Genomic DNA, 115,343 nt, shown 5'->3' on the forward strand with positions numbered 1-115,343 from the left:
GCCACTTTCAGATATTGCGAATGATCGGTGATGGCCATATATCGATACCCTTTTGCACGGCATGCTTCAATCATTTCTTCAATTGTATGAGCCCCATCACTCCATGTGGTATGCATATGCAGATCACCTTTAATGGCCTCTAAAGATATGAGAGGTTCATTAGCATCATAATGCTCCACTTCCGTTCCGTCTTCACGTATTTCTGGCGGAATGAAAGGAAGGCCAAAATGATTATAAAATTGTTCTTCCGTCTCAAACGTCAATACATCACCGGTTTCAGTCACTTCCACCCCATATTCGCTGATTTTCTCTCCACGATCTTTAGCAAGCTGGCGCATCCGCACATTGTGATCCTTCGAACCTGTAAAATGATGGAGTGTCGTGATGAATTCCTTATCCTTAACGATTCGGAAATCGACAGAAATGTCATATTCATAATCAAGCACTACCGATACTTTTGTATCACCGGCCGCAATCACCTGTTTTATCCCTTTTATTGCAAGCAATTGATTCTTAACCTCTTCGGGATGATCTGTCGAAATGATGAAATCGAGGTCCTTGATCGTTTCCCTCATACGCCTGATGCTTCCGGCCCTGGAAGATCGGATGATGTAATCCATGTTAGCAAGGGCCGTTTCAATATCAGCCGCAATCGGCCTCATGAAGGCAAGGGGAAGTCGATCGGGCCTTGAACCCGCCTCGGCAATTGCAGACAGGATTTTCTCTTCCGTTTTTTTGCCGAAACCGGCAAGCGCCGCGACCCTGCCTTCTTCACAGGCGATTTTAAGATCATTCACATCATTGACATGCAGCTCTTTATGAAGCTTGGCAATTTTCTTCCCGCCCAAACCTTGAAGCTGCAGAAGCGGAATCAATCCTTTTGGCACCTGCTCCTGAAGCTCTTCAAGTACAGTCGATTTCCCCTCATTTATATACTCTTCGATGACGGATGCCGTTCCTTTCCCGATCCCATTCAAAGAGGTAAAATCTTCGATCTCCGACAGGCTCCGGTCATCCGTTTCCAAGGCGCCTGCTGCCTTTCGGAAAGCTGAAACCTTGAACGGGTTCTCTCCTTTTAGTTCCATATATATTGCAATTTTTTCTAATAGTTTAATGATATCTTTTTTATTAATTGTCATTTAATTCACCGCCGAAAAAATTAGTAGGGTGTCCCATATTCACTTTCTTAAAGATACCTTTCTTGGAGGTAAAGTACAAGCAGTCCGATTCTTAACTTTCGAATCAAATAGGGGGAAGTTACATGTTGCTACATAAAAAGGGGCCTCCCCCTTTCAAAGTATAGGAATCCAGAACTTTGAGAAAGGGAGGCAGGCCCACTTATACTGACATTAAGATTGTTTTAGATCATGAAACCAAAGTTCCTTCACTTGCTCGGAAAGGAACGGCGTATGTTTCACGATCGATTCTGCCAGAAATGAGCCCGTTAATGGTTTCTGGATGGAATCCATTGGCAGCATGGCAGCTATATATAATATAATAAACATGATAAGATAGACTTCGAGAAAGCCCAATATCCCTCCACCCCAGCGATTCAGCTGCTTTAATATCGGAAGATGGGTAATGAAGTTGAGCATCGATCCTATCATTTGCCAAAGAATCTTGGCAGCAAAGAAAATGATTGCAAAGGCAATTGCATTGTAATATGCCGTATCAAGCCCGACTGTATCGAAAAACATATTAAGGGTTGAGGAATCACCCATCGTTGGAAACGGAATCCACAATTTCAAATTGGGAGCAAGATCTCCGTAAAATACATAGGCGACGATGAAGGCTACTATGAACCCTGTCATATGAACCGTTTGTAAAATGAAGCCACGCTTTAAACCGATTAATAAACCGATTAAAAGAATGGCCAGAATTGCTAAATCAAGCATGTACTCAGTCCTTCTCTCTCTTTAATTCCAGTTGAAGCTGGTCTAGTTCATCTTTTAATTTAATATATTCGTGGATGGTATTCACGGCCGTTAGCACCGCTAGCTTACTTGTATCCAAGTATGGATTTTTCATCCTGATCTCTCTCATTTTTTCGTCAACCATCGAAGCGACCAGGCGCATATGACTTGCGCTTTCTGTGCCGACGATTGTATATGGTTGTCCGTATATATCAACTGTTGTTTTATTTCGTTTATCGTCTGACAAAATGATGCCCCCAATCTAAACAATCCTAATTCTATCATATCACGAAGTTTTTCGTCATGAAAGAGAGTACATCGTCATTTCTCGCATAAAAATTTCAATAATTTGTCAAACGAAAACGAATTTTAGGAAGAGGATTACCTAATAAACAAAATGAAGTTAGGAGCTTACCCATTATGTCCCATGTTGTTTTACTTATCAGTCCTGAACAAATAAAGGCGATGAAGTCCCACTATTCTTCATCCTTGGCCGCCAAGCTGCCGCCCGGGAGCATCTTTTCCGCCAAACCGCCGCTATGTACGGTGACAGCCTATAAATCTGGAAAGGTGCTTTTTCAGGGGAAAAATGCCGAACTAGAAGCGGTAAAATGGCAAAATAGCACCACTGCTGCTGCTCCAAAGAAAAAAACGGCATCCCCTGCATCAGTCAATGTCCATCGATATTCGCCGCCTGCAAATATCGGGACCATGTCTGTGATTGGATCCGATGAGGTCGGAACAGGAGACTATTTCGGCCCGATCACCGTCGTAGCCGTATATGCAAAAAAGGAGCAACTAGCCCTATTAAAGGAGCTTGGTGTCCAGGATTCTAAAAATCTCAAAGATCCACAGATCATCGAAATTGCCAAACAGATTAAGGATGTAGTGCCATTCAGCCTGCTCACATGCGACAACCCGAAATATAATGCGCTCCAGGCAAAGGGAATGTCACAAGGAAAAATGAAGGCACTCCTCCATAACCAAGCAATCAAGAATCTCATGCAAAAAATCCACCCGGAACAAGCGGAAGCGGTCCTTATTGATCAATTTGCTCAACCAGAGGTATTTTTCAATTACCTTAAAGGGCAAGAACTATTTCAAGCTAATGCCACCTATCTATGCACAAAAGCGGAAGGCATACACCTTGGAGTAGCAGCCGCATCCATCCTGGCCCGATATGCATTCGTCAAACGCTTTGACTTGCTGAGTGAAAAAGCCGGATTCAAAATCCCTAAAGGAGCCGGATTTGCAGTCGATGAAGCGGCTGCAAGATTGATTCACGAAAAAGGAATCGATTCATTACACGAATTCACGAAAACCCATTTTGCCAACACAGAAAAAGCGAAGCGATTATATCAACAGAAATATCATAAATAGAAGAAAGCGGCTGATCTTTTGGAAAAGCCGCCTTTTTCTCGTGAGGTTGCGCGGTTTACTCGTGTATTCGTGACATTTACTCGTGAGTTTACGCCATTTACTCGTGAGTTTGCGCTATTTACTCGTGAATTCACGCTATTTACTCGTGAATTCTCGCGGTTTACTCGTGAATTCGTGACATTAACTCGTGAGTTTCGCCATTTACTCGTGAGTTTGCACCGTTTACTCGTGAGTTTGCGCTATTTACTCGTGAGTTTGCGCTATTTACTCGTGAATTCACGCTATTTACTCGTGAATTCTCGCGGTTTACTCGTGTATTCGTAACATTTACTCGTGAGTTTCGCCATTTACTCGTGAATTCACGCTATTTACTCGTGAATTATCGCGTTTTACTCGTGAATTTGCTATTTAGTCGTGAGTTTGCACCATTTACTCGTGAGTTTGCACCATTTACTCGTGAATTCACGCTATTTACTCGTGAGTTTGCACCGTTTACTCGTGAAATCCAAAAAGACAGCTCCCCAAGATTCAGGGAGCTGTCTTTTTGGTTTTATCCTCTTAGCTCTGCGCCGGCTTTTTCTTTAACGGCTTCAAGCACTTTATCATGTGCTTTTGTAATGTCCTCGTCCGTCAGTGTACGTTCCGGGTCGAAGTATTTCAGTGAGTAGGCAATGGATTTCTTGCCTTCCTCCATTCTTTCACCTTCGTATAAGTCGAAGATGCTTACTTCTTTCAGCAGCTTGCCACCAGCTTCTTCAATAATATCCTGAATGTCCCCGGCTTTCGTAGCTTGATCCACAACAAGCGCTATATCGCGTGTGGTTGATGGATAGCGCGGAATGGTTTGGTACGAAATCGGCGCAACTTCGGCTTCTGCCAATGCTTTTAAGGAAAGTTCGAAAATGTATGTTTCTTTAATATCCAAGTCTTTTTGGACAGTTGGGTGCACTTGGCCGATAAAGCCAATCACTTCACCATTCAATAGTATTTCCGCTGTCCGTCCTGGATGCATGTCGTTGATTTCCGCTTGGCGATAACTGATTTGATCAGCTAATCCAAGTGTGTCGAATAATGCTTCGATCACGCCTTTGGCTACAAAGAAATCCACTGGTTTCTTTTCACCTTGCCATAAATGTGACTCCCATAGGCCTGTGATTGCTCCAGCAATATGTTCTTTTTCTTCAGGCAGTTCTTGTTCGTCACGCTTAAAGAATACCGAACCGATTTCATACAGTGCCAGTGAATCAATTTGGCGAGCATTGTTATATTTCACGACTTCCAGCAATTGAGGCACAATGCTTAAACGCAGCTGGCTCCGTTCTTCACTCATTGGCATTGCTAATCGTATGGATTCTCTTGCTTCCAATGCGAATTGTGACGCTTTTTCCTGGCTTGTCAGTGAATAGGTCACCGCTTGATAAAGGCCTGCGCCTTCAAGTGTACGGCGTGCCTTCCGCCGTTTAATTTGATAGTCAGTCAATTGGCCTGGGGTAGCAGAACCGATTGGCAGTGTAGCGGGAATGTTATCATATCCATATAAACGTGCAGCCTCTTCGACTAAATCAGCTTCAATCGTAATATCGCCACGGCGCGTCGGCACTGTGATCGTGAATGTTTCATTGTCAAGTTCCACGCCGAATTGCAGACGTTTGAAGATTGACTCCACAACTGATACGGTCATGCTTGTGCCAAGAAGGGTGTTGATTTTTTCAAGAGTGATGTTAATGACCGCAGGTTCCATTGTCAATTCGTCAACTTCTGCTGCTCCTTGTAAGACTGTTCCGCCTGCATATTGTGCAATCAATTGTGCTGCACGTTCTCCAGCTTCACGAACACGGGCCGGGTCGACGCCTTTTTCAAAGCGGGCACTGGCTTCACTACGTAATCCATGGTCCTTTGAAGCTTTGCGAACTACTGTACCTGCAAAATATGCACTTTCAATAATGATGTTCGTCGTATCATTTTTCACTTCGGAATCCGCTCCGCCCATCACACCAGCAATCGCAACAGGCTCGCTGCCATTTGTGATCACTAAATGGTCAGGTGTCAAAGTGCGTTCCGCTTCATCCAATGTTACGATTTTTTCAGCATCATTTGCTCTGCGGATGACGATTTCCTTTGAACCAAAGCGGTCATAATCAAAGGCATGGAGAGGTTGGCCGTATTCAAGTAAAATGTAGTTCGTGATATCCACCACATTATTATGAGGTCGGATACCTGCAGACATCAACCTAGTTTGCATCCAAAGCGGTGAGGGTCCAATCTTAACATCTTTGATGATTTTAGCAATGTATATCGGGTTATCTTCTTTCGCTTCCACTTTGACACTGATATAATCAGTTGCTTTTTCAGCAGCCTCTTCTTTCTCGACTACCGGCCATTTCACTTCCCGGCCTAGAATGGCTCCCACTTCGTATGCAACACCAAGCATGCTCAATGCGTCGGAGCGGTTTGGAGTCAGCCCAAGTTCCAGCACTTCATCACTTAAACCAAGTTCCTCCAATGCATCTTTCCCTACTTCCACATCATTAGGGAAGACGAAGATACCTGTCGCATAATCCTTGGAAACAAGCTTGGATTCGAAGCCCAATTCTTGAAGCGAGCAAATCATCCCGTGCGATTCCTCTCCGCGAAGTTTCGCTTTCTTGATTTTGAAATTACCTGGAAGGACTGCGCCAACAGTAGCGACTGCGACTTTTTGGCCTTTATCTACATTCGGTGCTCCACAGATGATCTGAACGGGATTTTCGGCCCCGATATCAACTTGGCATTTATTCAATTTATCCGCATTTGGATGTTGTTCACGTTCTATGACATGCCCGATGACGACCCCTTTTAGCCCTTCACTTTTCTTTTCCACCCCTTCAACTTCAATGCCGCTTTTCGTGATTTTGTCAGCTAGCTCCGTCGCATTGATGCCTGAAAGGTCAACATAATCTTGTAACCATTTATATGAAACAAACATGGTAGGTCCTCCTTTTTAAAATAAAAATTTATGCTTCGTGATGGTTGAATTGTTTTAAGAATCGAACATCATTCGTATAGAAATGACGGATATCGTCCACACCGTACTTCAACATGGCAATCCGTTCCACGCCGATTCCAAATGCGAATCCAGAGTATTTCTTGGAATCGAAGCCAGCCATTTCAAGGACGTTCGGATGAACGATCCCGCCGCCAAGCACTTCGATCCAGCCTGTTTGTTTACATACGCTGCAGCCTTTACCGCCGCAGATTTTACAAGAAATATCCACTTCGACGGAAGGCTCCGTAAATGGGAAGAAACTTGGACGAAGACGGATTTCACGGTCTTGCCCGAATACTTTTTTCGCAAATACGTCTAGCGTTCCTTTCAGGTCGCTCATGCTGATGTTCTCATCGATGACCAACCCTTCAATTTGCTGGAATTGGTGGGAGTGTGTCGCATCATCGTTATCACGGCGATAAACTTTTCCTGGGCAAATGATTTTAACAGGACCTTGACCTTTATGTTTTTCCATCGTTCTGGCTTGAACAGGTGAAGTGTGCGTACGCATAAGGATTTCATCCGTGATGTAGAAGGAATCCTGCATATCACGTGCCGGATGGCTTTTTGGCAAGTTAAGTGCCTCGAAGTTGTAGTAGTCGCTTTCGACTTCAGGACCTTCCGCAACGGTATAACCCATCCCGATGAATAAGTCTTCGATTTCTTCCACGACACGTGTTAATGGGTGTAGATTCCCCTTGTTTACCGGACGTCCTGGAAGTGTGACGTCAATGGTTTCAGTTGCTAGCTTGGCATTGACTGCCGCAGTTTCAAGCGCTTTTTGTTTCTCCTCGATCTTTGTTGCGATCGCTTCCCGTACATCATTGGCTAGTGCCCCGATTTTCGGGCGTTCTTCGGCAGATAATTTACCCATGCCGCGCAATACCTCAGTGATTGGCCCTTTTTTCCCTAAATAAGCAACACGGACTTCATTCAGTTCTTTTAATTCGGAAGCGGCGGCAACTTTTTGCAACGCTTCTTCCTGCAGTTCTAGTAAACGTTCCTGCATCATGTCTTCCTCCTTTATTTTCCTTTTGTAAAAATGAACACAAAAAAACCCCGATCCCTAAAGGGACGAGGTTTATGTATCGCGGTACCACCCTTATTAGTGCACAAACAAAAAAACTTCTGCACTCACTTCATTAAAAATAACGGCTCTTCACCGGAACATTTTTCGGACATTCTGTCTTCCCAATGCCAACTCGAAAGGTGAATTCATTTAAGCAGTGCCATAAAAATGCTTTCAGTCAAGGCATTTTCTCCCTGGATATGGTTAACTTAAGCTACTACTCTTTGTCATCGTTGTTTTCATTATAAAATTCTGTTTTATTATATTATAATTCTTCGGCCGTTTCAAATCGATTTTCGTAAATGGTACATTAAAATCCCGGCAGCGATCCCCACATTCAATGATTCACTTTTTCCGTAGATGGGAATATAGAGGTTTTTAGTCGTTTTCTCCAGTAATTCCTTCGATACTCCTTGGCCTTCATTACCGACCAGCAGGGCAAATTGGGAAGACTTTTCCACTTCTTCAAATGGCGATGCCCCTTCTAATGCCGTGCCATAAACCGGTGTGCCGCTTTGCTTCAGCTCATCGATGATTTCGGAAAGGTTCCCTTTAATGACAGGCATATGAAAGAGGCTTCCTTGCGTCGAACGGACCACTTTAGGATTATACAAATCAGCACACCCTTCGCCAAGTATGACTGCATCGATTCCAGCTGCATCCGCTGTCCTGATCATCGTTCCAATATTACCTGGATCTTGAACGGCATCGATCAACAATAGCTTATCCGGATTGATGGACGCCATGCTCGTTGATTTCTGTTCACAAACCGCGGCAATTCCCTGCGGGGCTTCGGTATCGCATATCGCCTTCATAATATCATTTTTCACATAAATGAGTTCTGTGCCTTCCACCTTAAAATGGGCAGGCATTTCAGTTTCTTCATTTATGATCACTTCCAAGACGATTTCTTCTTTTAAGGCTTCTTCAACTAGGTGAAAACCCTCGATTAAATATTTACCTGTTTTATCGCGTTCTTTTTTGGTCAAAAGTTTTTTCCATTGCTTAACTTGCGGGTTTTTTAAGGATTCGATATATTTCAAGGGTAAACGCTCCTTTAACTTCACACTGATTTTCCTATTATAACGCAATTCACATACATATTGCATGCGAGTTTGTGAAATGCTATTAATGTCAGTCATTATGTGTTAGAGGAGGAATAATTATGAATTTAAACTTACGTAATGCGATCATCCAAAATGTATCTGGAAATTCGCAAGAGCAGCTGGAAGACACGATTGTCGATGCCATACAAAATGGCGAAGAAAAAATGCTTCCTGGATTGGGAGTATTATTCGAGGTCATCTGGCAAAATTCATCCGAGCAGGAAAAACAGGAAATGATCACTGCCCTTGAATCAGGATTAAAAAAATAACAGCCTTCAGAGGCTGTTATTTTTTTAATTTCGCTTCGCCAGCCTTAAGTTCTTCGATGGAGACTTCTTCATCAAGCAGCAAGATGAATTTTTTAGAGCTCACTTCTTCAAGCATCGCTTTTGTCTCATCATAAGAGTAGCCATATTTCGTGAAAAAGCTGCGTAAATCTCCAGATCCTTCATCTGTGAAGTAGTGGAAGATTTTTAAGAAAAGAGTGTCCTCCTTATCCTGATTGGCGATGATCAGTATATCCGTATGTTCATTTCCAAGCTGCACATGATTTTTTATATCAGCTGCCACTGTCATTTGGGTGCCAGATACGCCTTTTGCTTTTAAGTCTGAAATTGCAGCAAGTAGTTCCGGATTAGAGTCAAAAACACCATATACGTTTTTTTCCATGTTTCTCCCCCTCCTTGTTACTTTACTTAAAATAAAATTCCTTTGTCATTATACCTTGCAGCTTTATCAATAAACAAGCAAATAGTCTATGGAGACGAACAAGGGAACCCTCTGCCTAAAGGGTTTTTATAAAAATAACAGCTTGTGGCTAACTCTAAGAAAATCGAGTTTGCCTGCAGTTTTATTAAAAAACGCTGCAGTTGATTTCAGAATCCGCCCCCTTTCCGCCAACCGTCTGCCAAGCCACATCAAAGCAAGCGGCTGCGGTGTCTCGGCTAGCCACTAATTCGGCAGGAGGGTCGCAAATTTCTGCAATCCAATAACGACAACAGTAAAAAAACAAACAAAAACAGCCTTATGCAGGCTGTTCTTTTTGCGTATTACAGATTGTCGGTATTAATTCGATTTTTGATATATTCATCTTGTAAGCCTTCCTCTTGCTGCCCGCTGTCATTCGGGCTCAGGGTCCGATCCAGTGATCCTTGAGCATCAAGGGCTTTGTCAGTATCGGCAGAAAACGGGTCTGCATGAGGGTCGCTTGCCAGTGTTCCTTCACGATTCCCTGGTTTTTGCTTCTTGAATTTTTCTGTGGAGTTCCCCCAGATTTCCCTTTCTTGAGCTCGCTTCGTACCCAGCTCTTCATTTTCAAAGATGTTAGCAGAATTCCCGTGAAGCTCTTCACTTCTTCCTGGCTGTCCTTCCATTTCCCTTATTTGATAGGCATTCGCGGTTGTTTCCGGAAAAAGGTTCGGGTCCGGATTGTTCACCACCCCTGTTTGAAGCGGATTCTCTGCAGGTTCGTCCGTATCCTCGATGCGATTGGAAGTTATGTTCTCTCGTGCTGATACGGTTTCCGATTCATCTAAAAGAATCAGGAATTTTCCGGCCTCCACTTCATTTATATAAGCGGTTGCTTCACTATCGGCAAGCCCTAACTCACCTAGTCGGTTCCTTATATCTTCAGAACCCTCGTTCAGGAAAAAGTGTTTCATCTTATCAATGAAGGATTCCTCGTTAGAGTTAGTAACGACGTCGACATCCGGATCATGCTTGTCATTAACGAAATCCAAATCTTCTTTCCTATCAGCTATTACCGTTATTTCTCCTTCATGGCCCCCCTTTTCCTTGAGGGATTGTATAGCCTGGATCATTTCTCTTTCCGTATTAAAAACACCATATAATGTTTTTCCCATGCTTCTTCCTCCTCCTATTATTCCGATATTTCTTCTTATGTGTATTTATACCCTGATGGGTGCTAATTAAACAAAAAGGTTTGCCTTCCATAGGCTCGAACCTTTATTAAGTCTTTAAAATCAAAAAGAAACCTGCAGTTTTAAAACTGCAGGCTTTTTCCTTCAAGCTTAGAAGCGATCGGTTTTACGTTCAGTTGCCTTTTTCTCATTCACGATCGATTCATCTGTACTATCAAGCTGGATATCTTCCTTTTTAAGAGTATCCTGAACTTGTTCCGTTTCTTGTACAGCATGTTTCTTGATGACAATTTCATCTGTGACAACCGGTTTTTTCGAAACTTCCAGTTTTTCTTCAACAACGGGGATCCGTATTGTTTCCCCTTCTTCAATGCTCCCGGTTTCCGGATTCGCTTCACGTCCTGAAACCGATCTATGCTCAACTGTCACTTCTTCGTGTTCAACAGGGACATTGATCGTTTTATGCTGTTCATTGACTTCTTTATTAATGACGACTTCTCCTGTCTGAACTCTTTCTTTGTCAATGTTCAGCTGTTCTTCCCGAAGTGTAAGTGTCCTTTCATCTTCTGGCAATTCACGGCCTTGTCCGTTGACTCCATAAACATCTTCTTTATTTAATGCATCGGTTTTTTCCGTGCCATTATATAGTGGGTTGGTGGAGTTTGTATCAAGCCTTGTACCGGCAGTGTCCATTGTTCCAGTCGTGAATTTATCTCTTGCCGTTCCAAGATGGCCTTCACCTTCTTCAACCAGAACCAGGACTTTTCCGTTTTCTACATCAAAGACATGTTCCGCCGCTTCACTATTCGAAAGTCCTGCATTCGCCAACCTTGTTGAAAGATCTGCCGTATCTTCCGGCATGAAGAAACGTGCCACCTTGTCCATAAACGATTCGTCGTTAGGAACATTCGTCATTGTATGAACATCCGTTTCGCGTTTGTGGTTCGTGAAATCCAATGTTTCTTCCTTATCCGCGACGACAGTAATATCGTCCCCTTCAAAACCCTTTGCCTTAAGTGCATTAATTGCTTGGATCACTTCTGCGTTTGATTCATATACTCCATAAACTGTTTTATTCATTTTACATTCCTCCTTAGGTTTTGTTGTTTCGTTTAGTGGATGCTATATATAAACACTACCCGCCATGGTCCTAAGTAAACGAGGAATCAATATTTCTTTTTTGTTATAACATTTACAATTCGTTCTCAGCACAGAACGAATTATCATCTAAAATCCAGGCTTTACAAGGGTTTCCTCATTTATTAAAATGTAATGTTTATCCAAATAATCCCATTTATTTTCTACTTACATTCTTTTTCTTCTATTATAAAGCCACAGCCTTTATTAGCAGGTCTGCAATATGCACCGCTTTCGTACATTCCCCCAAGTTTTCCCTCTCGATCCCCAATTGCATTTGTAACAGACAGCCAGGATTTGCCGTGACAACAATATCGGCCTGTGTCGATTTCGTGTGCTCCATTTTAGAGTCAAGAATATTCATGGACATATCTGATTCAACAATATTATAAATCCCAGCGGAGCCGCAGCATCGATCGGCATCTTTCATTTCCCTGAAATTGATTCCTTCTATCGATTGAAGGAGAATTCGCGGAGCCAAGGAGATGTTCATCACATTCCGTAAGTGACAGGAATCCTGGAAAGTAACGGATTGAGCTGGCAGTTTCAGGCGAACTTTTTCCTGAAAACGCAAATCAACGAGAATCTCGCTGATATCTTTCAACTTATTTTTAAATGCGATTGCACGGTCGTGCCATTCCGGTTCAGCTTGGAGCAGATGGTCATAATCTATGAGAAAAGCTCCACAGCCGCCGGCATTCGTAATAATATAATCAACTTCCTCCGCTTCAAAAGCTTCGATATTACGCTTGGCCAGTTGCTTAGCACCTTCTTTTTCGCCACTGTGCCCATGCAGCGCCCCGCAACATGCCTGGGATTTCGGAATCACGATTTCACATCCGGCCAGCTGAAGAAGCTTTAGTGTTGCCTTGTTCGTTTCCAAAAACATCGTATCCATCAAGCAGCCGGAAAAAAAAGCCACCTTTTTGAGCGGCGTTCCGATTGCAGGCAGCTCGGTTGGCCTATTTTTCATTTCTGATTTTTTCGGGACTTTCGGCAGCACTTTTTCCATGGTTGCCAAATTATCCGGAAGCAGGTTGAGGACTCCCATTTTACGGGCCATGTATTGCAGGCCTGATCTCTGATAGAAGCCAAGCAAACTTGTCATGGCCTGCATTCGCTCCTGGTGCGGGAATAACCCACTAAAAACGGCCTTCCGGATCGTTTTTACAGGGTAACTGTGTTTTTTATTCTGATGGATGATATCCCTTGCTTCTTCAAGAAGATGTCCATATTTCACACCTGAAGGACACACGGGCTCACAAGCCCTGCAGCCGAGGCAAAGACTCAACGAACGTTCCACATCCTCATCAGGCTCAATCACACCATCCGCCACCGCTTTCATAAGTGCAATCCGGCCCCTTGGTGAATGGGATTCCTTCAGCCCCGATTCTATGTATGTCGGGCAATGGGGTAAGCAAAAGCCGCAGCGCATACAATTCAACAATTCATCTTCATTCATTTTTTCCGCGAATTGAATGGCAATGGTTTCCCTTTCCTGAACTGTCGTCATGAAGAAAACACCACCCTTTTTCTTGTTTCCTTGGCAAATACTTTGCCAGGATTCATGATGTTATTGGGATCGAAAGCTTGTTTAATCGCTCTCATGGCGTCAATCCCTTCTTTCTTTAGCTTCCATTCAAGATACGGGGCCTTCATCGCTCCTACACCATGTTCACCGGTAATCGTCCCGCCAAGGTCGATAGCCGCGGCAAAAATGTCGGCAAAAGCGCGCTCCACCCTCTCCATTTCCTCATGATCACGAGCGTCAGTAATGCACGTTGGATGCAGGTTCCCATCCCCAGCATGACCAAAAGTGCAAATGTCCACGTTATGCTTGTCAGCGATTTCATTAATTGCTCTAACCATTTTGGCAATTTCCGAGCGGGGAACGGTTGCATCTTCCAAAATAGTCGTCGGCTTGAGGCGTGCCAGTGCAGAAAGTGCTGTCCGTCTTGCTGTTTTCAAGGCGACAGCGTCAGATTCCGTTTCGGCAATTTCCACTGAAACCGCCTTTTCCTCTAGACAAATATCGGCCATCCTTTTCATATCACGTTCCACCACTTCAGGCGGACCATCCTGTTCCATCAGCAGGACGGCTTCCACATTGGTGGGCAAACCGATTTTCGCGAAGTCCTCAACAACGATCAAAGTCGGCCGATCCAGAAATTCCAATGTAACAGGAATGATTTTATTTGAAATGATCTTGGCCACTGACTGGGCTGCAGCATCCAGGTCTTGATATAAGGCAAGCATCGTCTTTGTCGTTTCCGGCATGGGGATCAGCTTTAGGATCGCTTCCGTAACGATTCCCAAGGTCCCTTCCGATCCGACAAATAGTTTCGTTAAATCATATCCGGCTACGTCTTTGGCAAGCTTGCCCCCTGTTCGAATGATGTCCCCATTCGGAAGGACAACTTCAAGCCCGATGACATAATCACGGGTGACTCCGTACTTTAATCCTCGCAGTCCACCAGAGTTCTCATTAATGTTGCCGCCAATCGTGGAGATTTTCATTGAACTTGGATCCGGCGGATAAAACAATCCCTTTTCTTCAACTGCTGAAATCAAGTCCAATGTGATGAGCCCAGGCTGTACGGTCACCGTTAAGTTCTCCTCATCTATTTCAAGTAATGAATTCATTCGATTGAATAAAAGGACAAGCCCCCCCTCTGTCGGGCATGTGCCTCCGCTTAAATTCGTCCCAGACCCGCGTGGAACGATCGGAACATTATATTCGTTGCAAACTTTGACGATAGCTGCGACTTCAGCTGTGCTGCCCGGCTTAATGACGGCATCCGGCATCGCTTGAAAGCCTGGCGTTGCATCATATGAATAGACTAGACATTCCACTTTCGAGTCATCGTAATTCTCCTGACCGACGATGGTAAGAAGTAGCTGCTTAACCTGCTTTGTTAACATGTACATCCTCCTCATAAACATAGGAAATTCGAGATTTTTTATATGATGTAAGTATAAGAAAAAAAACACTCAAGCTTCTATGTATGAACATATAGAATTTAGTGCTTTCCAGAGAATTATTTTGTATGTTTATCCAATACTCTTACTGCTAGATACATAGTGACTAAATCGGCTAGCTTCCTAGGGTTCAGTCGGGTCAAATCCTCTATGCGCTTAAGCCTGTAATGAAGGGTATTGATATGGATATGCAGGGCTGCGGCTGTTTCCTTCAAAGATAGATCACATGCAAAATACATGGAAAGGGTTTTAAGCAGCTCCTCATTAGGAAGCAGCTCCTGAATCGTCCTGGATAAATACTCCTGTCTTGTTTCAGCGGTAACTTCATCAAGCAGTACCTCAAGCTTCAAGTCCTCGTCAAATATGATCCCCGATGAAGGAAACGCGATTTTCAAGGAACGTTCCGCTTTAAAAAACGCTGACCTGAAAGTGGATCCTGATGCACGCGAACTAACTCCTGCACACACTTTATAACCCGAACTCTCCTCCAGCTTTTTTTGCAGTTTACTAAGTTTCTTATATTGCTGGTTTTTTGAACCGATGAAATCTGCTATTGAAAGAATGACGAATTGGTTCCTCCCCCAACGGACTGCGATGTCATTGGGATGCTGCTGTCTTATGTATATCTGAAGCGTTCTCCATACATGAGGTTCAATGATTTCCTCAGTCTTGAATTCACCATATGTGATGATCCGGGCTGCATGAACATCGACCCCAAGCAACTTGGCCTTCTGAAGGAAGTGTTCATTGAACGTCTGCAGCTGATGCCATTCAAATACGAAGAATTCCATCAGACGTGATTGGGATTCTGCTTGTTCGATATGATAGCTTTCCTGAATGAACATCTCCGTCATCTTTTTTAATAGTTCCGCATAAGGGGAAACATGTTTGGGGTCACCTGTAATTCCAATGACACAAACGGCTTCCTGGTTAAAGAAAATAGGCAGGTTTATACCTGCCTTCACTCCCTTCCAACTTCGTTCATCCTGTTTGTTGATGATCAATTTCTCACGATTGTTGAAAGTGTGGATGGCTCCTTCATGATAAGATCCAATACGGCTTCTGTCGGTGCTGGCGATAATTGTGCCAGCATGATCAATAATGATGATTTCCTCTTCAATCAGTTTCCGAACCTCATGAACCAATTTTCCTGCCACAGCTGCCAATTGCATGATATTTCCTCCTTTTTTGTATGGGCTTGATAAATATTTCGAGGCTCCCCTATGAAAGGAGAGCCTCATTCTACTTATGGAATCATCCAGGAAAGGACGCCATTTTGCAAGAAGGTAATTACACAAACAAGCAGCAATAAGAAAAGACTATGTTTGAGCGTGAATCTCAATAATTCCGATTCCCTGCCCGCCAATCCCACGGCAGCACATGCAATCGCTATCGATTGTGGTGAAATCATCTTTCCAGTGACCCCTCCGGAAGAGTTCGCCGCCAGTGCCAGGACCGGTTCCATCCCCACCTTAAGAGCGGTCACTTTCTGCAGACTGCCAAATAAGAGGTTGGCTGATGTATCCGATCCGGTAATGAATACACCCAGCCAGCCGAGAACCGGTGCGAAGAACGGAAATAAATCACCCGATTTTGCAAGGGTCATCCCTAATGTTGTCGACATGCCTGAAGAATTCGTTACATAGGCAAAGGCCACCACGGTAGAAATCATCAAGATCGGTTTTGCCAACTCTTTCATCGCTTCAACAAAGGTGCCAAAGAAGTCTTTTGCTGACATGTGTGCGATGAACTTCGTTACGATGGCAGCCAGTAAAATGGCCGTCCCGGCTGCTCCGAGCAGTTCTATTTTATAGAAAGCCGCAATCGGCAATCCATTGCTTCCGATTATTTCATTATGCAGACCTGGGACTTCGATTTGGAAGGTTAATAGCTTCCCGATTTCATTGATTGCGCCAAGCAGCACATTGTTGCCTTCATAATGTCCGGAGAGTGCCGGCTTTATTGGGTTCATCCCCCATATTGTTATGAAAAGCGTTAACAGAAGGAATGGTGACCAAGCATGAAATATCTGCAATTTCGTGTATTTTGCTTCCGCTTCGGCTGTATATAAAGGTTCGACAGTGGCTGCCGTTTCCTCGGATGCAAAGCGAAAAATCGTTTTAGGTTTCCAGAATTTAAGGAAGATCGCCAATGCAAACAGTGACACTAACGCCGAAAGGATGTCCGGTAATTCGGGCCCAAGAAAATTTGAACTTAAGTACTGTGTGATGGCAAAGGAAATTCCGGAAACCAGAATTGCCGGCAGGACTTCAAGCGACCTTTTCCACCCAGTCATTATCAAAATGAGATAAAGCGGAATGAAAGCCGAAAGGAATGGCAATTGGCGGCCGACCATTTTTGAAATCTCCATGGCGGCTATGCCAGTAGGGCCTTCCATGGCGATGATCGGTATTCCAACCGCCCCGAATGCTACCGGAGCGGTATTCGCGATCAAACAAATCCCGGCTGCATATAGCGGGTTAAATCCGAGACCGACCAAAAGCGCGGCTGAAATGGCGACCGGTGCTCCAAATCCCGCGGCACCTTCTAAAAAAGCACCGAAAGAAAATGCCACCAATAATGCCTGAAGACGGCGGTCTTCCGTAAGCGAAAGCACCGAAGAACGAATGATATTGAATTGTCCGCTTTTAACGGTCATTTTGTACAAAAATACGGAGGTGATGATTATCCATCCGATTGGGAGCAGTCCATATACAGCTCCCTGTGATGCAGACATCACTGCTTTTCCTGCAGGCATTCCATATATCAATATAGCCACTGCAATAGCTACAATCAACGTGGTTATACCTGCAATGTACCCTTTCATACGTTTGATGGTAAGTGCCCAGAAAAAGTAAAGAATTGGAATGAGTGCGGCAAGAGATGATAAAACTAAATTATCGGTGATCGGCGTAAAGTTTTGTGTCCATGTCATTCATTTCGACTCCATTTTCTATAGTTTTTTTAAAAATTCAGAAATCAACCGCTAATTGAAACCCCTTACATATCGAAATATTCAAAGTCATCAGATGACTTGATGAGTACTCATTAAAATTAAATGATTGAAAATATAAAATCAAGATTTTTTTTATTTTTTGTTGATTTTTCAACTCTTCTGGAAGTGTCAAAGATCATTTGTGTTATATAATATTAACCAGAGAAACTCATAGAAAATAGAGGTGTACTACTTGGTATATAAAAAAATAAAGCCGAAAAAAATTTATGAAGAAGTCAGCGATGAACTTTATGAAATGATTCGGTCAGGCAGCCTGAAACCAGGTGAACAATTGGATTCCATTCAGCAGCTTGCGGAAAATTTCCAAGTCGGGCGCCCGGCCATCCGTGAAGCATTAAGTGCATTAAGTTCAATGGGTCTTATTGAAATAAAACAAGGTGAAGGAACATTCGTTAAAACCTTCGACCCCGCCATCATGAACCACCCCTTGTCTGCCGCCCTTTTGATGGATCAAGACAATATCAAGCATTTACTGGAAGTTCGGAAAATACTTGAGTCCGGTACGGCAGAAGTGGCAGCGAAGAAGAGAACGGAAGAAAACCTTATCGAACTCAAGGACAGGCTTTTTGATATGGAAAAGGTATCAGATGATGAAGAAGTAAGTGATAAAGCGGACATCGCCTTCCATGTTGCCGTGGCAAACGCATCACAAAATGAGCTGCTGATTACATTGATGAACCATGTTTCAGAATTAATGACGGAAAAGATGCGTGATATCCGTCGGGTTGCGCTTTATTCCGAAGAGATGACACTCAAGCAGCTTTACCAGCAGCATGTCAGGATTTATGATGCAATCTTGGCACAGGATGAAGACGGAGCCCGCAGTGCCATGCTGTTTCACCTTCAAAGCGTCGAGGAATCACTAGACCGGGTCATCCAAAAAAATCAGCAAAAGAATCATTGACATTCCTTTAAATTTCAAAAATACCCTATACAAAAAAGGATTAAATTGATATATTATTTTGAAAACGATTACTTCATTTAAAAAATCTTGGAATTGGTATCTTTTCTCAGCCATTTCCTTTTTCCATTTTCTAGTCATCAGATGACCTGTTAACCTATTTGAAAAAGGAGGAGTTCAGATTGAAAGTTACTCTCTTTGCAACATGTTTAGTAGATTTGTTTCAATCCAATGTCGGCAAAGCGACAGTGGAGCTACTCGAGAGATTAGGCTGTGAGATCGATTTCCCGGAGTCCCAGATATGCTGCGGACAGCCGGCATATAATAGCGGGTATACGAAGGAATCGAAGGAAGCCATGAAAAAGATGATTAAAACGTTCGCGGATGCTGAATACATCGTAACCCCTTCCGGTTCCTGTGCAGCGATGTTCAAGGAATATCCGGCCCTTTTCAAAGGCGATGCCGAATGGGAAAAGAAAGCTGCATCATTAGCGGCTAAAACATATGAATTGACCCAATTCATCGTGGATGTCTTAAAAGTGATCGACGTCGGGGCGACCCTTAAGGGAAAGGCCACTTATCATACTTCATGCCATATGACACGGCTGCTTAAGGTCAAGGAAGCACCTGCCATTTTATTAAGCCATGTCAGGGGGCTGGAAATGACACCACTTCCGGATGCCCAAAACTGCTGCGGGTTCGGGGGAACCTTTTCGGTCAAGATGGGGGACATTTCCGGGCAAATGGTCGAGGAGAAAGTTTGCAATATTGAAGATACCGGGGCCGATTTTTTAATCGGAGGGGATGCAGGATGTTTGATGAATATCGGCGGGCGGATCCAAAGGAAGGGGCAACCGGTGAAAGTGCTTCATATTGCGGAAGTCCTAAATAGTATTTAAAGAAAGCGAGGAGGGGAAAATTTTATGGCTATGAAAACCAGCTCTGCCAAGTTTAAAGACCGGGTGGATGAAGGAATACATAATGATTTTATGCGATTGGCCGTATCGAGTGCCCAAGAACGATTACACGGACGGCGGCTGACTGCCGTTGATGAATTGGGAAGCTGGGAGGATTGGCGTTCCCTTGGGGAAGAAATCCGGCAGCATGTGCTTAGTAACCTTGATTTCTATTTGCATCAGCTTGCAGAAAATGTTTCGAAAAGAGGCGGTCATGTCTTCTTCGCTCAAACGGCTGAAGAAGCAAGCGGATACATCAAGGATGTTATTGTAAAAAAGAATGCCAAAAAGGTCGTGAAATCCAAATCGATGGTCACGGAAGAGATCAATTTGAATGCCACTCTTGAGGCAGTTGGGCTCGATGTCGTTGAAACGGACCTTGGTGAATATATTTTACAAGTGGATGATCATGATCCCCCTTCCCATATCGTCGCACCTGCTCTCCATAAAAATAAGGAGCAGATTAGGGATGTTTTTAAAGAAAAGCTTGCATATACGCAAACTGAAAAACCGGAAGAGCTTACCGCCCATGTGCGGGGCATTCTGCGGAAAGATTTCTTAAGCGCCGATGTAGGCATTACCGGCTGTAATTTTGCGATTGCGGAAACGGGCTCGATCGGTTTGGTTACGAATGAAGGAAATGCCGATTTGGTCACTGCCCTCCCAAAAACGCAAATCACCGTGATGGGAATGGAAAGGCTTGTACCTACATTCGATGAATTCGAGGTCCTTGTCAGCTTATTGACAAGAAGCGCTGTCGGCCAAAGATTGACCAGTTACATCACCGCACTTACCGGTCCGCGTGATGAAGGCGATGTAGACGGCCCCGAGGAATTTCACCTTGTGATCGTGGATAATGGACGCTCCTCCATTTTAGGAACTGAGTTTCAATCCGTTCTTCAATGCATTCGCTGTGCTGCCTGTATAAACGTCTGCCCGGTTTATCGCCAGGTTGGCGGTCATTCATATGGTTCAATATATCCGGGACCAATCGGTGCTGTGCTTTCACCCTTACTCGGAGGGTATGATGATTTCAAGGAGCTGCCGTATGCCTCCACTCTATGTGCAGCCTGTACAGATGCCTGTCCAGTAAAGATTCCTCTCCATGATTTACTGAGGAAGCATCGGGAAGTCATCGTTGAAAAGGAAAAAATGGCGCCGTTTTCAGAAAAGATGGCCATGAAGGCCTTCGGAATTGGTGCGGCATCGCCTATGCTTTATAAGTTCGGTTCCAAAATCGCCCCATCAGCGATGTCACCTTTTAAAACGGGGGATATCATCTCGAAAGGACCGGGACCACTCAAAACTTGGACAGAAAGCCGCGAGTTCCCTGCTCCAGGAAAGGAGAGCTTTCGGGACTGGTTCAAAAATCGGGAAAAAGGAGGGAAACCATCATGAATGGAACCATCCATAATGAAGGGACATTTTTAAACAATATAGCCAACAACCTGGGAAGGGCTCCTATTACGGAAGGCATCTCCGTTCCGGAATGGAAGCACGCCCCCCAAAAAGAAGTTTTGAAACATGCGACACCAAATGATCTTGTCGCGGAATTGAAGGAGCAATGTAAACGGGTGCATACTCAATTTCACGTTACCGACTCCAAACAAGTGATGCATTGTTTAAAACAGGTGATTGAGGAACTTGGAAACGGACCCTTGATCATCCCTAAGGACGATCGATTTTCCGACTATGGGTTAGAGGGTATCTTAAAGGAAAAAGATGTCCATATATGGAATCACCAAGCCGGGAATGAAAATATCGAAAAAGCAGAAAGTGCTAACATCGGAATCACATTCAGTGAGATGACACTAGCAGAATCAGCGACCGTCGTCTTGTTCAGCGACAAGGACCACGGCCGTTCCATCAGCTTCCTTCCTTCCTGCCATGTTTCCATCATTCCAAAAAGCACCATCGTTCCGCGAATGACCCAGGCTGCTGCGGTCATCCGTTCAAAAGTTACCCGGGGCGAAGTCGTTCCTTCCTGCATCAATTTCATAACAGGGCCGAGCAATTCGGCTGATATCGAAATGGACCTTGTCGTCGGCGTCCATGGACCCATCAAAGCGGTCTATATAATCGTCGAAGACAAGTAGAAATAAAAAAAAGAAAATGGAGAGGACCTAAATTAGGCCTCTCCATTATTAACTTACACTATATTATTCGTAAATGATCCGATCAACCGCTTCGCGATCGAGGCGTTTAATCACTTCGACAATGAGCTTAACTGCATTCTCATAATCATCCCGGTGTAGCATTGCCGCGTGTGAATGAATGTAGCGTGTGGCAATCGTGATCGCCAGTGCGGGCACGCCATTTGCCGTTAAATGGATGGAGCCGGCATCCGTCCCGCCGCCTGGAATCGATTCATATTGATAAGGAATATTCATTTCATCAGCCGTGTCTGTGACGAAATCGCGTAATCCCTTATGTGCCACCATCGATGAATCATAGATGACGATTTGCGGGCCTTCCCCCATCTTACTCATCGCTTCTTTTTCGGAAACCCCCGGTGTATCACCAGCAATGCCGACATCGACTGCAAACCCGATATCCGGCTGAATTTTGAATGTGGATGTTTTGGAGCCACGCAGGCCGACCTCTTCTTGCACTGCGCCAATTCCATATACTACATTAGGATGGTCGCTGTCTTTCAGCTGTTTAAGCACATCAATGGCGATTGCACAGCCAATTCGATTGTCCCAGGCTTTGGCAAGCAGCATCTTTTCATTATTCATGACCGTGAATTCAAAATATGGCACAACCATATCCCCTGGCTTGACGCCCCATTCCTTAACCTCTTCTTTACTGGATGCACCAATATCAATAAACATATCCTTAATATCAATCGGCTTCTTCCGCGCCTCCGCTGACAGGATATGTGGCGGCTTGGAACCGATAATGCCAGTTATATCACCTTTACCTGTAACGATCGTCACGCGCTGGGCCAGCATTACCTGTGACCACCAGCCCCCTACCGGCTGAAAACGCAAAAATCCTTTATCATCAATTTGGGTGATCATGAAACCGACTTCGTCCATATGCCCGGTAACGACGATTTTCGGTCCGTTTTCATCACCCGTTTTCTTGGCAATCAAACTTCCCAGGCCATCTGTCGATATTTCATCCGCAAATGGTGTTATGTATTCGGTCATCACTTTTCTTACTTCACTTTCATTTCCTGCAATGCCTTTAGCATCCGTTAAGTCCCGCAGCATCCTTAACGTTTCATCCAATTGAGCCATTCTTTTACCTCCCTATAACTTACATTACAAGAATAATTATACAGACAATCGATTACATAAACAATCAGTAGCCTTGCTTTTGCCTTTCGTAATTCACTTCATTTTTGCTTACATATGCTTTTTCCACATCCGCTGCCGAAAATCCAAGCAACTCTCCTAAATGTAAATACGCAGCAAAAACTTTTTGGAAAGATGACTCTGTCAACTGTGTGCGAAATTCACTGATGTAGCCGTAAATAGCAGTAAATTGAATAGTCAAATCCTCCTGATGCATGTTGGGGGCAGATGGAACTTCCGGTACAAATCCCCGTTCGATCCCGAGTGACAAAATGAAATGAATCCCATCCACGTATTCAGCCAAAATCGTTTCTTTATCAGAGGGTCCTTTAAGACTCCAGAATTTAAAACATCTCGTTTCATTGGCAAGCTCTCCAAGCTCCACTAAAAGAGCAAGTATCTTCCGTTCCACCAAGTCTTCAGCACCCAATTCATGCTTTGATTGTATATGCTCATCCAAAGCTGCCTGCATTTCCATTAATTTACCTATGTTCATTTTCATCACTTCTTTCCTTGTCTTCCCCTAAATTATATCAAATAAATGAAACTTATTAAAAACCCATACGTAAATGAAAGGAATCACTCTGTTTAAGGAGGTAGCTCCATGGTATTGATCATGCGGTTCATTCTTTTGGCTCTCATCATTTTCTTAATATATACAGTCATCAAATACCTATTTAATCCGAAAAGAAAATTAGAGCTGGCACATGAACAGAAAAAGTTCTTTCTGCTCGACGATACAGCCAATATACGAAAGAATTTTTTATTGACGTACAACGGGGTGATGTTTGAAGGGGAAAAGTATCTAGGGACGACGGAACGCTCCTTTGAGGTCATCTCCATCTTCATATGGCCCAAGAAAGTGGCCGGCCTAAAAGGCTTGAAGCGAAATGACTTCTTAAAAATCGAGGAAGCCATTAAAAAACAATATCCGGATGCTGTTATTGATTGGAAGAGCCCTGTTAAGGAATTTTTACAAAAATGAAAAAAAATCACGCGTAATGAAGAGCCTTGAGAAAAATGTACTCAAGGCTCTATATTAATCATCTGAACGAAAAAATTCCTTCCAGGGAACGACCGTCTGCTTCTCTCTCAATAAATAGAGCAATAAGGTTAAGGATAATAAAATGATGACGATCAGGGTTGGACTGAAATCTGCAATATAGTGGCCAAAAACGGTATATACGAATGCTACAGGGAGATTGGTCATGAAGGATAGATAAAAATAATTTTTCAGCCCTTTATTGGATTCCAATAAGCAAAGCGACAGCAAGTAAAAGTGAATGAATGGTATTAGCCTCAGTACTGCAATTTGCCGGCTGTTTAGCTTTCGGTTTCCAAACAGCTTATTCTTAAGCCGCAGCAGCCTATCCTTTGTCTTCGGAAATTTGCCTATCACGAAATAAAAGGCCATACTGGACAACGTCAAACCGATTACCGAATAGATGGTTCCAAAAGCTGCCCCGAATAATACTCCGCCAGACATGCAAACCACAATGACGGGAATGAATAAAAATTGCCTTAATAAATGAAAAGTGATAAAAATCAACGGTGCAAACACGCTTCCTGATTGAACGTAGCTCATCACAAGTGTCAGTTTATCATTCATGCTCTCCCTCCAGCTACTCTTTGCTGCTTCTACAAGCATATACATTATACGGGCTACATATTACAATTGAATGAATATCTTAATCAATAAGCCTATCTGAAGAATCATCAATATAGGCAGGCCCCACTTAAAAGCGGCATGCTTCGTCTTATGGCGGAATTGCTTCATCCCCAAAAAGGACCCAGTCCCTCCGCCTATGACCGCCCAAAACCAAAGTGTCTTTTCACTGATCCGGTACTCCCCATTACGCGCTTTCCTTTTGTCGATTCCCATTAAGGCAAACCCGATGATGTTTGTGATGATTATATAAGCAGCAATGAACCATACTCCTTGCATCCTCATTCCCTCCTTTAAATATGTAAAAAGCCACCCTCTTGAAAAGAGAGTGGCTGTATCAGTCAGACTTATTTGTCTAATTGTTGTTTAGCAGCAGTTGCTAATTGAGCAAAAGCTTGTTCGTCAGCAACAGCAAGATCAGCAAGCATTTTGCGGTTCACTTCGATACCAGCAAGCTTTAGACCATGCATTAAACGGCTGTAAGAAAGACCGTTGATGCGTGCTGCAGCGTTGATACGAGTGATCCAAAGTTTACGGAAATCACGTTTCTTTTGACGACGGTCACGGAAAGCATAGTTTCCTGACTTCATTACTTGTTGGTTAGCTACTTTGAAAAGAATATGTTTCGCGCCATAGTAACCTTTAGCTAATTTTATTACCTTTTTACGACGTTTGCGAGTAACAGTACCGCCTTTTACACGTGGCATGTTATTTCCCTCCTATTTAACTCGATAAATCGAACTTATTTAATGTTGTCTAGCATATGACGAATACGTTTGAAGTCACCTTTGCTTACAAGGCTAGCTTTGCGAAGCTTACGCTTTTGCTTAGTAGATTTGTTAGCAAATAAATGGCTTGTGTAAGCGTTAGAACGCTTAAGTTTGCCGGATCCAGTCTTTTTGAAACGTTTAGCAGATCCGCGGTGAGTTTTCATTTTAGGCATAAGGTATTCCTCCTCATTACAAATTACTTTACAATTACTTTTCGTTTTTCGGTGCTAAGATAATGAACATGCTGCGCCCGTCCATTTTTGGGTGTTGCTCGATTGTAGCCACTTCTTTACATGCTTCAGAAAAACGAACGAGTACACGTTGACCAATTTCCTTATGCGTAATGGCACGTCCTTTGAATCGGATAGAAGCTTTTACTTTATCGCCTTTTTCAAGGAATTTAATACCGTTGCGAAGCTTCGTATTGAAATCGTGTTCTTCAATCGTCGGGCTCAAACGAACCTCTTTCAGACTGATGACTTTTTGATTTTTACGTGCTTCCTTGTCTTTCTTTTGCTGCTCGAAGCGGTGTTTTCCGTAGTCCATGATCCGGGCTACCGGAGGCTTTGCATTTGCAGCAACTAAAACTAGATCAAGATTTACACGAGCGGCAATTTCCAATGCTTCGAATTTCGTTTTAATTCCAAGTTGTTCTCCGTTTTGGTCAATAAGACGAACTTCACGGGCTCGGATGCCCTCGTTTACCATCGCGTCTTTACTAATAGTTAGCCACCTCCAAAGATATTGGCGAATACGAATATTTGAATAAATTCGGTCACGCTCACAACTCGCTTACAGGATATAATCATAATAAAAAAGTGTGGATGCATGCTGCACCCACACTGATAGACTCATTCAGAAAGATCCAAATAATCAAATCATGACCTGTTAACTGCATTGTTTGCGTCAACCAGGTGAGAAGCGGGTGCTTCTTCTTTTCATCAAACACGTATTCAATTCACTTTAGAAATATATCATAAACACTGATGACTTGTCAAATGCTAATTTATTCGTTTTTCACAACAAAATTAATATTATCAGACATTCAGTTATTTGACAATACGTTTTTTAAAGTAATTTGGACAAAAAATATTCATCATGATACTTCCCATCAAAAAACAGTGATTCCCGCTTTATTCCTTCCTTTTCAAAACCCATCTTTCGATATAAGGAAAGCGCAGGGGCGTTGTTTGCAATCACGGACAATTCCAGGCGCCGGATTTCGTTTGTCCGTGCATGCTCCTCCATTTTCTGAAATAGCTTCGTACCGATGCCTTTTCCCCTGTCCTGTTCATTGATGCCGATGACGATTTTGGCTGAATGCCTCGTTCGGCCCATTTGATTGCCCAATAAGATCAGGTAACCATTCAGTTCATGGCCGCTAGCAGCAACGAGGAAAACGGAAGGGGGATTTTTTTCGATTTGTTCCATTTGCTTCTCCATTTGTTTCGCTGTCGCTTTTCTTTCCCCAGGGTTGAACAGCATATACCCGGAATCTTCAACATGATTGAACAGAGCAGCCAAGTTACCCGCGTCTTTACTTGAAGCTCTTCTAATCTCCATTTATCCCACTCCCCCTTTAGTTACAGTCCATACTGACCGAAGCCATCAAATGTTAAGAGTCTTCTTTCGCCTTTTTCTTTTTCTCAATGGCGTCCCAAGAAAATAGGGCTATCCAAAAAAACAGGACCGGGACGATGGCGTATTGTCGATAACCATCCAATAACAATAAGATGATGATGACAAGGAATGTCGGTCCGAATAGATAAGTAAATTTCTTTTTCATGCTGCCCCTCCTTTTCATTGCTGTACATATTTTCACATGATGGTTTCATTTTATCATGCCATAATTAAAAAGAGGGACACAACTATATGTGCCCCTCTTTTTGCTGTTAACGGCTCACTTCCGCCTTAATCGCTGAAACGAAATCTTCAAAAGCAATCGTTTCGGATTTTTGTTCACCGTATTTACGTACATTCACGCTGCCTTCTTTGGCTTCATTGTCTCCAACGACCAGCATGTACGGGATTTTTTGCATTTGCGCTTCACGGATTTTGTAACCGATTTTCTCGTCACGTGTATCCAGGTCGACACGAATGCCTTGCGCTTTAAGTTTTTCCTGTACTTCTTTCGCATAATCCAAGTGCACTTCAGGTGAGACCGGAATCACTTGTGCTTGGATAGGTGCAAGCCAAGTCGGGAATGCCCCCTTGTATTCTTCGATCAAGTAAGCGACAAAACGTTCCATTGTGGAAACGACGCCGCGGTGGATAACAACCGGACGGTGCTGCTTGCCGTCCTCACCGACGTAATTAAGATCAAAACGTTCAGGAAGCAAGAAATCAAGCTGAACAGTGGAAAGCGTTTCATCTTTTCCTAAAGCAGTACGTACCTGAACATCGAGCTTAGGACCGTAGAATGCCGCTTCACCTTCCGCTTCAAAGTAATCCAGACCAAGTTCATCCATGGCGCCTTTTAACATGCTTTGCGCTTTTTCCCACATGTCATCATCATCGAAGTATTTTTCTGTATCCTGCGGATCGCGATAAGACAGGCGGAATGAATAATCCTTGATATCGAAATCTTTATATACTTCCAGAACAAGGTTCACAACGCGCTTGAACTCTTCTTTGATTTGGTCGGGGCGGACGAAAATGTGCGCATCATTCAATGTCATCCCACGTACACGCTGAAGGCCGGAAAGGGCACCTGACATTTCATAGCGGTGCATCAATCCTAGCTCGGCAATCCGGATTGGCAGTTCCCGGTAGCTGTGGATGCTGTTTTTATAGACCATCATGTGATGCGGGCAGTTCATCGGACGCAGTACAAGCTGTTCGTTTTCCATCTCCATGACTGGGAACATGCCATCCTGGTAATGATCCCAGTGTCCAGAAGTTTTATAAAGGTCCACGCTACCCATCACAGGTGTGTAGACATGGTCATAACCCAAACGTTCTTCCTTGTCCACGATATACCTTTCGATTGTCCGGCGGATGGTCGCTCCTTTTGGCAACCACATCGGCAGCCCTTGTCCCACTTTCTGTGAGCTCATGAACAAGTTCAATTCTTTACCGATTTTACGATGGTCACGTTCCTTGGCTTCTTCAAGGAAACGCAGGTGTTCGGCCAAATCTTCTTTTTTATAGAAAGCCGTACCGTAAATGCGTTGCAGCATTTTGTTTTTGCTATCGCCTCTCCAGTATGCTCCAGCGATGCTCAATAGCTTGAATTCTTTGATTTTCCCAGTTGATGGAACATGAATTCCACGGCAAAGGTCAAAGAATTCCCCTTGCTCATAAAGTGTTACCTGCTGATCGGCAGGAATTGCATCGATCAACTCCAATTTATACTCGTCGCCGATTTCTTTAAAACGGGAAATCGCTTCATCACGACTTACTTCGATGCGGGAAATTTCCAAGTTCTCGTTGACGATTTTCTTCATTTCTTTTTCAATCAATGGAAGGTCTTCGGGAGTCAATGATTCCTCCATATCCATATCATAGTAAAAGCCGCCCTCGATGACTGGCCCTACGCCGAATTTAGCGTTTTTGTACAAACGTTTGATCGCTTGTGCCATCAAGTGCGCTGTACTGTGACGCAATACTTCAAGAGCATCCGCTGTGTCCTGTGTGACGATTTCGATTGAACCATCTTGTTCAATCGGGCGTTTCAAATCATATAATTCACCATTGAATTTTCCGGCAATGGATTTTTTCCTTAAACCAGGGCTGATGGATGCAGCGATGTCTTCAGTTGTTGTGCCTTTAGCAAACTCCTTAACCGCTCCGTCAGGAAAAGATATTTTCAGTAATTCTGACATTGAGTTTCACTCCTTCTTATTGTTCGAACAAATTACAGGTATTTGATTCCATTACAACACAAAAAAGCCCGTCCCTGTATAAAACAGGGACGAGCTTAGTAATAAATATCATTAACCCGCGGTTCCACCCTCGTTCCAGCTTGCTTTTCACGGCAAAATGGCACTTGTAACTTGGTAACGGCAGCTTCCCGTCAGCTCATATTCGCAGAATGCCTGCTTTCCGAGCCGAAGTTTAAAGGTGGTAAGTGTTCCATGCGAATAGGAAGCTTACAGCCTGTTGGCTCCCCTCTCTGATAATCGGCGACTAGAATACCCTTGTCCTCATCATAACTTTTAGTTTTTTAATAGTATGTAGGAAATTATAATTTGTTATACGGTGAAAATCAAGGTTAATTTTCTTTTTTTCACGAAAGATCATTCAAATGCATAGCAAATGACGAAAGTGGCAGGATAGTGGCCCGTTCTTCGAAAATCCTTGAAATGGTCTGGATCAGCCCCTCTTCCTTGTCATCGGTATAGATACACAAGTTTTCTGGAGCAATCGATAAAAGCGGGGCAAGTATCACCGTATCGAGAAATAGTGAACTTTTGGCAAGAAGCCTCCTGTCGATCATACTATTGATTTTTGGACGGTCGAGCTTGCTGAACTTCTGATCATAGAAATGAAAACCATCCCGGTTCACCAGGTGAAGTTTTCTTAATTTCGACTCCTGCCCATGAAGGCAATCACGGAGCGTAGCAATGAAATTTTGATAGTCCTGTTCCAGCTTGTATTCATCAATCGCTTTGACGACATACTTTTCCAACGTGTGCTGAAATGATTTCAAACGGAAGGTCGTAAAAGAATCGAATGAAAAAGATACCTTTCCAGCCAAGATGCTTTGAAGTCCTTCCTCAATCAATCGTTTCTCCGTACTGAATGCTTCATCTTGACTCCTGGCTCTTTCCACCTCGATGATTGATGATGCAATTTCAATGATGGCTTCAATTTCTTCCCGTTCCCTATAAAAAAATTTACCGACTATTATTTGCTCCAGAACAGGAAGCGTCTTTTCTTCCAATAAAAAAGAATGAAATGCATCACGAAGCAGAATTAGCCATTCATCACCTGAAGACTCCGTCATATCCACATACATGCCTTGTTGCGGAAGAAATCGAATATATGCTTGAAATTCTGCCCCCAGTGGATGGGCAGAAACGAAATTCAGTAATTTCAATGCCTCTGAATCGTTTTGAAAAGAAATTTGCACTACGACATCCCCCCTTCCCCCTTGCTTCTTTTTTCATGTATATGGGGATGGGGACGTGTTTAGAAGTAGGATGGGCCTTGTAAGAAGAAAAAAGTGACCTCCATTAAGAGACCACTTTTCTTCATCTTCTCCGATTCACGCCATCAAGCTTGACCGGCTCAGCTAAATATTGAATTCTTTCCAGTACCCTGGCCGCCTTCACTTCTTCCTTCTCACCACGCTGTGAAAAGGTCAGATGGTTCTCCAGGCCATTCAAGTCAAAATTCGAAGTGAAAAACGTCGGCAGGTTTTCCAGCATCCTAAATTGCAAAATCGGACCAAAAACCTCATCGCGTCCCCAGCTCGTCATGGACTCCGCTCCAATATCATCAAGCATGAGGACAGGTGCCGTTTTCACCATTTCAATTTTTTCATTGACCGTATTATCACCTATCGATCCCTTAAGTTCCCTCAAGTAATCAGGTACATAGACAATAAGGGAGGAAATTTGCCTTTTTGCAAGTTCATTGGCGATCGCACCTAATAAGTACGTTTTCCCAACACCGAATTTCCCATATATATATAAGCCTTTTTGCCTTTTACCTGGCTCATATTCCATAATGAACGACATCGCTTTACTTAAGACAGACAAGCGTTTGTTTTCATTATCCGTTTGGGTAAAGTCTTCAATGCTCGCCTTTAAAATATCCTTCGGTACATACAGGCTGCGGATCAACTTTTCCCGTTTCCGCTTTTCATCCTCTGCCAATTTCCGCGGGCAGACTTCATAATGCAGGTTCAGGGCTTTCCCTTGAACCACCAATTTGGGATAATACCCTTGCATCATATTGATGCAGCCATCCAAGCTCGGACATTTATCACACTTATTGCTTTGTGAAGTGAACTCATAAAGCTTCCCCAAGTTTTTATCAATCATTTCCTTCGTGACCGTCGAGCTGTTGGCATTCATAAATAACCGCACTTGTTCGTTTTCAAAAATCTCCTGTTTCAGCTTTTCATAACGCTGTTGAAATTGATTTGTATTGGCCAATTTATTAAGGGACCTATTAATCTTTTCCATCGTTCATTTCACCTCCTGCTTTCCACTGCTTCCATTTCTCCAGAAGCTCGCGTTTCTGGGCATCCAATTCAGGCTGATCTGCATTCTGCTCCTGCTGTGCTTCTTCTTTTTTCTCAAGCCACTCCGGAACCACTTCTTCCCGTATCGCCTTTTTCCGGCTGCCCTTCGCAGCATTCCTGCTTCCTTGAGCCCAGTCCTGATATTTCCTATGTTCATTTTTAGCCAGCTCCATCGCCTCGACCACCGTGGAGACCTTCAGTCGTGCCCAATGGCCTGCCAGCTTTTCGACATAGCCCTTCGTGAACTTCATATCCGTTTTGAGCATGACATATTCAATCAAGACATTGACGACACCCGGATTCAGCTTTTGATTGATCATCACGCCCTCAACGACTTTCAAATCACCGCTTGATGGCTCTGCACCGCCAGACAATTGCATCAGCCGCTCCCTTGGGGAAATCGTCTCCAAATGACGGATTAACTCTTGTTCCTGTGTTTTCGGTTCCTCTTTTTGTGTCCGTTCACGAATCGGCTGCACCCGATTGACAAGGGAAGGCATATCGGCCTGTCGTTCAATCTGATACCAGTCCCTTGCCGCCTTTCTGAGTACTTCCTCATCGATCTCATCATCCAATGAAACGGCATCCATTACTAGTTTTTGCATTTCAAGCGGATCGATGCCATATAAAAAAGCAAGTTTGGCAATCGTATTTTTTATTTTCGGAGTAAAGGCCTTTTTCGGTACGATCGAGGATTTCATCCCGGCAAATAAAAGGTCAAAATCAAATAAGTCATCAAACCCCGATGGCTCGACGCCTTCAGTCCGATCGATGTATTGCTGTTCAGGCATCGGTTGCCATTCATTTTTCGCTTCATCCGTTACATATAAAGAATCCAAATGATCTGATGAGAACACTTCCGCAAAAGATTTAGTCACACCTTCATATTGATCGGTTAAGATATGGTCATCACAAAAGAATCTCTTTAACCGGTTGAATTGCGCTTTACCGATTTTTTTGTATAAGTAAATATTCAGCATTCCATCCGTGAAAAACTGCTGGGGGGAAAGCGGCGGGTTTAACTCATAGATGAATTCCTTCGTTTCATTTTTCGATTTCTTATATACATTCAACAAACCGATTCCCTCAAGTAAAAGCCGGGCTTCGTAAATATCAGCTAACTTAAGGCCGATGGTATTCATTAATTGATAATGTGAGGAGGTTTCCGACCATAACCTGTTCTCCTCCAACTCACTCCATAACGTCATATATAGGCTAATGCATATAGGTCCAATAAGAGGTTGATATAGTCGGGTTAGTATTTTCCGATCATAGTCATGAAGCAGCCCCGCAGATGAGACCAAATATGAATCAGCTGGGAGCAATTCTTGCCAATGCTTTGACATCTCCATTCAAACCTTTCAAAAGATGTAGTGAAAAAAGAGCCAAAGTGAATCTTCAGCTCTACTTTCTTTCTTTATTTATCAAATCTTTCAATTCATCGATAAAGACATTGATGTCTTTAAATTGTCGATAGACGGATGCGAACCTTACATAGGCAACCTCATCGACTTCTGCCAGCTTGTCCATCACCATCTCGCCGACACTGTCGCTTTTCACTTCCGATATGCCCTGGTTGCGTAGTTCTTTTTCTACATAACTGGTAATTTGCTCTAGTTCTTTCAAGGGAACCGGACGTTTTTCGCAAGCCCTGATTAAGCCACGCAGGATTTTATCACGACTGAACTCTTCCCGCGTCCCGCCCTTTTTCACTACAATAAGCGGTGTTTCCTCCACCTTTTCAAATGTCGTGAATCGAAAACCACATGCCTCACATTCACGGCGTCGTCGAATCGATTTACTTTCATCGACTGGCCTGGAATCGAGCACTCTTGTTCCGTTATATTGACATGATGGGCATTTCATCATTATCAGCTCCGTATTTTATGTAGGACTCCCCTATCTAAATGTTCCCCAAGGAATTACTTCTCTATCTTAATCTTATATTAAATGGAACGGCCAGTACAAGTAAAAAGTGTAACTTCCGGCAGCAGGCACTTTTTGGTTTGCCGTTGAAGCACCGTTGTCAAAGTCTTTATGCTGCAAGGGCATCCTCCCCTATAAGGGGAGCAGACTGCCGATTGATTGCATTAAAAAAGAGATGCACCCATGGCATCTCTGTGTATACGTGTTTTTTATAGGGCACTTATATTGGCTTTTTTCATTTGTACAGGACCTAATCCACGTGGTAATTCTATGTTTTCACGTGTTTGCGCATTCAAAGCTTCTGCAATATAATCTGCCGCAATATTCGGATCCAAGTTACCGCATGTATAGACATCAATGCTCGCATAGCCGTGTTCTGGAAAACTGTGAATCGTTAAGTGTGATTCAGAAATGATGACAACCCCGCTGACTCCTTGTGGAGCAAATTTGTGAAAGGCAACTTCTCGTACCTCTGCACCTGATTTCAAAGCAGCATCAACAAAAATCTTTTCAATTAAATCGATATTGTTCAGTTTTTCAAAGTCACAACCCCAAAGTTCAGAAATGACGTGTCTACCCATAGTTTCCATAGTGTAAGCTGTTTCCATATTAAGCTTCCCCCTTACCATGATTTAAAAATAAGTTCTGATAACTACCACGGGGGAAAGTTAGTCCAAAGAGGTCCTAACCCTTTAAGTAGCCATCATGCAAACCGCTATTGAAGAAGTTCACGATTCATAGTATATATGGTTTGAATTTTTTTTGCAACTCCAAATTGAATTTTTGGAAAGATAAACTTTATATGTAATAGGGATATTGCGATTGGAGCAAATTCTGTATTCTGGTTTATTCAGCGCCTTAAAGCAACAAGGAATTGATTGATCACTGTATTAAAAATAGCCCGCTAAAAAATTTTAGCAGGCTCGGCTTTTTCTTTTTATTTTACTGATAATTCGACTTCTGAAGTTTTTTTCAACTCTGATCCAACCAATTTCACTAGGTCCACTACCCGGTTGGAGTAACCCCACTCATTATCATACCATGCAAGGACTTTCACTTTCCTGTCCCCGATCATCATCGTCGTCAACCCATCGATGATTGCAGAGTGTGGATTCGTTTTGAAATCACTGGAAACTAAAGGTTCCATCGTGAATTCCATGATTCCTTTGAGTTCATTTTCTGAAGCATCGATGAAGGCTTGGTTCACTTCATCAATCGTGACATCACAGTTTAAATCCACAACAAGATCGACTAAAGATACGTTAGGTGTCGGTACGCGTATCGCCATTCCATGAAGCTTGCCTTTTAATTGCGGCAAAACTAGTGAGATGGCTTTTGCAGCTCCTGTAGTCGTAGGAATCATGCTTTCCGCAGCGGCACGGGCACGTCTCAAGTCTTTGTGCGGGTTATCGATATTATTTTGATCATTTGTATAAGAATGTATCGTTGTCATTAAACCGTTGTTTATGCCAAATTTTTCATCAAGCACTTTTGCAACCGGTCCAAGGCAGTTCGTTGTACAAGATGCATTGGATATGACGAAATGCTTGTCAATTTCCAGCACTTCCTGATTTACTCCCATTACAATGGTAACGTCTTCATTTTTACCCGGGGCTGATAAAATAACTCTTTTTGCTCCTGCGTCTAAATGAAGAGCCGCTTTAGAACGATCATTGAATTTACCAGTGGCTTCAATTACAATATCTATGTTCATCTCTTTCCAAGGCAATAGCTTTGGATCGCGGTTATTTATTAGTTTTACTCGGCGGCCATTCACTACTAGTGAATCATCTTCAGCTATAATGATACCGTCGAATTTACCATGTATCGTATCATATTTTAGTAAGTGTGCTAAAGTTTCAGCTGGATAGCTTGCATTAATGGCAACAATGTCCAAACTCTCATCTAATATGGCTTTTCGGAAAACCATTCTTCCAATTCTCCCAAATCCGTTAATCGCTATTCTTGAATTCATTGTTCGGACCCTCCAGAAAATATTAGTGTTATACTTATTACCTTTCGCATGTAATTAGTATAACATAATTCAGGGGAATTGTGCTAATAAAAATGCGGATTGTTCTTATTTTTTCAACATAAAAAGAAGAAACCGGGCGGTTTCTTCTTTTTATCATGATTATATGACATACCATTCGCTAAGTATGGACTTCACTTGCCGCTTCGTTTCATTAATGTCCCCATTATTATCGATGACGGCATCCGCTAAAGCCTTTTTATCAGCCAAGGGCATTTGCGAATTGATCCTGGCAAGTGCCTCCGTCTCCGAAAGACCATTCCTGTTCATTAATCGCTGCAATTGAACTTGCTCATCCACATAGATCAAAAGCGTCTTATCCACCATGAATGTCAGCTTGCTTTCGAATAGGAGCGGAATATCCATGAACACCGTTTCTTCTCCTGATGATAGTGCCGCTTCCGTTTTCAGCCGCATCCAATTCCTGACGGCAGGATGAACGATGCCATTCAATAGCAATCTCTTTTCTTGATCATTAAATATAATCGACCCGAGCTTTACGCGATCTATATTCCCATCCGTCAATAAGATATCTTCACCAAATGCCTTCACAACTTGGTGATAGGCTTCTTCACCTGGCTCAACGACAGCACGGGAAGCCAGATCAGCATCGACAATCGTGAATCCGAGTTCCTGTAAATAGAGGCTGACGGTGCTTTTCCCACTGGCAATGCCTCCGGTGATTCCGATGATTTGTCCCATAAGCTCCCCCTTTTAAACTTATCATAACTTGAATAAACCGATGATAATCAATAGTACACCTGGAAGAAAGGTCAAATGCTGGACAACTTTATTATTTGAAAGCAATTTCCCGCTTTGAATTCCGCTCCAAATGAAAATCGAACTCATAACAGCGATGCACCCTGCGAGGATGATGGGTGAAATCCCGATCATAGCCGCTCCTACTCCGGCCCCGAACGCATCCAGCGAAAGTGCAAACCCCAGAACAAGCGCTTCAACACCTGTAATCGTACCTGATTTATCAAAATCGGCATTCAATGGTTTTTGTAAAATATTAATGACTACCCCAAGTGATTTAATTTCAAAATTAAAGATGATCTTTTCATGATATCTATCATCTTTCAAATCTTTTTCAGGCTTAAAATACTGGTATACCATCCAGGCACCAAGAAAAATGAGGATGATGCCGCCTGTTTTTTCAGCCGCCCCGATAGATATGAGCTGACTGATGAATTGTCCGATGACCATCGCTATACCTAAACTCAATGCAGAACAAAATGAGATGACCGCTATTGACCTTAAGGGGATTTTCATCTTCCGCATACCGAATGTCAAACCTACGCCAAATCCGTCAATACTAACTGCAAAAGCGAGAAAAATAATTTGTAGCCACATCGGAATATTACTCCTTCCCTACACGTTGCTACCCTAGTATATGGAAGGAGCCCATCCGATGTGTTTTTAAAAACATTACCTATTTAAGCGGCTGGCATAACGGGCAAATATGTGTACCCCGTCCTGCAACAACCAGTTTCTCAAGGGGCGTGCCGCATGCTTTGCAGTTCTCGCCTTTTCGTCCATAAACATTCAGTTCCAACTGAAACATGCCGATTTGCCCTTGGGAATTAATGTATGAACGAATCGTACTTCCGCCTTTTTCCACAGCTTCCCCTAAAGTCGCAATGATTTCAGCATGCAACGTCTTGATTTCCTGCAATGAGAGTGAAGAAGCGATTCTCTCCGGATGGATACGGGAGCGGAATAACGACTCGTCCACATATATATTCCCAATCCCTACGACAACCGTTTGATCAAGGAGAACGGGCTTGATTTTCCTGTTGGTTCTTGCCAGCTTCCTACTTAGCCCCTCGACAGTAAAATCTTCAGACAACGGTTCCGGCCCTAAATGCAACAGGGGCAGCCGATCAAGTTCTTCCCCTTTGGCAAATAGATGCATCGTTCCGAATTTCCGGACATCCCTGTACCGAAGTTCACTGCCATCAGTGAAAGTGAAGATCACATGGGTATGCTTATCATACGGCTCTTCTTTTGGATGCACGCCGTATTTCCCCTCCATTCTTAAATGCGAAACCATCGAATAATCATCCAAGGTGAAAATGAGGAACTTGCCCCGACGGCCTATTCCCCTTATCGTCTGTCCCCTTAAAGCATCCTGAAACTGTTCGACAGGTTCAGGTGCTTTAATGATCTTTGGCCAGAAGACGGACACTTCCTTGATCTCTTTTCCGAGTATGAGCTGCTCTAACGTTCTTCTGACTGTTTCCACTTCTGGAAGTTCTGGCATTGCAATCACCTATCTTATATTATTTGGCATCAAACCATGTTGGCCCGAAAGCATAATCCACTTTAAGGGGCACGTTCAATTCAATGGCATTTTCCATTTCCTCCGGAACGATCACTTTAAGGATTTCCAGTTCCTCAGGAGGGGTTTCAAAAATCAATTCATCATGCACCTGAAGAAGCATTCTCGTTTTAAGCCCTTCACTTTTCAGGCGCTTATTCATGTTTATCATGGCAAGCTTGATGATATCCGCGGCGCTGCCCTGAATCGGCGTGTTCATTGCTGTCCGTTCGGCAAAGCTCCTTATGTTGAAATTCCTGCTTGTTATCTCAGGTATATAGCGCCTCCTTTGCATCAGAGTCGTGCTATACCCTTTTTGACGGGCCTCATGTATGCTTTCTTCCATATATTCCTGAACACCAGGAAAGCTTCTTAAATACTTCTCGATGAACTCTCCAGCTTCTTTTCTCGTAATGCCAAGACTTTGCGATAGTCCGTAATCACTTATACCATAAACGATTCCGAAGTTGACCGCTTTGGCATGGCGCCTCATGTTCGAAGTGACTTCCTCTGCCGATACATGGAACACATCCATGGCTGTCTTTGTATGGATGTCCATCCCGGCCTGGAATGCTTCCACCAATCCGCTGTCATTGGCGATATGCGCCAGAACGCGCAGCTCGATCTGGGAGTAGTCGGCAGCAAAAATGATCCAATCCTTTTCGGAAGGAATGAAGGCCTGCCTGATTTTCCTTCCTTCTTCCAGTCTGATCGGGATATTTTGCAGATTGGGATCTGTTGAGCTTAAACGGCCGGTCTGGGTCAATGCTTGGTTGAACCGGGTGTGCACCTTGTCCGTTTTACCATTGACCACCTTAAGCAACCCTTCAATATAAGTGGATTGCAACTTACCAAGCTGGCGATACAATAGTATCTCCTTAACGATATCATGCTTGCTCTCCAGTTTTTCCAACACATCGGCTGACGTCGAATAACCTGTTTTGGTTTTCTTCATGACAGGAAGCTCCAACTTTTCAAACAGGATGGCCCCAAGCTGTTTAGGTGAATTGATATTGAACGCCTCTCCAGCCAAATCAAAAATTCGCGCCTCGATGTTTCTTAAGCGAATGGCTATTTCCTGTCCCATGTTTTTCAGTCGACCTATATCCACCTTGATTCCCTGCCATTCCATATTGGCCAGGATGATCGACAGTGGCAGCTCCAGTTCCGTAAATAGGTGAAATTGCTCGAACTCTTGCAGCTTATCAATCATCGGTTCTTTCAGGGACAGAATCGCCTTCGCTTTTCTGGCGATATGCTCCCTCAATTCCGCTTCCTCAGGTATTTTGCGTTTTGCACCTTTTCCATAAAAAACGTCATCCGTTTCAAGGCGGATAGCACCATGAGTTTTCGTGATTTCTGCCACTTCGTCCACTGACTCTGCCGGATCCAGGATATAGGATGCCAAAAATACATCAAAATCGATGCCTTTTATTTCGACTCCTCGATGGCGAAGTGCCACAACCGTACGCTTCGCATCAAAAACCGTTTTCTTTTTTGTTTCATCCTCTGCCCAGGATTTAAAGGCACCGGAACTCAGAGCATCATCTCCATGGAAGTAAAAATGACCTTGTTCATTACTGATGGCGATCCCTATTATATCGGCACGATGATAATTATCTTCTAAAATTTCAACATACAAAGCACTTTCATCGGCAAACATTCCTTCTGTCATTTCAGCCGATTGAACCTCAATCTTCTCCTGTTCAAGCGGTGTACTTTCCGTTACATCCAATTTATCGAGCAAAGTCGAAAAGCCAAGCTCTTTATAGAATGAGATGACTCGCTCCTGATCCATGCCAGTATACTCGGTTTCGTTTACGGAAACTTCAAGCGGCGCTTCCCTCGTTATTGTAGCCAGCTCTTTGCTTAATAGGGCCAGGTCTTTATGTTCTTCTATTTTCTCTTTCAATTTCTGTCCGCTTACCTCATCAATCGACTGTAAAAGGTTTTCAACTGTTTCAAATTGATGCAATAATTTAAGGGCAGTCTTTTCACCAACACCCGGAATACCGGGAATATTATCGGAGGCATCTCCCATCAGCCCTTTTAAATCAATGATTTGCAAAGGGGAAAGACCGTATTTTTCATGTATGTGCTTTGGAGTGTATTCCTCAATTTCAGTAATCCCCTTTTTCGTGATGGAAACCGTTGTACTAGGGGAGGATAATTGTGTTAAATCTTTATCACCGGAAATGACCTTCACTTCAAAACCATCTTTTTCCGCTTGTAAAGAAAGCGTACCGATAATATCATCGGCTTCGTAGTTCTCCAGTTCATACCTTTTTATTTGAAAACAATCAAGCAGCTCGCGAATGAAAGGGAATTGCTCCGATAATTCTGGCGGCGTTTTTTGGCGCCCTCCCTTATATTCTTTAAATGATGCATGTCTGAATGTCGTTTTACCCGCATCGAATGCCACAAGTATGTGCGTTGGCTTTTCTTCTTCAAGAATGCGGTTGAGCATCATGGTGAATCCGTACACGGAATTCGTATGGACCCCCTTATCATTATTCAAGAGCGGAAGCGCAAAAAACGCACGGTATGCAATGCTGTTTCCATCTATTAGTACTAGCTTTTTATCCAAATCCGTCTTCCTCCAGTCATACAGGTTTATGTAGTTATAGCTTCTATATAAAAACGCAAAAAGCCGTTCATTTTCTTTCTCTATTCTACCATGAGTAGAAGCGGAAAGAAAAATGACGGCATCAAGGTTATTTAGTATTTCCCATTAACAAGCTGGCATAAGGGGAATCCGAAGGAAGAACGATGACCGTTTGATCTCCGATCGTTTTTTTGTAGGATTCAAGAGTCCGGTATAGTTTATAAAATTCGGGATCTTTGGAAAACGACTTATTATAGATTTTCGCTGCTTCCCCTTCTCCTTCAGCCCTGATCACTTCTGCATCAGCCTCTGCAGTAGAGAGCAATTCTTTCACTTTCCGGTCAGTATCCGCAATGATACGGTTTTTCTTCGCATCACCTTTTGATAGGTATTCTTGCGCTTTCGATTCCCGCTCTGAAATCATCCTCTTGAAGACGGATGCTTCGTTTTCGGCGGGCAGGTCAGTCCGCTTTATCCGGACATCCGTCAAGCTGATGCCATAACTGTCCTTTTGCAGCAGATCGTTGACTTTTTCGGTTATGCGGTCGTTTAAACTGCCCCTGGATGACTTCTCATCATTGATGATCTCATCATAATTCAGCTGGCCCAGCTCTGAACGAACTGCCGAATAGATGAACTCTTCCATTTTCGTTTCGGCATTCTCAAGTGTCCTTGCATTTGTAATCAATTTCTTCGGATCTTCTATTCTCCAAACGGCATAATTGTCGATCAGCATCCGCTTTTTATCTTTCGTATTGATTTCCGCTTCTGAAACATCGGAAGTCATTTGATACTTCGGCAAGGTCACGACACTCTGAATGAATGGCACCTTCGCCTTCAAACCCGGGGTCTTATCGATCCTTACCACCTCACCGAATTGGCGGACGACCTTGTATTCTCCCTCTTTGACGATATAGACATTGGTGAAGATGATTAGCAGTAGCGCGATGATAATAATCAGGAAAATGCCGAATCTCACATAGCCCCTCCAATGAAAATTCCCTTTTTTGAGTTCAGAGAAATCTATTATTTTTCCACTCATTGTTTAGAGCCCCCTTCCCCTGTCGCTTTTTCTTCCGATGCATTCCCTTTTTTCGTTTCTTCTTCAGGTATAGCGGCTTCATCAGGGGCAGGAGTTTTTTTCGTTTCCTCCTTTTCAAGTGAGCGAAGCGGCAAGTACTTCATTGTGTTTCCGTCATCATTCATAATATAAATCTCTGCATTCGGCAATACTTCCTCAAGGGTCTCAATAATAAGGCGGTCCTTCGTAATCCCCTTATTGCCCTTATACTCACTGAGTAATTTTTCAAAGACCGCTACATCCCCGCGGGCAGCTTCCGTACGGGCAGCTTTATCCCCATTAGCCTGTGAAATGAGGGCATCTTTTTCCCCTTCCGCTTCATTCATACGCTTATTTTCATATTTATCCGCTTCGTTGATTTTCGTATTCGCCGTTTCCCGGGCATCCGTTACATTGGTAAATGCTTTCCGCACTTCTTCATTAGGTAACTCCACGTCCTGGAGTTTAACCGCAGATATGGAAATTCCGACATCATATTTCTCCATTAGCTGTGACAATAAATCGCGTACATCCGCTTCGATTTGCGCTTTACCAGATGTAAGGGCATCATCGATTTTCGTGCTGCCGATTATGCTCCGTAATGCAGCTGAAGTCGTATCGTATAATATTTTTTCTGGATTTTCTGCATTGTATAGATATTTTGGAGGGTCGGTGATTTTCCACTGAACCACTAGGTCGGCCAGCACAATATTTTCATCACCCGTAATCATTTTGGTCTCACTCGGGTAATCCGTCACCTCTCCATCCTCTTCCTTATATCCAAATTTAAGACTGAATGTTTCTTTGGATAATTTCTCGACCGATTGAATGGGCCAAGGCAGTTTAAAGTGAAGTCCTGGTTCCGTTATCGTCTCCTCCACTTTACCAAACGTCATTATGACAGCTTGATCAGATTCATCAACCGTGTACCAGGTCGATATCGCAACTACACCTAAAATTAAAATAAGAAAGACAAGTCCTGTGATTGTATATATCCTTTTTAAGCTAACGATATGTATCACCCCTTCTTTGCAGTTATATCTTATTTACGCAAGAAAGGGCCTAAAGTTTCATAAAAATCAAATATTTTCCCAGGAAAATAGGATAGAGGAATGGTTCCCGGGGAATATAGCCAAAATTAAAAGACAGAGACTATGTCTCTGCCTACAGTTTTTTAGGGTTTTGTACAATTTGAATGTTGATTGCAACGTAGGGCACTCGCGTTCCGTCCTTTGCACCTGTAGGTTCTCCTTGGACGGGCTATTCCTACAGGAGTTTCGCTCACCTGTTCCAATCATCTTTGCTTTAAAATTTAGATTGAACTACTACAAAATCAAACAGAGACTATGTCTCTGTCAATGTTTAACTCCTTGGATGAGGGGTTGTACAACCATTGTACCCCTGCATTATGAAGTCCGTTTTAAGGAATTGTAAAGGACATGTAAATAAGATACCCGCTACATTTTCCCTTTTAAGCTTTTATTTAAGGTGACTGTAAAAGTCGTCCCGGTTCCAGGTGTGCTTTCCACGTTGATTTTACCTTTATGGACTTCTATTATATGCTTGACGATTGCCAGTCCAATGCCCGTTCCTCCTGAATCTCGGCTCCTCGCCTTATCGATCCGGTAAAACCGTTCAAAGATCCTTGGCAGTTCTTTTTCTTCGATGCCGATCCCGCTGTCTTGAACTGTAATATCGACGGTCTGTTCATTTTCAATGATATCAACGGTGACCCTGCCGCCATTTGGTGTATAGGTCAATGCGTTCGTAATCAAATTGATGAAAACCTGTTTGATCCTGTCAGATTCCCCTTCAATGAATACTGGTTCCGGTGATGTTTTAATTTCAAGGGATACTTCTTTTTCCTTCAGCTTGCCTATAAGCATCTCTTGTATTTCGCCAAGTACTTTCGTAATATCCACGACCCCTGCGTTTAAAACGAATTCCTGTTGCTCCATTTTGGATAAATTCAGAAGCTCCTGAATGAGTTCTTGCAGCCGGTCACTTTCTTTCAGGATAATCGATAAAAAGTGCTTTAGGGTCTTTTCGTCTTTTAAGGCGCCATCTAACAATGTTTCAGAAAAGCCTTTAATGGAGGTGATCGGAGTCCTCAATTCATGGGACACATTAGCCACGAAATCCTTCCGCATCTGCTCGAGCCTTTTCAATTCGGTGATATCATGGAAAATGAGGAGGATCCCCTTCCATTCATCATGATTCCCGATAATGGGCGCCCCGTAAATCTCAAAATGCTTTCGTTCTATGGCAAGCGGTATCTTCACCTGTCGTTTTATCGTTTTTTCCGTTCGAAAGATCTCTTCGATGATGGCTATCACTTCCTGATCTTTAATGACCGAATAATATTCCTGAAACAAAAACGTAGCGGCATTCACATGGAAGCTTTTCTTGAATTCCCGGTTGATTAAGGTCGTATACCCTTTACTGTCTATCAGCAAGACCCCGCTACCGATATTTTCAACAAGTGCTTCCAAACGATCCTGATTCATTTCCCTCGCTACCTCTGTTTCCTGAAGGTTCCTCGCCAATATGTTCAAGGAAGTTGTCAGCATTCCCGTTTCATCGGAATGCCGCCCGAATGTCCGGGTTCCGTAATTCCCTTTTGCCAGTTCGATGGCTGCCATCGTCGCCTCTTCGATCGGACGGGTATAATATGAAGTGATTTTACTCGCAAGCATGAGAATGATGATCAAGGCAACCCCTAAACAAATGATCAATATTTGCCACATTTGTTTATTCACTTGATGGATGGCCTCTATTTCATTGCTATGGACGACAAAGCCTTCAATCTCGCCGTCCTTTTCAACCGTCTTCCAATAATAATGGAGGTCCGATTCCCCTTCGACCACTTCATACCCTTCCCCATGCTTAAGCCCTTTTTCCAAAGTTATTTTGCGAAGGACATTGGCATGGCTTTTAAGTATTTCATTGGATGATGTCGAATCGTATAATATTTCCCCACTCGTAGAGAGAATGGTTAAATTCGAATCTAAAAGGGGTGTCAATTTTGCCGTTTTCCCTTTTTCCAAAAAGGACTCGATTCCCCCATGCTCCTGAATATATGTAGAAATGAAAAATGTTTCGTTCTGTATACGCTCATTGAACGTTTTAATATAATAACTTTTGAACAAGTGTCCTAATAAAAAGCCCACGGCCATCAGGACGACCATCACCAATGTGATGAGGGTATATAAGAGCTTTTTACGATAGGTCGTCATTCTTTTTTAGGCTCCTCAAGCTTATACCCCAAGCCCCTTATCGTTTTAATATAGAGAGGTTTTTTTGTATCTTTCTCTATTTTTTCACGAAGATGGCTAATATGGACATCGACGATCCGTGAGTCTCCCGCGAAATCATAATTCCATACCGCACTGAGCAGTTGATCCCTGGTCAGCACTCTTCCTTTATTCTTCGCCAAGTATAAAAGTAATTCAAATTCCTTTGGAGTCAATTCTAATTGCTGTTCATCAAAGAATGCTTCGTATCGTTCCGGGAACACTTTCAATTCCCCTAATTTCAAGAGACCATCTTCCTGATCCTGACTTGACTCACTTCCGTTCGATTGCAACTGGGATCTTCTTAAAATGGCTTTAATCCGTGCCACTACCTCCCTGGGACTAAATGGCTTGGTTAAGTAATCATCCGCCCCTAGTTCCAGTCCCAGCACCTTGTCAAATTCATCGTCCTTAGCTGTCAGCATCAAGATCGGTATATTGATTTTTTGCTGGCGAAGCTGCTTGCATACTTCAAGCCCGTCCATTTTTGGCAGCATCAAATCCAATACCACTAAATCGGGGCGTATATCCACGGCAGCCTCCAGCCCTTGTTCTCCATCCAAAGCTGTGATAACCGTATAGCCTGATTGTTCTAAATTGTACTGAAGTAAGGTAACTATTGATTGCTCATCATCCACTACGAGAATTTTCTTTGACATTAGATCCTCCTGAATTATGTATTACCCAAAAGACCAATTCCTTGGTCTACTCATCCAATTCCATTATAAAGAATATTATATGAAAATTACACATAAAAAAAACGGAAATAAAGTAATTCCTATCTTCAGCAGGGAGATTATAAGTTCCAGGGTTCTTTTGAAGCGGATTAAAAAACTGCCCGGAGTCGGAAAAAGGCCTTGGCCTTTTCTTCCAATATCCGGGCAGTCTGTACATGATCTCTTATTGAAGGACTTGCATAACAGCTTTAACTGATTCGACTGATTTTGAAAGTGCAGCCTTTTCATCTTCAGTTAAATTAAGTTCGATGATTTGTTCAATACCGTTTGCACCAAGTACAGTCGGCACTCCAAGGTAAATACCTTCAAAGCCGTATTCACCTTCAAGATAAGCGATGGATGGAAGAACGCGACGTTGATCTTTAAGGATAGCTTCAGCCATTTCCACTAGAGATGCAGCTGGTGCATAATATGCGCTTCCGTTTCCAAGAAGGTTTACGATTTCTCCTCCGCCAGTGCGGGTACGAGCTACTATTGCTTCTAAACGATCTTGAGGGATCAATGTTTCCAAAGGAATTCCGCCTGCATAAGAGTAACGCACTAGAGGGACCATATCGTCTCCATGTCCGCCAAGTACGAAACCAGTTACATCTTTAACGGATAAGTTTAATTCTTGAGCTACGAAAGTGCGGAAACGAGCTGTATCTAGTACACCTGATTGTCCGATAACACGTTCTTTAGGGAAACCAGATTCTTTGTATACAGTGTAAGTCATTGCATCTACAGGGTTAGTCAAAACGATGATTGTTGTATTAGGGGAATATTTAACTACTTCTTTAGTTACTGATTTCATGACTTTTTGGTTAGTTTGAACTAAGTCGTCACGGCTCATGCCGGGCTTACGGGCAATTCCGGCAGTGATGATCACTACGTCGGAATCAGCAGTTTCTGCATAGTCGGATGTACCGATGATATTAGCATCGAAACCTAGAACAGGTCCTGCTTCCGCCATATCAAGGGCTTTACCTTTTGTAGGGTTTTCAGCTTGCGGAATATCAACCAAAACGATATCACCAAGTTCTTTTTGAGCTGCAAGGAATGCAGCTGTAGCGCCAGTGAATCCAGCACCTACCACTGTGATTTTTTTACGTTTAGACATGTTATTTCCTCCTTAAAATATATAAATACTTTTGGAATACTTTTAACATTCTCTTGAAAATATATATAAGCCTCCTGGAAAAGCAGCCCGTTCAGGCACTTTTCCAGAAAGCATATAATGAATTATTTAAGGTTTTTGATAAGCTCGTCTGCGAACTCAGAACATTTAACTTCTGTTGCACCTTCCATTAGGCGGGCAAAGTCGTATGTAACAACTTTAGAAGCGATTGTTTGTTCCACTGATTTTGTGATGCTGTTTGCAGCTTCGTTCCAGCCAAGGTGCTCAAGTAAAAGAACGCCTGAAAGAAGAACTGAAGATGGGTTAACTTTATCAAGACCAGCATATTTAGGAGCCGTTCCGTGAGTTGCTTCGAAGATGGCATGTCCAGTTTCGTAGTTGATGTTTGCTCCTGGAGCGATACCGATTCCGCCAACTTGTGCAGCTAATGCATCAGAAATGTAATCTCCGTTCAAGTTCATTGTTGCAACAACATCAAACTCTTTAGGACGAGTCAGGATTTGTTGTAAGAAGATATCAGCAATGGAATCCTTAACGATGATTTTGCCTTCAGCTTCAGCAGCAGATTGAGCTTTGTTAGCAGCTTCTGTGCCTTCAGCATCTTTAATTTTGTCATATTGGTTCCATGTGAACACTTTATCGGCGAATTCTTGTTCTGCAACTTCATAACCCCAAGTTTTGAATGCACCTTCAGTGAATTTCATGATGTTACCTTTATGAACAAGCGTTAATGACTTACGGCCTTCTTTGATCGCATAGTTAAGTGCAGAGCGAACAAGACGTTTTGTTCCTTCTTCTGAAATCGGTTTGATACCGATACCTGAAGTTTCAGGGAAACGGATGTTTGTAACGCCGAATTCATTTTGCAGGAAGTCGATTAATTTCTTAGCTTCGTCAGAACCTTTTGCATATTCAATACCAGCATAGATGTCTTCAGTGTTTTCACGGAAGATGACCATGTCAGTGTCTTCTGGACGTTTAACAGGTGAAGGTACACCATCAAAGTAACGTACTGGACGAAGACATACGAATAAGTCCAATACTTGACGCAATGCAACGTTCAATGAGCGGATACCGCCGCCGATTGGAGTTGTAAGAGGTCCTTTAATAGCGATTAGGTATTCGTTAATGACATCAAGAGTTTCTTGTGGAAGCCATTCGCCCGTTTGGTCAAATGCTTTTTGTCCAGCTAAAACTTCTTTCCATTCGATTTTCTTTTCGCCATTGTAAGCTTTTTCAACTGCTGCGTCTAAAACGCGGGATGCTGCAGCCCAGATATCAGGACCGATTCCGTCTCCCTCAATATAAGGAACGATTGGGTTGTTTGGTACGTTAAGAGCACCGTTAGTAACTGTGATTTTTTGGCTTTGTGTCATGTCTCTTACCTCCGATTCAAATTCAAAGGTTAGATGGCCTGCCATTAAATGAGGCAGAACCACTAACCTTTTTTACTCACATCTATTAATTTACTACAAATTCGATGAAATAAAAAATGATTTTTCGAAAAAACTTTTAATTAGCGGTTTTCAATCGGTACATATTTTTGCATACCTGGTCCAACATACTCTGCACGCGGGCGGATAAGGCGGTTGTTTGAATATTGCTCAAGGATATGAGCGATCCAGCCTGAAGCACGGCTTACAGCAAAGATTGGTGTAAATAGGTCATGCTCGATACCTAAACTATGGTATACGGAAGCAGAATAGAAATCCACGTTCGGCGGAAGATTTTTTTGACCGGTTACGATTTCATGAATTTTGATGGACATATCATAATATTGCGGTTGTCCAGTAAGTTCAGTCAGTTTTTGTGACATTTCTTTAAGGTGTTTAGCACGAGGATCACCTTTACGGTATACACGGTGGCCAAAGCCCATGATTTTTTCTTTATTGGCTAATTTTTCGTTGATATATGGCTCAACGTTATCAACTGAACCTATTTCTGTAAGCATTTTCATGACTTGTTCGTTAGCTCCGCCGTGAAGTGGGCCTTTTAAAGCGCCGATGGCAGCAGTTACACCAGAATAGATATCAGCTAATGTTGCCACACAAACGCGTGCAGTGAATGTAGAAGCGTTTAATTCATGGTCAGCATGAAGAACCAATGCTTTGTTGAATGCTTCTTCTTCGATTGCCGTTGGTTCGTTACCGCTTAACATATATAAGAAGTTAGCAGCAAAGCTTAAATCTGTACGTGGAGCAACAGCTTCTTTCCCTTGACGGACGCGAGCGAAAGTTGTTACCAATGTAGGGATTTTTGCTTGGATGCGGATTGCTTTACGATAGTTAGCTTCTTCACTCATTACATCTGCTTCTTCATCATAAAGACCAAGAAGAGATACTGCAGTGCGAAGAGCTCCCATTGGATGTACTTTATCAATTGGGTATGTTTTGAAGTGATTTACCACTTCAGCTGGAATTTCAGCATTTTCAGCAAGTTGTTTAGTTAATTCTTCTAGTTGGCTTTTGTTCGGAAGAGCTCCGTGCCATAAAAGATAGATTACTTCCTCGAATGTTGCGTTTGAAGCCAAATCATCGATGTCATAACCTACATACGTTAATGTGTCATCGATAATGGAGCTTACTGATGAAGTTGTTGCTACCACACCTTCAAGACCTTTTGTTGCTGTCATACTAAATCTCTCCTTTTCCTAGATATTCCCCTATGCCCTTGCTATTAGCGTATAAATGTAGCGCTTCCAAGAAATTAGCTTTTATAAACAACCATCTATTTTTTAGCAGAAGACATACATCTTGTATTGGAAGCGTTCACAGAATATGACCCCAACAATATAAAATGTACGATAATCTTTAATACGAAATTCTAAAAATAATGCTTGTAGCTATTCCTAGTGAGCGCTTGCTCAATAACTACATCTTTTTTTTAAGATTCCTCAAAAATATCAATGATATTCGGAATCCCAATTTTAATAAATCAGAGCAGTTACATGATTATTATAAACAATAAACACTTTTTTGGGAATGAAAAGCACTTAAAATGTGAAAAAATTATTATTTTATTAGAAAAATTAGCTACATATTCTCTTGCTTATTTTAATGCGATTCATAACGGTTTTTTTGAAAATTCGCCCCAAAGCAGAATAAACGAAACATTAAATAGAAAATCTATATTCCCAGGACTGACTGACTTTTCTACCCTTAGCCACTCGCTTCATTTAAAGAAATTGAAGACCTGCATGCATAAATAAGCAATTCCCGCCCCGATTAACGGACCGACAGCCACACCTTTGAATAATGCGACCGCAAGAATCGTCCCAAAAACAAGAGCCGTGGTAATGTGCGGATCATGTGACAGGAGCGTAATCCCATTCTTTGCTATGAGCGCAACGGCTATTCCAGATGCAAGCGCAATCCAGGCATAAGGAGATTTTATCGCATCTCCTAGTTCCTTGAAACCTATCGCCCCGTTTGCTATTGGTATGAGTACGGAAATCGTGATGATCGTAACGCCCAGGTTTATTCCTTTCGCTTCCAGGTATGGAAACACTTTGGCATCAAGGCCAATCAGTTTCATGATTAAAAGAAAACCCGCAGCCATGATCAGTGAGGTATTTTTCCCAAACCAACCGATTGCAGCAAGCAGAATTAAAAATACTACAGGACCGTTGATCATTATCCCTTCACCTTCTTCCTTTCTTTTTTGTTATTTTAACATAACAAACTCCCTTGTTTCCTAGGAGAAAATTGATTTATGGAACGATGCATCGGCGAAAAAAGTTAAGCCGAAGGATGAAAGAATCTTTCCTTTCTTTTCCATCATCGTTACAATTATAATACAAACTTTATGATTGAAGGAGGATAAGACTTGAATCCGGTATATATGTATCGTTTCATTCGCTCTTTACTGGTCGTTGGAGGGGTAATTTTAGGCGGGATTGCCGTGTTTTATTTATCTAAATATACATATCCATTCATCATTGCCATGATAATCGCTTTCTTGATGAATCCCCTGGTCACTTTTTTCGAAAGGAAAGGGAGGCTGCCCCGAGGGTTGGCTGTATTCGTTTCCCTGTTACTCATTTTCCTTTTATTTGCAGGTCTTATCACCTTACTGGTTGCCGAGATCATTTCAGGAACCAATTACCTTGCCGGAGTCATCCCGAAACACATTGAAACCATCGTGGATTATATAGAAACATACATCGCGACCACCGTCATCCCTTTATATAATCAAATAGCTGCCATGTTCAATAATTTGGATATCGAACAGCAAGATACAGTCCTCAAGAATATCCAAAATATCGGTGAGTCCATCACTACCGGAGTAAGCGGCTTCATTCAAGCTTTCTTGAAGAACATCCCCACAATCATCGGATGGTTTCCAACTACAGCAACAGCACTCCTTTTTACACTGCTGGGCACTTTCTTCATCAGCAAAGATTGGGATACCTTTGGCCGAATGACCGGAAAAGTGTTGCCTGATAAGATTTTTGCGGGTGCAAAGCGTTTATTCAAGGATTTAAAAAGGGCTTTGTTCGGATTTATCCGGGCACAATTCACTCTTGTTTCATTGACGACTGTCACGATTTTAATCGGATTTCTCATTTTAGGGGTGAATTATTCAATTACCATTGCCCTGATATGCGGGCTGGTCGATATCATCCCCTATTTAGGGACAGGTACGATTTTCATTCCATGGATCATCTTTGAATTCATCGCCGGCAATACAAGTCTCGCAATCGGTTTGTCCGTCCTTTACATAATCGTCGTTGTCCAACGTCAGCTAATAGAACCAAAAGTACTTTCTTCCAGTATTGGTTTGGATCCGCTTGCCACTCTCATCGCCTTATTCATCGGCTTCAAATTGATCGGTTTCCTAGGTCTGATTGCAGGACCTGTAGTGCTTGTCATATTCAATACACTTCAGCGTGCAAATGTCTTCAAGGCCATATGGACTTTCATCATCGGGGATACAAAGAAAACCACTTAAGTTGATCAAGAATATCCTTAGCATTCACCGATTTCCATTTTAAAATCCGCCTTGGGTACAAGGCGGATCTTTGGTTTTAAGCTAAAATTATTTTGACGTCTCGAATTGTTCTGTTTCAGTGGAACCTGCAAGTGCTGTTGTGGATGATGTTCCACCAGAAACGACTTGTGCCACTTCATCAAAGTAACCAGTTCCCACTTCACGCTGATGACGTGTTGCTGTATAGCCGTCGGGCTCACTAGCGAACTCCGCTTGTTGAAGTTCTGAGTATGCAGCCATGCCGCGTTCTTTATAACCAAGAGCAAGGTTGAACATGCTATGATTCAATGAGTGGAAGCCTGCAAGTGTAACGAATTGGAATTTATAACCTAATTTACCCAATTCCACTTGATAATTGGCAATCTCTTCATCACTTAATTTCGCTTTCCAGTTAAATGATGGGGAACAATTGTAAGCAAGCAGTTTGCCCGGGAACTCTGCATGGATCGCTTCGGCAAAGCGGCGAGCATCCGCTAGATTAGGTTCAGAAGTCTCACACCAGATAAGGTCGGCATATGGAGCATAAGCAAGACCTCTTGCAATTGCTTGGTCAAGACCTGCGTTCGTGCGGTAGAATCCTTCTGGAGTCCTTTCACCCGTGATGAATGGTGCATCGACCGGATCAATATCATCGGTGATCAAATCTGCAGCATCAGCATCCGTACGGGCAATCAAGATAGTCGGTGTACCCATTACGTCGGCTGCCAATCGGGCGGAAACTAAATTCCGTACTGCCGTTTGGGTTGGAAGAAGGACTTTACCGCCTAGGTGACCACATTTTTTCTCTGAAGAAAGCTGGTCTTCAAAGTGAACGCCTGCCGCTCCAGCTTCAATCATGCCTTTCATTAATTCGAAGACGTTAAGGGAACCGCCAAAGCCCGCTTCAGCATCTGCCACGATTGGAGCGAACCAATCGATATCATCTTTTCCTTCAGCAAAGCTGATTTGGTCTGCACGCTGAAGTGTTTGATTAATGCGTTTAACCACTTGCGGTACGGAGTTGGCTGGATATAAACTTTGGTCAGGGTACATTTGCCCTGCGATGTTAGCATCTGCCGCCACTTGCCAGCCGCTTAAGTAGATTGCTTTTAAACCAGCTTTCACCTGCTGCATGGCCTGGTTACCAGTCAATGCTCCTAATGCATTGATGAAATCCTCTGTATTTAATAGATTCCATAGTTTTTCAGAACCACGGCGTGCCAATGTTTGTTCAATATCGATGGAACCCCTTAGTTTAATAACTTCTTCGGCCGTATAAGGACGCTTGATTCCAGTCCACCGTGAGTCATTTTCCCAGCTTAGTTGTAATTTTTGCGCTCTCTCATTCTTCATCATTATTTCCTCCTAATTTATATCTATTTTTTTGAATATTAAGATAATTTTTCGTATGCCGCGTTTGTTAAGAAATCTGCAAAGTCATCCGCTTCAATCAATTGTTCAAATAGTTTAGTAGACTCTTCAAACTTTCCTGATATGAAAGTTTCTTCCCCTACTTCCGATTTAATGACCGCCAATTCTTCTTCTTTGATTTGATGGAATAATTCCTCGGTTATTTTCCTGCCATCTTCGAGAATGCCTTTTGGATGACGGATCCATTGCCAGACTTGAGCCCTTGAAATTTCAGCTGTTGCAGCATCTTCCATTAAGTTATTGATGGGTGCCGCACCCCTGCCGCTTAGCCAAGAAGCGATATATTGGATGCCTACGTTAATATTCGTCCTTAATCCTGCCTCTGTGATCGTTCCTTCCGGTACAGCAAGCAGCTCTTGAGCTGTTACATGGACATCTTCCCGTTTTCGGAAAATTTGATTGGGTTTTGGGACGAGCAGGTCAAAAACCTCTTTTGCCGTGCTTACCATACCTGGGTGGGCAACCCATGTTCCATCATGACCGTCTCTTGCTTCGCGTTCTTTATCTGCCCTTACTTTCGCAAAAGCCTCATCGTTCTTAACCGGATCATTTTTAACAGGAATTTGCGCGGCCATCCCGCCAATTGCAGGAGCATTACGAGTGTGACATGTTTTGATTGCCAGCAGGGAATACGCCCTCATATTCGGGACGGTCATCGTGACCTGCTGCCGATCTGGGAAGATAACATCATCCGAGTGACGGAATTTTTTCAGGAAACTAAAGATATAATCCCAGCGGCCACAGTTCAGGCCTGCCGAATGTTCTTTCAGCTCGTACAGAATTTCATCCATTTCGAATGCAGCAAGAATCGTTTCTATCAAGACCGTTGCCTTGATGGTTCCTTGCGGAATTCTCAAATCGTTCTGTGCATATACGAATATTTCATTCCATAATCTTGCTTCGAGATGGCTTTCCAATTTTGGTAAGTAAAAGTATGGACCGCTTTGTTTTTCAATCAATGCTTTTGCGTTGTGGTAAAAGTACAGTCCAAAGTCAAAAATGCTGGCTGATATAGGCTGTCCATCCAAAAGGACATGTTTTTCCTCTAAATGCCAGCCGCGCGGCCTTACCTTTAGGACAGCTGTTCTTTCATTTAATTCATACACTTTGCCATTTGGATTTTTAAATGAAATGGTTCCGCAGATTGCATCGCGCAGATTCAATTGACCATCAATGCAATTCTCCCAAGTGGGCGAATTGGCATCTTCAAAGTCCGCCATGAATACATTGGCACCTGAGTTCATGGCATTAATGATCATTTTACGATCGACAGGTCCAGTGATTTCAACCCTGCGGTCCTGCAAATCATTCGGGAGGGGCGCAATTGTCCAATCACTTTCACGAATATGCATCGTTTCTTCAAGGAAATCAGGAAGCTTGCCTTGATTCAGTTCTTCCTGAACGCTTTTCCGACGTTCCAGAAGTTCTGCCCTTCTTCCACTGAAATGCCGTTCAATTCTTTCGATGAATTGAAGAGCATCCGTTGTAAGTATTTGTTCATATCCTGGCTTAATGCTGCCTGTAATTTGTAAGCCTTTTGCTTCCGTAATCATGTTGCCTCTCCACATCCTTTCCAACTCTCCTATGTTATAATACAGTTGTTTTATTTCCTGTTTGTATTATATAACACGTTGTATAAATTTGTCACCAGTTTTTTCTAAAAAATCTAAAAAAAGATTTTTCAGCATGTAAAAGCCTGATTTACCAATGTTTCCAAGGGGTTAATAATTTTTAAACCCTGTTATTATACACCTTTCATTCTCATGTAAATTATCATTTATTGGTGAAACAGAGAAAATCCATTTACATTGAAACTCCCATTTTAATGAAAAGCAAAAAAGCACCCTATAAAAATTTGGATGCTTTTATTGACCTTTTTTCCAGACCAAAAAGGCTGCCTAAAAGCTTGAGCCTTTAGACAGCCTTATATTATTTATGCCGAATGATGGTAACTTTCCCTTTATTCATCCTGTTCATGATAAACCGGATAACAATCGGTTTGAGGAGATTCCGGGTTGGCGGAAACACAAGGATCAATCCCATGATATCCGAGATGAGCCCGGGGGACAGCAACAGTGCAGCTCCGATAAAGATACAGATTCCATCAATGATTTCATTTCCTGGCATCATTCCGTAACGAATCTGTTCCTGTGCCTTTTTCCATGTTTCCATCCCTTGCCGTTTGGCCAAATAGGCTCCGATCAAGCCTGTGGCTACAATCAGGAACAGCGTTGGCCAAAAACCAATGAGATTGCCTGACAGCAAAAGGACAATAATTTCAACGACCGGCATCGCAATGATAAACATTAAAAAATATTTCATCCTACATTCCTCCTGCACAGCCCATTTCTGGTGCGGTACATCCATCTTACCTCATTGGCACGGAATCAGCCAAAATTTCGTTTTACAAAACGTTGGCATGTCCATCATAAATGACTCCACGACCTGCATCGACTGTTATTCTTTGACCATCCGTGAAAACCTTGGTCGCGTCCTCAGCCCCAACGATGACCGGTATGCCCAATGTGACTCCTACAACAGCTGCATGGCTTGTCAAACCGCCTTCTTCCGTAATCAATGCCGCACACTTTTCAATCGCCGGCATCATTTCGCGGTCCGAACCGATCGTAACCAATACAGAGCCTTCCGTCACTTTTTCCAAAGCTTCCTTGGCATTCTTGGCTATAACCACTTCACCTTTAGCTGATTTCCTGCCGATTCCTTGAGCCTTCAAAAGAACCTCTCCTAACACATGAATTTTCATCAAGTTAGTCGTACCTGTTTCACCTACAGGAACACCGGCTGTAATGACGACTAAATCCCCATGGGAAACTAAGCCAGAATGCAAGCTTTCATCTATTGCGGTTTGAAGCATTTCATCGGTAGTCGTCGCTTTTGGACCAATCTGCGGATAGACTCCCCAAGCCAATGCAAGCCGTCTTGAAACATGATCATTGGAAGTAACCGCAATGATCGGTGCTTTAGGGCGGTATTTGGATATCATCCTTGCCGTATGGCCGCTTTCCGTAGGGGTGATGATTGCCCCGGCATTAAGATTAAGCGCGGTATGGGCAACGGATTGACCAATAGCATCAGTGACATTATGACGGTTCACTTTGCTTCTGACTGATAATATATCCCGATAATCAAGGGCAGTTTCAGCACGTGAAGCTATGTTATGCATCGTTTGCACCGCTTCGACAGGATAGGTTCCAGCAGCTGTTTCGCCAGAAAGCATGATTGCATCCGTTCCATCAAATATGGCATTGGCCACGTCACTTGCTTCTGCTCGGGTCGGCCTTGGGTTACGCTGCATCGAATCGAGCATTTGTGTAGCCGTTATGACTGGTTTTCCGGCATTATTACATTTTTTGATCATTTGTTTTTGGACTAATGGAACTTCTTCTGCAGGAATTTCCACTCCCAAGTCTCCACGTGCTACCATCAAGCCATCGGAAACTTCCAAAATTTCATCAAGCCGGTCTACGCCCTCTTGATTTTCGATTTTAGGGATGATTTGAATATGTTCCGCTCCATTTTGCTGCAATAATTCACTTATTTCAAGCACGTCGGAAGCCCTGCGAACAAATGAGGCAGCAATGAAGTCGATACCCTGTTCGATTCCAAAAAGGATATCCTGTTCATCTTTCTCCGTTATGCCCGGCAGGTTAACCGAAACCCCAGGAACATTCACGCCTTTTTTGTTCTTAAGTGTACCGCTATTCAAGATCTTGGTATGGATTTCTTTTCTTACCTCATCTACCTTCAACACTTCAAGACCGATCAATCCATCATCCAAAAGGATTTTAGATCCTGGGTGGACATCATGCATAAGCCCTCCATAGGTAATGGAGAATTTTTCAGGTGTTCCCAGGACTTCATTCATGGAAATAATGACTTCATTGCCGGCTACAAGCTCCATAGAATCATTTTCCATATTATTTGTCCTTATTTCAGGTCCTTTTGTATCCAATAGGATGGCAACCTGTTTACCCGCTTTTTCGCTCGCTTCCCTGATATTGCGGATTCTAGCGGCATGTTCTTCATGATTTCCATGAGAAAAGTTAAGACGTGCCACATTCATCCCTGCTTCTATTAATTGAACCAGCTTTTCTATACTTTCACTAGCGGGTCCAATCGTACAAACAATCTTGGTTTTACGCATGTGTCATCCTCCTTTAAGGAAAACTCGCCGCCTGTCCACCTTTTGAAGACAGGGGCGCAGTGTTTTATGTCTTCTATTTAAATACCCAATTCTTTAAAACCAATTCCTATCAATAATGATTAAATCGATAGCTCTGCAGATAAATCATACATCTTCTTGTCAATTGTATGCGGTTTAGCAAGAGCTTCGATGATATCATAATCAACAAGTTGATTTTGTTCTATCCCTACAGCCCTGCCTCCTTTTCCTTCAAGAAGCAATTCAACCGCTTTTGCTCCAAGGCGGCTTGCCAATACCCGGTCATTAGCCGAAGGAGATCCTCCGCGCTGAACATGGCCCAGGACAGTTACACGGGTTTCAATTCCTGCTTTCGCCTCAATACTCCTGGAGATATCAACGGCACTTCCAACGCCTTCAGCTACAATGATGATACTGTGCTTTTTCCCTCGGTCATGTCCGCGGTTCAGCTTCCCAATCAAATCATCTATATCATATTCATATTCAGGACAAAGAATCGTTTCAGCTCCGCCAGCCAATCCAGCCCAAAGAGCAATATCGCCGGCATCTCTTCCCATCACTTCAACCACATAAGTCCTTTCATGAGAAGTAGCCGTATCCCGAATTTTATCGATAGCATCGATGACTGTATTCAGGGCCGTATCGAAACCAATCGTAAAGTCCGTACCCGGTATGTCATTATCAATTGTTCCAGGAACTCCGATACAAGGAAAGCCCCTTTCCGTTAAAGCTTTTGCTCCGCGGTATGAACCATCGCCACCAATTATGACAATGCCCTCGATACCAAGTTTATTCAATTGTTCAATCGCTTTCAGCTGGCCTTCCTCTGTCTTAAATTCCGGACAGCGAGCCGTATGTAACATCGTGCCGCCTCGATGAATGATATCCCCGACCGACCCAAGTTTAAGCTTCTTTATATTTCCATTTATTAAACCCTGATAACCATGATAAATCCCGAAGACCTCAATTTCATGAAAAATTGCTTTCCGGACAACCGCTCGGACTGCCGCATTCATGCCTGGAGAATCTCCTCCACTTGTCAATACACCTATTCTTTTCATAAATGTCACCTCTCTACAGCACTAATCAATTTCAAGCTTTATTATATCATTGTACCCTTTTTCAAGCTTCAATAAGCAGTAACTTGTTTCACTTATGCTCACTTGATGTTATAAGCCTAACCGATTCTCTTCAGAAATTGAAGTAAAATGGCGTAAAAGTTTACATTCTACACACAAACCATATTCTTTACTCGTTTCGGTAATGAATACATATGCGCCCATGAAAGGATGAAAAAACGTGTTGCCCCAGGCAGCACGTTTTTCCATTTACAATATGTGTTTATGAATGCTGTTCCACTTCCTTAGGTTCGCCCTCAGGTTGTTTTGCAAATTCATATTCACCGATTTTCTTGAATTTCATATAACGCTGGTTGATAAGATCATCACTATTCAATGGCAGAAGTTCATTGAATGAACGTTTCAGGATATCCTTGATGGCTTCAGCCTGTAAATTCGAATCCCGATGGGCGCCGCCCCTCACTTCAGGAATGATCTCATCGATGACTCCTAAGCGGTTTAAGTCGGGAGCCGTGATTTTCATCGATTCCGCAGCCCTCTTAGCCTGGGAGGCATCCTTCCACAGCAAGGCTGCAGCCCCTTCAGGGGAAATTACCGAATATGTTGAGTTCTCAAGCATGAAAATTCGGTCTCCGACGCCAAGTGCCAATGCACCTCCGCTTCCGCCTTCACCGATGACTATACTGATGACCGGTACCTTCAGCCCTGCCATTTCGAAAAGATTTTTCGCAATGGCTTCACTTTGCCCGCGCTCTTCAGCAGCTTTACCAGGGAAAGCTCCCTTCGTATCAATGAAACAAATGATCGGCCGGTTGAATTTTTCAGCCTGTTTCATCAGACGCAATGCTTTTCGATAGCCTTCAGGATGGGGCATGCCAAAGTTACGACGGATGTTTTCCTTCGTATCCTTACCTCGTTGATGGCCGATGACCGTCACGGCAAGTCCATCAAATTGCGCGATTCCAGCGACAATCGCTTCATCATCCCCATAATAACGATCACCATGAAACTCGATGAAGTCATTGAATAATAGCGGAATGTAATCAAGCGTCGTCGGACGTGCAGGATGCCGGGCAATCTGAACGCGATCCCACGGTTTAAGATGGTTATAAATATCCACTTCCAGCTTCTCTAAACGCTTTTCCAATGTTTCGATTTCAGCGGTAAGGTCTACATCAGCATCCTTCGAAATAGACTTTAGCTCTTTAATCTTATTTCTGAGGTCCGTAATGGGACGCTCGAACTCCAATTCGTAAATCATAACCACTCACCGCCCGGGGCATGGATTTTAAGGATCGTCGTCAAGGTTTCCTTCATTTCCGTCCGTTTGACGACCGCATCCAATTGGCCGTGTTTCATCAAGAATTCAGCCGTTTGGAAATCTTCAGGAAGCTCTTCATGGATCGTCTGTTCAATGATCCGTCTTCCCGCAAAACCAATAAGGGCTCCAGGTTCGGCTAGGTTAATATCGCCAAGTGATGCGAAACTTGCCGAAACCCCACCTGTGGTAGGATGGGTCATCATTGATATGATCAGCCCGCCTTCATTGCTGAATATCTTAAGTGCTGCACTTGTCTTTGCCATTTGCATCAAGCTTAAAACACCCTCCTGCATCCGAGCGCCGCCTGATGCCGTAAATATGATGAACGGAATCTTCAATTCACCTGCACGTTCGATGGCACGGGTAATTTTTTCCCCAACAACGGATCCCATGCTCCCCATCCGGAAATTCGAATCCATTATGGCTGTTGAAACTTGGTACCCATTGATGCTTCCCACTCCTGTGACAACCGCCTCATTAATCTTGGCTTTCTTTCTATCTTTTTCCAATTTTTCTAAGTAATCCGGAAATTCAAGCGGGTTAACGGAAATCATTTCTTTATCAAATTCATTAAAACTGCCGGCGTCGAATAAAAATTCGATGCGCTCATGGGAAGACATCGGATGGTGATGCCCGCAATGTAAACAAACTTTCTTGTTTTTCACCAATTCTTTTGTATACATGATTTTTTTACAGCCGGTGCACTTTGTCATGATTCCTTCTGGTACATCTTGTTTCTCCCGATCTAAAGGAACCGTTGCATATTTCTTCTTAGACTTCGCAAATAGCTCTTTAAGCAAGCTTAATCCTCCCTTTACCACCAATTATCTATTTTATGATACTTGGTACAAACTATATCAGAAATAAAATTAGTATCGTGTAAAAAGGTGTCACTCGTCCTTCGACATATTTCTAATTCTAATAAGATACGTTTCGATGGCTTTTTCTTCATCACGTTCGAGCAAATATGTAAGAAGTGACAGATAATCTTCTCTTTTCACATTACCCTGTACCATCTCTGATGTTCTAGCATAGCTGTTGACAATGCGCCAAATTCTTTCCAGCAATCGATTGCGATTCAAAATGGCAATCCTTAAAAAGAACTCATCATCATGAAACTCATCCGCTTTGACCCAGACCATTAATCTTTTGATGTCCTCAGCCGTAGCGAAAAAGGCGACGATCCGCAAACAGTCAATTTCAATCAGCCTTTTCGTCTCAGACAAATCTTCTTGTACTTTTTTATCTTGCAAAAAAAAGGTTCCCAGAAGCTCGACTAGCTTATGCTCCTGGAAATCCCTGATAAACGTCCCTTCACCACGCCTTGTTTCTATTAATCCTAATAGCTCTAAGGCACGCAATGCTTCACGGACAGAGGAACGGCCTACATTAAAACGATCCGATAACTCCCGTTCTGATGGGATTTTATCTCCCGGCAGGAGGCTGTCCGCTTCAATCATGCTACGTAGGCTCTCAACTACATCGAGATAAATTTTGGATGAAGATGTACGACCTGCCAAATTAATTATTCCTCACTTTTTCCAATGATCGCTAATTTCCTTGTTTTTTCTTTAATTTCCTCGGGATTCACATTAATTCTAGCCACTCCCGTTTCCATCGCTGCCTTGGCAACAGCAGCCGCAACGGCAGGTGCTACCCTCTCATCAAATGGAGCAGGGATAACGTAGTCTTCGTTTAACTCATGTTCCTGTATTAAACCGGCAATGGCTTGTACTGCAGCAACCTTCATTTTTTCATTGATATGTGTTGCACGTACATCCAAGGCACCACGGAAAATCCCTGGGAAAGCAAGGACGTTATTGACCTGATTCGGGAAATCCGAACGGCCTGTTCCTACAACCTTGGCACCCGCTGCTTTCGCATCTTCCGGCATGATTTCCGGATCTGGATTAGCCATCGCGAAAATGATCGCATCCCGATTCATCGAAGAAACCATTTCTTTTGTCAATGCACCTGCGGCAGAAACACCGATAAATACATCAGCGTTTTGAATGACAGTTTCCAAAGGTCCTGAAATCTTATTTCGATTGGTGACTTTCGCCACTTGTTCTTTTGTATCATTCATACCTGTCGAACGGCCCTCATAAATGGCACCCTTCGTATCACACATGATGATGTCACGAACTCCATAGCTATAAAGCAATTTAATGATGGCAATGCCCGCAGCGCCTGCTCCATTCGCCACCACTTTTATTTCCGACATTGATTTATTCACAAGTCGTAACGCGTTCACTAGACCGGCAACAGTAACAATGGCTGTACCGTGCTGATCATCATGAAAAACAGGAATATTCATTTCTTTCTTGAGTCGTTCTTCAATTTCAAAACAATTTGGTGCGGCTATGTCCTCTAAGTTCACTCCGCCGAAAGTCGGTTCGAGTAATTTAACGGTCTCTACAATTTTGTCCACATCCGTCGTTTTTAAACAGATTGGGAAAGCGTCCACTCCAGCGAAACTTTTAAATAATACGGCTTTTCCTTCCATAACCGGCATAGCAGCTTCCGGACCGATGTTTCCAAGTCCCAACACAGCCGTTCCATCAGAAATAACGGCAACAGTATTCCCCTTCATTGTATAGTCATAGACGGTTTCCGGCTTATCGTAAATATCTTTACACGGTTCTGCGACACCAGGAGAATAAGCCAGGCTTAAATCTACTGCATTCCGTACCGGTACTTTCGAAACTGTTTCTAATTTTCCTTGATTCAAGCGGTGCATATGCAATGCTTCTTCTCTTAATGTCATAGTTTCACTCCTAAAACAAATTGGATAACCCATATCTTATATGCTGAAATCTAGTGGTCAGACCACAGCGGCCTGTTTTCAATATAACATAACTATTAAAGTTGTAAAACAGTTATTCTTTCTTGTAAACCACATTCCCTTTTCCGACCAAGTCAAATAATGCCTGCATCAGACTATCTGAAGGATTGACCCAATCCCAATAAGATAGCTGTACATAGCGGTTTTCCCTCTCGTAAAAAAGCATGACCTTGGTTTCACCGCTATGCTGCGTTAAAATTTTTTTTATTTTTTGCAGTGTATCCTTCGTTTGCTTGCCGGCCTCAATTTTCAGGAATATCGTTCCGTTCTGTTCCTCTTTCATCTGCTTCACTTTTTCAAGCGGGTATACGTTCCTGATCAGGAGCTGTGTTTTTCCATCCCGCTCTTCCAATGTTCCTTGCAGCATAACGAGTTGTCCATGATTCAATTCGGCAGAGTGGTTTTTATAAACATTTGGAAAAACGACCGCTTCAATATCCCCCTCTTCATCACTAACACTCAAGAAAGCCATCACATCGCCCTTTTTTGTCCTTATTGTTTTAACCGACGTAATGTATGCGCCAAGTAAGACTTTTGATTCCTTTTTATCGGTAGCTTCATCTATGGTCAAGCATCCGAAGTGCTGAAAAAGTTCTCTGTAGCTTGTCACCGGATGATTCGACAGATAAAGCCCCAATGCGCTTTTTTCCAATGAGAGTTTGTGCTCGATAGGGATGGGATCGACCCGGTTGTATTTCGGTTTGAGTGAAAACTCGCCATCCGAAAACATATCAAATAGGTCATTATCCGGATTAACCAATTCCGTATGATTGATCGCTACGTCCAAGCTCGCCAACAATGTTGCCCGGTCTTCACCGAATTCATCAAATGCACCTGAATGCACAAGCGCCTCCAACACTTTCCTATTTACGATTTTCCCTGAAACGCGCAAACAGAAATCGAATAAATCAGCGAACTTCTTCTGCCTCCTCGCAGCAAATATTTCTTTCAGGACCGTACCGCCTATCCCTTTTATGGCTCCAAGGCTATAACGGATCCCTTCCTTTTCCGGTAAAAACGGGTATCCGCTCCGGTTAATCGAGGGAGGCAGAACCGATATCCCTTTCTTTTTTGCTTCACGGATATATTGCGAAATCTTTTCATCATTCCCGACGACCGATGTCAAGAGTGCTGCCATGAAATATTCCGGATGGTGGGTTTTCAAGTAACCAAGCTGATAAGCGATGAAACTATACGCCACCGCATGGCTTCGGTTGAATCCGTAGTTAGCGAAGCGGACAATCAAGGAATAAATCTCATCTGCTGTTTTTTCGGAATATCCTTGTTTCAATGAGCCGCTCACGAAATGCTGCCGCTCTTGATCCAGTACATCCTTCTTCTTCTTGGAAACGGCACGGCGGAGCAGGTCAGCCTCCCCTAGTGAAAACCCGGCTAAACGGGAGGCAATTTGCATGATTTGTTCTTGATATACGATGACCCCGTATGTAGGCTCGAGGATATCCTTCAAATCCTCGTGAAGGTAATCAATCGGAGCCAGTCCATGTTTTCTCTCGATGAACAGCGGTATATTTTCCATCGGACCTGGACGATATAGGGCATTGACCGCGACGATATCCTCGAATCGGTTCGGTTTAAGCTTGATCAAAACCTTTCGGATGCCATCCGATTCGAATTGAAACACCCCGGTTGTTTCCCCTCTCCCTAAAAGGGCTAGCGTCTCGGGGTCATCCATCGGGATATGGGACAAGTCGAGCTTTTTCCCCGTTCCCTTTTTAATGTTATTTAGAATATTATCGATGAGCGTTAAATTGCGAAGTCCAAGAAAATCCATTTTAAGAAGTCCCAGTTCTTCGAGAAGGTCCATTGGATATTGAGTCAAATGGATTCCGTCATGCCCTCCCTGAATCGGAATATGCTCGGTCAGTGCTTGGTCGCTGATGACGACGCCGGCAGCATGAGTCGAAGCATGGCGAGGCAGACCTTCAAGCAATAACGCGGTTTGAAAAAGTTTTTGATTCAGGTCACTCTCATTAACGAATTCCCTGAGCCTTTTCGATTCCTTGAAAGCCTCGGGAAGCGTGATGCCCAGACGGCCTGGAATCATTTTCGATACCGCTTCCTGTTCCTTTGAATTCAAGCCGAAAACACGTCCTGTGTCCCTTAACGCAGCCTTGGCAGCCAATGTTCCGAATGTAATGATTTGTGCTACATGAAGTTCCCCGTACTTCTTCGCGACATAGGCAATCACTTCTTCGCGGCGGTTATCCGGAAAGTCAATGTCGATATCCGGCATCGAGACACGTTCCGGATTCAGGAAACGCTCGAACAGCAAGGAATGTTCGATTGGATCGACATCCGTTATCGACAGGACATAAGCAACCATCGATCCGGCGGCAGAGCCCCTTCCAGGACCAGTCAGGATTTGATGGTCCTTAGCGAATTTCATGAAATCCCAAACGATTAAAAAGTAATCGCTGAATTTCATTTTGGTGATGACATCCAATTCATATCGTAGGCGCTCTTCATATTGAATGGATGGCTCCGGCAATCTTTTCTTCAATCCCTGGAAACAGATGGCTTCGAGCATTTCCTCGGCTGTGACTCCATCTTCAGTAGGGTACTTAGGCAGAAGTGAACGATGAAATGGAATTTCCAGATTGCATTGCGCGGCAATATGTAGTGTATTTTCGAGTGCATCCGGTCTGTCATGGAATAGTTCTGCCATCTGAGCCCGGCTTTTCAAATAAAATTGATCTGATTCAAGAACCGTATGCGTCTCATCCGCCAGCTTGTCGCCATTTCCAATTGCCAACAGGACTTCTTGTGCGAGTGCATCGCTTTCATTCAAATAATAGACCGGATTCGTCGCGACAATCTTTATCTCTAAATCTCTCGCCAGCTGACTTATGGCTTCGTTACCTTTTTCCTCATCCGCAATCGAAAGTCTCTGTATGGATACATAAAAATCATCATGACCAAAAATTTCTAGAAATCGCCCTGCTGCCTGTTTGGCTTCTTCAGGATTTTCTTCTCTCAATAGCGTTTCTATTTGCCCCTCCGCACCCGGTGTGATTGCAATTAAACCCCTGGAATAGGCTTTTAGCCAATTCATCGGAATGCCTGACGGGGATTTCGTTTTTATGGCACTGCTTATTTTAAGCAGGTTTTGATATCCTTGCAGACTTTTTGCCAATAAAAGAAGTCCATGTGACGATTCCCGTTCATCGAGGATATCCGCAAGTATGCCGATGATCGGTTTTATACCCTGTCTCTTGCATTCTTTATAAAAATAGACCGAACCGTACATAACATTTCGATCGGTTAAGGCAAGACTTGTACAGCCATCCGCTTTCGCTTTGGCCACAAGTTCAGTGATCTTCACCGTACTTGTCAGCAGGCTGTATCCGCTCTGAATATGGAGATGAGTATACACGTTTTTTCTCCCACCTTTGTAAGGCATGTTTCTTTTCATTATAGTGTTTATTTCAAAAAAAGAAAATATGTTCTCATTACCAATGCAATTTAACTTCCTGATTTCCGGCGACTATCATATTACCTCTGAACTTCCCATATATATGGAATAGAAGAATATCAAGCAAAAAAGGATGATGATATATGAATGAAGCCTTTGTTCCAGCCTTTCTCAACAGCTTTTTCATATCGCTTGGCGTATTGCTTGGCGGCTCGATAATCGGGGGCCTTGCGGCTTTTTTTACTGGACAAGCCCCGATGACGACTGTATTCCGGCTGTCGGACAGCCTTCGTATTTGGGCCATTGTCGCTGCGATCGGGGGTACTTTTGATATGGTCTATAATTTCGAACGCGGTATTTTCCACGGAGAAACGAAGGATATAGTCAAGCAGGTCCTATTGATTCTATCTGCACTTGGAGGGGCACAGACAGGAGCACTGATCATAAACTGGTTCACGCAAGAGCATATTTCACCATGAGAATTCCTCCCTATCACAGGTCTCCCACCTGGCAGCGTTTTTTTGCCGGAGCCGCACTTGGCGGATTGATCAGCTGGGTGATTTTCTTTTATATGCATGGTGTCCAGCAGGAAAAGCAGATCCGGACCCTTCACGAACAAAGAGAAGAGATTAAGGATTTAAACGGGGAAATCGCAATTTGGGAGCAGGATTATAAAAAATTGAACGAGAAAAATGAGGAAATCCTGACGATTCAGGAAGTGGAAGTAACCATCACGAATGAAAAATACAGTCTGGATCGGCTGAGCATTGCAGAAGCGGAGGATGTGATTGAGGACGACCTTTCCTCTCTTCTCGCCAAAGATGTCGCGAGTGTCTATGACGGAAAGGTGCTTTTGAAAAAATCGATAGAAAATAAGATCGTGACCATCAATAAAAAGCGCTATCGACTTGAAGTCGTCGAGATCATGTTTTATACGAAAATGAATATTGAAATCAAACTAAAAAGGACTACTTCTTAGATGTTGGCTTAATTGATTTCTACCAAATTTAAAGACCAAATCATATGCAATTTGGTCTTTAAGTTTTTTCATTCCACTTTATTCAACTCTTCCATGTCGGCAAGGATATTATCCACTTCATCCCAGGAATGAATCGACGCCCCTGCTGCAAGCGGGTGGCCTCCGCCGTTATATTTACGGGCAATCGTATTGATGATTGGTCCTTTAGAACGGAAACGGACTCTGATTTCTTTATCCTCTTCAATGAAGAAGACCCAAGACTTAACATTTTTAATCGAACCGAGTGAGGAAACGAGCTGAGATGCCTCAGATGTAGAAGCATGGAATTTTTCAAGTATATCTTTTGTGATGATCATTTTCCCCGTTCCATATGGAAGGATTTCAAAATGCTGCAGCACATAGCCATTCAACCGGACTATGCTTTCCTCGACGTCATACATCTCCTGATATAACTGGGGGCGGGAGAACGAGTAGTGAATCAACTCACTGGCATAGGCAAATGTCTTTTCAGTCGTACTTTGGAATAGGAAACGACCTGTATCGCCAACAATGCCTGCATATAGAAGGCGTGCCGCTTCATCACTCATCTTCAAGCCTTCCTCTTTCCCGAACTGGTAAAACTCATAAATCATTTCACTTGTCGAACTTGCCGATGTATCGACCCAGCGCATATCGCCATATGGATCTTCATTGGGATGATGATCGATCTTAATCAGTTTATCCCCCCTTGTGTACCGTACATCACAAATCCGGTCCGTATTTGCGGTATCACAAACGATGACCAGAGCACCTTCATATGTTTCATCCGAAATCACATCTAACCTTCTTAAGTAATTCAATGACGGTTCTTCTTTCCCGACCGTAAAAATTCGCTTTTCGGGGAAAGATGCTTTCAGGATTTCCGCCAATCCTCCCTGTGAACCATAAGCGTCCGGATCTGGACGGACATGACGATGGAGAATGATAGTATCATAACGCTTTATATCTGCTAATATTTCAGCTTTCATATAGATCTCCCCTTAACATATGTATTATCGAGCCTAATAAAGATGATATATTTCATTTAATCAAAAAATTGCGGAAATAGGAAGACTCATCTTGTTTACTGTGGCATTCTCTTTCATTTCCCGCTACAATAAAAAGGTACATATGTTAAATTGGGGGAATTTCAAACGATGCCTATTCTTGTCACCTTGATCGTTCTTTCATTAGGGGTCTATCTGTTTTATAAAATCAAATCGGTCCGAACCAGAATGCCGATGGAGAAAAAGTGGATTTCAGGGAAGTCTTCCATTGCCCTCGGTGCGTTTGTCGCACTATTCGGAATCAATCAGCTTTTTCTATTCCACACGACCATCACTTATATCATTGCTGCCGTTTTCATCTTCGTTGGCCTATTCAGTATTTGGGGCGGCTATAAAATGTATAAATTTTATTTGCCGCATGCAATCGAAGAAGCTGCAAATCAAAAAGGATAATCGAAATTCGATTATCCTTTTTATTTTTATGATCGGTCGAGCAATTGGCAAGTCAACATCGCCTTGCCAACTAGTTTGCCTTGGTTAAACACTTCAACATCCACTTTTCCGAATTTACGTCCTACATCGAGGACACGCGGATGGATTTCAAGCGTACTGTCGATCTGGACTGGCTTGATGAAATAGATCGTCATGTTTTCCACGACCAAGTCACCGCGCTTATAGCTTCGAAGTGCACGATTTGCTGAGTCGGTGACCAATGTCGTGAACACACCGCTTGAAATGGTCCCAAGGTAATTGGTCATCTGCGGAGTGACTCCATAGTTATACACTTCCTCGCCCTTGCCCCGATTCGAAGTCATCACAAGCTGGCTTGTGATTGTATCGTCGATCGTTTCGCCGACCTGAGGCTGCCTTTGGCTCATTTGCAGTGCCTTCAGGACATCCTGCCTGCTCACGATACCCTTGAGGATATGACTGTCATTCACGACCGGGATTAACTCAATCCCTTCCCAAACCATCATATGTGCAGAAGATGCCACACTCATTTTATCGCCTACGGTCATCGGGTTTTTCGTCATCACCTTATCAATGAGCGTCAGCTCTTCCTGTCCGATGATATCTTTTGATGTGACCATTCCTTGAACCTTCATATTGTCATCGACAACAGGGAAACGGCTATGCCCGGATTCCTGATTCAGTTCATGCCAAGTCTGAACCCGGTCACCCACCGTTAAAAAGGTCGTTTCCTGTACGGGTGTCAAAATATCCTCCACCAGCAAGATTTCCTTTTTGATTAATTGGTCATAGATTGCCCGATTGATCATCGTTGCGACGGTAAACGTATCGTAACTTGTTGAGATGACTGGCATCTCCAATTCATCGGCTAACCTTTTAACGGGCTCTTCCGTATCGAATCCCCCGGTGATCAGCACTGCTGCACCCGCTTTTAACGCGTGCTCGTGGGCCTGTGTACGGTTCCCGACGATCAGCAGGTTTCCTGCACCCGTATATCTCATCATGGCATCCAGCTTCATCGCCCCGATGACGAATTTATTTAATGTCTTATGAAGTCCCGTTTTCCCGCCCAGAACTTGTCCGTCAACAATATTGACTACCTCTGCGAAAGTGAGCTTTTCAATATTCTCTTTTTTCTTTTTCTCAATGCGGATCGTGCCTACCCGCTCAATCGAGCTCACGTAGCCCTGGTTCTCCGCCTCTTTAATTGCCCGGTATGCCGTACCTTCACTAACATTCAATGCTTTCGCTATTTGACGGACGGAAATCTTTTCGCCGACAGGGAGCCCATCGATATGTTTCAATATTTGTTCATGCTTTGTAGCCAAGCGCTTCACCCTTTTCACGGTATTCCTATTCTCCATTATAAGGTCAAAGAGCCTAGTTTATCAAACAACTACTAGTATTGGCGCAACCTTTTGTATTCCGGCTGTCGTCTTACCTTTTGTTTTTTAGGAGAATATAGTATGCCCGTCAAGTTTCCAGCTACCGCCAACAATGCAAACAACAGCCAGGATCCAGCAAACAGCGCCTCCAGACCTCCACTTTCCAACGACAAACGCGGTACTGCATAATACAGCATCACACCGCATAGAAGCAAACACAGTAATAACCTCTGTTTCATCCAACCCCCCCTTTTTTTCATCTATTCATTTTATGCCTTTGAAAGGAAAAAAGACTTGGCTGCAAAACGAGACTTTACTTTCCGATTGCTGTAATAACCTGCGTGAAAGGAAATGCTGCTGGGAAGACCCGTCATTTCAGCCGGTCAACCCACACGATACACATAAAAAACGGAAGCTCTAAAGGCTCCCGCTTCTTTTAAAAGTCTATTTCATCCCCGGCTTCCATGATCAGTCCATTTCCCTCTTCAAGCAAGTCCATGAATTTTTCAGGATCCTGTTTGATGACAGGGAAAGTATTGTAATGAATCGGCACGACTTGTTTGGCTTGTAGGAATTTCGCTGCAAGTGCTGCATCTTCCGGGCCCATGGTGTAATTGTCGCCGATTGGCAAGAATGCCAAGTCAATCGGATGTCGCTCCCCGATCAATTTCATATCGGAAAATACCGCTGTATCCCCTGCATGATAGATCGTTTTCCCTTCTATCGTAAGCAATACGCCAGCAGGCATTCCTAAATAAATGATTTGCCCATCTCCGTTATTGAATCCCGTTCCATGGAATGCTGGCGTCAGTTTCACTTTTCCAAAGTCGAACTCGAAAGCTCCTCCGATGCTCATCCCGTGGGTCCTGACTCCTTGAGCACCCAGGTAGTCGGCAATCTCTGCAATGCCGATGACAAGTGCATCATCCCTTTTGGCCAATTCAACCGTATCACCGACATGGTCATTATGGCCATGTGTTAAGATGATCACATCCGGTTTCACATCTTCTACTTTCAAATCGGTCAATTCGTTTCCAGTAATGAATGGATCGATTAAAATCGTTTTACCATTCGTTTCAACTTTTACAACTGCATGTCCATGAAAAGATACTTTCATTTTTGCTGCTCCCTTCCCATACCCACTAATTTTTTTTAGGTAGCTTTCTTAGGCCTTTCCCATTTACTATACTTTTAAATATTGCTATGGTAATTATATCTTATTAATGGAGGTATCGTCATGAATGAACGTTTGACAGAACTACAAAATTGGCTACAGGCGAATGAGGCTGAAGCCGCTTTACTTACATCTACAGAGAGCATCTTCTATTTAAGCGGGTTTTTTAGTGATCCTCATGAAAGACTGCTGGCACTTGCCATTTTTGCAAATGCCGAACCATTCCTTGTCTGCCCGCAGATGGAAGTTCCGGATGCTAAACAGGCTGGATGGGATGGAGATATCATTGGATACACCGACATCGAAGATCCTTGGGGAAAAGTTAAGCAAGCAGTGGAGAATCGCGGGTTATCCATTCATAAAATGGCCATTGAAAAAGAGCATATGAATGTAGAGCGTTATGAAAAGGTCCAACAACACTTCGGCGCTCCAAAGCTCGTTTCCGCAGAAGAAAAACTTCAAAGGATGCGAATGATCAAGTCGGAAGATGAAATGGTCAAAATCCGTGAAGCATGCCGCCTTGCCGACTTTGCGATTGAAGTGGGTGTCAACGAAATTCATGAAGGTAAAACGGAAATGGAAATCCTTGCAGCGATAGAATTCGAATTGAAAAAGGCAGGAGTCAGCCAAATGTCTTTCTCCACCATGGTCCTGACTGGCAAAAATGGCGCTTCCCCACATGGCACACCTGGGAATACGAAGGTTCAACGCGGCGACCTCGTCCTCTTTGACCTTGGCGTCGTTCATGAAGGGTACTGCTCTGACATCACTAGAACGGTCGCATACGGAGATATCAATGATAAACAGGCAGAAATATATGAAACTGTACTTAAAGCACAAGAAGCTGCCGTTGCAGCCAGTAAACCTGGTGTATCCTGTTCCGAGATAGACTTGACGGCCAGAAACATCATCAGCAATAAGGGATACGGTGAATTCTTCCCGCACAGGCTCGGTCACGGACTTGGGATCAGCGTCCATGAGTATCCATCCTTGACTGAAACGAATTCCCTAAAACTTCAATCCGGAATGGTTTATACCATCGAACCTGGCATATATGTTCCGAATGTTGCAGGCGTAAGGATTGAAGATGATCTATTGATCACGGATGCAGGCTGTGAGGTTTTGACCAAATTCCCGAAGAGCCTGCAAATCATAAAGTGATAATGAAATAACCATTTAATATAACGAAACCCGGATACCCCCGCCTTCATTTAAGACGGGGGTATTTATTCAACATTTCAACTAATCGGTCCGCAGATCATACTTCATTGCTTTATCACTGCCGTCAAACGAAATGACCAGCCATTCACTATCTATTCTTATGATTCCCCTCTCGGCACCGAGATAATAAACAACATTATCTTTCTCTTTAAAATATTCCGTTTCTGTTGGAGACCCTAAAAGCGTGAACACTTCTTCTTTTGTCTTGCCTATCAATTCATGATCTTTGATTAAGTCATCTACCAGGTACACTCTTCCTTCATCATCATTTAACCATCTTTCGGTGGTGAACCTTGATTCATATTCATTTACCCCTAACCTAAAAACACAATAAAATAGAAGAGAAAAGCCAAGGCCTGATATGACTATAAATCTAATTTTGATTTTCCTTTTATTATGCTGATCGGTATATTTCCATGAAATCCATTGAAAAAATAGTAAAAGAACAAATGGAAGCAGCAGTGCTGATATACTCATTAAACTGATTGAAACATGTACAAAATTGATGTAAAAAATATAAATGAAATAGATCAAAGCATACAAAAGCACGTATAAAGATAATGCATAGTTTACTATTCTTGAAACACTCAAAGAAAAAAACTCCCCTCTCACATTAAATTTACCATAAATGAATAAATAAGGTAAATAAGGTGAGCGTTTCGCTTATGCAATGATTGGTGCTTATCTTTTCATCATAATAAGGCTATATTCATTTTTTTCATTTGGTAATTTCCAGATCATTGGCAAAAACATTCGCTAATTTGTTACAATTGAAATCAGATCCATTAGGTAAATCATAGTATAATAGGTATGAAATAGAAGGAGGAGATTCACTTGAATAGTATAGATTATAAAAATATTCTTGTAGCAGTGGACGGTTCGGAAGAAGCAGAGTGGGCCCTAAAAAAGGCAATCTATTTAGCAAAACTCAGTGACGCTACCCTTGTGCTCACACATATCGTGGATACAAGGAATTTCCCTACTGTCGAAGCTTATGATATGACTATCCGTGATCACTCTGAAACCTTTGCCAATGAGCTATTGGACAAGTATAAAACGGAAGCCATTGCATCCGGGATTGCAAAGGTCCAAACAGAAGTTGCCTATGGTTCTCCTAAAGTTCAAATTCCAAGGGATTTAGCGAAAAAGCATTCGATCGATTTAATTGTATGCGGTGCAACGGGCCTTAACGCAGTCGAACGTTTCCTTATCGGCAGCGTGTCGGAAGGCATAGTTCGCCATTCTAACTGTGATGTAATGGTCGTGCGTACGAATTGATAAAAGAAAATGATATAAAAAGCTCGTTCGCCAAATTGGTGAACGAGCTTTTTCCTGTTATTCACTTACCAGTTTTTCCGCTTTTTCAATCGCCAGCAGGACTTGGGCAAAACCTGTACCGCCCGCACTGTTACGGCGTTTAACTGCCTCATAAGGATTTAATGCATCATAAATATCATGATCAAACAAATCGGAAGCTTCCTTGAATTGTTCAATGCTCAGGTCGACTAAATAGCAGCCATTCTGGACACAGAACAATACAAGCTTCCCGACTACTTCGTGGGCCTCACGGAAAGGCATCCCCTTTGAAGCCAGGTAATCAGCTAATTCAGTCGCATTCGAGAAGTCATTTTTTGTTGCTTTTTCCATTATGTCCGTTTTCACTTTCATCGTTGAAATCATGCCGGCAAATATTTTAAGTGAACCAACAATGGTCTTAACCGTATCAAAAACGCCTTCTTTATCTTCTTGCATATCTTTGTTATAAGCAAGCGGCAGTCCTTTCAAAACAGTCAATAACCCCGTTAGGTTCCCATAAACCCGTCCTGTTTTACCACGGATCAATTCCGCCATATCAGGGTTTTTCTTTTGCGGCATGATGCTGCTTCCCGTAGAAAACGCATCATCCAATTCAATGAATTGGAATTCCTGGCTTGACCAGAGAATGATTTCTTCGCTGAAACGGGATAAATGCATCATCATTGTCGCACTGTTGCTCATGAATTCAATGGCAAAATCACGATCACTTACAGCATCAAGACTGTTTTCGTAAATTCCCTCAAACCCCAATAGCTCCGCACTGAGGGCACGGTCAATCGGGAAAGTCGTCCCAGCTAATGCCCCAGCACCCAATGGAGAAATGTTGATCCTTTTGAAACTCTCGGTGAAGCGCTGCTTATCACGCTCAAGCATCCAAAAGTAAGCCATTAAGTGGTGGGCAAATGAAATGGGCTGTGCACGCTGCAAATGTGTATAACCTGGAATTAGTGTTTCCACATTTTTCTTGGATTGTCCCAAAATCGATATTTGCAAATCATTGATGAGTTCCAGAATCACTTTCGTTTGGTTCCGCATATACAGATGAAGGTCGGTCGCAACTTGGTCATTACGGCTTCTTCCTGTATGAAGCTTTCCGCCAACTGGACCGATTTCGCTTATTAGCATACTTTCCAGGTTAAGATGGATATCTTCCATCTCAACCTTAAAAGTCAATTCACCCTTCTCAGCCTTTTCCTGTAAACTTTTCAGACCTGCAATGATCTGATCCGCATCTTCTTCAGGTAAAATGCTGCATTGCTTTAACATGGTTACATGAGCTAAACTGCCTTGAATATCTTCAAGGACAAGTTCCTGGTCAAAGGAAATGGAAGCTCCAAACTCATCTACCCATTCTTCGGCGGATTTCGTGAATCTTCCTCCCCAAAGCTTGCTGCTCACACTGTCACCTTCTTGTTATTGACCATGCTGTTCACTTTCGTTGGAAGTCCCCATAATTTAATGAATCCAACTGCTGCATCATGATCGAATTCGTCTGCTTTTGTATAGGTAGCCAATTTTTCGTCATATAAGGAGTACTCGGATTTTCTTCCTTCAACAATCGCATGACCTTTAAATAGTTTCACACGGACCGTACCCGTTACATTCACTTGTGTTTCTTTCAGGAATGCAGCCAAAGCTTTTTGAAGCGGAGAGAACCAAAGTCCCTCATAAATCAATTCAGTCATTTTCTTCTCGATCACCGGTTTGAAGTGAGCCAGTTCTTTAACAAGCGTGATATCTTCAAGTTCTTTGTGAGCAGCTATCAATGTCATCGCACCAGGTGCTTCATAGACTTCACGTGATTTGATTCCTACTAATCTATTTTCAACGTGATCGATACGCCCTACTCCGTGTTTGCCGGCAATTTGATTCAACTCGACGATCAGGTCAGCCAATTTATAGTTTTTATCATTCAATGTAACCGGCACACCTTGTTCAAAACCAATTTCAATGATATCGGCAGTATCTGGCGTACATTCAAGGCTTGTAGTCAAATCATAGGCCTCTTCCGGCGGAGCTGCCCAAGGATCTTCCAGGATTCCGCATTCGTTACTTCTTCCCCAAAGGTTTTGGTCAATCGAGAACGGACTCGCCATGCCAATCGGAACGGGAATGCCATTTTTCGCTGCATATTCAATCTCCTCTTCACGAGACCATTTCCAGTCACGAACAGGTGCAAGAACTTGCAAATTAGGGTTCAATGCGGAGATGGATACTTCGAAACGCACTTGGTCATTTCCTTTTCCCGTACAACCGTGTGCAACGGCTACCGCGTTTTCCGCTTCAGCCACTTCCACTAATTTCTTCGCGATCAGCGGACGTGATAAAGCCGATACCAATGGATATTTCCCTTCATACAAAGTATGTGCCTGAAGAGCCGTCAATGCGAATTCATCAGCGAATTCGTCCTTCGCATCAATGACATAGGAACTTACCGCACCAACAGTGATCGCTTTTTCTTTAATGAAGTCCAAATCTTTCCCTTCTCCGACATCCAAGCAGCATGCCACAACTTCGTACCCTTGATCTTGTAACCATTTAATTGCAACGGAAGTATCCAAACCTCCGGAATATGCTAAAACAACTTTTTGATTTTCCATTTCCATCGTCCTTTCGTGTGAATAAAAATTCATCGTTTGTTATTTTTATTCAATCTATGATTAGTACTTTATCATCTTTATTAAAGGAATACAAGGGGTATTTTAAAGATTTTGCTAAATAATCCGCTAATAATTTAGTGAATTTACACATTGGATGCTTCCGCGGGAATATAGTAAACTAGGAGTATGATAAATCGAAAAGTGGAGGGCATATGAAAGAACTATTTACCTTTGATGAACGGCTTGGCATCTCAATTCCCGATTTGAATCTGGAGTGGGATGAATATACAAAAGGCGAGCAACAGCAAATACTCGTACACTGGGAGAATATCCGGGGAAGCATCCCGGACCGCATCAAGGAACTGGAATCCACCATTAACCGAAAGCAGTTTCGGCTCTCCGATGAAAGTAATTTCGCCAAATCATGCCAGCTCAATTCCGAAATTGCGGAACTTGCTTCCATCATCAATGATTTATGGCTATGGTATCGTGCCAATCAAGTCGTAAGTGAAAAGATGCATAATTAAGGCCTATTCCATGCAAAAAAAGCCACAGTTTAAAACTGTGGCTTTTTTTTGCATCCTCTTATAAATCCTTGCGAAGTTCACCAACGACATGTCCCAATTCCGGAAGAATCAATTTATTCATCGCAAGCCGAACCGCCCCTGATGAGCCTGGGGTGGAAAAAACGGCTTTATTGTTCACGACTCCGGCAATCGCCCTGGATAGAATGGCGGCAGACCCGATATCCTCTTGATAACTGAGCATTCGAAAAATCTCGCCAAAACCGGGAATTTCCTTGGTCATCAACTCTTTGACCGCCTCGATCGTTACATCCCTATTGGCGATGCCAGTGCCACCATTTGTTAATATGACATCGACCTTGCTGATTTGGCTGCCAGAAGTGACCGCATCCTGAATCGCTTTCCGCTCATCTTTAACGATTACATATTCATTCACTTCATGACCATTCGATTTCAGCAATTCCATCATCAGTGCTCCGCTTTTATCCGTTTCTTCATTACGTGTATCGCTGACGGTTATCACCATGCAGCGAACTGCCTCCGTGATGGCTTTTTTATGATTCTTGACACTCATTCTTCATCAGCCTTCTTCTCCAGTAAATAACGATATTGATAGAACTTCTGGGCAAATTCACTGACACTCCGGGTCATTTGATAATTGGATCCAGCCCCGATGGCCATGCTGATGAACGGTATGCCCCGAACCAGTTTTTTTCGAAAAACAGTAATGGATAATGCTTTCAACAGCTGCTTCAGAGGCTGTTCCATCCAGGTAGGGTTTGTCAGTTCTTCGATTCCTAAATAAAAATAGTCATCTTCTGCGGTCTGGACCTCGCGGATCAATTCTTCCCACGCTATTCCTTGGAGCCTCTTTGGCATCGCTCCTGCATTGAATACCTTAAGGGCCAGCATCATTTCAAACGGCGTATTCACCTCGACACCATAAGACATCGCAATAAGCTGTACGATCCTGACATTGATGACCGTCATGGCCGGAATATCGCTCCCTAGCAGAAGCAGGCCTCCTGATCCGCTCATCCCGCCCTGTGCAAATGAATATAAGCGATGCTTAGCGATATGCTGATTGGCTATGTAATTCAACTGATCGATCGATAAGTGATTCAAATCACTCAGCGTTTCGATATCTTCATTAAACACGCGCGCAGATGCTAAAATCCGCTCTCTTGCATCTATTTGAACTTGTGAGCTCTGAACCATGGCATGTAAATGAAAAAGCCAGGTATCCAGCTTTTCAAAAAACTGTTGTTGGACGTTTTCAGGAAGCAGGGCAAACCCCTGCTCCAACCATTTATCATACAAAGCAGCAAGGTCCGTGGGCTCATATTGATAAAGCTTTTCCTGCCATTCACTAATTTCATTCCAAATTTTCATTTCCCGGTTCGTGAATTCCATGCATCAAGCCTCCTATGTACAGAATTGGTGGATTCTCCCTTAAGTATACCATAGAGGACAGCTTTTCAGAGAATGGATGATGGGAATCCAGTATTAATGGGGATTGGCTGCATGGGCATAAACTCCATGAGGAGTCGGATTTCAAGGAGGAAATTTCATGGGAAAGCCCCCTTACCAGAGGGATAAGGGGATCATTATAAAAAAACAGGAAGTCATGTTTTCCTAGTCTCGCTAAAAGCTATTTTCATGGTATCCCTGACAATCATGATTTCTTCATTAGTGGGGATGACCATGACTTTTACAGGGGAATAGGGTGCATTGATGAACGCTTCCTTGCCCGAGGTGCGATTGAGATCCTTATCCCAATATACCCCCATGAATTCAAGTCCCTCCAAGATTCGCCCCCTAATGGTTTGACTGTTTTCACCGATGCCCGCTGTAAAAATGATGCCATCCACACCTCCCATTTTAGCTGAATAGGAGCCAATGTACTTGTGAATTCGGTCTGCGAATACTTTAAGTGCGAGTTCAGCCCGCTCATTGCCTTTATCCGCTTCAACTTGAATATCGCGCAGGTCGCTGGAAAAACCGGAAAGGGCCAGGATGCCGCTTTTCTTATTCAGGACATCCAGAACTTCATCTGCTGTTTTCCCCGTCTTCTCCATGATATAAGGAATCAATGCAGGGTCGATGTTCCCTGAACGAGTTCCCATAGTAACACCGGCCAATGGTGTAAATCCCATTGATGTATCAATTGATTTGCCGCCCTTTATGGCCGTGATGCTTGCACCATTCCCTAAATGGCACGATATCAATCGAAGCTGTTCAATTGGGCGACCAATCATTACGGCTGCCCGCTGTGATACATATTTATGTGAAGTACCATGAAACCCATACTTCCTTATTCCGTATTTTTCATAATATTCAAGAGGCAAGCTGTACAAATAGGAACCTGCTGCCATCGTTTGATGGAAGGCAGTGTCGAATACCGCAACCGCTGGCACATCACCCAGTGCTTGCCTGAAGGCTTTGATCCCGGTGATATTGGCGGGATTATGAAGGGGCGCCAACTCGGAAAGCTTTTCGATTTCCTCTATTACATCCTCCGTAATCAAGACCGATTCGCTGAATACCTCACCGCCATGCACCACCCGATGCCCTACGCTTTCTATCTCTTCAAAGGAGTCAATGATGCAATGGTCAATCAGCTTTTCCAATAAAAGCCCTACAGCCACTTCATGATTTGGTATATCCATCGTTTCAGATACCTTTTCGCCTTCGAAGCTTAAAGTAAATGCGGAATCTTTCAAGCCGATTCTCTCAACAAGACCTTTTGTAATTACTTTTTCACTAGGCATCTCAAAAAGCTGAAACTTCAATGAAGAGCTGCCCGCATTAATAGCCATGATTTTTGACATCCATCCTGCTCCTTTTCTCTAAGCTAGTTCTTCCAATGTTATCTCAACGAAACGTGCAGTATATTGAACAATCTTATCATGACAAGCGAATTCAACCAAATATTAATGAATAATTGCAAATAATCACTCTCAAATAAAAAAATGAAAGCCAATGCCCGGGGCATCAGCTTTCATTGTCTATTTTTCCTCTTTAAACCAATCGTCCATCTGTTGCATGACAGACCTGGTCGCTTCGAAATCCGACAACTTCGGAAGCTGTACGAGCAATGCCTTCTTCGGTGCTTCGATACCCTCTTTTTTCTTTTGAAGGATCAGGATGCTTTTCGCAGCCGCTTCACTTTTAAACATGGAAAGCGGCAATTGCACCATCCCTTGGATATGTGTATGCTTCTTCAGAAAATCATTGAGTTTCGGCGCTTCCTCCGAGACGAACAGGTTATTCGGGACAATGAAGAATAGATGTCCGCCATCCTTCGCATGTTTAACACCTTGTTCAATAAACAAATGGTGTGCATACGAATGTCCCTTATCGGCCTTCAATTCATATTCAGCTGCACGTACATCATTCGGATAATAACCAATCGGCAAATCACTGACCACAACATCTGAAGGATCGATGAAAAGCGGCTCCAGGCTGTCCTGGTTAAAAAATTGCAGCGGGTGTTCTTGCAGGTTGGCACCTGCATAAGCAAGCCTGATCAAGGTTTCGTCAATCTCGACACCATATGAAGCGATGTTTTTATCAGTAAGTTGATTCAAGATCGCAAATAGTAAGTTCCCCGTTCCGATGGCTGGATCGAGCATGACTATCTCTTTTTGATCCTTTGTGAATTTACCGACTAAATAACTGACGAACATGCCGACTGCATCAGGAGTCATATGATGATTCGGCTGAACGCTCTGCTGCATGCCTTTTAAAATGGCAAGCTGGTACGCTTTTCGGATTGCTTCTTTTTCATATTTCTCTGGTGAAAAATCTGCATAATGCTTCACTAACCTTTTTTTCGATACTTCACTGATTTCCTCCTGCAGGACTTTCCCTTCGAAGAAATTCTCGCCCGTTTCACCTAAGGCATCCAGATACGTACATGATAGTTCACTTTGCAATATTTGGGCTGTTTCATCAAATTCATAAAATAATTGTTCAACTGGGGTAGACTTCACTTATTAATTCCTCCTGTTTGCTTCTGTCCCTATTTTAAAGGTAAGAAGAAAGAGATACAAGCCGTACGTCCTGCTTATCATTCTTCGATTATTTAACGTACCGTTTTCCGTTTTGAAATTCCGCATATAAGGAATCTCTCGCGCAAAATTTTAACCATGAGTAAGTAAAAGGTAAATTAAATACAAGGTGTAAAATTTGGACGTTGATTTCCACTTCAGGCACTCGCTTTCCGCGGGCGGTCTGCCCTCGGCTTGCGCCTGCGGGGTCTCCCCTAGACACGCTTTTCCCGCAGGAGTCTCGTACCTTATGTTCCAATCAACTTTGTTTTGAAATTAGATGGAAAACCTTTTGTCTAAAAACTCAAATACGGGTAGTGTTGTTGCCCTGTATTTTTTTTTATTTGGATAGGCTCAATGAATGCCCAAACAGAATACCATGCATGAGGTGGTGATTATATATGGATAATCAATATCAAAACTATCATGGGCAGGTTAATCCGATAAATCAGCAACATGATATTCAGTCAGCAGATGAATTAAACAGGCAACAACAGGGGTTTCAACAAGGGTTTCGACAAGGATTTCGACAAGGGTATCGACAAGGATATCGAGAAGGATTTCGAGCAGGGCAACAACAGGGGTTTTTCCCAGGACCGAGACAATTGCCGTCGTGGCCTAATGAAATTGACATAAGAGTTGGAACACCTAATGGGCAAGAGTGGTCTGGCAAGGTTGTTTTACCACAAAATGGTCCGACTTTCGAGCCTTAACTGATCCAGCATATAATAAATGAATCTAGTCAAAAGAACCGAACTGTATCGATCGACCTCAGAAATTAATAATAACCACAACTTAAATGAATATTAGAGCCTAAAAAGGAACTGTCCACTTCAACGACAAGGTGTTTATCAACAAGAAAATCAACATTAAAACAAAAAACCGGGCACATTGCGCCCGGTTTTTTTGAATTCGCATCTTATTTTGCCGCTTTAGCCGCTTCGATTGCACCTTCGTAATTAGGATGGCTGGTGCCTTCACTTACATATTCTACATATGTGATTTCATCAGAGCTGTTCACTACGAATACAGAGCGAGCCAATAGACGAAGTTCTTGCATGACTACACCATATGCTTCACCGAATGAAAGGTCACGGTGATCGGAAAGAACTTGAACATTGTCCAAGCCGCTGGCAGCACACCAGCGTTTTTGCGCGAAAGGAAGATCGTTACTGATCGTAAGTACTTTTACATTATCCAATTTTGCCGCTTCTTCATTAAATTTACGTGTCTGTGCGTCACAAACACCTGTATCCACGGATGGAACCACGCTGATAATGCGGACAGAACCTTTGGAGTCGTTTAAAGTAACCGGAGATAAGTCATTAGCCAATACTGTAAAATCAGGTGCTTTGTCCCCAACTTTTAGTTCTGGTCCCACTAAAGTGATCGGGTTGTTTTTAAATGTAACTGAAGCCATTAAAAATTCCTCCTTTTTCTGCTATATGTACAAGCATAATAATATTTGTTTTGCCGGAATTTTGCAATTAATTGAATTGGGAAATGTGATTGGTGCTCGTGCATGACATGAAGGTGTAATGACATACTGCAGCAAAAATAAAAACTCGGCGGATGCCGAGTCGCAGTTAGAAATCTATATCCATTTTAGGTTCTTGGTACCTTTTTGCAGCTTGTTGACTGCCGCCTTGGTTTTGATTACCGCCCTGCTTTTGATTATTGTCTTTCTTGGATAGCATGGACTGGATCTTATCGACGACTTGAGGAGCTAAATCCATCATTTTTTCGAGAAGATGCGTCCCTTCATCCAGATGGATCATTTTCACCCCATGGGAACCGACAATCAAAAAGGCAATTGGTGTTATGGAAACCCCGCCGCCGCTACCGCCGCCAAAGGGCTGCTTGGAACCACCTTGCTGTCCTTGCTGGTTTCCATCCATCACAAATTCGCTGCCACCGGCTGCAAAACCAAATCCCACTTTGGATACGGTTAAAATGACACTTCCATCCGGAGTTTCAACCGGATCTCCGATGATCGTGTTCACATCGACCATTTCTTTCAGATTTTCCATAGCTTCTTTCATTAAACCTTGGATCGGATGATCTGACATTTAAATTCCCTCCACTCTAGAACGATTGTTTATTGGAATCACCTGATAGCTTCGCTAATTTCCTCGACTTGAAATGCGGCTTCCCGCCTTTCCAATAACGAAGCAGTTTTATTCCAGTCACCATAGCCTGCCCGATTCTAAATTGTAATATGCAGGAAATCGACGTGTTTGCCTGCCATCTCTGAAAGTCGGGTGTAATGGAATAGGAGGGCATGATCCGGAAGTTGAAATAGGTTGTCAGCAACCCGATGATGGAACCTTTGAGTGCCCAGCATGCTCCAGTTAAGACACCGGTGTGTGCAGCGTTTTTAGTACCGACCTTACTATGCCAGGAGAATTTTTTGACTTGGACTTTCCCAGCGAAGTGACGGACGATCTTATGGAATCCGATGATATGCTGAAGCATCTCCAGAATGTCTGCAAATCCGTCACGCAAATCTTCGGCTGTGAATTTTTTCTTTTCTTCCTTTTTTGTTTTTCCGTTCATTTCTTTTTCTTCGTTTACTACTACAGTTGCCGAGTCATCTTCCAGTTTGATGACCGGAACCTTGAATGTATAGTGAAAAAGCCCATACCAAGCTGATAATTTAATATGTATTAGGTCATTCGTATGGACACGTTTGTAGTCGATGGACACTCTTACTTTAGTGAAAACAACAATAAGCAGCACCAAAATGAGGATACCTATTATCAACAAAAGCCACTTCATGCACCCACACCCCTTCAGCCTATCATTATCGGCATATGCAAAAAAAATAAACCTGCAAAAGCGAAAATCACGCTCTTACAGATTTATGAATGGAAAAAATCATCTTCTGATCAACACTACGCCCGTGTCTGCAAAGACATCATGCAAAGCCTGTTTCTTCGGTAATAGGCCTGCCAAGAGATAGCCAATCCAAGTGACCTTTGAAATATAGCGGCCAATCAGCTCCCTGAACAAAATCGTTCCCCATGAAATGTTTTTTTTCTCTTCCTTCAATGCAACGACTTTCAGTCCAAAAATCATTTTACCAAGAGTTTGGTTCAAGAATTTGGTCATCAAAACAAAGTATAAGAAGAATACGACCCCCGTTAAAAAGCCCTCTGCGGAAAACCAGAGATCATCTGTCCCTTCATAAAACTTGAAGATGGGATGAATCAAAATCCGGTTCAAACTTCCGATAACCAATAGATCGGCTAAATAGGCCCAAAACCTCATCCAAAAACCGGCAAAATGAACTTTCTTGACACCATCATCATCCACGGCCTTACTGGCTGTTGAAAATCCCTGCTGAACGGGAATCTCTTGATCTGCCATTAGATTGGTTGAAGCGATTTGTTCATTATTTTCATTTCTTTCCGTCATCCTTCAGCCCCCCTATTCCGCATACAAATACATTAAGCGTGGAGAATTTGAAGAGGAAAGGATTTTTGTCAAGACTGCCGTTTCCACATCATTTCCCAACATTTTTTGAGCACCCATACTGAATAATGAACCGAATCCTGCCTCATCTGTATAACGGATAACTTGAGCATCCTTTTCACCGATATCCGTTTTCATCGCGGCAATTACATCATCCAAATGGCCGAAATCATCGATTAGATGGTTTTCTTTAGCCTGACGTCCATCATAAATGCGGCCATCGGCGATTTCCCTTACTTCCTTCTCTGACATACCGCGTCCGTCTGCAATGATTTTTACAAATTGGTCATAAGAATTATCGATCATGTCTTGGAGTATTTCACGTTCTTCACCAGTCATTTCCCGGGTCGGACTCATAATATCTTTGTGTGGTCCGCTTTTGATGGTTTGGAACTCAACACCATACTTCTTGGCCAACTTCTCGTAATTATACCCCTGCATGATGACACCAAGTGAACCCGTCATCGTTTCCGGACTAGCATAAATCTTATCGGCTGGTGCAGAAATATAATATCCTCCTGAAGCCGCCATAGACCCCATTGATACATAAACAGGTTTTTTCACTTTCTTGATATCAAGGATCTTTTCATATATCTCTGCACTTTCGACGACACCGCCGCCTGGAGAATTCACCCGAAGGATGATTCCTTTGATATCATCATTTTCCTCAGCCATCTTCAGCTTATCCATGAAGGCACGGTGATTATATGTTGCCGAACTAAGTAATGAGGCTTCTCCTGTATCTTGAATCGTGCCCTCTACATCGAATACGGCAATTACATTAGAGAAATCATCGCCTTCTATGACTTCCTCGTAAAATGCACTTTCAGAAGCAAATAAATCATCAATGATATTTTCCGTATCCGCTGTAAATATAGTCGTAGCCGTGCCTACAACAATAGAAACAAAAAATAAAATGGCTGCAATTCCAAGTGCCGCCCAACGCTTTCCATTCATCTGTTTTCCCCCTTAAATATATGTATCCTTCTTACCATACGAACTAAAGACGAAAATGTTTCATTCCATGATAAACCAAGACATATAAAATTGTAGCAAATAATCCTCCAATTGGAAATATATTGGTGCATTTTGCACAATCTCCATTTATTTTTCAATCTTCATTAATATATTAGTTTTACCAAGTTTCAATTTTTGAGCGGAGCAGTAAATGCCGTAAACGGAAAATCAGCTCAACTAAAAAGCTGCCGGGATCATCCCGACAGCTTCTCTATTTATTGCTTTGGAGCTAATTCAATTGCTGACTGAATGGCCGCAAGCATGCTTTTTTCATCAGCGATGTTCTTTCCAGCGATATCAAAAGCTGTGCCATGATCTACGGAAGTTCGGACAATTCCGCCCTTGAGCCCTACGGTAATATTGACCCCAGCCTCAATCCCCATAACCTTGATTGGGGCATGTCCCTGATCATGATAACAGGCAATGACAATATCAAAATCTCCACGCCCAGCCCGGTAGAACAATGTATCTGCAGGAAGCGGTCCGCTTACATTGATTCCTTCAGCCTGTGCCCTTTCTATTCCAGGCATTAACTTCTCTTCTTCTTCACCATTTCCAAATAAGCCATTTTCCCCTGCATGTGGGTTTATTCCACAAACGGCAATGCTTGGGTTTTGGAAGCCCGCCTTTGTCAGCGTTTCATGTGCAAGTTTAATTACTTTGTACGTCCGCTCAGGATTAATGCTTTCGATAGCTTCAATCAGCCCCATATGAGTCGTCAAATGGATGACCTTTAAATTGGGAGTGGTCAGCATCATCGAAAAGTCATTTGTATCAGTAAGGTCAGCAAGAATCTCTGTATGACCCGGATACATATGACCGCCTTTGTGGAGCGCTTCTTTATTCAGTGGGGCTGTACAGATTGAATGAATCTTCTTCTCCTTTGCCAGGTCGATGGCCTTTGCCAAGTATTGAAAGGCGCCGTCTCCCGCTAAAGCAGAAACTTCTCCAAATGGAAGGTCCAAAGGCAGGATGTCCAGATCCAGAACATCTATCGAACCGAACTCATATTTCGCCTCTGTAGGATCTTTTATGGCATGAACCGCTCCCTCAAAGCCTACTATAGGCTTAACCTTTTCTATTATTTTCGCATCTCCGATAATTAGCGGCCTGCACTGTTGATACACCTCAACGTGAGCCAGTGCTTTTACGATAATTTCCGGGCCAATTCCCGCCGCATCTCCCATCGTAATTCCGATAATGGGTCTCATCAATCGTTCTCCCCCTTCAACTTATTCATCGCATGAATAAATACGTCCTCTGAACCAAATCCTCCAGCTTTCGTGACGACATAAATATCGTCATTACCTAGGAATTTGGAGATTGGGACTCCTATTTCCAGTTCATCCAGCAATTCGAAACCTTTTACATCCCATAGATTGCATATTTGCTTGGCCGTATCGCCGCCGGTCATTGTCACACCTTTAAAATATTGTTTCTCTAACAGGACAGAACATACTGTTCCAATCGCTTTCACAATCTCGTTACTGACCTGTGTATGAGTAAGGCCTTTAGATTCGCCTGTTTTCCAAGCCATTTCAATATCCGCTTTTTCTGCAGTGGAATAAATGACGACATCCTGCCCTTGTGCTGCCATTTGGATGGCCTCATGATAGACTCTCCTGATTTCCTCAGTTCTTTCCCGGTCGTCCCCTACAGCTTTATGGGACTCGAATGATATGGCATGTACCTGGGTCTGTTCCAGCATTTTTTTCAACTGTTTCCGTGAATTCTTATTTACACTTCCGATCACTGTAAGGACCGGCGAGCTTGAATTAGGGATCTTCAATCGATTTTCCTTGTGTGGAATGGAATAATGGTCAGGCAGGTAATTGGCGATCCCTGCCGATCCCGCCCAGGCCACTTCAAGATTCATTTCCTTTGTATAATTCAATATGTCGTTCAAATGCTGCTCTTCGGTTGCATCGATGATGATATACGTTATCGAATCCTTAGCAAACCCTAATAACTTACTGTTCACATGGTTTTTGCCTTTGTCCAAATCTCCCACTGTAATTGTACCAATTTTATGTGATGTCTGGGCGCCAATCAACTCTGGCAGATACGATTGGGTCACAGGCGTTTTTGGGTCCTTGGAAATCTCTGTTTCTCCAAGAGGAATACCATTTAAATAGTGGGTAGAATCCAGAATTAACCTTCCATTTTTAGGATAACCCGGAGCGATCATGACTAAATCCGGCCTTATAGCATCATAGATGGCATCGATTTCAGCACCGATATTACCGCGCATTGTCGAATCCAGCTTTTTGAATATCGTTGAGAAGCCAGCCCGCTTTAAAAAACCTGCCGCTGCCTTGACTTTATCGTAAGCATCTTGCCTCTCAAGTGAGCGGCTGTCTGTATCAAATACGACGGCATCATAATCCCGTACATTTTCTTCATCCAATCCAAATAGTACGGTCGTTTTAAGACCATGTCGAGCCAATTGGACTCCGCTATCATTGGCGCCTGTTAAATCATCCGCAATAATCGCTAATTTCATTTAAATCCCTCCAAAACATGGGCTAGCCTAATTATTGTATTTAGCCACTCCACCCTTCTTATCCAAATGCTTGGATAGGAAGCCGATGAATATCGGGAGAAGGATAGCTGTTGTTACAACACTTGCTGCAATTTGTACAGTAGCAAGCTCCGCATGGATCCCGAATGAAGCATTCGCTGCCACGATAGCCACCGGAGTCCCGACGGCGTTACCCGCAGTGGAGCCTTCAGAAGCACCGACAATCGGGTTCCATCCTATCCATTTAAAGATCAGATACCCTCCTCCACCAGTTAGGAGAACTGTAATCACGCCAAGTAATACTCCACTTAATCCACCTTGGATTATCGCTGTGAAATTAATCCCCATACCTAATGAAAAAGCAAAGAATGGAACAAGCTTATCGCTTCCTTTAGAAAGGAAATCTTTCATCTCGGAATCCAAATTCCCTAATACCACCCCGACTAGCAGTGGAAGCAATACGGCTATGAACGAAGTTGGAGAGAACATGCCATCAGCGAAGCCCATTGTCCCGAAAATAGCAAGCGCTACCATTGTTAAGAATGGACCGTCACTTAAAGCGAGAAATGGATAGGCAGCCTTGTCTTCTTCTTTCCCATACTGACCGGCTAATGCAATATAAAGCCCGCCATTGGAATTTGTCATGGCTGCAATAATTGCCAATGGTGCCATCCCTAAAAACAATCCGTTACTATCTGCCAGCCAGAACCCAAGTAGGCCGACCAGTGCTCCTAACACCCACTTATATGTTAAAAGTATAACGCCCTTTTTCACCGAAGTGCCTGCTGTACGAAGATTGATTTGCGTTCCGGCAATTAAGAGGAATAATGCTATCAAAGCACTTGAACTGTTCACGAAGAGTGCTTCCGTAAAACCGCCAATCCTTAATAGACTAGGAAATAATGTATTGATAGTGGCTGCCAGCAATAGCGGAACAACCATCATCCCCCCTGGGATACGATCAAGCGTTGCTTTAATTCTCATAATAAAAACCCCTTTGTTTTATTATTAAAGCGCTTACAATATTCATATTAAAATACGATGTTAATAAAAGCAACACTTATAAAAATATAAAACTACTTTTTGTTTAAATAGTTTAAAAATGCAACACTCTAATCAAAAAAACAAACTTAAAGTTATTCTTTAAGTTTGCGCCATAATGTTGCCCGGTTGATACCCAATCGTTCGGCAGTTTTCGTTTGATTATAATTTTCCTCTTTAAGAACTCGCTGAATGATATACTTTTCCATTTCTTTTAGCGTCGCTTTTTGTGAAACGAAGATATCAGTCGGAATGTTATTATCTTCTATTATTTTCTGAATGGTTTCCTTTCGTATCACATACTCTTTTTCATTTAAAGCAATTTGCTTAATTAACTGTTTTAAATCGTCAATGTTGTTAGGATACGAATACTCTTCCAGAAGAGCAAGAGCATCACTTTTTATATTCATTGCGGTTGTTCCATACGTTTGATGATAATAGGATAAAAAGAATTTCGATAAGTTTCCTATATCGCTCTTTCGTTGCGATAAATCCTGCATATGAATCGTGTTTATTGCAAAATGTCCAGCAATGGCTTCGTTGATTTGAACATTTGATACAATGAATATCGATAGACTTTTTCTGCAGCAAATGCTTAGAAATTCTCTTAATGGTTCATAATCATCTAGACAATCGATATTTTTCAGAGTTATGGTGCGGATATGCTCAAGAGGGAGCTTGTTAAGATCAGCTTCCTTGAATTCTTTGAAATCAATTATAAGAAGCTTTCCATTTTTAGTTTGTTCATTATGTATATAATTTACAAGAAACTCCTTACCCGTCCCTCGATTTCCTTTTAAGTGAATGATTTCATGGTTCTTATATAGCGATGTTACATTATTTATGAGAACTGTATCCATGGCAATCGGTTCTGAGATGGAAGCTTCCTTAATCTGCACCCCTTTTTGTTCGAAGCGTTTCATCGAACTGGCATCTAATACATAAACACCATATGAAGAGTACAAACCATCATGCCAAAAGCCGTCTACCTCTATACTGCTGCCATCCTGTGAAAAACTGGTATGAAGCTGCTTACTTACGTTCACTTCTCCATTCATGGTTCTATATTGATCATCGGTCAATGGATTGAAGTCAAAATCCGTTAAATGCTCATAGACGATTTGGTTATCACTATTTAAAATGATGATATTGTGGACTTCTTTGACTAAAAGCCTTTCAAACATCCTATTGATGTCGCTTTTGTAATGAAGATAGGCAATCATTTCCCTAGCATCATTGATAGCCCTTATGATTGATTCCTTTCCCGATTGAATGAGGAATCCTTTCATGCCATAAGAGATGGTTGTATTTATTGTAATCACATCACCAACAATCTGTTTATAACCCTCGTTTTTCAAAGTCAAAATGAGAGGAGCTACTTCTTTTGATTCACGGACCGTATAAACCTGTAAAGGAAGGTCCAATAAGTCAATAATCGATTGGGCGCCTGATGTTATATTTGAAAATCCTACGATGGCTGTTTTATCTTTAAGCTCACTGGCCAATGTCAGGGAACGGATCATATCATAACCGGAAAGGTGCATGTCAATCACTGGAATATTGATCGATTTCTTAATTAACTTGGCCGTCCCTCCCCTGCTGATTATGGCATCCGCTCCGTTTTCCGCTTCCAATTTTGCAAGTTCAACACCATTTTCCAAGTCGCCTATGGAATACCCTATTTCTATGTCTGGATAAAGAGGCACACACGCTTTTATAATTGGAATCATTGATTCATACGGTGCAATGATATGTACTTTCATACACATAACCTACTTTCTTTTATATCCGAACCCTATTCACCAATTGGTCATATACCCTTTGTATGGCAGGGATTTAAAGAGCCCTTACTGAGAATTCATTATACCATTATTCGCTTTTCACTTCCTAAAAGGAACTGCTTCGCTATCGAGTTAATACTGCTTCCTCAAACGAATAACAAAAATGCTTCATTCCATGATAAACTATGTCATATAAAAATGTACGAAATGTGCAGCTGCATTTTGTACTGCGGTTTTCCTTTTTCAAAAGAAAAGAAAGCCCTTTCATAAACATACATACTAGGAGGGATCATGATGAACACTCGAAGGAATATTTATTTTTTCCATGCACCGAATGCAGAGATGCTTAGCAAGGTTGAATACCTGTCAGACTTGGCGAAGCAACATTCGTATGAAGTCATCCAGGATTTCACAAAAGCAAACATCATCGTAAGCATCGGTGATGACGGCACATTCCTGCAGGCAGCCCGTAAAACCGGGTTCAGGGATGACTGTTTATATGCGGGCATTTCCACCACAGGTAATTTGAATATGTATTGCGATTTCCACTTGGAAGATACGGATAAAATGATCGATGCCATGACTAGAGAGCAAATTGAGGTGCGTAAATATCCAACCATCGATATCCAATTGGATGATCAGCCCTCCTTTTATGCCCTTAATGAACTCAGTATCCGGTCTTCCATCACCAAAACGTTCATCATGGATATTTTCATTGATCGACTCCATTTTGAAACTTTTCGCGGGGACGGAATCATTATTGCGACTCCGACAGGAAGCACCGCCTATAATAAATCGGTCAATGGGGCCGTTGTCGATCCCCTTCTCCCTTGCTTTCAAGTGAGCGAGCTTGCTTCCATCAATAATAATACCTATCGGACCTTAGGTTCCTCATTCATTCTAAGCGGTGATAAGACGTTGACCATCCACCTTGAACAAAACGGACCAAGCTATCCGATCATCGGAATGGACAATGAAGCCTTAAGCATCAATCATGTCGAACAGGTAAAGGTCCGGTTAAGCGGTAAAGTCATCAAGACCGTTAAGCTAAAAGACAATTCCTTTTGGGAAAAGGTTAAAAGGACCTTCCTTTGAACGAACTAAAAAGGTACCGGAGATGATAGCCGGTACCTTTATATATGATAAAAATCTTTCGTATTTTGATAAAGGGTTTCATAAACATTTTCAATCGGCAACCCTTTAATCGAAGCCATTTGACGCACACTGTCATGCATCATGCCGGGATGGGTCCATTTCCCTTCGAAAACCCCTTCAAACGGCCATGGGCCATCCGTTTCAATCATCATCAGATTAAGTGGGTATGCCGAAACTAGATCCTGTATTTCCCTCTCATAACAAACATCAGGTGTAATCGAAATGCGGTAGCCCTTTTCGGCCATTCTTTCGACTGTCCGGATATCGCCTTTAAACCAATGAAAGTGCGCCTTTGTGATTTGATGCTTATCCAAAAGGTCGCAAACGATAGGTGCATCTTCGTGGACGGCATGAAGGATAACCGGCTTTTCCACCTCTTTAGCAAAAGCCAGGAACTTCTCCAGTATCACTATATACGCTGAGTTATCAATATCAGGATTTTCCTGCCTTAAGTAATAGGGCAGTCCAACCTCACCTATGGCAACCATATCTTGACGATGTTCCCGCATCCAGTTCAATAATTCGTTCACTTCTTCATCACTCGGGAGGGGCTGCTCTGGATGAAAGCCAAAGGCAGGCTTAATTCGGGAATCTTTCAGTGAAAGCTGATAATTGTTAATCGAAGAAGCCAAATTCATGGAAACAGTCAGCAAGGATTGCAAATGAACCTTTTCCATGCCAGTCAGAATCTGCTTCCGCTTAACAACATCATATTTATCCAAATGGATATGGCTGTCGATGATTCTCAAAATTTAATAGCCTCCTTACTTAAGTAGAAAGAGTTGGCATTAATGCTGCATATAACTCTCTTTTCAAATGAAAAAATTCATCACTAAGAAGCTGTTCTTCACTTCTTGGCCTTGGAAATGGAACATTCACTTCTTTGATGACAGCAGCCGGTTTTGCTGATAACACATAAATTCTATCGGATAGGAAAACCGCTTCATCTATGCTATGCGTAACAAAAAGCACCGACCTCCGATTTTCTTCCCAAACCGACAACAGCCATTTTTGCATTTTCAATCTTGTCAGTTCATCCAAGGCAGAAAAGGGTTCGTCCAGGCACATCAAGTCCTGTGGACTTAAGATACTCCGGATGAATGCGGCCCTTTGCTTCATGCCTCCTGATAATTCATGCGGATATGCTTTCTCATACTCTTCTAATCCAGCTTTCATCAAAAGGGCTTTTGCCTTTTCTTTATCTTTGATCCCAGCAAGTTCACTTCCAAGCAAAACATTTTCCAATACCGTTCTCCAAGGTAAAAGGGAAGGCTGCTGCGGCATATAGCTGATATGGCCCTTTAAACCATTTATCTTTTTACCATCCAGTGAAATGATGCCATGATCCGGCTTCAAAATACCGCCGATCAAGTGGAACAATGTACTTTTACCACTGCCCGATGGCCCAAGGATCGTGACAAATTCCCCATCACCCACATGAAAATTCATATTCTCCAATATATTCTGTTTACCATCGAAAGAATAGGAGACATCTTTAATTTCCAGCTTCATCCTTGCCGCCCTCCTTTCTCTTCCAAGAAACTAAGTATTTCTCCAGGAAGGTGATGATTCCAAAAAAGATCAGGCTCATTCCCATGATGATGAAAATGGCAACAAACACCCGGTCTGTCCTGAACGCAGAAGACGCGAGCGTCATATAAACACCAATTCCCGATTTTGCCCCGAGCCACTCTGAAATAACCGCACCCATTACACTATAGGTGGCCGAAATTTTCAGGCCGGAGAAAATGAACGGGATTGAGTGGGGAAATTCCAGCTTCCAAAATAACTGGTTCTTTCCCGCTCCCATCATCTTGAAATAATGCTTAAGTTCGTATGGTGTCTGGCGAAAACCGTCCAATGATGCAACCGCAACCGGAAAAAAACATACAAGCGAAATCACGATTAACTTAGGCAGCATGCCAAAGCCAAACCAGATCACCAAAAGCGGGGCCAAAACTATGATAGGTATATTTTGTGATAGTATGAGCAGAGGATAAACTGCGTCCTTCACACCTGGAAATAGATGTAAGGTTGCAGCAACCAATAAGCCGATGCAGCTTCCAATAAAAAAGCCCGACAACGCAAGCTCGGTTGTGGATATAAGGTGTCCGTAAAGATTGCGCGACGACTCAATTCCTTCAATGAAAATGGCCGATGGAGCGGGAAGCAGCCATTCTTCAACCTTCAATAAGATTGTCACTGACTCCCAAACTATCAGCAACAATAATAAAAGAAAGAAGGGAGCCCCCTTCTTCCAAATTCCCCTTCCGATCATGCCCGATATTTCTCCGTTAACGTATCCATCGTAATCCCGCTTGGCTGATATAATATTTTCACTTGCGAAATGACATTCGGCGATCCTATTTCAATCATTCTTACATTCATTTTTTCTATCACGGCAAAAAGTTCGGAAAGCTCGCCCTCCATTGTCGTTTCAAGCGGGTGAACCTCATACTTGACACCTGATTCTTCAATGATCTTGATTGCTTCATCGACCATAGGGATGACATTTTCCCCTTTAGGGATAATTTGTATACTAATTAATGAATTGGCCATTGTATTTCCTCCTATTTTGGTAAAAATTCATTGGTAAATGCCTTTTCAGGATCGAAATCACCTTCAAGAAGCTTGTTTTCAGTCATCCAATCACTGTAATTCTTCCAGATTTCCAGTTTTTGTTCACCCCAACGCGGAGCATCATCCTGATACTTGGCTGCAAGCCACTCCTGGCTTTTCTTAACTAGTTTTGCATCAAGATCCGGCGCAGACTTAATTAACATGTCTGCTGCATCAGCAGGATTCTTAATCGCAAACTGGTACCCTTTCGATGCTGCATGAACGAATGCTTTAACAGTTTCGGGATCTTCTTTTATCATCTTTTCATTTGTAGTCAAAACAGGCGTATAGTAATCAAGCTTATCTGAGTATTCGGTTAAGTAAACCATATTAAGCTTTTCATTTCGCAACTCAGCCTCAATGCCTGTCCATCCATAATAAATCCAAGCAAAATCTATATCCCTTTTAACCGAAGTGAAAAAATCCATGTCTCCTGTATTGACTATATCCACTTCATTTACATCCGCATTTTCTTTTTTCATTAGTGAATCAATAATGGCCTTTTCAACCGGAGACCCCCAGCCACCATACGTTTTCCCTTCAAAATCCTTGGGAGTTTTAATGTTCTTTGCCTCAGGGGAAGCGAATCCAGAGGTATTATGCTGGATGACGGCAGCAACCGAAACAATCGGCACGCCCTGCACGCGGGCCTGCGTTATGCCCTCCTGGTAGCTCACGCCAAATTCAGATTTTCCTGAAGCGACAAGCTTATCCGCTCCAGCTTCACCTGGCATGATAATTTCCACATCAAGACCTTGGTCTTTAAAATAACCTTTTTCCTTGGCTACATACAATCCTGTATGGTTTGTATTCGGTGTCCAATCAAGCACGACCGATACCTTTTTTAATTCTTCATTTTTAGATGCTTCTTCTTTTTCATTAGTTCCGCCTGCACCGCATCCAGCCAAAAGGAACAACGAAGTTAACAGTGGTAAGAATTTATTCAAGTCATTATCCTCCTACACATCTTATAAGATCCATATGCCGGAACCATAATGGGGCTCCAGGTTCTATTCAAATACTGGATAAAAAAGCAAAAAACGCCCGAAGATGAATTCGGACGTTAACATACAAAACAGAAAATCAGTAATAATATGTTCCCTCCGCTGGCATCATCCAGATCAGGTTCAAAGAGTCAGCATCTAAAGGATGCAATCTCAGCCAGCAGTACTGGCCCCCCTACATTTCTCGCACATATGAACTTTTCTCTCTCATTATATCAATTCATAGGGAAAAAGGAATACTAATTTGCTTCTTCTCACTAATTGGAAAGGTATTCCTGGCACTTTAGGATTTCTTGCAAAACATCTTTTGGAACGAAAATCATTGAAAGCAAAATAATTCTGCCTCTTTCCTTTCTAATCATTCTTGGCTGCAACGGTGGCGGACACTTATCAAATAGTCATTTCTTTGCAAGCATTCATATAATGAGCATTACCTGTAGACATTTTTGTTTACCGGTTTTATTAAACCCTTAATTTCATAAGCAAAAGGTGGATATGATCATGATAAAGATTAATCACAAATGGTTAGATGTCAGTCAAATCCAACCAGGTACAGCATCTGCCAAATCACTTGAAACTCTTCAATGCTTGGCGGAAGATTCTAACGTTTTTGAATACCGGAACTTTGGGGATTTTAATTTCGAGATACAGCTGAGGAACCGAGTCATAGAGGCAGCTATTGCGTTGGATAAAAGTGGTCCGGAATTTTCCACACTTGAGGAATCTCAATCCAATCAAAAATATTGGCACCTTTCAAAGGATGGCACCTTTACCCTTCAGCCAGGGATTCTCCCTCATGCTGCGCTTGTTGACATTTTCATGAATGGAAGGCTTTATGCATTCGAATGCGGGACAGCAATAGTCGTCACTTTTTTAAAGGCGATTTTGGATTTAATCGGCCCCAGGAATTTCGACTATCTTTTTTCAGACCTATTTTTATATGACTTTCGCCCTCCAAGGAATATGGCTCTTATCATTCACCAAGGACGGGATTATTTACCAGGGGATTGCGTTTACTTCATAAACCCTGATCATGACGAGACAACTCCTGAATGGCAAGGTGAAAATGCCATATTATTAGGGAGAAACCTCTTTTATGGCCACGGGATCGGGATTACCACTGCACAGGGAATCATCAATGAATTAAATAGCAATAGAAAGCCGTACGCCACCATATCAGCATTCTTGACAACACATATCATTTTCCTGGATAGTTCCTTCTATAGACAATTTCAACTAAATATCCCCCGAGCAAAGCCCGATCACTGTCCTGTCAGCCTTTCCAATTGTATTGTTTCTGAAATAGGTTCGAAGATATACCTTTCATGACCTTTTTGTTTTATATGCATAAAAAAATGCTTGGGGAGAGATCTCCCAAGCATTTTTTCTTTTCACGCACCAATATTCCCTTTGCCTTTGAACCTGCGGGCACTTGCCTGACCCCATTTCGTTATGGATAGTGTATAAACAGCCAAGGCTGACCATATGAACAAAAAGGCTAAAAGATGTGCTTTCGTGAAACTTTCATGATAGACGAATACCCCGATCAATAAAGATAAGGTCGGAGCGATATACTGAAAAATGCCAAGCATCGATAACGGGATCTTCTCCGCCCCTTTTGCAAAATATAAAAGAGGCAATGCCGTGGCAATCCCGCCGCCCACCAACAGCAAGCTTGTGCTTCCATCTGTAAAGAACTGCATTTCTGATCGGTTCATCAAGTAGATCAGGTAACCAAGGGCCAGAGGCGTTACCATCATCGTTTCGAGCGTCAGCCCGATCGCCGATTCGGCCTTGATCATTTTTTTTGCCAGACCGTATAATCCAAAGGTCATGGCCAAAACAAGAGAGATCCACGGGATCGTGCCGAAATGAATGCCAAGGATCAAGACTCCGATTCCTGCAAGCAGGAATGAAATGATTTGGGCCCCGCTCAATTTTTCTTTTAGGACTATCACGCCCAATAGTACACTGACAAGCGGATTGATATAATATCCAAGGCTCGTGTCGAGGATCCGTCCTGAGTTAACGGCCCAGATGAACACTCCCCAATTAGCTGTAACAAGCAGTGACGCCGTTAGTAATGCCGTAAAGAGTTTCGGATTTCCCATTATGTTTTTGACATAATCAAGAAACGCTTGCCATTTTTTCATGAACATCAATAAAACCAGCATGAACACGAAAGACCATAATACCCTCTGAGCTAAAATTTCTATTGCACCGACTCCCTGAAGGAACTTCCAGTAAATCGGCACAACTCCCCACATCATGTAAGAAAGGGCTGCATAAATCGCCCCTTCTTTTTGTTCATCCACTTTCATAACAAGCCTTCTTTCCATTTACATCCTTTATCTAACTCCAACTAACAATTTTGTATTTCCATTTCTTTTTTTGCAACTGTTAATTTTTATCATACATGATTTTGTCATCGATGACCGTCATGACCGCCTCGGCTTTCAGGAGATCATCCGGTGCAACAGCAAAGACATCCAGATTAAACACGGTAAAATCGGCATCGTACCCTTTATTGATCATACCACGGCGTTTTTCCTGGCCGATTGCTGCAGCACTCCCTTTGGTATACAGTGCGAAAGCCTCGTATACGGAAAGCCTTTCAGACAAACCATACACGGTACGGTCCTCACTGTTGATTTTCATCCTTGTGACAGCTGCATGAATGCCCAAAATCGGATTTAATGGTTCAATGGGTGCATCCGACCCTCCCGCACAAATGATGCCCAAATTCAAATAGGTTTTCCAGGCATAGGAGGATTCCAATAGATCGGCTGGTACCTTTTCTTCCACCCACGGAAAATCGGACGGGACGAAACCCGGTTGGATATCAAAAATTACCGGCAGCTTTGCCGCCCGCTCCAAAAGCTCCGGCCGCACAATCTGCGCATGGATGAGCCGGTCCCTCTGTCCCTTTTCCGGGGGGAGGGCTTCAATAGCATTCAAGACGTATTCAAAAGCAAGATCGCCAATCGCATGGACAGCAATCGGCATTCCGGCAGCCCTTGCTTTTTTCACCCATTCCTGAAGCTCGTTTTCAGTGAATATCGCGACTCCATTCGTATTCTTTTGATCTACATAAGGTTCGCTCAACAGGGCTGTGCGTCCGCCTAAGGAGCCGTCGGTAAAGATCTTCATGCTGTCGAATTTGATATATCGCGTACCTTCCTGATAGCCGCCGCCTGCTGCCAGCATTTCTTCAAACGCTTCGTGATGGACGAGCAAGTTGGCGCGAAAGGCCATTTCCCGGTCCTCGATTACCGATTTAAACGCCTGATATGTCGGCATGAAGCCATTATAGTAATGGAGGTCCTCAGTATGTCCGCCAGTCAAACCCAGCTTATATGCGTCTTCTATGGCCTCTGTGAGCGCGTTTTCGATATATTCTTGATCAATGCCGGGAAGACTGTCTAAAATAAGGTTCTGCGCCTGACTTTCTTTAAATAAACCATTTAAACGTCCGTCAGGATAACGGCAGATCACCCCGCCTGAAGGTTCTTTAATATCTTCTTTAATATCCGCTTCCAAAAGGGCACGGGAGTTGACGATCAGGGCATGCCGGCAGATCCTTTTCAATACGATGGGATGATCTGCCGAAATCGCGTCAAGTTCATCCCGTAATATCAATTCAGGTCTCGGCCATTCATTTTCATTCCACCCTTCGGCAACGATCCACTTTCCAACCGGGGTCTTTGAGCACTTTTCCTTCAAGGATTTCATGATGGACTCCCTGCTATCCATCAAAGAGAGGTCTAAACGAAGCAGCCTTTCTCCATGCCCGACCAAATGAAGGTGACTATCCACTAACCCCGGCAGCATCGTTTGTCCTTTTAAGTCGATTTCCCTGGAAATATTGCCGGCATATTCATTTTTCAAATGGTCCAGGCTGCCGGTATCAACAATTACCCCCTTTTCAGTGAAGACTGCCTCCACTTGATCATTTTCTTTAACCATCGTATAAATCGACCCATTGAACCATAACGTTCCCATTCCGGCTTTACACTCCTTATTAAATGATTGTTACTGTGCAGATATGCAGTAAGTGTACCATCTCATATCATGAATTCCCATATTTATGCTTTTAATCAATCCCCTATGTAATAAAAAAAACGCCAGCCATGGGGGCTGACGGTAATGCATTTCGATCAATTGTTAAGGAGTGCTTCTTCCCTCTTCCGTAAATCCACCCGTTTGATTTTACCTGATGTCGTTTTGGGCAGCTCTTCTAAAAATTCGATTTTCCTTGGATATTTATATGGAGCAGTCAATTCTTTCACGTGCGATTGAAGCGTCTTGATCAAGTCCTGGCTGTTCGGATCGATATCATCCATCAAGACGACATACGCCTTGACCACATTTCCCCTTATTTCATCAGGACTTGCTATAACGGCACACTCTTTAACATATGGATGCTTAACGAGTGCATCTTCAACTTCAAACGGTCCAATCGTATATCCCGAGCTGATGATGATATCATCGGAACGACCCTCAAACCAGAAGTAACCATCCTCATCCTTTTTCGCCTGATCGCCAGTGATATAATAATCCCCACGGAATTGCTGCGATGTCCGCTCGGGATCTTTAAAATATTCTTTAAAGAGTGCAGGTGTATCGACATGTACGGCAATATCCCCCACTACGCCAGGAGAACAAGGTTTACCGGAATCATCAACGATTTCCACATGGTTGCCCGGTGTCGGTTTGCCCATGGAGCCTAATTTAATTTCCATTCCTTTCGTTACACCTACCAACAGGGTATTTTCAGTCTGTCCATATCCATCACGCACTTCAATCTGGAAATGGTTTTTAAAGACCTCGAACACTTTTTGATTCAAAGGCTCTCCCGCTGATACAGCACTATGAAGATGGGATAGATCATAGTCATCAAGGTTATCCACCTTTGCAATCAATCGATACTCGGTTGGTGTGCAGCATAATGCATTCACTTTGTAGTCCTGAAGCAGCTGAAGATATTTTTTCGCCTCGAACTTACCATGATAGGCAAGACCGGTCGCTCCCGTTCCTAGAACCGCCAGGAAAGGACTCCAGATCCACTTTTGCCACCCTGGGCCTGCAGTTGCCCAAACCACATCCGCTTCGCTGATGCCGAGCCAGTTTGCAGCAGACGTTTTCAAATGGGCATAAGCCCATCCATGTGTATGGACGACCCCTTTTGGATTTCCTGTCGTTCCGGAAGTATACGATAAGAACGCCATATCCCCACTCTTCGTGTCGGCCATTGTCAGCTGATCGGACTCCTCAGCTGCAAGCTCATTCAAATCCAGCCAATTTTCAATTCGTTTTCCGATTGAAAATTTAAGGAGGCTTTCCGCTCCTTCTATTTCATTCACTTCATGAGTATATTCATGATAACTGATGATTCCTTTGACATCACCATGGTTGACTCGATACTGCAAGTCCTTCGCACGAAGCATTTCCGAACAAGGTATGACAATCATGCCAATTTTCAATGCGGCTAAATACACTTGATATGCTTCCACCAAACGAGGAATTATGATAAGGACCGTATCACCTTTACCCAGTCCTTTATTCTTTAAGGCATTTCCAATTTTATTTGCACTCTTTAATAAATTCTCATATGTAAGTTGTTTTTTATCCCCGGTTTCGTTCTCCCAGAGTACGGCAACTTTTTCTGGATCTTTTGCATAACGTTCCATTTCACTCACTAAGTTGTAATGTTCCGGAGCCAATAAGTCTTCACGCTTCATATTCTTCCCCTCCAATTATGAACTCTTAGTACCTACTCATTATACAAGATACTTCTCTAATATTTCTATTTATTTTTACAAATAAATAAAGAGAGCGGGTGTTGAACCCGCTCTCTGCAGACGTAGACAAACTCGAAGAAAAGCGAATTTGCCTGCAGTTTTTTATTGATAAACGTTTCAGTTGATTTTAGAAATCCGATCCCTTTTCGCCGATTGTCTGCGTTATTCGGCAGGAGTGTCACAAATTTCTTCAATCCAATAAGGATTACAGTAAAAAAACATTAAAGATAATCTAGTCTTGTTTTAAAATCATGGATCGCACTTTATTCGGCCGTTCACACAGTTATTCGACCTACGCGGCACTTTATTCGACCTACGCGGCACTTTATTCGGCCGTTCACGAATTTATTCGACAAACAGAAGAGAGCGGGTGTTAAAACCCGCTCTCTGTAGCCATATTTATTAAATTATCTGTTGAAACCTCCGCCTAATTGTTGTTCAGCCATTTGAACAAGGCGTTTTGTGATTTCTCCACCAACTGAACCGTTAGCGCGAGATGTTGTGTCGGCACCAAGTTGTACGCCGAATTCTGTAGCGATTTCATATTTCATTTGTTGTAGAGCTTGTTCCACTCCAGGTACCAATAATTCGTTTGAGCTGTTGTTGTTTGCCATGTGTTTTTCACCTCCTTGTGATTATAGAGTGTGTTAAAACACATGGCTTCATTCGCACAATTTTATTGGTAATTACAGGATATTAAAATAAATCTTCCATCGTTTCTTCCTTATCGAAAGTCTGACCAGGTTTAACCGTCAATATTTCTGTTTCGGAGACCGCTTTTTCGATCAAGGATTCAAAGTCGACGAAGCTTTCATAGTAATTGACCTTTTCACGTTTCGGTTTCGTTTTTGGGCTTGCCGGCGTAAAGACAGTACAGCAATCTTCGTACGGAAGATTGGATATTTCAAATGTATCAAGCTCTCTTGCAATTTTGATGATTTCCGTTTTATCCATGGTAATCAGCGGGCGCAGGATCGGTGTATTCGTCACCTCATTGATGGCAAACATGCTGCTCATCGTCTGGCTCGCAACCTGTCCAAGGCTTTCACCGGTAATCAGTGCCATGGCTTCTTCCTTTTCACGGATTCGATCGGCGACCCGCATCATTAAACGACGGGTAGTAGTCATTGAGTAGTTTTCCGGGATTTGTTTTTGAATCAATAATTGGATTTCCGTAAATGGAACGATATGCACTTTCATGCTTCCATTTATTTCGGCAAGCTTGCCCGCCAAATCAATGACCTTTTGACGTGAACGTTCGCTCGTGAACGGTGGGCTGTAGAAATGGATCGCTTCCACATCCAATCCCCGTTTCATCGAAAGGAATCCCGCAACAGGGCTATCAATCCCGCCTGAAAGCATCAGCATCGCCTTTCCGCTTGACCCGAATGGAAGACCGCCAGCCCCCTGGATGATTTCACCTGTCAAATACACGGCTTCGCGTCTCACTTCCACTAGCAGGTTCAAATCAGGGTTCTTTACATCCACTTTTAAATCCTCTGTATTTCGGAGCAAATGCCCGCCGATTGCCCTATTAATTTCATCGGTATTATATGGAAAATCCTTATCGGCGCGTTTTGTCGTGATTTTGAACGTGTTTACCTCTTCAAGAGTATGATTCAGGTAATACAATGCTGCCGTTTTCATCACTTCCAGATCACGCTCTATTTTTATCGCAGGGCTTAATGACTGAATTCCAAAAATGCCTTTCAATCGGTCAATGACAGGCTTATGGTCCGCACCGTTCAGGAGAACGTACATCCGCTCCCGGTTGGCTGTAAGCACTACACCTTCAATATCTTTTAAACTCCAGCGGATATGTGCCTTCATTTTGTCTACAAAGCCTTTACGGTTTCTTTTTTTCGTGGAGATTTCTCCATAACGGATAATTATATGATCAAATTTCATTTTGCAACCCTCATTATTTTTTCTAAATTAGCGACTATTTTCTGTATCGCCGCCAGAACTTGCTTTGCTTCTTCCATTTCATTGCCATAGGTAGTACTGATTCGGATGACGCTTTCGGAACGAGCCGAATTATGGAACATTGCATCCACCGTTTTGCTTATCGTTCTTTTTTTCGAAGAACAGGCACTAGTTGTCGAAACATATATTCCTTCCGATTCAAGTGCATGCAGCAATACCTCGGATTTAAGTCCGGGAACGGAAAAATTCACAATATGGGGTGCCCCTTCTTCAGGAGTGTTAACCAACACCCCGTCCATTTCCTTCAAACCTTTATATAAATAAGTTTTGATTTGCTGCAGCTTATCATGATACAGCAATTGATTGTTCATACTAATACGCAAAGCCTTCGATAGGGCGACGATTCCCGCAACATTTTCGGTGCCGCTCCTGATTTTCGTTTCTTGATTGCCGCCATGGAAAAGCGGATCGACCCGAACGCCTTCACGAACATAAAGAATGCCCGTCCCCTTCAAGCCGTGGACCTTGTGGCCGGAAATTGTACATAAATCCACATTGGCATCACGCAATGATAAAGAAACTTTGCCTGCTCCCTGCACATTATCGACATGAAAGAGCACGTTTGGGTATTGTTTTATCAATTTGCCTATTTCAGCAATCGGCTGTATCGAGCCAACTTCATTATTAACATGCATGACGGAAACCAAAATGGTATCCTCCCTCAATGCATCCTTAAGGTCCGTTACATCAATTTGCCCAAATTCGTTAACGGGAAGATTTGTGATCTCATAACCCATTTTCGTCAATGATTGGCATGCATCTTCTACAGAAGGATGTTCAATCGCTGTCGTGATTATGTGTTTGCCGCGATTTCCCTGAGAGTGTGCGGCCCCTTTAATGGCAAGATTATTTCCTTCCGTCCCCCCGGAAGTGAAATATATTTCCGAACTCTTCACCTTTAATAAATCAGCGATCTGCTTTCTTGCAGCGGAAAGCAGTTTTTCGGATTGCACCCCAAGTCCATGAAGCGAAGAGGGGTTCCCGAAATAGTCCGAAGTAACCTTCATGAATGATTCGATTACTTCGGGATATGGTTTTGTTGTTGCACTATTATCAAAATAAATCATGGGCTCACCTTCCATGTTTTTGTATCTATGATGGTCACTCTACTAAATATAAGTTTCAATGTTGCTGTTGCAACATCTAATATTAACATAATTGAATTTGAAAGAGAATGTAAAACACTGGTCCATGAATGATAGGATACCTGCTTCTTTTTATTCCCGAGAATGATTTAACTTTCCACCTAATCTATAAAAAGAAAAAAACCCGCCATGGCGGGTTTTCAGGAAAGGACTTCTTCTATGTTCGCACCAATTTTTCGTAAACTGCCTGGGTCGACCTTTTCTATGGCAGTGGCAGCCGTTTCCAATGCGGCTTGATATTCATAGCTTCGGAATTTCGCTTCGGCATCCCTTAGGCTCTCGGCTACCATATCGTGACTGCTTCGATAGCGATTTCCGAATTGGATCACCTTTTCGGCCAAATACATATGTTCGATCAATTCATGGGCTTTTTCGTGGACCCTATTCACCTGTTGAACCGCTTTTTCCAAATAAATATAAACAGCGGCCATGTCAAGCGGCTTTTCTTCAAGTTTCCCCTGAACGTCATCCATACTTTCTTTGGCATCAGATAGCACCACTTTATACTCTTCTGGAAGACCTGGAATATTGCTTTTTGCAATTAAACGTCCAGTATCGACCATTTTACGTTTCAATTCAGCCAGTGAATCCCTGGCATCCATTTCATCTTTCCGTAAAGCCTGTAATTTAATGGTGAAGTCTTTCTGATTTTCCTGTAATTCCTTCAACTGTGCAGCCAGCCCCTGCATCTCTTCGCTGATAAGGGAGCTTGCCATCACATTATCCTCCATTTTCAAGACAAGCAATTGATGGCGTTTCGAAATCTGGGCAATCTGCTTTTCCATTTTCCGTTGTGCATCGAGCTCATTTTCCGTCAGATGATATGTGTGTTGAACATGTATCGTTTCAACTTTAAGTTTATCGTTTTCATATTCAAGGTCACTAATCGTTTTCCTGAGAACTTCATCATTTTTCAAGATATACTGTTTTGAAAGTACTTCTTTTTCCAAAAGGTCATAAAGCACCTCAATGCTTTCGCGCATATCTTTAATGCCTTTATCCACGGCTTCCGTTTCGGCATTTTCCAATTGTGTTTTATATAGTTCCAGTTCTTCCTCAAGCCGGGATATTTCCTGCTCGAATTGGATATGGCTCAACAGATACCCCTGTCCTGACATCTCCTCATAGCCATCCTTCAATTCTTGAAGCTGGGAATGCAGCTCGGATTGGCTATCCACCAATAATTTCGGGAGCATTTCCATTTTAACTGACAGAACCGCCAATTTTTCCTTAATGGATAGAACAAGCTCCCTCGCATTCAAATAATTGCCGTTCACAGTCTCTTCGTCATACTTTTGAAGGATCTGCAATACCTCATCCAAGGTATTTTCCAGCTTATCAGCCGCTTTCCCGTAATTATGCCTGTGTGCAAGCAGGGATTTCTTCAATTGACGGTAGGATTCCTTGATATCCTCAATTTCCAATCGGTTTTTTTCCTCACTGCCTACGAGTTCATTCAGTTCGTATAAGATCTTTTTGATCATTTCCTCGATTTCATTCAGCTTGACTGTAATTTTGCGCTGTACTTCTTTTGAACGGCTGAAACGGTATTTATCGACGAATTCCTCGGCATCGAATAAAAGCTCTTCGACTTCGGGCATATGATCTGTAATGATGGCGTCCCATTCAATGCGCCAGTTTTCGAACATTTCCTCTGTTTCACCTGTCATGTTCAATTGTTTGACTTTAGAAAGCTCTTCCAGCACGGGGCGGTGCATGATGCTTATTTTCCAGGATTCCAGTCGATCGATTTCTTTAAAATATCTCTTTTTGAAAAAATAACCCCAAATGATGAAAATCAAAATTAATACAATTACCCCAATTATGTAATCCATGGTAAGCCCCCTGTTCTAGTCCTTACAGTCTTGCTCGTTTATATATCAATTTTAAAAATGTTAAATTTAATGCTTTTATGATACCATGTTAGCAATAATTTTTGACGAGAAAAATGTTTTTTTTGTAGAAATTTGCTACAAATACCTGTTTTTTGGGAGGGAAGGACCATGAAAGCTGACGGTCATGTGCACACTCCGTTTTGCCCTCACGGCTCTACGGATAAATTCGATGAATATATTACGCGGGGAATCGAGCTAGGATTAAAGGAAATCACATTTACGGAACATGCTCCATTGCCACGAAATTTTCAAGATCCTACGCCTGAAAAAGACAGCGGCATGGACGCTGCCCTGCTCCTGGATTACTTTCAAGAGCTCCGCGTACTGAAAGAACGCCATAAAGACAAAATCCTGATCAAAACAGGTCTGGAGGTTGACTTTATAGAGGGTTATGAAAAAGAAACAAAAGAATTCCTCGACGAAATCGGAGAATTCCTTGATGATAGTATACTTTCCGTCCACTTCATCAAGCATCAAAGCAGTTGGCACTGCATCGATTTCAGCGAAAATGGGTTTGGTGAGATTGCCAATGAACTAGGTTCAGTGGAATCGGTGTATGCCAAATATTACGATACTCTGGAAAAATCAATAACAACTGATTTAGGCATTTATAAACCAAAACGGATCGGGCATATTACGCTTGTCCATAAATTCCAGCATCGATATCCGCCTGCATCTAGTTTTGACGAGCAGGTTTACAAAGTGCTCGACATGATCAAAGAACAAAGGTATGAACTAGATTATAATGGAGCCGGGCATGTAAAGCCGCTATGCGGTGAACCTTACCCTCCTGAACGGTTTGCAAAGCGTGCTTTCGATCTCGGCATTCCGCTTATTTACGGATCCGATGCACATCAAGCTAAGGATTTGGGTCAGGGCCATCAGGCACTGATTGAAGGGTTCAATCGGTAACTCATGTATACACTTCAGCTCCGGCCCGCTAACAGTGGCTGTAGGTCTATGAAAAGGGTATCCTGCAAAAAACGTCCGACTTCATTGGCATAAATATTCGTGTAATAGGCTTCCTGCGGGAACACATGAAGCACATCCATCGCATAATGGGTATGCAGGACAGGGGCCGTCAATAAACCCTTCAACTGCAGCATATACATGGGAACCGAGACCTGCTGGAAACTCCTGCTCTTGATCCCCTGTTCCAAAATATATTGAAAATAAGACTTTTCCTTTGTAAAATAAGTCGAATGAATTTCACGATTTAAATTGGAATCGAGTGAAGATTCCCCATATATGAACCGTGCAGCAAGGAAGTTTTCCCTCTGGAAAGCGAGAATATCCTTTACAAGATTCATCAAGCAATGCTGCGGGCCTTTAAGTTCCAGCAATGTCATGTTCGTCTCAAGGACCAGGATATACTCTTCTAAATAAGAAGTGAAACAGAATTCCAGCAACCCCTGCTTATTCTTGAAATAGTAGGCAATATTTGCAGCGTTCACTTTGGCTTTATTCGCAATATCCCGTATGGATGTAGCATGATAGCCTTTTAAATGAAATAAATGCAATGCAGCTTCCACAATGGCTTGTTTCGTTGGCGTCTGGCGATTCATTCAGGCAATCCCTCGCTTTCTTTGAGACAAGTCTTGTGGACTATTTCTTCACGGAAGAGCCTGAATCCTTTAGTAAGTTCTCGACAATTTCCCAACAATGAAGCAACATGATTAGAAAGTGCTGTAAAAATATGCGGAAGACAGGTGAACGCTTTTGTTTAATGTCGAAATGTATCAAGGAAAAAAAGAAAATAACTATGAACTGGTCCAAAAGCAACTTCTTGCCTTAATTGAAGATGAAACGAACCGGATAGCCAATTTAAGCAATGCGGCAGCTTTACTTAATCAGTTTCTTGATGAGATTAACTGGGTCGGCTTCTATTTATACGAAGAAGGCCAATTAATTTTAGGACCCTTCCAGGGTCTTCCAGCCTGTGTCCGCATTCCAATGGGCAGGGGCGTTTGCGGGACTTCAGCGGCGACTGAAAAAACCCTGCGCATATATGATGTCCACCAATTCCCTGGACATATCGCCTGTGATGCGGCATCAAGATCTGAAATTGTCATACCGCTCATGAAGGATGGCAAGTTGATCGGTGTCCTCGATATCGACAGCCCGGTCACGGGCCGTTTTGACGAAATGGATCAGCAGGGACTGGAGAAGTTCGCTGAAATCCTTACCAGGCATCTATAAAGTTGAAGGGAGCGGCAATCCTTGCCTGCTCCCTTTTCCATTACAGGCCCTATGTACATGTACCCGGTCCTTCCTGAATTCTTCGCAATATATAACGCTTCATCGGCCCATTTGATATTTTTCTCCATGATTTTTGTATTCATTATCTCATCATAACGCTTACAATGAAAAAACCTTTTTTAAATTTACCTGCTGCGATTCTCTTTATCTATTCCTTAATTAATTACAACTGTCCTTGACTCATTGAGCCAAATATTATACAATACTCCTTGTGTAAAATATTGCAGCCTATGTGACAGCCTTTATGTTCTCATTTTGTTCCTCAATACAGAGGTGTATCTCGTAACTCTCTGCTGCTAGGGCGAAGGTACATGAAAACAAAATGGTCATGATCGTACATTCACACGGTTTTTATTTTACCAAAATAAAAACATTTAAAGGAGGAGTCATCCTATGGCTCGTTATACTGGCCCAAGCTGGAAACTATCCCGTCGTTTAGGAATTTCCCTAACAGGTACTGGTAAAGAATTAGAAAAACGCCCTTATGCTCCAGGACAACATGGTCCTAACCAACGTAGAAAAATTTCTGAATACGGAATGCAACTACAAGAGAAACAAAAACTTCGTCACATGTACGGAATCACTGAACGTCAATTCCGTTCAATGTTCGACCGCGCTGGCAAACTTAAAGGTGTTCATGGTGAAAACTTCATGATTCTTCTTGAATCACGTCTTGACAACCTAGTTTACCGTCTTGGTTTAGCTCGTACACGTCGTCAAGCACGTCAACTTGTTAACCACGGTCACATCACTGTAGACGGAAGCCGCGTAGACATTCCATCTTACAAAGTGTCTCTTGGACAAACAATCGCAGTTCGTGAAAAATCACGTAACTTCTCAATCATTAAAGAATCAGTTGAAGCAACTAACTTCGTTCCTGATTTCCTTACTTTCGATGCTGAGAAATTAGAAGGTACTTTCACTCGTTTACCAGAACGTTCTGAATTGCCTGCTGAAATTAACGAAGCTCTTATCGTTGAGTTCTACTCTCGTTAATAACTTCAAAAAAACCCCATCCTTGGATGGGGTTTTTTTTGCACCTAAACACCCCTGCACGAGAAAGCCCGGCTGTGATTCAGCCGGGCCTTGAACAATCATTTCACTAATGTATATTTCTTTTTGCCGCGACGAACTAGGATGAACTCCCCTTCAATCTTAGAAGCTTCCGTCACTACATATTGCAGATCAGTCACTTTCTCCCCATTTATGGAGATTGCCCCATTCTGAATATCTTCCCGGGCTTGACGCTTTGATGGCGAAATTTTCGCTTCAACGATTAAATCGACCAAACCGATATCTTCCTTGCTTTCACGTTCGAAGCTAGGGACATCTTTGAAGCCCAATTTGATTTCCGCCGCACTTAAATTCTTCACCTCTCCGCTGAATAGGGCGGCAGAGATTTTGATAGCCTGGTCAAGAGCTTCCTGACCATGAATCAAACGGGTCATTTCTTCCCCTAAAGCTTTTTGCGCTTTACGCAAATGCGGTTCGTTTTGTACAGATTGCTCTAACTCTTCAATCACCTCACGAGATAGGAATGTGAAGAATTTCAGGTATTTCACGACATCAGCATCGGCTGTATTGATCCAGAATTGGTAAAATTCATACGGAGTCGTCTTTTCAGGATCAAGCCAAATTGCTCCGCCTTCCGTTTTACCGAATTTCGTTCCATCCGCTTTCGTTACGAGCGGGATCGTCATACCGAATGCTTTTGCATCCTCATCATTGGATTTCCGGATCATTTCCAGCCCAGTCGTAATATTGCCCCATTGATCACTGCCGCCAATTTGCAATTTACAGTTGTAATTGCTGTATAAATGGCCGAAATCAATTCCTTGTAAGATCGTGTACGCAAATTCAGTAAAGGAAATTCCCGAATCTAAACGGGAAGCAACCGTATCTTTTGCCAGCATGTAGTTAATGCCGATGTATTTCCCGTAATCACGTAAGAACGTGACCATATCGATTTTACCTATCCAGTCATAGTTATTGACCATGACCGCACCATTTTCACCTTCGAATTCAAAGATGTGGGATAGCTGCCCTTTTATGCAGTCGGCATTATAGAGCACTTTTTCCAGCGTTTGCAGCTGGCGTTCCTCTTTTTTACCGCTTGGATCACCGATAAGTCCAGTTGCACCACCCACTAATACAATGGGACGATGGCCGTGCTGCTGGAAACGGCGCAATGTCAAGAATGGCAATAGATGTCCGATATGCATACTATCCGCTGTTGGATCGACACCACAGTATAAAGAAATTTTCTCTTTTTCTAAAAGGTTCTTAAAACCCTCTTCATCCGTTTGTTGATAAATAATCCCTCTCCATTCGAGGTCTTTAAGCAATTCCACTGAATATTCCTCCTCCATCTTAGAAAAAATCCGCAAAAAGCACACAAAAACGCCCCTTCATAAATATGAAGGGACGAATGAATTCGCGGTACCACCCAACTTGAGGACATAATATGCCCTCCGCTCAAGACGAATAACGGTCGTCAACCGTTTCCTGCTACTAATCATTTCACAGCAAATGCTCCAGGAAGTAATTCATCATACCATTTGTACCGATTTCCACTAACCACCGGCTCTCTGAAACAGGGATAGTCTGACTACTGGGTCCTATCATCGCGATCATTTAATCATTTTATTGTTGTTAATAAACTTTTATCATACATAAGAACCCTTGTCAACCTACCCTTACAGATTATAGAAAAATAAGAAAGATGCCTTTTCCCCTACCTGTTGTATGCTATAATATATGTGATTTCAGGGGGTATGATACGATGAATAATAATCAAAAAGATAGATTTCTAACAGTCTGGAAGCAGCTGACCAGTTTTTTTCAAAATGAAAAAACACATAGGAACGCGCGGGTTACATACCAAGTCATTTGGAATTTAACGCTGATCCTCATTATTGTCGGGATTTTAGGATTCTCATTTGCCGGCGGTGTTGGAGCCGGCTATTTCGCTGCCCTCGTCAATGATGAGCCGGTACGCTCAAAAGAAGATTTGAAAAAAGACATTTACAATTATGAAGAGACCTCTGAAGTATACTTTGCTGACGAAGTATACTTGGGCAAGCTTAAGAGTGACCTTGAACGTGAAGAAGTGTCCATCGATAAAGTTTCCGAGCATCTAAAAAATGCAGTCATCGCTACAGAAGATGAGTATTTTTATGACCATGACGGGGTTGTTCCGAAAGCTATCCTGCGTGCGATTTACCAGGAATTTTCGAATGCAACCGTCCAATCGGGAGGAAGTACATTAACACAGCAGCTCATTAAAAACCAAGTCCTGACCAACGAAGTATCGTTTGAACGGAAAGCAAAAGAAATCCTGCTTGCGCTCCGGGTCGAAAAATTCTTTGAAAAAGAAGAGATTTTGGAAACCTACTTAAACGTTTCCACTTTGGGACGAAATTCTTCAGGACGTAACATCGCTGGTGTCGAGTCCGCCGCTGAAGGCATTTTTGGCGTGGAGGCCAAAGATCTGACACTGCCCCAATCTGCGTTTATCGCTGGATTGCCGCAAAGCCCTTTCGGATATACACCATATACCCAGAAAGGAAAACTGAAAGAAAATCAAGAGCCCGGCATCAACCGGATGAAAACCGTTTTAAAGCGGATGTATAGTAACGGATACATAACAAAAGAAGAATATGATAAAGCAAACACATATGACATAACAAAAGACTTTATCAGCAAAACGGAGATGCCATCCGAGAAATATCCATGGCTCACCTATGAAATCGAAAAACGCTCAATCGAAATCCTATCCGTCAGTCTGGCAAAAGAAGATGGATATGAAGAGAAAGATTTAAAGAATGATGATTTAAAAGCTCAATATCTAGCACTTGCCGACCGTAAGCTTCGACAAAATGGCTATAAGATTTATACGACCGTCAACAAAAAGATTTATGACAAGATGCAGGAAGTAACGAAAAACTATCCGAATTTCGGGTACGATAAACTGGCGCAAGTCCCCGACCCGGATACGAAGGAAATGAAGACCGTGAGCCAGCCCGTAGAGGCCGGAGCGATTCTTATCGAGAATAAAACAGGGAAAATCATCAGTTTCGTAGGCGGCCGCGATTTCAAGCGGGAACAGACGAACCATGCAACCGCATCATTGCGCTCAAACGGATCAACGATGAAGCCGCTGGTGATATATGGTCCAGGCATCGAGCTAGGCAAGATCTCGCCTGGCAGCGTATCAGCCAACGTGCCGATCTCCATTCCAACAGGCGGCAAACCGTGGAGTCCAGGAAACTATGGCGGCGGCAGTTATACGGGAGTATCGACTGCCCGCGAGGCCCTGAAGAATTCCTACAATATCCCGGCAGCGCTCTTTTACAAGAAAATAATCAACCTGAGCCCCGCTTCGTATTTGGAAAAAATGGGCTTCTCCACCGTGACGAAAGGGGATTACTCCAATCTTGCCTTGTCATTAGGTGCGATGGAAAAAGGTGTAACCGTTGAAGAAAACGTCAATGCATATGGCACTTTTGCCAATTCAGGAGAATTCATCGATGCTTATATGATCGATAAAATCGTTTCGAAAGATGGCAAAGTCATCTATCAGCATAAAGTGAAACCAGTGGATGTTTTCTCTCCACAAGCCGCTTACCTGACGCTTGATATGATGCGTGATGTCGTAAACAGCGGGACGGCGGCCTCAGTCAGGAACCGCCTTGCTTTCTCAAGCGATTGGGCAGGTAAAACCGGTACTTCACAAAACTATTGGGATGCCTGGTTTGTAGCCAGCAACCCGAATGTATCGTTCGGGACATGGCTCGGTTATGACAAGCCAAAATCCTTGCAAGGCACCTATAATGGGCTGGAATACAATAAACGTAATATGTATTATTGGGCAGATTTGATCAATGCCGCATATAAAGTCGACCCTAAACTCATCGACCCCGATAAGCGATTTGAAATGCCGGGCGGAATTGTCAGCCGTTCCTTCTGTGGCGTTTCAGGACTGTTGCCTTCAAGTTCATGCCAAAAGGCCGGGCTTGTCAAATCGGATTTATTCATTGCCAAATATGCTCCATCCAAGGCGGATGATAGTTTCATAGATGGACAATATGTATCAGTCGGCAGTAAACGCTACGCAGCCCTTCCGCAAACGCCTGGCGAATTCACAAGCGGCGGGTTCATGTTGAATCCCGATTCCTTTGCAGATATCGGATTGAAATATGTCAATGACCCGGGATCCGTAATTCCTGGTGCCGAAAAATCAGGAAATGTCGTCGGGGCGACAGCGAAATTGAATGATAATGGCAAAGCACCAGATCCCCTATCCATAACGATCAGTAACGATAAGATTACATGGGGCTTGCATGGTGAAGGAGATGTCGTCGGTTATCGTGTCTATAAAGACGGCAAAAAAGTGGCGAGCATCAATGCTGGGGAGAATCTTGTTTACAAAGTCGGCTCTGGCGGTTCCTATTACGTAACGGCCGTAGACATAGTCGGTAAAGAATCGGCCCCTTCTCAACGTGTTGAAAGCGGCGCTAAAAAGACAGGTTCAAAAGAAGATTCCACAAAAACTAAAGATGATCGCGGAAAAGATAAAATAGCTAACGAAGATAAAAAACCAGACTCAAAAGAAGAGAACGGTTCAGATAAAGAAAAAGAACCAGAAAAAGAAACGCAAACGGATAAAGATAAAGAGCCAGCTCAAGACAAAGAGCAGCAAAACAAAGAGAATACAGATCAAGAAAATCAAGAGACCGACAAAGAGCAAGACACAGTCAATGATAAAGAGCAAGACACGGATAAAGCTGAAGAAGAGGAAGAATGACACTCTTTCTTGAACTTAAACAGGCTGTCGGTTACCCCGACAGCCTGTTTCCTTATAATCTCCCAAAAAGGCATCCATGGAAGTGACCATGGATGCCTTTTTCCTTCTCAATACTCAGTAAGACTAAGCTTCTCAATCCTCCATCGATGATAAATCACCAGTTGGCAGATCAAGTTCCCAAGCTTTCAAGACACGGCGCATGATTTTACCGCTTCTTGTTTTAGGAAGTTTATCCCTGAATTCAATTTCACGAGGTGCCGCATGTGCCGCTAGACCATGCTTTACAAATGTACGAATTTCCTCAATCAATTCATCGTTTGCCTCGTATCCGTCACGAAGGGCGATGAACGCTTTGATAATTTCCCCCCGAACCGGATCCGGCTTACCGATGACCCCAGCTTCGGCTACGGCTGGATGCTCGACCAACTTGCTTTCCACTTCGAAAGGTCCGACCCTCTCCCCTGCCGTCATGATGACATCATCAACACGGCCTTGGAACCAGAAATAACCATCTTCATCCATATATGCGGAATCTCCTGAAACATACCAATCACCTGGCATAAAGTAAGATTCATATTTAGCTTCATTCTTCCAGACGGTCTTCATCATCGAAGGCCAGCCTTTCTTGATGGCAAGGTTCCCCATTCTATGCGGCGGAAGCTCGTTGCCTTGATCATCCACTATTGCCGCCTTCACACCTGGAATCGGTTTGCCCATCGAACCCGGTTTGATTTCCAGGCAAGGATAATTGCAGATGACCTGTGCCCCGGTCTCCGTCATCCACCATGTATCATGGATACGGTGATTGAATACCTTCATTCCCCAGCGCACCACTTCCGGGTTCAACGGTTCACCGACACTTAAAATATGGCGGAGAGAACTCAAATCGAACCGCTTAACGATTTCGTCACCTGCGCCCATCAGCATCCTGAAGGCAGTCGGGGCACTATACCAAACCGTGACACCAAAGTCCTCCAAGGTCTTGTACCAGGATTCAGGCTTGAACCGCCCGCCTACAATGACATTCGAGGTTCCTGTCAGCCAAGGTCCAAATATCCCGTAAGACGTCCCTGTCACCCATCCAGGGTCCGCTGTGCACCAATACACGTCCTCATCCTGCAAATCAAGGACCCATCTTGCCGTTTGATAATGCTGGATCATCGCATTATGAACGTGTAGCACTCCTTTAGGTTTGCCTGTGGAACCTGAGGTGTAGTGAAGAATCAGACCGTCATTCCGATCCACCCATTCAATTTCGAATTTTTTGTCGGCTTCTTTTAATTTTTTATTGAAGTTATGGTAATTTCCTTCTTCCTTTATATTTTCCCCCACCAAGAAAATATGCTTTAAATGGGGTAATTCATCCACCGGGACACGCGGCAAAAGTTCAGGTGTCGTCACTATCACACTTGCCTCACTATCTTCAAGACGATCCCTTATGGCGC

General features: G+C 42.9%; 107 protein-coding genes, 1 riboswitch and 3 other annotated features (2 of these 111 running past the window's edge). Of the genes, 21 read left to right on the forward strand and 86 right to left on the reverse strand.

Translation table 11 applies throughout. The features are described from left to right. From polX to zapA, 3 genes are all read right to left on the reverse strand, one after another. Positions 1 to 1,139, reverse strand: the 5' portion of a protein-coding gene (polX, locus tag ABC374_RS17590) for a DNA polymerase/3'-5' exonuclease PolX (RefSeq protein ID WP_413019193.1). Its footprint begins 580 nt before the window's first position; the window shows 1,139 of its 1,719 coding nt (coding positions 1-1,139); it begins with the start codon at positions 1,137 to 1,139; the stop codon falls past the left edge of the window. Positions 1,140 to 1,349: 210 nt separating this feature from the next. Continuing rightward, entirely contained in the window at positions 1,350 to 1,895 is a 546-nt protein-coding gene (locus ABC374_RS17595) for a CvpA family protein (protein ID WP_101222851.1), read from the reverse strand. Positions 1,896 to 1,899: 4 nt separating this feature from the next. Next, positions 1,900 to 2,160: a cell division protein ZapA gene (zapA, locus tag ABC374_RS17600; protein WP_048678967.1), complete on the reverse strand. Its 261-nt coding sequence runs from the start codon at positions 2,158 to 2,160 to the stop codon at positions 1,900 to 1,902. Between the two features lie 173 nt (positions 2,161 to 2,333). On the opposite strand from zapA, the gene rnhC reads away from it, so the two are divergent. After that, positions 2,334 to 3,293 carry a ribonuclease HIII gene (rnhC, locus tag ABC374_RS17605; protein ID WP_350299659.1) on the forward strand — a complete coding sequence of 320 codons (960 nt, stop codon included), beginning with the start codon at positions 2,334 to 2,336 and terminating at the stop codon, positions 3,291 to 3,293. Positions 3,294 to 3,843: 550 nt separating this feature from the next. Here the strand turns inward: rnhC and pheT are convergent. From pheT to ABC374_RS17620, 3 genes are all read right to left on the reverse strand, one after another. Beyond that, entirely contained in the window at positions 3,844 to 6,258 is a 2,415-nt protein-coding gene (gene pheT / locus ABC374_RS17610; RefSeq protein WP_413019196.1) for a phenylalanine--tRNA ligase subunit beta, read from the reverse strand. Positions 6,259 to 6,286: 28 nt separating this feature from the next. Continuing rightward, complete coding sequence (gene pheS, locus ABC374_RS17615; protein WP_098370018.1) at positions 6,287 to 7,327, reverse strand: phenylalanine--tRNA ligase subunit alpha; 1,041 nt, start codon at positions 7,325 to 7,327, stop codon at positions 6,287 to 6,289. 58 nt (positions 7,328 to 7,385) lie between these two features. After that, positions 7,386 to 7,627, reverse strand: a binding site (T-box leader). 44 nt (positions 7,628 to 7,671) lie between these two features. Beyond that, positions 7,672 to 8,430, reverse strand: coding sequence for a TrmH family RNA methyltransferase (locus ABC374_RS17620; protein WP_413019198.1), 759 nt, complete (start codon positions 8,428 to 8,430; stop codon positions 7,672 to 7,674). A 122-nt stretch (positions 8,431 to 8,552) separates the two neighbouring features. Between ABC374_RS17620 and sspI the strand changes: the two genes are divergently transcribed. Next, positions 8,553 to 8,762, forward strand: a complete 210-nt coding sequence (sspI, locus tag ABC374_RS17625) for a small acid-soluble spore protein SspI (RefSeq protein ID WP_076364828.1) — start codon at positions 8,553 to 8,555, stop codon at positions 8,760 to 8,762. Positions 8,763 to 8,778: 16 nt separating this feature from the next. On the opposite strand, the gene ABC374_RS17630 is transcribed toward sspI, so the two are convergent. From ABC374_RS17630 to ABC374_RS17660, 7 genes are all read right to left on the reverse strand, one after another. Further along, a complete protein-coding gene (locus ABC374_RS17630; protein ID WP_413019201.1) occupies positions 8,779 to 9,162 on the reverse strand; it encodes a general stress protein in 384 nt (127 codons plus the stop codon). Positions 9,163 to 9,542: 380 nt separating this feature from the next. Further along, positions 9,543 to 10,355: a general stress protein gene (locus ABC374_RS17635; RefSeq protein ID WP_413019203.1), complete on the reverse strand. Its 813-nt coding sequence runs from the start codon at positions 10,353 to 10,355 to the stop codon at positions 9,543 to 9,545. A gap of 168 nt (positions 10,356 to 10,523) precedes the next feature. Further along, entirely contained in the window at positions 10,524 to 11,453 is a 930-nt protein-coding gene (locus ABC374_RS17640) for a YsnF/AvaK domain-containing protein (RefSeq protein ID WP_413019205.1), read from the reverse strand. A 244-nt stretch (positions 11,454 to 11,697) separates the two neighbouring features. Continuing rightward, positions 11,698 to 13,023, reverse strand: a complete 1,326-nt coding sequence (locus ABC374_RS17645) for a (Fe-S)-binding protein (protein ID WP_413019207.1) — start codon at positions 13,021 to 13,023, stop codon at positions 11,698 to 11,700. Then, positions 13,020 to 14,432: a glycolate oxidase subunit GlcD gene (gene glcD / locus ABC374_RS17650; protein ID WP_413019209.1), complete on the reverse strand. Its 1,413-nt coding sequence runs from the start codon at positions 14,430 to 14,432 to the stop codon at positions 13,020 to 13,022. The genes ABC374_RS17645 and glcD overlap by 4 nt, the downstream gene beginning before the upstream one ends. A 116-nt stretch (positions 14,433 to 14,548) precedes the next feature. Next, the gene (locus ABC374_RS17655; protein ID WP_413019211.1) at positions 14,549 to 15,661 is read right to left on the reverse strand and encodes a PucR family transcriptional regulator; all 1,113 of its coding nucleotides are present in this window, start codon (positions 15,659 to 15,661) and stop codon (positions 14,549 to 14,551) included. 74 nt (positions 15,662 to 15,735) lie between these two features. Further along, positions 15,736 to 17,424, reverse strand: coding sequence for an L-lactate permease (locus tag ABC374_RS17660; protein ID WP_413019213.1), 1,689 nt, complete (start codon positions 17,422 to 17,424; stop codon positions 15,736 to 15,738). A gap of 253 nt (positions 17,425 to 17,677) precedes the next feature. Here ABC374_RS17660 and ABC374_RS17665 point away from each other — a divergent pair, with 253 nt between their 5' ends. The 4 genes from ABC374_RS17665 to ABC374_RS17680 all read left to right on the forward strand — a co-directional run bounded on the left by ABC374_RS17665 (position 17,678) and on the right by ABC374_RS17680 (position 21,458). Further along, positions 17,678 to 18,409: a FadR/GntR family transcriptional regulator gene (locus ABC374_RS17665; protein ID WP_413019215.1), complete on the forward strand. Its 732-nt coding sequence runs from the start codon at positions 17,678 to 17,680 to the stop codon at positions 18,407 to 18,409. Between the two features lie 179 nt (positions 18,410 to 18,588). Beyond that, a complete protein-coding gene (locus ABC374_RS17670) occupies positions 18,589 to 19,305 on the forward strand; it encodes a (Fe-S)-binding protein (protein ID WP_350299670.1) in 717 nt (238 codons plus the stop codon). 24 nt (positions 19,306 to 19,329) lie between these two features. Further along, on the forward strand, positions 19,330 to 20,760 hold the full coding sequence (locus tag ABC374_RS17675; protein WP_230176764.1) for a LutB/LldF family L-lactate oxidation iron-sulfur protein: 1,431 nt from the start codon (positions 19,330 to 19,332) through the stop codon (positions 20,758 to 20,760). Next, positions 20,754 to 21,458, forward strand: coding sequence for a LutC/YkgG family protein (locus ABC374_RS17680; RefSeq protein ID WP_350302915.1), 705 nt, complete (start codon positions 20,754 to 20,756; stop codon positions 21,456 to 21,458). Before ABC374_RS17675 ends, ABC374_RS17680 begins: the two co-directional genes overlap by 7 nt. Positions 21,459 to 21,521: 63 nt before the next feature. On the opposite strand, the gene ABC374_RS17685 is transcribed toward ABC374_RS17680, so the two are convergent. Together ABC374_RS17685 and ABC374_RS17690 are read right to left on the reverse strand one after the other, a co-directional pair. After that, the gene (locus ABC374_RS17685; protein WP_350299671.1) at positions 21,522 to 22,607 is read right to left on the reverse strand and encodes a M42 family metallopeptidase; all 1,086 of its coding nucleotides are present in this window, start codon (positions 22,605 to 22,607) and stop codon (positions 21,522 to 21,524) included. 64 nt (positions 22,608 to 22,671) lie between these two features. Then, a complete protein-coding gene (locus tag ABC374_RS17690; protein ID WP_350299672.1) occupies positions 22,672 to 23,166 on the reverse strand; it encodes a dUTP diphosphatase in 495 nt (164 codons plus the stop codon). Positions 23,167 to 23,268: 102 nt separating this feature from the next. On the opposite strand from ABC374_RS17690, the gene ABC374_RS17695 reads away from it, so the two are divergent. Further along, on the forward strand, positions 23,269 to 23,649 hold the full coding sequence (locus ABC374_RS17695; RefSeq protein ID WP_101222875.1) for a sigma-w pathway protein ysdB: 381 nt from the start codon (positions 23,269 to 23,271) through the stop codon (positions 23,647 to 23,649). 54 nt (positions 23,650 to 23,703) lie between these two features. Here the strand turns inward: ABC374_RS17695 and ABC374_RS17700 are convergent, their stop codons facing one another. From ABC374_RS17700 to ABC374_RS17825, 26 genes are all read right to left on the reverse strand, one after another. Further along, the gene (locus ABC374_RS17700) at positions 23,704 to 24,273 is read right to left on the reverse strand and encodes a TVP38/TMEM64 family protein (RefSeq protein WP_101222877.1); all 570 of its coding nucleotides are present in this window, start codon (positions 24,271 to 24,273) and stop codon (positions 23,704 to 23,706) included. 60 nt (positions 24,274 to 24,333) lie between these two features. Beyond that, complete coding sequence (locus tag ABC374_RS17705; protein WP_350299673.1) at positions 24,334 to 24,609, reverse strand: DUF1294 domain-containing protein; 276 nt, start codon at positions 24,607 to 24,609, stop codon at positions 24,334 to 24,336. 68 nt (positions 24,610 to 24,677) lie between these two features. Further along, positions 24,678 to 25,037: a 50S ribosomal protein L20 gene (gene rplT, locus ABC374_RS17710; RefSeq protein WP_034309067.1), complete on the reverse strand. Its 360-nt coding sequence runs from the start codon at positions 25,035 to 25,037 to the stop codon at positions 24,678 to 24,680. A gap of 35 nt (positions 25,038 to 25,072) precedes the next feature. Beyond that, positions 25,073 to 25,273 (reverse strand): 50S ribosomal protein L35, encoded by a 201-nt coding sequence (gene rpmI, locus ABC374_RS17715; protein ID WP_034309070.1) that lies wholly within the window; start codon positions 25,271 to 25,273, stop codon positions 25,073 to 25,075. A gap of 34 nt (positions 25,274 to 25,307) precedes the next feature. After that, on the reverse strand, positions 25,308 to 25,808 hold the full coding sequence (gene infC / locus ABC374_RS17720; RefSeq protein WP_034309072.1) for a translation initiation factor IF-3: 501 nt from the start codon (positions 25,806 to 25,808) through the stop codon (positions 25,308 to 25,310). 98 nt (positions 25,809 to 25,906) lie between these two features. Next, positions 25,907 to 26,043 (reverse strand) — a sequence feature (ribosomal protein L20 leader region). Between the two features lie 125 nt (positions 26,044 to 26,168). Then, positions 26,169 to 26,663, reverse strand: a complete 495-nt coding sequence (locus tag ABC374_RS17725) for a GNAT family N-acetyltransferase (protein ID WP_350299674.1) — start codon at positions 26,661 to 26,663, stop codon at positions 26,169 to 26,171. Positions 26,664 to 26,715: 52 nt separating this feature from the next. After that, entirely contained in the window at positions 26,716 to 26,886 is a 171-nt protein-coding gene (locus tag ABC374_RS17730) for a hypothetical protein (RefSeq protein ID WP_153246102.1), read from the reverse strand. Positions 26,887 to 26,992: 106 nt separating this feature from the next. Next, positions 26,993 to 28,924 (reverse strand): threonine--tRNA ligase, encoded by a 1,932-nt coding sequence (thrS, locus tag ABC374_RS17735; protein ID WP_214748463.1) that lies wholly within the window; start codon positions 28,922 to 28,924, stop codon positions 26,993 to 26,995. Positions 28,925 to 29,328: 404 nt separating this feature from the next. Next, a complete protein-coding gene (gene ytxC, locus ABC374_RS17740) occupies positions 29,329 to 30,174 on the reverse strand; it encodes a sporulation protein YtxC (protein ID WP_413019221.1) in 846 nt (281 codons plus the stop codon). A gap of 121 nt (positions 30,175 to 30,295) precedes the next feature. Continuing rightward, on the reverse strand, positions 30,296 to 31,234 hold the full coding sequence (gene dnaI / locus ABC374_RS17745) for a primosomal protein DnaI (RefSeq protein ID WP_241594395.1): 939 nt from the start codon (positions 31,232 to 31,234) through the stop codon (positions 30,296 to 30,298). Continuing rightward, entirely contained in the window at positions 31,221 to 32,639 is a 1,419-nt protein-coding gene (locus ABC374_RS17750; RefSeq protein ID WP_350299677.1) for a replication initiation and membrane attachment family protein, read from the reverse strand. Before ABC374_RS17750 ends, dnaI begins: the two co-directional genes overlap by 14 nt. Positions 32,640 to 32,697: 58 nt before the next feature. Then, positions 32,698 to 33,159, reverse strand: coding sequence for a transcriptional regulator NrdR (gene nrdR, locus ABC374_RS17755; protein WP_034309080.1), 462 nt, complete (start codon positions 33,157 to 33,159; stop codon positions 32,698 to 32,700). Positions 33,160 to 33,428: 269 nt separating this feature from the next. Beyond that, on the reverse strand, positions 33,429 to 33,809 hold the full coding sequence (speD, locus tag ABC374_RS17760; RefSeq protein ID WP_034311443.1) for an adenosylmethionine decarboxylase: 381 nt from the start codon (positions 33,807 to 33,809) through the stop codon (positions 33,429 to 33,431). 347 nt (positions 33,810 to 34,156) lie between these two features. Next, on the reverse strand, positions 34,157 to 35,194 hold the full coding sequence (locus tag ABC374_RS17765; RefSeq protein WP_350299678.1) for a glyceraldehyde-3-phosphate dehydrogenase: 1,038 nt from the start codon (positions 35,192 to 35,194) through the stop codon (positions 34,157 to 34,159). A gap of 159 nt (positions 35,195 to 35,353) precedes the next feature. Then, complete coding sequence (gene coaE, locus ABC374_RS17770; protein ID WP_350299679.1) at positions 35,354 to 35,953, reverse strand: dephospho-CoA kinase; 600 nt, start codon at positions 35,951 to 35,953, stop codon at positions 35,354 to 35,356. Positions 35,954 to 35,974: 21 nt separating this feature from the next. Then, positions 35,975 to 36,607 (reverse strand): sporulation membrane protein YtaF, encoded by a 633-nt coding sequence (gene ytaF / locus ABC374_RS17775; protein WP_034309090.1) that lies wholly within the window; start codon positions 36,605 to 36,607, stop codon positions 35,975 to 35,977. 79 nt (positions 36,608 to 36,686) lie between these two features. Further along, positions 36,687 to 37,517 (reverse strand): DNA-formamidopyrimidine glycosylase, encoded by an 831-nt coding sequence (gene mutM, locus ABC374_RS17780; RefSeq protein WP_350299680.1) that lies wholly within the window; start codon positions 37,515 to 37,517, stop codon positions 36,687 to 36,689. A gap of 19 nt (positions 37,518 to 37,536) precedes the next feature. Continuing rightward, positions 37,537 to 40,161 carry a DNA polymerase I gene (gene polA, locus ABC374_RS17785; RefSeq protein WP_413019225.1) on the reverse strand — a complete coding sequence of 875 codons (2,625 nt, stop codon included), beginning with the start codon at positions 40,159 to 40,161 and terminating at the stop codon, positions 37,537 to 37,539. Positions 40,162 to 40,288: 127 nt separating this feature from the next. After that, the gene (gene hflC, locus ABC374_RS17790) at positions 40,289 to 41,221 is read right to left on the reverse strand and encodes a protease modulator HflC (RefSeq protein ID WP_350299682.1); all 933 of its coding nucleotides are present in this window, start codon (positions 41,219 to 41,221) and stop codon (positions 40,289 to 40,291) included. Then, complete coding sequence (gene hflK, locus ABC374_RS17795; RefSeq protein ID WP_413020388.1) at positions 41,218 to 42,252, reverse strand: FtsH protease activity modulator HflK; 1,035 nt, start codon at positions 42,250 to 42,252, stop codon at positions 41,218 to 41,220. Before hflK ends, hflC begins: the two co-directional genes overlap by 4 nt. Before the next feature lie 444 nt (positions 42,253 to 42,696). Beyond that, positions 42,697 to 44,475 (reverse strand): two-component system histidine kinase PnpS, encoded by a 1,779-nt coding sequence (gene pnpS, locus ABC374_RS17800; protein ID WP_350299683.1) that lies wholly within the window; start codon positions 44,473 to 44,475, stop codon positions 42,697 to 42,699. After that, the gene (locus ABC374_RS17805; protein WP_101222903.1) at positions 44,472 to 45,191 is read right to left on the reverse strand and encodes a response regulator transcription factor; all 720 of its coding nucleotides are present in this window, start codon (positions 45,189 to 45,191) and stop codon (positions 44,472 to 44,474) included. The genes pnpS and ABC374_RS17805 overlap by 4 nt, the downstream gene beginning before the upstream one ends. A 241-nt stretch (positions 45,192 to 45,432) precedes the next feature. After that, positions 45,433 to 46,368: a malate dehydrogenase gene (mdh, locus tag ABC374_RS17810; RefSeq protein WP_413019228.1), complete on the reverse strand. Its 936-nt coding sequence runs from the start codon at positions 46,366 to 46,368 to the stop codon at positions 45,433 to 45,435. Positions 46,369 to 46,490: 122 nt separating this feature from the next. Continuing rightward, positions 46,491 to 47,807: an NADP-dependent isocitrate dehydrogenase gene (gene icd / locus ABC374_RS17815; RefSeq protein ID WP_342605834.1), complete on the reverse strand. Its 1,317-nt coding sequence runs from the start codon at positions 47,805 to 47,807 to the stop codon at positions 46,491 to 46,493. 95 nt (positions 47,808 to 47,902) lie between these two features. Continuing rightward, positions 47,903 to 49,018: a citrate synthase gene (gene citZ / locus ABC374_RS17820; protein WP_048681140.1), complete on the reverse strand. Its 1,116-nt coding sequence runs from the start codon at positions 49,016 to 49,018 to the stop codon at positions 47,903 to 47,905. 539 nt (positions 49,019 to 49,557) lie between these two features. After that, the gene (locus ABC374_RS17825; protein WP_350299685.1) at positions 49,558 to 50,019 is read right to left on the reverse strand and encodes a DUF441 domain-containing protein; all 462 of its coding nucleotides are present in this window, start codon (positions 50,017 to 50,019) and stop codon (positions 49,558 to 49,560) included. Positions 50,020 to 50,211: 192 nt separating this feature from the next. Here ABC374_RS17825 and ytvI point away from each other — a divergent pair, with 192 nt between their 5' ends. Continuing rightward, positions 50,212 to 51,336: a sporulation integral membrane protein YtvI gene (gene ytvI, locus ABC374_RS17830; protein WP_137018179.1), complete on the forward strand. Its 1,125-nt coding sequence runs from the start codon at positions 50,212 to 50,214 to the stop codon at positions 51,334 to 51,336. 87 nt (positions 51,337 to 51,423) lie between these two features. Here ytvI and aceA read toward each other — a convergent pair whose 3' ends face one another. The 10 genes from aceA to dnaE form a co-directional block, all read right to left on the reverse strand. Beyond that, positions 51,424 to 52,707, reverse strand: coding sequence for an isocitrate lyase (aceA, locus tag ABC374_RS17835; RefSeq protein ID WP_350302917.1), 1,284 nt, complete (start codon positions 52,705 to 52,707; stop codon positions 51,424 to 51,426). Between the two features lie 38 nt (positions 52,708 to 52,745). After that, positions 52,746 to 54,338: a malate synthase A gene (gene aceB, locus ABC374_RS17840; protein WP_413019231.1), complete on the reverse strand. Its 1,593-nt coding sequence runs from the start codon at positions 54,336 to 54,338 to the stop codon at positions 52,746 to 52,748. A gap of 376 nt (positions 54,339 to 54,714) precedes the next feature. After that, complete coding sequence (locus ABC374_RS17845) at positions 54,715 to 55,107, reverse strand: FxsA family protein (protein ID WP_034309123.1); 393 nt, start codon at positions 55,105 to 55,107, stop codon at positions 54,715 to 54,717. An 82-nt stretch (positions 55,108 to 55,189) separates the two neighbouring features. Continuing rightward, a complete protein-coding gene (gene pyk / locus ABC374_RS17850) occupies positions 55,190 to 56,950 on the reverse strand; it encodes a pyruvate kinase (protein ID WP_350299688.1) in 1,761 nt (586 codons plus the stop codon). A 119-nt stretch (positions 56,951 to 57,069) separates the two neighbouring features. After that, entirely contained in the window at positions 57,070 to 58,029 is a 960-nt protein-coding gene (gene pfkA / locus ABC374_RS17855; protein WP_413019233.1) for a 6-phosphofructokinase, read from the reverse strand. A 280-nt stretch (positions 58,030 to 58,309) separates the two neighbouring features. Further along, positions 58,310 to 59,308 (reverse strand): acetyl-CoA carboxylase carboxyl transferase subunit alpha, encoded by a 999-nt coding sequence (accA, locus tag ABC374_RS17860; protein WP_350299690.1) that lies wholly within the window; start codon positions 59,306 to 59,308, stop codon positions 58,310 to 58,312. Then, positions 59,305 to 60,168 (reverse strand): acetyl-CoA carboxylase, carboxyltransferase subunit beta, encoded by an 864-nt coding sequence (gene accD, locus ABC374_RS17865; RefSeq protein ID WP_230176751.1) that lies wholly within the window; start codon positions 60,166 to 60,168, stop codon positions 59,305 to 59,307. The genes accA and accD overlap by 4 nt, the downstream gene beginning before the upstream one ends. 90 nt (positions 60,169 to 60,258) lie before the next feature. After that, a complete protein-coding gene (locus ABC374_RS17870) occupies positions 60,259 to 60,888 on the reverse strand; it encodes a FadR/GntR family transcriptional regulator (protein ID WP_413019236.1) in 630 nt (209 codons plus the stop codon). A gap of 5 nt (positions 60,889 to 60,893) precedes the next feature. Continuing rightward, the gene (ystJ, locus tag ABC374_RS17875; protein WP_350299692.1) at positions 60,894 to 62,135 is read right to left on the reverse strand and encodes an NADP-dependent malic enzyme; all 1,242 of its coding nucleotides are present in this window, start codon (positions 62,133 to 62,135) and stop codon (positions 60,894 to 60,896) included. A 112-nt stretch (positions 62,136 to 62,247) separates the two neighbouring features. Continuing rightward, positions 62,248 to 65,607 carry a DNA polymerase III subunit alpha gene (gene dnaE / locus ABC374_RS17880; RefSeq protein ID WP_413019238.1) on the reverse strand — a complete coding sequence of 1,120 codons (3,360 nt, stop codon included), beginning with the start codon at positions 65,605 to 65,607 and terminating at the stop codon, positions 62,248 to 62,250. 182 nt (positions 65,608 to 65,789) lie between these two features. Between dnaE and ytrH the strand changes: the two genes are divergently transcribed. Next, positions 65,790 to 66,125: a sporulation membrane protein YtrH gene (ytrH, locus tag ABC374_RS17885; RefSeq protein WP_034309135.1), complete on the forward strand. Its 336-nt coding sequence runs from the start codon at positions 65,790 to 65,792 to the stop codon at positions 66,123 to 66,125. Next, the gene (gene ytrI, locus ABC374_RS17890; protein ID WP_350299694.1) at positions 66,122 to 66,625 is read left to right on the forward strand and encodes a sporulation membrane protein YtrI; all 504 of its coding nucleotides are present in this window, start codon (positions 66,122 to 66,124) and stop codon (positions 66,623 to 66,625) included. The genes ytrH and ytrI overlap by 4 nt, the downstream gene beginning before the upstream one ends. 68 nt (positions 66,626 to 66,693) lie before the next feature. Here the strand turns inward: ytrI and ABC374_RS17895 are convergent, their stop codons facing one another. After that, entirely contained in the window at positions 66,694 to 67,632 is a 939-nt protein-coding gene (locus tag ABC374_RS17895) for a DHH family phosphoesterase (protein ID WP_413019241.1), read from the reverse strand. Between the two features lie 168 nt (positions 67,633 to 67,800). Here ABC374_RS17895 and ABC374_RS17900 point away from each other — a divergent pair, with 168 nt between their 5' ends. Beyond that, positions 67,801 to 68,103, forward strand: a complete 303-nt coding sequence (locus ABC374_RS17900; RefSeq protein ID WP_034309143.1) for a YtpI family protein — start codon at positions 67,801 to 67,803, stop codon at positions 68,101 to 68,103. 26 nt (positions 68,104 to 68,129) lie between these two features. Here the strand turns inward: ABC374_RS17900 and ABC374_RS17905 are convergent, their stop codons facing one another. The 3 genes from ABC374_RS17905 to ABC374_RS17915 all read right to left on the reverse strand — a co-directional run bounded on the left by ABC374_RS17905 (position 68,130) and on the right by ABC374_RS17915 (position 70,623). Further along, entirely contained in the window at positions 68,130 to 69,449 is a 1,320-nt protein-coding gene (locus ABC374_RS17905; RefSeq protein WP_137018167.1) for a DRTGG domain-containing protein, read from the reverse strand. Positions 69,450 to 69,520: 71 nt separating this feature from the next. Next, positions 69,521 to 69,745, reverse strand: coding sequence for a hypothetical protein (locus ABC374_RS17910; protein ID WP_413019243.1), 225 nt, complete (start codon positions 69,743 to 69,745; stop codon positions 69,521 to 69,523). A gap of 197 nt (positions 69,746 to 69,942) precedes the next feature. After that, positions 69,943 to 70,623 carry a metal-dependent hydrolase gene (locus tag ABC374_RS17915; RefSeq protein ID WP_413019245.1) on the reverse strand — a complete coding sequence of 227 codons (681 nt, stop codon included), beginning with the start codon at positions 70,621 to 70,623 and terminating at the stop codon, positions 69,943 to 69,945. 120 nt (positions 70,624 to 70,743) lie between these two features. On the opposite strand from ABC374_RS17915, the gene ABC374_RS17920 reads away from it, so the two are divergent. Next, positions 70,744 to 71,841, forward strand: coding sequence for a M24 family metallopeptidase (locus ABC374_RS17920; protein ID WP_413019247.1), 1,098 nt, complete (start codon positions 70,744 to 70,746; stop codon positions 71,839 to 71,841). Between the two features lie 81 nt (positions 71,842 to 71,922). On the opposite strand, the gene ABC374_RS17925 is transcribed toward ABC374_RS17920, so the two are convergent. Further along, a complete protein-coding gene (locus ABC374_RS17925) occupies positions 71,923 to 72,492 on the reverse strand; it encodes a hypothetical protein (RefSeq protein WP_350299699.1) in 570 nt (189 codons plus the stop codon). A 252-nt stretch (positions 72,493 to 72,744) separates the two neighbouring features. Here ABC374_RS17925 and ABC374_RS17930 point away from each other — a divergent pair, with 252 nt between their 5' ends. Next, the gene (locus ABC374_RS17930) at positions 72,745 to 73,179 is read left to right on the forward strand and encodes a universal stress protein (RefSeq protein WP_214791049.1); all 435 of its coding nucleotides are present in this window, start codon (positions 72,745 to 72,747) and stop codon (positions 73,177 to 73,179) included. 57 nt (positions 73,180 to 73,236) lie between these two features. On the opposite strand, the gene argH is transcribed toward ABC374_RS17930, so the two are convergent. Together argH and ABC374_RS17940 are read right to left on the reverse strand one after the other, a co-directional pair. Continuing rightward, positions 73,237 to 74,616: an argininosuccinate lyase gene (gene argH / locus ABC374_RS17935; RefSeq protein WP_350299700.1), complete on the reverse strand. Its 1,380-nt coding sequence runs from the start codon at positions 74,614 to 74,616 to the stop codon at positions 73,237 to 73,239. Beyond that, complete coding sequence (locus tag ABC374_RS17940) at positions 74,613 to 75,818, reverse strand: argininosuccinate synthase (protein WP_048681084.1); 1,206 nt, start codon at positions 75,816 to 75,818, stop codon at positions 74,613 to 74,615. The genes argH and ABC374_RS17940 overlap by 4 nt, the downstream gene beginning before the upstream one ends. A gap of 212 nt (positions 75,819 to 76,030) precedes the next feature. Here ABC374_RS17940 and ABC374_RS17945 point away from each other — a divergent pair, with 212 nt between their 5' ends. Beyond that, positions 76,031 to 76,345 (forward strand): hypothetical protein, encoded by a 315-nt coding sequence (locus tag ABC374_RS17945; protein ID WP_101222925.1) that lies wholly within the window; start codon positions 76,031 to 76,033, stop codon positions 76,343 to 76,345. Between the two features lie 58 nt (positions 76,346 to 76,403). Here the strand turns inward: ABC374_RS17945 and ABC374_RS17950 are convergent, their stop codons facing one another. The 4 genes from ABC374_RS17950 to ABC374_RS17965 form a co-directional block, all read right to left on the reverse strand. Next, positions 76,404 to 76,916, reverse strand: a complete 513-nt coding sequence (locus tag ABC374_RS17950) for a MogA/MoaB family molybdenum cofactor biosynthesis protein (RefSeq protein WP_413019250.1) — start codon at positions 76,914 to 76,916, stop codon at positions 76,404 to 76,406. Continuing rightward, positions 76,913 to 77,755, reverse strand: coding sequence for an EcsC family protein (locus ABC374_RS17955; protein ID WP_350299703.1), 843 nt, complete (start codon positions 77,753 to 77,755; stop codon positions 76,913 to 76,915). The genes ABC374_RS17950 and ABC374_RS17955 overlap by 4 nt, the downstream gene beginning before the upstream one ends. A gap of 212 nt (positions 77,756 to 77,967) precedes the next feature. Next, the gene (locus tag ABC374_RS17960) at positions 77,968 to 79,173 is read right to left on the reverse strand and encodes an acetate kinase (protein ID WP_413019253.1); all 1,206 of its coding nucleotides are present in this window, start codon (positions 79,171 to 79,173) and stop codon (positions 77,968 to 77,970) included. 177 nt (positions 79,174 to 79,350) lie between these two features. Next, positions 79,351 to 80,337 (reverse strand): class I SAM-dependent methyltransferase, encoded by a 987-nt coding sequence (locus ABC374_RS17965; RefSeq protein ID WP_137018157.1) that lies wholly within the window; start codon positions 80,335 to 80,337, stop codon positions 79,351 to 79,353. Between the two features lie 458 nt (positions 80,338 to 80,795). On the opposite strand from ABC374_RS17965, the gene ABC374_RS17970 reads away from it, so the two are divergent. After that, positions 80,796 to 81,107, forward strand: a complete 312-nt coding sequence (locus tag ABC374_RS17970) for a hypothetical protein (RefSeq protein WP_350299705.1) — start codon at positions 80,796 to 80,798, stop codon at positions 81,105 to 81,107. Between the two features lie 206 nt (positions 81,108 to 81,313). Here ABC374_RS17970 and tpx read toward each other — a convergent pair whose 3' ends face one another. From tpx to ABC374_RS18015, 9 genes are all read right to left on the reverse strand, one after another. After that, positions 81,314 to 81,814, reverse strand: coding sequence for a thiol peroxidase (tpx, locus tag ABC374_RS17975; protein ID WP_101222931.1), 501 nt, complete (start codon positions 81,812 to 81,814; stop codon positions 81,314 to 81,316). Between the two features lie 166 nt (positions 81,815 to 81,980). Beyond that, complete coding sequence (gene ytfJ, locus ABC374_RS17980) at positions 81,981 to 82,463, reverse strand: GerW family sporulation protein (protein WP_413019256.1); 483 nt, start codon at positions 82,461 to 82,463, stop codon at positions 81,981 to 81,983. Positions 82,464 to 82,479: 16 nt separating this feature from the next. Further along, a complete protein-coding gene (locus tag ABC374_RS17985; RefSeq protein WP_413019258.1) occupies positions 82,480 to 83,172 on the reverse strand; it encodes a DUF2953 domain-containing protein in 693 nt (230 codons plus the stop codon). Between the two features lie 99 nt (positions 83,173 to 83,271). Then, positions 83,272 to 83,811: an RDD family protein gene (locus tag ABC374_RS17990; RefSeq protein WP_350299708.1), complete on the reverse strand. Its 540-nt coding sequence runs from the start codon at positions 83,809 to 83,811 to the stop codon at positions 83,272 to 83,274. A 12-nt stretch (positions 83,812 to 83,823) separates the two neighbouring features. Then, entirely contained in the window at positions 83,824 to 84,825 is a 1,002-nt protein-coding gene (sppA, locus tag ABC374_RS17995) for a signal peptide peptidase SppA (RefSeq protein WP_413019260.1), read from the reverse strand. 275 nt (positions 84,826 to 85,100) lie between these two features. Further along, positions 85,101 to 86,096 (reverse strand): 4-hydroxythreonine-4-phosphate dehydrogenase PdxA, encoded by a 996-nt coding sequence (gene pdxA, locus ABC374_RS18000; RefSeq protein WP_350299710.1) that lies wholly within the window; start codon positions 86,094 to 86,096, stop codon positions 85,101 to 85,103. After that, positions 86,096 to 87,388 carry a four-carbon acid sugar kinase family protein gene (locus ABC374_RS18005; RefSeq protein WP_413019262.1) on the reverse strand — a complete coding sequence of 431 codons (1,293 nt, stop codon included), beginning with the start codon at positions 87,386 to 87,388 and terminating at the stop codon, positions 86,096 to 86,098. Before ABC374_RS18005 ends, pdxA begins: the two co-directional genes overlap by 1 nt. 27 nt (positions 87,389 to 87,415) lie before the next feature. Continuing rightward, a complete protein-coding gene (locus ABC374_RS18010) occupies positions 87,416 to 88,390 on the reverse strand; it encodes a 2-keto-3-deoxygluconate permease (RefSeq protein ID WP_350299712.1) in 975 nt (324 codons plus the stop codon). Positions 88,391 to 88,542: 152 nt separating this feature from the next. Then, positions 88,543 to 90,210 carry a PrpR N-terminal domain-containing protein gene (locus ABC374_RS18015; RefSeq protein WP_413019265.1) on the reverse strand — a complete coding sequence of 556 codons (1,668 nt, stop codon included), beginning with the start codon at positions 90,208 to 90,210 and terminating at the stop codon, positions 88,543 to 88,545. A 312-nt stretch (positions 90,211 to 90,522) separates the two neighbouring features. Here ABC374_RS18015 and ABC374_RS18020 point away from each other — a divergent pair, with 312 nt between their 5' ends. Further along, on the forward strand, positions 90,523 to 91,323 hold the full coding sequence (locus ABC374_RS18020) for an NAD kinase (protein ID WP_413020389.1): 801 nt from the start codon (positions 90,523 to 90,525) through the stop codon (positions 91,321 to 91,323). A gap of 38 nt (positions 91,324 to 91,361) precedes the next feature. Here the strand turns inward: ABC374_RS18020 and ABC374_RS18025 are convergent, their stop codons facing one another. Genes ABC374_RS18025 through ABC374_RS18045 form a run of 5 tightly spaced genes read right to left on the reverse strand, consistent with a single transcriptional unit; the run spans position 91,362 to position 94,949 of the window. Further along, a complete protein-coding gene (locus ABC374_RS18025; RefSeq protein ID WP_413019267.1) occupies positions 91,362 to 92,132 on the reverse strand; it encodes a TatD family hydrolase in 771 nt (256 codons plus the stop codon). 19 nt (positions 92,133 to 92,151) lie between these two features. Continuing rightward, positions 92,152 to 92,895, reverse strand: a complete 744-nt coding sequence (locus ABC374_RS18030; RefSeq protein WP_413019269.1) for an ABC transporter ATP-binding protein — start codon at positions 92,893 to 92,895, stop codon at positions 92,152 to 92,154. Beyond that, positions 92,879 to 93,661 (reverse strand): ABC transporter permease, encoded by a 783-nt coding sequence (locus ABC374_RS18035; protein WP_413019271.1) that lies wholly within the window; start codon positions 93,659 to 93,661, stop codon positions 92,879 to 92,881. The genes ABC374_RS18030 and ABC374_RS18035 overlap by 17 nt, the downstream gene beginning before the upstream one ends. Beyond that, entirely contained in the window at positions 93,658 to 93,942 is a 285-nt protein-coding gene (locus ABC374_RS18040) for a thiamine-binding protein (RefSeq protein WP_034309193.1), read from the reverse strand. The genes ABC374_RS18035 and ABC374_RS18040 overlap by 4 nt, the downstream gene beginning before the upstream one ends. Before the next feature lie 11 nt (positions 93,943 to 93,953). Further along, entirely contained in the window at positions 93,954 to 94,949 is a 996-nt protein-coding gene (locus ABC374_RS18045) for an ABC transporter substrate-binding protein (protein ID WP_350299717.1), read from the reverse strand. Positions 94,950 to 95,083: 134 nt separating this feature from the next. Continuing rightward, a riboswitch (TPP riboswitch) is annotated at positions 95,084 to 95,193 on the reverse strand. Between the two features lie 314 nt (positions 95,194 to 95,507). Between ABC374_RS18045 and ABC374_RS18050 the strand changes: the two genes are divergently transcribed. Next, positions 95,508 to 96,335 carry a protein-glutamine gamma-glutamyltransferase gene (locus tag ABC374_RS18050; RefSeq protein WP_350299718.1) on the forward strand — a complete coding sequence of 276 codons (828 nt, stop codon included), beginning with the start codon at positions 95,508 to 95,510 and terminating at the stop codon, positions 96,333 to 96,335. Positions 96,336 to 96,397: 62 nt separating this feature from the next. Here the strand turns inward: ABC374_RS18050 and rarD are convergent, their stop codons facing one another. The 7 genes from rarD to ezrA form a co-directional block, all read right to left on the reverse strand. Beyond that, positions 96,398 to 97,327, reverse strand: coding sequence for an EamA family transporter RarD (gene rarD / locus ABC374_RS18055; RefSeq protein WP_350299719.1), 930 nt, complete (start codon positions 97,325 to 97,327; stop codon positions 96,398 to 96,400). Between the two features lie 79 nt (positions 97,328 to 97,406). Then, positions 97,407 to 99,008 carry an amidohydrolase gene (locus ABC374_RS18060; RefSeq protein WP_350299720.1) on the reverse strand — a complete coding sequence of 534 codons (1,602 nt, stop codon included), beginning with the start codon at positions 99,006 to 99,008 and terminating at the stop codon, positions 97,407 to 97,409. Between the two features lie 155 nt (positions 99,009 to 99,163). Then, a complete protein-coding gene (mbcS, locus tag ABC374_RS18065) occupies positions 99,164 to 100,747 on the reverse strand; it encodes an acyl-CoA synthetase MbcS (RefSeq protein ID WP_413019274.1) in 1,584 nt (527 codons plus the stop codon). Positions 100,748 to 101,214: 467 nt separating this feature from the next. Beyond that, positions 101,215 to 101,421: an alpha/beta-type small acid-soluble spore protein gene (locus tag ABC374_RS18070; RefSeq protein ID WP_034309203.1), complete on the reverse strand. Its 207-nt coding sequence runs from the start codon at positions 101,419 to 101,421 to the stop codon at positions 101,215 to 101,217. A gap of 82 nt (positions 101,422 to 101,503) precedes the next feature. Continuing rightward, positions 101,504 to 102,715: a tRNA uracil 4-sulfurtransferase ThiI gene (gene thiI, locus ABC374_RS18075; RefSeq protein WP_350299722.1), complete on the reverse strand. Its 1,212-nt coding sequence runs from the start codon at positions 102,713 to 102,715 to the stop codon at positions 101,504 to 101,506. Continuing rightward, entirely contained in the window at positions 102,712 to 103,860 is a 1,149-nt protein-coding gene (locus ABC374_RS18080; RefSeq protein WP_350299723.1) for a cysteine desulfurase family protein, read from the reverse strand. Before ABC374_RS18080 ends, thiI begins: the two co-directional genes overlap by 4 nt. A 218-nt stretch (positions 103,861 to 104,078) precedes the next feature. Further along, positions 104,079 to 105,773 (reverse strand): septation ring formation regulator EzrA, encoded by a 1,695-nt coding sequence (ezrA, locus tag ABC374_RS18085; RefSeq protein WP_413019277.1) that lies wholly within the window; start codon positions 105,771 to 105,773, stop codon positions 104,079 to 104,081. 168 nt (positions 105,774 to 105,941) lie between these two features. On the opposite strand from ezrA, the gene hisJ reads away from it, so the two are divergent. Further along, entirely contained in the window at positions 105,942 to 106,745 is an 804-nt protein-coding gene (gene hisJ / locus ABC374_RS18090) for a histidinol-phosphatase HisJ (protein WP_350299725.1), read from the forward strand. A 14-nt stretch (positions 106,746 to 106,759) separates the two neighbouring features. On the opposite strand, the gene refZ is transcribed toward hisJ, so the two are convergent. Then, positions 106,760 to 107,398: a forespore capture DNA-binding protein RefZ gene (refZ, locus tag ABC374_RS18095; RefSeq protein WP_101222952.1), complete on the reverse strand. Its 639-nt coding sequence runs from the start codon at positions 107,396 to 107,398 to the stop codon at positions 106,760 to 106,762. A 154-nt stretch (positions 107,399 to 107,552) separates the two neighbouring features. Here refZ and ABC374_RS18100 point away from each other — a divergent pair, with 154 nt between their 5' ends. Together ABC374_RS18100 and rpsD are read left to right on the forward strand one after the other, a co-directional pair. Continuing rightward, positions 107,553 to 108,032, forward strand: a complete 480-nt coding sequence (locus ABC374_RS18100; protein WP_413019280.1) for a GAF domain-containing protein — start codon at positions 107,553 to 107,555, stop codon at positions 108,030 to 108,032. A 453-nt stretch (positions 108,033 to 108,485) separates the two neighbouring features. Next, complete coding sequence (gene rpsD, locus ABC374_RS18105) at positions 108,486 to 109,088, forward strand: 30S ribosomal protein S4 (protein ID WP_063232686.1); 603 nt, start codon at positions 108,486 to 108,488, stop codon at positions 109,086 to 109,088. Between the two features lie 98 nt (positions 109,089 to 109,186). On the opposite strand, the gene tyrS is transcribed toward rpsD, so the two are convergent. Then, a complete protein-coding gene (tyrS, locus tag ABC374_RS18110) occupies positions 109,187 to 110,443 on the reverse strand; it encodes a tyrosine--tRNA ligase (protein ID WP_350299728.1) in 1,257 nt (418 codons plus the stop codon). A gap of 66 nt (positions 110,444 to 110,509) precedes the next feature. Next, positions 110,510 to 110,726 (reverse strand) — a binding site (T-box leader). A 148-nt stretch (positions 110,727 to 110,874) separates the two neighbouring features. Between tyrS and ABC374_RS18115 the strand changes: the two genes are divergently transcribed. After that, complete coding sequence (locus tag ABC374_RS18115; RefSeq protein WP_413019283.1) at positions 110,875 to 113,898, forward strand: transglycosylase domain-containing protein; 3,024 nt, start codon at positions 110,875 to 110,877, stop codon at positions 113,896 to 113,898. A 132-nt stretch (positions 113,899 to 114,030) separates the two neighbouring features. Here ABC374_RS18115 and acsA read toward each other — a convergent pair whose 3' ends face one another. Beyond that, positions 114,031 to 115,343: the 3' portion of an acetate--CoA ligase gene (acsA, locus tag ABC374_RS18120; RefSeq protein ID WP_101223490.1), read on the reverse strand. Its footprint extends 406 nt past the window's final position; only the last 1,313 of its 1,719 coding nucleotides appear in the window; its start codon lies off the right edge, out of view — the gene reads right to left on this strand; its stop codon occupies positions 114,031 to 114,033.

Source organism: Peribacillus phoenicis, assembly GCF_047238085.1.
Classification (GTDB): Bacteria; Bacillota; Bacilli; order Bacillales; family DSM-1321; genus Peribacillus.

Coding starts and splice junctions, on each gene's coding strand:
- ABC374_RS17595 (WP_101222851.1), bottom strand. CDS start 1,895: ATGCTTGATTTAGCAATTCTGGCCATTCTTTTAATCGGTTTATTAATC.
- rnhC (WP_350299659.1), top strand. CDS start 2,334: ATGTCCCATGTTGTTTTACTTATCAGTCCTGAACAAATAAAGGCGATG.
- pheT (WP_413019196.1), bottom strand. CDS start 6,258: ATGTTTGTTTCATATAAATGGTTACAAGATTATGTTGACCTTTCAGGC.
- pheS (WP_098370018.1), bottom strand. CDS start 7,327: ATGCAGGAACGTTTACTAGAACTGCAGGAAGAAGCGTTGCAAAAAGTT.
- sspI (WP_076364828.1), top strand. CDS start 8,553: ATGAATTTAAACTTACGTAATGCGATCATCCAAAATGTATCTGGAAAT.
- ABC374_RS17630 (WP_413019201.1), bottom strand. CDS start 9,162: ATGGAAAAAAACGTATATGGTGTTTTTGACTCTAATCCGGAACTACTT.
- ABC374_RS17635 (WP_413019203.1), bottom strand. CDS start 10,355: ATGGGAAAAACATTATATGGTGTTTTTAATACGGAAAGAGAAATGATC.
- ABC374_RS17640 (WP_413019205.1), bottom strand. CDS start 11,453: ATGAATAAAACAGTTTATGGAGTATATGAATCAAACGCAGAAGTGATC.
- ABC374_RS17645 (WP_413019207.1), bottom strand. CDS start 13,023: ATGACGACAGTTCAGGAAAGGGAAACCATTGCCATTCAATTCGCGGAA.
- glcD (WP_413019209.1), bottom strand. CDS start 14,432: ATGTTAACAAAGCAGGTTAAGCAGCTACTTCTTACCATCGTCGGTCAG.
- ABC374_RS17655 (WP_413019211.1), bottom strand. CDS start 15,661: ATGCAATTGGCAGCTGTGGCAGGAAAATTGGTTCATGAGGTTCGGAAA.
- ABC374_RS17660 (WP_413019213.1), bottom strand. CDS start 17,424: ATGACATGGACACAAAACTTTACGCCGATCACCGATAATTTAGTTTTA.
- ABC374_RS17675 (WP_230176764.1), top strand. CDS start 19,330: ATGGCTATGAAAACCAGCTCTGCCAAGTTTAAAGACCGGGTGGATGAA.
- ABC374_RS17685 (WP_350299671.1), bottom strand. CDS start 22,607: ATGGCTCAATTGGATGAAACGTTAAGGATGCTGCGGGACTTAACGGAT.
- ABC374_RS17690 (WP_350299672.1), bottom strand. CDS start 23,166: ATGAAAATGAACATAGGTAAATTAATGGAAATGCAGGCAGCTTTGGAT.
- ABC374_RS17695 (WP_101222875.1), top strand. CDS start 23,269: ATGGTATTGATCATGCGGTTCATTCTTTTGGCTCTCATCATTTTCTTA.
- ABC374_RS17700 (WP_101222877.1), bottom strand. CDS start 24,273: ATGAATGATAAACTGACACTTGTGATGAGCTACGTTCAATCAGGAAGC.
- ABC374_RS17705 (WP_350299673.1), bottom strand. CDS start 24,609: ATGCAAGGAGTATGGTTCATTGCTGCTTATATAATCATCACAAACATC.
- rplT (WP_034309067.1), bottom strand. CDS start 25,037: ATGCCACGTGTAAAAGGCGGTACTGTTACTCGCAAACGTCGTAAAAAG.
- rpmI (WP_034309070.1), bottom strand. CDS start 25,273: ATGCCTAAAATGAAAACTCACCGCGGATCTGCTAAACGTTTCAAAAAG.
- infC (WP_034309072.1), bottom strand. CDS start 25,808: ATGGTAAACGAGGGCATCCGAGCCCGTGAAGTTCGTCTTATTGACCAA.
- ABC374_RS17725 (WP_350299674.1), bottom strand. CDS start 26,663: ATGGAGATTAGAAGAGCTTCAAGTAAAGACGCGGGTAACTTGGCTGCT.
- ABC374_RS17730 (WP_153246102.1), bottom strand. CDS start 26,886: ATGAAAAAGAAATTTACTTATCTATTCGGACCGACATTCCTTGTCATC.
- thrS (WP_214748463.1), bottom strand. CDS start 28,924: ATGTCAGAATTACTGAAAATATCTTTTCCTGACGGAGCGGTTAAGGAG.
- dnaI (WP_241594395.1), bottom strand. CDS start 31,234: ATGGAAAAGATTAATAGGTCCCTTAATAAATTGGCCAATACAAATCAA.
- ABC374_RS17750 (WP_350299677.1), bottom strand. CDS start 32,639: ATGTCAAAGCATTGGCAAGAATTGCTCCCAGCTGATTCATATTTGGTC.
- nrdR (WP_034309080.1), bottom strand. CDS start 33,159: ATGAAATGCCCATCATGTCAATATAACGGAACAAGAGTGCTCGATTCC.
- speD (WP_034311443.1), bottom strand. CDS start 33,809: ATGGAAACTATGGGTAGACACGTCATTTCTGAACTTTGGGGTTGTGAC.
- ABC374_RS17765 (WP_350299678.1), bottom strand. CDS start 35,194: ATGAATTCAAGAATAGCGATTAACGGATTTGGGAGAATTGGAAGAATG.
- coaE (WP_350299679.1), bottom strand. CDS start 35,953: ATGGGACAAATCATCGGAATCACCGGAGGCATTGCCAGTGGGAAAAGC.
- ytaF (WP_034309090.1), bottom strand. CDS start 36,607: ATGTGGCTACAAATTATTTTTCTCGCTTTTGCAGTTAGTATTGACGGA.
- mutM (WP_350299680.1), bottom strand. CDS start 37,517: ATGCCAGAACTTCCAGAAGTGGAAACAGTCAGAAGAACGTTAGAGCAG.
- hflC (WP_350299682.1), bottom strand. CDS start 41,221: ATGAGTGGAAAAATAATAGATTTCTCTGAACTCAAAAAAGGGAATTTT.
- pnpS (WP_350299683.1), bottom strand. CDS start 44,475: ATGACGACCTATCGTAAAAAGCTCTTATATACCCTCATCACATTGGTG.
- ABC374_RS17805 (WP_101222903.1), bottom strand. CDS start 45,191: ATGTCAAAGAAAATTCTCGTAGTGGATGATGAGCAATCAATAGTTACC.
- mdh (WP_413019228.1), bottom strand. CDS start 46,368: ATGTCTAAACGTAAAAAAATCACAGTGGTAGGTGCTGGATTCACTGGC.
- icd (WP_342605834.1), bottom strand. CDS start 47,807: ATGGCAGGCCATCTAACCTTTGAATTTGAATCGGAGGTAAGAGACATG.
- citZ (WP_048681140.1), bottom strand. CDS start 49,018: ATGACAGCAACAAAAGGTCTTGAAGGTGTGGTAGCAACAACTTCATCA.
- ABC374_RS17825 (WP_350299685.1), bottom strand. CDS start 50,019: ATGATCAACGGTCCTGTAGTATTTTTAATTCTGCTTGCTGCAATCGGT.
- aceA (WP_350302917.1), bottom strand. CDS start 52,707: ATGAAGAATGAGAGAGCGCAAAAATTACAACTAAGCTGGGAAAATGAC.
- aceB (WP_413019231.1), bottom strand. CDS start 54,338: ATGATTACGGAAGCAAAAGGCTTACAAATTACAGGCAGCATTAAGCCA.
- ABC374_RS17845 (WP_034309123.1), bottom strand. CDS start 55,107: ATGAAATATTTTTTAATGTTTATCATTGCGATGCCGGTCGTTGAAATT.
- pyk (WP_350299688.1), bottom strand. CDS start 56,950: ATGCGTAAAACCAAGATTGTTTGTACGATTGGACCCGCTAGTGAAAGT.
- pfkA (WP_413019233.1), bottom strand. CDS start 58,029: ATGAAAAGAATAGGTGTATTGACAAGTGGAGGAGATTCTCCAGGCATG.
- accA (WP_350299690.1), bottom strand. CDS start 59,308: ATGATTTACGAATTGGAGTTCGAGCGTCCCATTACGGACCTCAGAAAT.
- ystJ (WP_350299692.1), bottom strand. CDS start 62,135: ATGACATTAAGAGAAGAAGCATTGCATATGCACCGCTTGAATCAAGGA.
- ytrH (WP_034309135.1), top strand. CDS start 65,790: ATGAATGAAGCCTTTGTTCCAGCCTTTCTCAACAGCTTTTTCATATCG.
- ytrI (WP_350299694.1), top strand. CDS start 66,122: ATGAGAATTCCTCCCTATCACAGGTCTCCCACCTGGCAGCGTTTTTTT.
- ABC374_RS17895 (WP_413019241.1), bottom strand. CDS start 67,632: ATGAAAGCTGAAATATTAGCAGATATAAAGCGTTATGATACTATCATT.
- ABC374_RS17900 (WP_034309143.1), top strand. CDS start 67,801: ATGCCTATTCTTGTCACCTTGATCGTTCTTTCATTAGGGGTCTATCTG.
- ABC374_RS17910 (WP_413019243.1), bottom strand. CDS start 69,745: ATGAAACAGAGGTTATTACTGTGTTTGCTTCTATGCGGTGTGATGCTG.
- ABC374_RS17915 (WP_413019245.1), bottom strand. CDS start 70,623: ATGAAAGTATCTTTTCATGGACATGCAGTTGTAAAAGTTGAAACGAAT.
- ABC374_RS17920 (WP_413019247.1), top strand. CDS start 70,744: ATGAATGAACGTTTGACAGAACTACAAAATTGGCTACAGGCGAATGAG.
- ABC374_RS17940 (WP_048681084.1), bottom strand. CDS start 75,818: ATGGAAAATCAAAAAGTTGTTTTAGCATATTCCGGAGGTTTGGATACT.
- ABC374_RS17945 (WP_101222925.1), top strand. CDS start 76,031: ATGAAAGAACTATTTACCTTTGATGAACGGCTTGGCATCTCAATTCCC.
- ABC374_RS17950 (WP_413019250.1), bottom strand. CDS start 76,916: ATGAGTGTCAAGAATCATAAAAAAGCCATCACGGAGGCAGTTCGCTGC.
- ABC374_RS17955 (WP_350299703.1), bottom strand. CDS start 77,755: ATGGAATTCACGAACCGGGAAATGAAAATTTGGAATGAAATTAGTGAA.
- ABC374_RS17960 (WP_413019253.1), bottom strand. CDS start 79,173: ATGTCAAAAATCATGGCTATTAATGCGGGCAGCTCTTCATTGAAGTTT.
- ABC374_RS17970 (WP_350299705.1), top strand. CDS start 80,796: ATGGATAATCAATATCAAAACTATCATGGGCAGGTTAATCCGATAAAT.
- tpx (WP_101222931.1), bottom strand. CDS start 81,814: ATGGCTTCAGTTACATTTAAAAACAACCCGATCACTTTAGTGGGACCA.
- ytfJ (WP_413019256.1), bottom strand. CDS start 82,463: ATGTCAGATCATCCGATCCAAGGTTTAATGAAAGAAGCTATGGAAAAT.
- ABC374_RS17985 (WP_413019258.1), bottom strand. CDS start 83,172: ATGAAGTGGCTTTTGTTGATAATAGGTATCCTCATTTTGGTGCTGCTT.
- ABC374_RS17990 (WP_350299708.1), bottom strand. CDS start 83,811: ATGACGGAAAGAAATGAAAATAATGAACAAATCGCTTCAACCAATCTA.
- sppA (WP_413019260.1), bottom strand. CDS start 84,825: ATGAATGGAAAGCGTTGGGCGGCACTTGGAATTGCAGCCATTTTATTT.
- pdxA (WP_350299710.1), bottom strand. CDS start 86,096: ATGAGACCCATTATCGGAATTACGATGGGAGATGCGGCGGGAATTGGC.
- ABC374_RS18005 (WP_413019262.1), bottom strand. CDS start 87,388: ATGAAATTAGCGATTATTGCGGATGATTTAACAGGCGCCAATGATAGC.
- ABC374_RS18010 (WP_350299712.1), bottom strand. CDS start 88,390: ATGAGAATTAAAGCAACGCTTGATCGTATCCCAGGGGGGATGATGGTT.
- ABC374_RS18015 (WP_413019265.1), bottom strand. CDS start 90,210: ATGAAAGTACATATCATTGCACCGTATGAATCAATGATTCCAATTATA.
- ABC374_RS18020 (WP_413020389.1), top strand. CDS start 90,523: ATGAACACTCGAAGGAATATTTATTTTTTCCATGCACCGAATGCAGAG.
- ABC374_RS18030 (WP_413019269.1), bottom strand. CDS start 92,895: ATGAAGCTGGAAATTAAAGATGTCTCCTATTCTTTCGATGGTAAACAG.
- ABC374_RS18035 (WP_413019271.1), bottom strand. CDS start 93,661: ATGATCGGAAGGGGAATTTGGAAGAAGGGGGCTCCCTTCTTTCTTTTA.
- ABC374_RS18040 (WP_034309193.1), bottom strand. CDS start 93,942: ATGGCCAATTCATTAATTAGTATACAAATTATCCCTAAAGGGGAAAAT.
- ABC374_RS18050 (WP_350299718.1), top strand. CDS start 95,508: ATGATAAAGATTAATCACAAATGGTTAGATGTCAGTCAAATCCAACCA.
- rarD (WP_350299719.1), bottom strand. CDS start 97,327: ATGAAAGTGGATGAACAAAAAGAAGGGGCGATTTATGCAGCCCTTTCT.
- ABC374_RS18060 (WP_350299720.1), bottom strand. CDS start 99,008: ATGGGAACGTTATGGTTCAATGGGTCGATTTATACGATGGTTAAAGAA.
- mbcS (WP_413019274.1), bottom strand. CDS start 100,747: ATGAAGCGTGAAGACTTATTGGCTCCGGAACATTACAACTTAGTGAGT.
- ABC374_RS18070 (WP_034309203.1), bottom strand. CDS start 101,421: ATGGCAAACAACAACAGCTCAAACGAATTATTGGTACCTGGAGTGGAA.
- thiI (WP_350299722.1), bottom strand. CDS start 102,715: ATGAAATTTGATCATATAATTATCCGTTATGGAGAAATCTCCACGAAA.
- ABC374_RS18080 (WP_350299723.1), bottom strand. CDS start 103,860: ATGATTTATTTTGATAATAGTGCAACAACAAAACCATATCCCGAAGTA.
- ezrA (WP_413019277.1), bottom strand. CDS start 105,773: ATGGATTACATAATTGGGGTAATTGTATTAATTTTGATTTTCATCATT.
- hisJ (WP_350299725.1), top strand. CDS start 105,942: ATGAAAGCTGACGGTCATGTGCACACTCCGTTTTGCCCTCACGGCTCT.
- refZ (WP_101222952.1), bottom strand. CDS start 107,398: ATGAATCGCCAGACGCCAACGAAACAAGCCATTGTGGAAGCTGCATTG.
- rpsD (WP_063232686.1), top strand. CDS start 108,486: ATGGCTCGTTATACTGGCCCAAGCTGGAAACTATCCCGTCGTTTAGGA.
- ABC374_RS18115 (WP_413019283.1), top strand. CDS start 110,875: ATGAATAATAATCAAAAAGATAGATTTCTAACAGTCTGGAAGCAGCTG.